Here is an 88,660-nt window from a genome sequence, read left to right as displayed (position 1 = left end):
GTGTCAACGCCGCCGGTGATCTCACGGGTCTGCTGTGCGATGGTGGACATCGCCGTCCTTTCACCTGATCCGACAAGGGCGGCAGCCACCGGCCGGGCAGGCGGACAAGACAGTGATGGGGCCTCTGGCCAGGCTCTTATGAAGTCACGCCAGCCCGCTCGGTGGATGCACACGAGCGTCTCCCGGCCAGGGCCGACAGATCCCGTTGAGGACCCAAGGTCAGTCAGTCGCTGGGTCAGACCCCGCCGGGAGACGCTCACGAACATCATCACTGTCAGTCGCGGATCAGGGAACGCAGGACGTACTGGAGGATGCCGCCGTTGCGGTAGTAGTCCGCCTCGCCCGGGGTGTCGATGCGGACGACCGCGTCGAACTCGACGCCGGTGTCCGTGGTCACCTTGACCGTCTCGGGGACGGCGCCGTCGTTGAGGGCCGTGATGCCGGTGAAGGAGAAGGTCTCCTCACCCGTCAGGCCCAGCGACTGCGCCGAGGCGCCCGCGGGGAACTGGAGCGGCAGCACGCCCATGCCGATGAGGTTCGAGCGGTGGATGCGCTCGTACGACTCGGCGATCACCGCGCGGACGCCGAGCAGCGCGGTGCCCTTGGCCGCCCAGTCGCGCGACGAGCCGGAGCCGTACTCCTTGCCCGCCAGGACGACGAGCGGGGTGCCGGCCGCGGCGTAGTTCTGGGCCGCGTCGTAGATGAAGGAGACCGGTGCGTCCGCACGGGTGAAGTCGCGGGTGTAGCCGCCTTCCGGCAAGGAGGGGCGGTCAGCGCCGGGGGCGATCTGGTTGCGCAGCCGGATGTTGGCGAAGGTGCCGCGGATCATGACCTCGTGGTTGCCGCGGCGCGAGCCGTAGCTGTTGAAGTCGCGGCGGGTCACGCCGTGCTCGGTGAGGTACTGACCGGCCGGGGTGTCGGCCTTGATGGCGCCGGCCGGCGAGATGTGGTCGGTGGTGACCGAGTCGCCGAGCAGGGCCAGCACGCGGGCGCCCGCGATGTCGTCGACCGGGTCCGGGTCCATGCCCATGCCGTCGAAGTACGGGGGCTTGCGCACGTAGGTGGACTCGGCGTCCCAGGCGAAGGTGTCGCCCGTCGGGATCGGCAGCGCCTGCCACTGCGCGTCGCCGGCGAAGACGTCCTGGTACGACTCGGTGAACATCTCCTCGCCGATCGCGGCGGCGACGACCTGCTCGACCTCCTGCTCGCTCGGCCAGATGTCCTTGAGGTAGACCGGCTTGCCCTCCTTGTCCGTGCCCAGCGGCTCGCGGGTGATGTCCGTCTTCATGGAGCCGGCGAGCGCGTACGCGACGACCAGGGGCGGCGACGCGAGGTAGTTCATCTTCACGTCGGGGTTGATCCGGCCCTCGAAGTTGCGGTTGCCGGAGAGCACCGAGGTGACGGCCAGGTCGTGCTCGTTGACGGCCTTGGAGATCTCCTCCGGCAGCGGTCCCGAGTTGCCGATGCAGGTGGTGCAGCCGTAGCCGACGAGGTTGAAGCCGAGCTTGTCGAGGTACGGGGTGAGGCCGGCCCGGTCGTAGTAGTCCATGACGACCTTGGAGCCCGGCGCCAGCGTGGTCTTCACCCACGGCTTGCGCGTCAGGCCCTTCTCCACCGCCTTCTTCGCCAGCAGCGCCGCGCCGACCATGACGGACGGGTTGGAGGTGTTGGTGCAGGAGGTGATGGCGGCGACGGTGACGGCGCCGTGGTCGAGCTCGAACGCCGTGCCGTCGGCGGCGGTCACCGGGGTGATGCGGGTCGGTACGCCGTTGGAGGTCGCGGGCGCGTCGGAGGCCGGGAAGGACTCCTTGCCGGCCTCGTCGGCGTCCTCGACGTAGTTGCGCACGTCGAGACGGAACTGCTCGGCGGCCTTCGACAGCTCGATACGGTCCTGCGGGCGCTTGGGCCCGGCGAGTGACGGCACGACCGTGGAGAGGTCCAGCTCCAGGTACTCGGAGTACTCCGGCTCGTGCGCCGGATCGTGCCACAGCCCCTGGATTTTGGCGTACGCCTCGACCAGCGCGAGCTGCTGCTCGTCGCGGCCGGTGAGCTTCAGGTACGTGAGGGTCTCGGCGTCGACCGGGAAGATCGCGGCGGTGGAGCCGAACTCCGGCGACATGTTGCCGATCGTCGCGCGGTTGGCCAGCGGGATCTGGGCGACGCCCGCGCCGTAGAACTCGACGAACTTGCCGACGACCCCGTGCTTGCGCAGCATCTCGGTGATGGTCAGCACCAGGTCGGTGGCGGTGGTGCCGGTGGGCAGCTCGCCGGTGAGCTTGAAGCCGACGACGCGCGGGATGAGCATCGAGACGGGCTGGCCGAGCATCGCCGCCTCGGCCTCGATGCCGCCGACCCCCCAGCCGAGCACGCCGAGGCCGTTGACCATGGTGGTGTGGCTGTCGGTGCCGACGAGGGTGTCGGGGTACGCCTTGCCGTCGCGGACCATGACGACGCGGGCCAGGTGCTCGATGTTCACCTGGTGCACGATGCCGGTGCCGGGCGGGACGACCTTGAACTCGTCGAACGCGGTCTGGCCCCAGCGCAGGAACTGGTAGCGCTCGCGGTTGCGCCCGTACTCCAGCTCCACGTTGACCTGGAAGGAGTCCGGGGTGCCGAACTTGTCGGCGATCACGGAGTGGTCGATGACCAGCTCGGCGGGGGCCAGCGGGTTGATCCTGGCGGGGTCGCCGCCCAGGTCCTTGACGGCCTCGCGCATGGTGGCGAGGTCGACGACGCAGGGGACGCCGGTGAAGTCCTGCATGATCACACGGGCCGGCGTGAACTGGATCTCCTGGCTCGGCTGCGCCTGGGAGTCCCAGCCGCCCACGGCCCGGATGTGGCCGGCGGTGATGTTCGCGCCGTCCTCGGTGCGGAGCAGGTTCTCCAGCAGCACCTTCAGGCTGTACGGCAGCCGGGCGGCACCGTCCACCTTGTCCAGCCGGAAGATCTCGTACGACTCGCCGCCCACCTGCAGCGTGCTGCGGGCGTCGAAGCTGTTCGCCGACACGACAGTCTCCTTCGTCATTCGCGTTCCACCGCAATCCTGCCGCTACGTCCGGAGAGGGGCGACTTGAGGGTGGCACCTTCGGCAGATATCTCGATGTCGAGATAAACCTTACTCCATGGGCCTGCCTAGGTGCTCACCCGTGTCGCGCGTGGCCGCGGGTCGCCGGCCGCGCCGTACGGGCGTACGGGCGTACGGGCGTACGGGCGTACGGGCGTCAGGCCGGCTTGCGGGCCACGCCGCCGTACATGGCGATGTGCGAGTTCGGCACCGACTCGCCGATGCCGTCCGGGCGCCAGTGGTGGACCAGCGTCACACCCGGGTCGATCAGCTCCAGTCCGGTGAAGAACCGCTCCGCCTCCGCGCGGTCGCGGATCTGCAGCGGGATGCCCCGCTCGTTGTACTCGCGGCCGACGCCCGCGACCCGCTCGGGGTCGGTGTCGCCGGTGAAGACGGTCAGCGCCAGGAAGCTGCCCGGCGGCAGCGCGTCCAGCAGCCGCGCGACGATGCCCTGCGGGTCGTCCTCGTCGAGGATGAAGTGGACGATGGCGATGAGCGACAGCGCGACGGGCTCGCCGAGGTCGAGCACCCTGTGCAGATGGGGGTCGCCGAGGATGGACTCGGGGTCGCGCAGGTCGGCCTGGATGTAGCCGGTCCTGCCCTGCGCGGTGCTCTGCAGCAGGGCGCGGGCGTGGGCGAGGACGATGGGGTCGTTGTCGACGTAGACCACCCGGCACTCCGGGGCGACCTCCTGGGCCACCTCGTGGAGGTTCGGCGGCGTCGGTATGCCGGTGCCGATGTCGAGGAACTGCCGTACGCCGTAGTCGCGGGCGAGCGTCCTGGTCACCCGGTGCATGAAGACGCGGGTCTGCTTCATGGAGGTCGGCAGGCTGGGCCAGGCCCGCACCGAGGCGTCGCCCGCGGCGCGGTCGGGGGCGTAGTTGTCCTTGCCGCCGAGGAGGTAGTCGTAGACCCGTGCGGAGTGCGGGCGGTCGATGTGCAGGTCGATCTCGGGCTCGTCGTCGCCGGCTGATGCGTTCATGCGGTGCGGTCACCTTTCTCGTCGTACGCGTCTGTCGTCGTACGCGGTCGTCAGGCCGGGCACGTGCCGTCCGGGCCCTGGAAGGTCCGGTACAGCCGCGGCCGGTCGGCGCTCTCCGGGCGCGGGTACTCGATGATCGGGACCGGCTTGCACACCGGCCAGTTGTCCTTCTCCACGTCGAAGCCGAACTGCCCGCTGGCGCCGTGCACGCAGTCCTGGCACGGGTCGTCGCCCCCGACCACCTTCATGTTGGTGATGGTGTTGTAGACGTCGAGCTTGGACGGCAGCCGGTTCGACTCCCCGCCCTCTGCCGGCTGGCCGAGGTCGGTCAGCGCGGTCTCGACGGCCTGGGTGAGCACCACGAACGCGTCGTGGTGCATGATTGCGTACCCGTCGTCGAGCGCGGCCCCCGGCAGCCCGCTGACCTTCGCGAACCCGTCGGCGAAGGTGGTGAAGCGCTCGCTGGAGCCGTCGCCGGCCCGCCACGAGGGCGCGTCGGTCGCCGCGGCGCCGACGGTGACGACGCGGGCCTCGGCCATGTCGGCGCGTACCTGCTCGGCCTTCAGCCCCTCGGGCAGGCCGGTCGCCACGCGCAGGATGCGGATCTCGGCGTCGAAGTCGTCACACTCCGGCTCGTCGGACAACTGGGTGATCAGATACGGCAGGTCGGAGTCGCGACCGGCGTAGAAGACTGTATCGGCCTCCAGCCGGCAGATGCCCTGCGCGGCCGGGGAGAAGCGCCGCGGCGCGCCCTTGTAGTCGCCCATGATGCCGACGAAGGAGGAGCTGCGGTTCTCCAGCTGGTACTCCTCGCCGAACTCCAGGCGCATGTTGTCGCGGGTGTTGGCGACGTAATCGTCCTCCTTGCGCGAGTCCCAGACGAGGTAGCCCGAGGGCTTGCCGGGCCGTGTGCCCGGGTGTTCGTCGAGGTAGTCGGCGAGCGCGGCGACGGATTCTATGTTGGACGGCGCCGACTTGAAGAGCGTGTCGCCGCGGATCTCGGGTGAGCTGAGCACGCCGGAGACGGCCGGTATGTCGGCCTCCGACAGCGCCTCGGCGGCGTCCTCGGTGTCCTGCTCGCTGTTGGGCAGGCCGACCACGCCGACGAGCGGGGAGTCCTGGTTGGTCGGCGCCCGGTCGGTGGTGAGCGCGGCGAGCGCGGCGACCGCGGGCCGCCACTGCGACAGGTCCTTGCCGACGTTGGCCAGCAGGAGCTGGTAGTTGACGCCCGGCTCGCGGTTCGCGGTGAGCTGCGCGGTGAGCACGCCGGCGAGGGTGTTCTGCACGACCTCGGGGGTCATCGCGCTGGACTCGGTGGCGTTGAACGGCATCATGAGCCCGACGCGCACGTACGGCTCGCGCTTGGAGCTGTCGTCGTCCTCCCAGCGCGCGCGGACCCGCTCGTTCTCCTCGCCGATCTGCCGGACGAGTTCCTCTATCCGCTCGTCCGGCCCGTCCGCGCCCGGCTCGAAGGCCGGCGACTGGGCGGTGGCGTCGGCGACGCCGACGCACTCCTCACCGTTCGCCGACTCCACGAGCCCGTTGCCGCACGGCTCTTCGCCGCCGAGGGCGAGCACCACCAGCACGGTGGCCGCGGTGATCGCCGCAACGGTCAGTACCCCCAGGATCGCCTTCTCGGCCCGGCCCAGCGGCCGGCTGAGGATTGGCACGGCCCTTCCCCTCCTCCCCGCCCTCGCGGCGTCCCGCCGCCGGCTAAGGAATGGCATGGCCTCTCCCCTCCTCGCCGCCCTCGCGGCGTCCCACGGCCGAGTCCGGCATGCGCAGTTCCTTGAGCGCCGCCGGCCAGTCCTGCGATGCGACGTACAGTGCCCGGCCCCCCGTCGGGTGCTCGAACGACAGGAAGTCCAGCTCCCGCCCGATCCGGCCGCGCAGATGCGCGTCGGGTACGGACAGCGGGTCGGCGGCGTACCACACGCCGTGCAGCAGCCGGTTGACGGACCGCGCGACGGAGTCGGCGCCGGTGAACGTCCCGTCCCGCTCCCCCGCCGCCGTCGCCCGGCACACGTCGGCCCAGGCGGGGTCGGGCGGGTGCGGGGCGGTGGCGATGTGCCACAGGTCGGTGAGCCAGCGGTCCGTGTCCGGCTCCTGAAGGGTCTCGGCGAGCCAGCGGGCGGGCTCCCCGGGGCGGCCCGCGGCCAGCTCGTGGTGCCGGGCGCAGGCGTGCTCGCCGCGCTCCTCGTGGTGCCGGCGCAGCAGCTCGTGCAGCTCCGGCCAGGGCTGCGGCGGGTCCGTCGCGTCGGCCGGGCGGCGGCGCAGCTCGTTGACGAGCACGGCGCGCAGGAAGTCATCGCCCACGAACGACCGGCCGGGCTGCGGCCACCGCTCGTCGCGCAGGTGGCTGCGTGCCTCCTCGACAGCGCCGGTCTGGTGGTCCCGGATCAGGTACGCCCCGGCCAGCGCCCGGGCCGCGGCGGCGTCCTGCGCGACGGACAGCAGCACGAGGTACCCGCTCAGCTCCGCGTCGGGCACGAGCGCCTGCAGCATCAGCTCCGTGACGTGTTCCCCCGCGAGCCGCAGCCGTGCGAGCTCCTGCGTCTCGACGGCCGTCGGCTCCGGCACGGCGTCGAGGGCGTCGTAGAAGATCCGGCAGCCCAGCGGGCTGCCGCCGGTGAACCGGTGCACGGCGCGGGCCACTTCCTGGCGCACCGCCCGCTCCTCGCCGACGTGCATCATCGACAGCAGTTCGTCGGGGTCCAGGGGCGGCAGCGGCAGGGTGACGAGCCCGGCGGCCGGGTTGCCGGGCTCGCCGCGGCGGCGCCACTCGCGCAGCCGGGGGACGTTCGCGGCGGTCCACCGGGCGGCGCCGGCGAACCGGTCGTCGTGCGGCTCGCCGAGGGTGGCGGCGACCACGACGAGCGGGTCGGGCCGCTCGCCGGCGGCGACGCGCCGGGCGAGCAGCAGGTCGAGCAGGTCGGTGCCGGCCTGGGTGTGGACGTTGTCGACCAGGGCCAGCGGGCGGGGCGCGGCGTTGAGGTGCCGCCATCCCGTGTACGCGGCCCGCAGATCCTCCAGCAGCGCCTCGACCAGGTGGCCCTCGATGCGGCGCCGCATGCCCTCGCCGAGGTGGAAGGCGCGGCACAGCGCGATGAGCACGTGGTTGTTGTCCTGCTGCGAGGTGGGCACGCCCTCCAGCCCCTCGTACCACTGGCGCACCGCCCGGTTCTCCCGGAAGCCCAGGTACCGGTCGGTGAAGAGATGGACGCTCGCGGCGGCGACCGGGCCCAGCTCGTCCGCGCCCCATCCGCCGATGCGGTCGACGACGTCGCCGGGCCAGTTGCGGGCCCGCTCCGGGTCCTTCTCCAGGCCGCAGTCGGTGAGCAGCGCCTCGACCCGCTCACGGGCGCACGCCTGCTCCTCCAGCTCTCCCCGGTGCCAGGCGCTGACGGCCACCAGGCCGGTGAGCAGCCGGGGCAGCCGCAGCCGGCCGAAGCCGGGGCAGTGCGCGCTCAGACCGCGGGCCAGGTCGGTCAGCAGTACGGCGACGGGCGAGGTATTGGAGACCGCGGCCTCGTCGTCGCGGAGGCCGGCGCAGTCCACGGAGGCGACGGGTACGCGGTCGGCGTACGCCTCGCGCAGGGCGTCCAGCACGGCGGTGCGGCCACTGCCGTGGGCACCGTGGAGGAGCACGGCGGGCACCTCGCCGCGCGGCTCCTGGCGTATGGTCTTCCGCTTCGTGTGGTGCAGCCCCACCATGCGGGGCACCAGTTCGCGCAGCACGGCATCACGTCCGTACAGGGTCAAGCTCCGCTTCCCTCCCGTTGCGCGGCGGCGTTCCGGCTAACCGAGCAGGCCGCCGAGTTGTCGTGCCGTTTCGAGCAGCTGATGCAGGCCGGCGGTGTCCGGGATCCTGTTCAGTTCGGTGCTGATCCGGTCGTACAGGTCGCGCAGCCGGCCGGGGCGGCCTTCCTCGGCCGCACGACGCAATTCGTCCCCGTGCCCCAGCAGCAGCCGCAGCCGCTCCTCGTCGAGGCCGAGCCCGGGGCCCAGGTCGTCGAGTTGGTCGGCGAGCGTGCCGACGTAGGTGACGGTGCTGTTGCTGATGAAGGTGGCGTCGCCCTCGACCTGGATCCTGTCGATGCGGTACGTGGACTGCCGGTCGCGCTCGCGGCGCAGGAACTCGGCGAGTCCGGTGCCCGAGTGGCCGCAGTCCAGCCCGCGGTCGGTGAGCTTGACCTGCCCGGTGACCACGTCGCCCGAGACCCCGGCGTCGAGGAGGTCGAGCATGCCGGTGTCAGCTAACGAGCGGACCGCGGCGAGGACTTCTCCGGCGCTGAGGTCGTCGCCGTGGAAGAAGACGTGGTCGGACACGAAGAAGTCGCGCAGCAGCACGTCGCCGCCGCGGTGCTCGAACGCCCAGCGCAGCACCGCGTCCTCGGCGTATCGGCGGCGCACCTCGGGGTCGCGGCGCTCGCGGTCCAGGCGCAGCGCGCGCTCGTGGCCCTCCGGAAGCAGGGAGGTGTCGGCGGGGGTGTGCTCGGGCCACTCGTGGATGTGCACCAGGCCGCGGTCGGCCAGGGCGGCGATGACGGCGGAGACACCGAGGGGCGGCTTGTTCTGCTCCACTCCGAAGGGTGCGGTCCGCACGGGCACGTCGGGGCGGTGGCCCGACTCCCGCAGCAGCCACAGCAGCAGGCGCGCCTCGTAGCGGTCTAACTCGGGCCGGCGGTGTGCCATCGGCGCGTGACCTCTGTTCTGTCTGCGGCAGTTGGGGGTGTGCACGAATCTACCTAGGTTGTCCGCCGGTCACCAGTTCGTTGCGGTGTGCAGTCGCCGCACTGCGGCCTTCTCGTAGCAGGACCGCGACCTGCCGCGGGCAACCGCCCGGCCGCCGGCGGCTGCCGGCCGGTTGCCGCCCGACCGGGCTAGGGCAGGAGCGCCGCCGCGCACTCCTCCGCCGTGTCGGCGGCGTGCCCGGGGATGTCGGCGCCGCCCCGCAGGTGCCGCTGGACCAGCGCGTACGGCACGTCCACCAGCGCCACCTGGACGCGCTCGCGGGCCGCGGCGCCGGTGGCGCCCAGCCGCTCGGCCAGCTCGCCGACCGCCGTGAACACCCGCTCGTTGGCCTGGTCCAGCTCGGCCCGGGCCGCGGCGGGCCAGGAGTCCCGGCCGAAGTCGGCCGCGCCGTAGCGCAGCACCCGGGCCTCCGCGGGGTGCGCGCGGCTCCACTCCACCACGTGCCGGGCCGCGGCCCGCGCGGTGCGACGCGGGTCCGCGTCGCCGGTGAGCACGTCGAGGTAGCCGTCATGGAAGCCGCGCAGGGTGCGCAGCCACAGGGCGGCCAGCAGCGCCGTCCGGTCGGGGAACCGGTGGTAGAGGGAGCCGCTGGGGGCGCCGGCCGCCTTGGCCACGGCGGCCATGGTCACCGCGGCGGGGCCGCCGTCGGCGGCGAGCCGGACGGCGGCGTCGAGGAGTTGCGAGGTCTCGTACCTGGTTGGACGCGCCATGTTCTGGAGAGTACTCTCCATTAATATTAGAGAGTGATCTCCAATACGAGGAGGGGTCCGCCATGGCCGTCCTGAACATCCATGAGAGGCGGCTGCCCTGCCCGCCCGGCAAGCTCGCGCCGCTGCTCGACGGACTCGCGGGACCGGACGACGGACTGTGGCCCGCCGAGCGGGGGCAGTGGCCGGCGATGGGGTTCGACCGTCCGCTGGGCGTGGGCGCCGTGGGCGGCCACGGCCCGGTGCGGTACGAGGTCGTCGGCCACGCGCCCGGGCAGTGGGTCCGCTTCCGCTTCTCCGCCCCGCGCGGTTTCGACGGCTTCCACGAGTACGCCGTCCACCCGGACCCGGACGGGGGCGGCGCCGTCCTGCGGCACACTCTGGCCATGCGCGCCCGCGGCCCGGCCCGGCTGAGCTGGCCGCTGGCCTTCCGGTGGTTCCACGACGCCGTGCTCGAAGACAGCCTCGATCGGGCCGAGTTGGCAGTGACCGGGGCCGTCGCCGCGCCGTCCCGGTGGAGCCCGTACGTGCGGCTGCTGCGCCGGCTCACGGGCGGCGACTAGGGCAGCACCGCGATGCCGTCCAGCTCCACCAGCGCCTCGGTGTCCCAGAGCCGGGTGACGCCGATCAGCGCCATCGCCGGGTACGTGTCGCCGGCCAGCCGGCGCCAGATGCGGCCCAGTTCGGCGGCGTGGGCGCGGTAGTCCTCGGGGTCGGTGGCGTAGACGGTGACGCGGGTGAGGCGGGAGGGGTCCCCGGCGCAGGCGCCGAGGGCGGTGAGGAGGTTGCCGAGGGCCTGCTCGAACTGGGCGGGGAGGGTGTCGCCGACGATCCGGCCGGCGCCGTCGAGGGCGGTCTGCCCGGCGAGGAAGACGAGGGTGGCGCCGGTGGCGGTGACGGCGTGGCTGAAGCCGGAGGGCGGGGTGAGGGCGGCGGGGTTGACGCGGTGGACGGACACGGCGGCGGCGGTTCCCTTCGGTGGGCGGCGGTGGGGTGCGGTGGGTGCGGCGTACGGAGCCGGGGCCGGCCCGTACGCCCGCGGGTCAACGGCGGTACAGCTCCTTGGCGATGATGCTCCGCTGCACCTCCGTCGCCCCCTCGTAGATGCGCGGCGCGCGCACCTCGCGGTACAGGTGCTCCAGCAGGTGCCCGGCCTGAAGCGCCCGGGCGCCGTGGATCTGCACCGCGGCGTCGACGGCGGCCTGCGCGGTCTCCGTCGCCAGCAGCTTCGCCATCGCCGACCGCCGGGCGACGTCCGGCGCCCCCGCGTCGTACGCCGAGGCCGCCGCGTACACCAGCAGCCGGGCCGCCTCGACGCGGGTGGCGGTCTCGGCGAGGGTGTGCGCGACGGACTGCAGGTCCTTCAGCGGGCCGCCGAACGCCTCCCGCTGTTCGGCGTGGTCCAGCGCCGCGTCGAGCGCGGCCTGCGCCATGCCGACGGCGAACGCGCCGACGGAAGGGCGGAAGAGGTTGAGGGTCGCCATCGCGATGCGGAAGCCGCCGCCGGCCTCGCCGAGCATGTCGGCGGCGGTGACGGGGACGCCGTCGAAGCGCAGGGTGCCGATGGGGTGCGGGCTGAGCATGGAGAGCGGTTCGCCGGTCAGTCCGGGGCGGCCGGCGGGCACGAGGAAGGCGGTGACGCCGCGGGCGCCGGCATCCGGCGCCGTGCGGGCGAAGACGGTGATGAGGTCGGCCTCAGGGGCGTTGGAGATCCACTTCTTCTCACCGGTGAGCCGCCAGCGCCCGGGCCCGTCCGGCTCGGCCGCCAGCCGCAGCGCCGCCGCGTCGGAGCCGGCCTCCGGCTCGGTCAGCGCGAACGCGGCGACCGCGCGCCCGGCCGTCACCTCCGGCAGCCACCGCTCGCGCTGCGCGGGGGTCCCGGCCTGGACGACGGGGTACGCGCCGAGCCCCTGGAGCGCGAGCGCCGTCTCGGCCTCGGTGCACTCGCGGGCCAGCGACTCGCGCAGCAGGCAGAGCGTGAGCGCGGAGACCGGCCCGGCGGCGGGGAACACCCGGGCCAGCAGGCCGGGTTCGCCGTCGCCGGCGGGGGCGCCGAGGGCGGCGAGGAGCGGGCGGTTGACCCGGCCGGGCCCGCCCGCGGGGGCCAGCGGGCGAAGCCGCCGCGCGGCGAACGCGCGCAGCTCGGCGCACCACGCCTGCAGCCCGGGGTCGAGCGCGAACGCCTGCGCCGGCTGCGCCGGCTGCTCCTGCGCCATGCGGTGCTCCTCTCTCCCGGTGACGTGCCGTCCCGGGCGTCGTCCGCCGGCCGGGCGGCGGGGCCGGTCGCGGGATCCGGCTGCGGGACGGCCCGGCGGGATATCGCGGACTGTTGACTGTCGTCACGTCAACGCTACGCTCCTTGGGGTACTGCAGGGCAGACCTAGGGGGCGTACCGCCATGCAGCTCAAGCCTTCCGCCCACGCCGACACCTTCGCCCGGGACCACCTCCCGCCGCCCGGGCAGTGGCCGGACCTGCTCTTCCCGCTCCCCGGCCTGCGCTACCCCGACCGGCTCAACTGCGGCGCCGAACTGCTCGACGCCACCGTCGAGCGGTTCGGCGCCGGCCGTCCCGCCCTGCACACCCCCGCCGGCGAGACGTGGTCGTACGGCGAACTCCAGCGCCGCACCGACCAGATCGCGCACGTCCTGACCGACGACCTCGGCGTGCTGCCCGGCAACCGGGTGCTGCTGCGCGGGCCCACCACGCCCTGGCTGGTGGCCTGCTGGCTGGCCGTCATGAAGGCGGGCGCGGTCGCCGTCACCGTGCTGGCCGCGCAGCGCGCGCACGAGCTGAGTGCCGTCTGCGGGATCGCGCGAATACGGCACGCGCTGTGCGACGCCCGTTCGCTCGACGACCTGGCCCGCGCGGAGGTCGCGGATCTGACGGTGGTGCCGTACGGCGGCGAGGACCCCAGTGACCTTCTGCGGCTCGCCGACGCCAAACCCGGCGCGTACGCGCCTGTGGAAACCTCCGCCGACGACGTCGCGCTCATCGCCTTCACCTCCGGCACCACCGGACGGCCCAAGGGCTGCGTCCACTTCCACCGCGACGTGCTGGCCATCGCCGACACCTTCTCCGCCCACGTGCTGCGGCCCGTGCCCGACGACGTGTTCGCGGGCAGCCCGCCGCTGGGCTTCACCTTCGGCCTCGGCGGACTCGTCGTCTTCCCGATGCGCGCCGGCGCCTCGGCGCTGCTGCTGGAGCAGGCCGGCCCCGACCGGCTGCTGCCGGCGGTCGCGGAGCACCGGGTGTCGGTGCTGTTCACCGCCCCGACCGCGTACCGGGCGATGCTCGACAAGCTCAGCGAGCACGACGTCGGCTCGCTGCGCCGCTGCGTGTCGGCCGGCGAGAACCTGCCGGCCGCCACCTGGCGGGAGTGGCGAGAGCGGACCGGGCTGCGGATCATCAACGGCATCGGCGCCACCGAGATGCTGCACATCTTCATCTCCGCCGCCGACGACGACGCCCGGCCGGGGATGACGGGGGTGCCGGTGCCGGGGTTCGAGGCGCGGGTGGTCGACGCGGACGGGGCGCCGGTCCCGGACGGGGAGCCGGGGCTGCTGGCGGTACGCGGGCCGACGGGCTGCCGGTATCTGGCGGACGAGCGGCAGCGGGAGTACGTCCGGGGCGGCTGGAACGTCACCGGCGACACGTATGTGCGCGAGCCCGACGGCTACTTCCGGTACGTGGCGCGCGCGGACGACATGATCATCTCGGCCGGGTACAACATCGCGGGACCCGAGGTGGAGGACGCGCTGCTGCGCCACCCCGACGTGCGCGAGGCGGCGGTCGTGGGGCGGCCGGACCCGGACCGGGGCACGGTGGTCGTGGCGTACGCGGTGCTGCGCGAGGGCGTGGTGCGGGGGCCGGAGACGGAGGCGGCGCTGCGGGACTTCACGAAGGGCGAGATCACGCCGTACAAGTGCCCGAAGGAGATCGTGTTCACCGAAGCGCTGCCGCGGACGCCGACGGGGAAGCTGCAGCGCTACCGGCTGCGGGAGGAGCAGGCCGGGCGGGTGGGCGGGAGAGAGCAGCCGGGCGGCAGGCAGTCGTTAGAGTGATCGAGTGGCAGCCGAACGAACCCCGCGGTCTCTGATCGTCACTTTCTACGGCGCGTTCGGCCGCGGCGACGGCTCGGGGCCGGACTCCGGCTCGGGGGCCGGCTCGGGGGCCGGCTCCGGGTCCGCTTCCGGCTCCGGGCCGGTGCCCGTCGCGGCGCTGATCCGGCTGCTGGGCGCGGTCGGGGTGGACGCGCCGGCGGTGCGGTCGGCGGTCTCCCGGCTCAAGCGGCGCGGGCTGCTGGTGCCCGTACGGCACGAGGGCGAGGCCGCGTACGCCCTGTCGCCCTCCGCTCGCACCCTCCTCGACGACGGCGACCGCCGCATCTACCGCCGCCAGGCCCCCGCGGGCCCCGGCGACTGGCTGCTGGCGGTCTTCTCCGTACCGGAGTCGGAACGCCGCAAGCGGCACCTGATGCGCTCCCGGCTCGCCCGCCTCGGCTTCGGCCAGGCGGCACCGGGGGTGTGGATCGCCCCGGCGCACGTCGCGGAGGAGACCCGGCACACCCTGCGCCGCCTCGGACTCGCCCCGTACGTCGACCTCTTCCGCGGCATCCACGAGGGCTTCACGCCGACGCCGGAGGCGGTGGCCCGGTGGTGGGACCTGCCGGCGATAGCGAAGCTGCACGAGGCGTTCCTCGACACGCACGAGCCGGTGCTGCGGAGCTGGTCCGCGCCGGGTTCCGCGCCCGCGGCGCCGGGCGCGGAGGCGGATGCGTACCGCGACTACCTCCTCGCGCTCGACGCCTGGCGCCGCCTCCCGTACGCCGACCCCGGGCTGCCCGCCGCGGTGCTGCCGCCCCACTGGCCCGGCGGCCGGGCGGCGGAGGTCTTCGCGGCCCTGCACGACCGGCTGCGGGGGCCGGCGACAGATTTCGCGAACGCGACTCTTCACACACCGTGACCGACCGACACGATGAGTCGTTGATAAGACCGACCGTGCCCAGCAGCCACAGCTATCCTGACTGTGGCGGACCGGACGACTCAGGAGGAGCAGTGGTGGCCATGACCGCGACCGAGCGCCCCAGCTCGGCGGAGGACCCGACCCTTGCCATCTTCCACGAGCTCGACCTGCCGGAGGGCTGCCGCGCCGAGCTGATCGAGGGTAAGATCGTCGTGTCCCCGCCGCCCGATGGAGACCACGAGGACATCGTGGCTCACCTCAACTGGCAGATCGCCAGGAAGTCCGCCGCCGAAATGTACGTGGCAGGCACAAAGGGTCTGATCATCCCCCAGGGTTACGTCATCCCCGACGCGACCGTCGCCCCCCGCGGTATCTTCCGCGGCATGGAACCGTGGGCAGAGCCTGAAGGCGTCACCATGGTCGTCGAGGTCACCTCTGCACGCCCGCACAACGATCGAGGCCCGAAGCTACGCGGCTACGCGGCGGCCGGCATCCCGCTGTATCTCCTGGTGGACCGCGGCGCGGAGACGGTCACGCTCTACGGCCACCCGGCCAAGGACGAGTACAAGGAGCACCACCGCGTTCCCCTCGGCCAGAAGCTCGACCTCCCCGCCCCCTTTTCCTTCACTCTCGACACGTCCGACCTGGCCTGATCTGAGGGTCCGGCCCCCGGCCCGCAGCGGATACGCCCGTTCGGCGGCATTTCCGGTGCGGGCCGCCGGTGTGTGCGGGTGGCGACGCCTGAGTCTGAATTGCGGGGGTTCGGTGTGGTCGCGAAGATAAAGGCGACCTCCTCCCCGAGTGACGCCGATCCGGCCGCGGCCCCTGCGGCGCGCGTCCCCGCCCCCCACCGGAGCAGCGCGATGAGCGACGCGACCAGTACCGACAACAGCGGAACCCCCGTCGAGAGCGACCAGTACTCGCTCAGCGTCGGCGCGGACGGCCCGATCCTCCTCCAGGACAGCTATCTGATCGAGAAGATGGCCCAGTTCAACCGCGAGCGCGTCCCCGAGCGGGTGGTGCACGCCAAGGGCGCGGGGGCGTACGGCACCTTCCAGGTCACGGGCGACGTCAGCGAGCTGACCAGGGCGGACGTCTTCCAGCCCGGGCGGCGTACGCGGATGCTGGCCCGCTTCTCCACCGTCGCCGGTGAGCAGGGCAGCCCCGACACCTGGCGGGACCCGCGCGGCTTCGCGCTGAAGTTCTACACCCGGGACGGCGTGTACGACATGGTCGGCAACAACACGCCCGTCTTCTTCATGCGCGACCCCAGCAAGTTCCAGGACTTCATCCGCTCGCAGAAGCGCACCACCGACTCGGGCCTGCGCGACAACGACATGCAGTGGGACTACTGGACGCTCTCGCCGGAGTCGGCGCACCAGGTGACGTACCTGATGGGCGACCGCGGCATCCCCAAGACCTACCGGCACATGAACGGCTACAGCTCCCACACCTACCTGTGGACCAACGCCGCCGGGACCCGCACCTGGATCAAGTACCACTTCAAGACGGACCAGGGCGCCGCGTTCCTCACCGACGCCGACGCCGTCGCGCTGGCCGGCGCGGACGCCGACTGCCACCGCCGCGACCTGGCCGAGGCGATCGGCCGCGGCGAGGCGCCGTCGTGGACGCTGTACGTGCAGGCGATCCCGTACGAGGCCGCCCCCGACTACCGCTTCAACATCTTCGACGTGACCAAGGTCGTCCCGCACGGCGACTACCCGCTGATCGAAGTCGGCCGGATGACCCTCGACACCAACCCCGAGGACTACTTCATCCACGTCGAGCAGGCCGCGTTCGAGCCGAACAACCTGGTGCCCGGCATCGGCCCGTCGCCGGACAAGATGCTCCAGGCCCGGCTCTTCTCCTACGCCGACACTCACCGCTACCGCATCGGCACCAACTACGCGCAACTGCCGCCCAACCGCTCGGACACCGAGGTCCGCTCGTACGCCAAGGACGGCGCCATGCGCTACTACCCCGCCGAGGTGGCCCGCCCCTACGCGCCCAACTCCTACGGCGGCCCGGCCGCCGACGAGGCGCGCTCCAACCACCCGGCGCGGTGGACGGTGGAGTCCGCGGAGATGGTCCGCGCCGCGTACACCCTGCACGCGGACGACGACGACTTCACCCAGCCCGGGACGCTGGTGCGCGAGGTCATGGACGACGCCGCGCGCGACCGCCTGGTGGGCAACGTCACCCGGCATCTGCAGAACGGCGTCAGCGACGCCGTCGTGCAGCGCGCGGTCGCCTACTGGCGCAGCATCGACCTGCGCACCGGCGACCGGATCGCCGCCGGCGTGCACCAGGACTGACAGGGCTGACGGGACTGACGGGCCCGGCAGGACCGGCAGGACCGGCAGGACCGGCAGGACCGGCAGGACCGGCAGGACCGGCACCCGCGCCCCGCCCGTGCCGCACTCAGCCGTCGCCCAGCGTCAGCCTCGGCTTCGGCCCGTCGGTGCGCCCCGTCGGCGGCCTGCGGCTGCCCGCGCGGTACGGCGCCGGCCACGGCGCGCCCGGACCGGCGTAGCCCTGTTCCGCGGCGGCGTGCAGGGTCCAGTGGGGGTCGTACAGGTGGGGACGGGCCAGGGCGCAGAGGTCGGCGCGGCCGGCGAGTATCAGGGAGTTCACGTCGTCCCACGAGGAGATCGCCCCGACGGCGATCACCGGGATCCCCGTCTCCGCGCGGATGCGGTCGGCGTACGGCGTCTGGTACGAGCGGCCGAACGCCGGCTGCTCCTCGGCGACGACCTGGCCCGTGGAGACGTCGATCGCCGCCGCGCCGTGCGCGGCGAACGCGCGGGCGACCTCGACCGCGTCCGCCGCCGTCGTGCCGCCCTCCGCCCAGTCGGTGGCGGAGATCCGTACGGTGACGGGGCGGTCCGCCGGCCACGCGGCGCGTACCGCGTCGAAGACCTCCAGCGGGTAGCGCAGCCGGGCGTCGAGGTCGCCGCCGTAGGCGTCGGTGCGGCGGTTGGTCAGCGGGGAGAGGAAGCCGGACAGCAGATAGCCGTGCGCGCAGTGCAGCTCCAGCAGGTCGAACCCGGCGCGGGCGGCGCGCCGGGCGGCGGCGGCGAACTCCTCGCGGATCTCGTCCATGCCGGCGCGGTCCAGCTCGCGCGGGGTCTGGTTCAGCCCCGCGCGGTACGGCAGCGCGGAGGGGGCGACGACGGGCCAGTTGCCGTCGGGCAGCGGCTCGTCGATGCCCTCCCACATCAGCTTCGTGGAGCCCTTGCGGCCGGAGTGGCCGAGCTGGACGCCCAGCGCGGTGCCGGGGGCCTGGGCGCGGACGAAGTCGACGACGCGGCGCCAGCCGGCCTCCTGCTCGTCGCGCCACAGGCCGGTGCAGCCGGGGGTGATACGGCCGCGGGGGCTGACGCAGACCATCTCGGTCATCACCAGTCCTGCGCCGCCGAGGGCGCGGGCGCCGAGGTGGACGAGGTGGAAGTCGCCGGGCAGGCCGTCCTCGGCGGCGTACATGTCCATCGGCGAGCACACGACGCGGTTGCGCAGGGTGAGCCCGCCGAGGGTGTACGGCGTGAACATCGGCGGCGTGCCCTCGGGCACCCCCGCCTCGCGCTCGACGGCGGCGACGAAGCCGGGGTCGCGCAGCCGCAGATTGTCGTGGGTGATGCGGCGGCTGCGGGTCAGCAGGTCGAACGCGAACTGCCGCGGCGGGCGGGTCAGATGGCGGGCCAGGTCCTCGAACCACTCGCGGCTGGCGTGTGCGGCGCGCTGCGTGGAGGCGACGACGGGCTTGCGTTCGGCCTCGTACGCCGCGAGCGCGGCCGGCACGTCGGGCTGCTCTTCGAGGCAGGCGGCGAGCGCGAGGGCGTCCTCGACGGCGAGTTTGGTGCCGGAGCCGACGGAGAAGTGCGCGGTGTGGGCGGCGTCGCCGAGGAGGACGACTGCGCCGCCGCCCGACGGCTCGTGCCACCAGCGGTCGTTGACCACCGTGCGGAACGCCGTCCACTGCGAGCGGTTCCCGGTCAGCGGCCGGCCGCCGAGCGCGTCGGCGAAGTACGCGGCACACCGCTTGGCGGTCTCCTCCTCGCCGCAGGCGTCGAGCCCGGCGCGCCGCCAGACCTCCTCGCGCATCTCGACGATGACGGTGGAGGCCGCCTCCCCCGACGACCCAGCCGGCACCGCGTACGGGTAGCCGTGCAACTGCATGACGCCCGCGTCGGTCTCGATGATCTCGAAGCGGAAGGCGTCGAACGCGAACGGCGCGGACAGCCACACGTACCGGCAGCGGTGCTCGTCGATCCGGGGGCGGAAGACGCCGGCGTGCGCCTCGCGGGTGGCGCTGTTCACGCCGTCGGCGCCGACGACGAGGTCGTGGGTGCGGGCGAGTTCGGCGGCGGGCGGCGCCTCGGTGCGGAACCGCAGCTCGACGCCGAGGTCGCGGCAGCGCTGCTGGAGCACCGCGAGCAGCCGGCGGCGGCCGAGTGCGGCGAAGCCGTGGCCGCCGGAGCGCTGCACGGTGCCGCGGTGGACGATGTCGATGTCGTCCCAGCGCACGAACTCGCGTTGCAGCGCCGCGTAGACGGCCGGGTCGGCGTGCTCGATGCCGCCGAGGGTCTCGTCGGAGAGTACGACGCCGAAGCCGTACGTGCTGTCCGGGGCGTTGCGCTCGTAGACCGTGACCGCGCGGGCGGGGTCGAGCCGCTTGAGGAGCGCCGCGGCGTACAGCCCGCCGGGCCCGCCGCCGATGACCGCGACCCGCACGGCGCTCAGCGCCCCTGCCACGCCGGGGGCCGCCTGGCGGTGAACGCGGCGTGGAACTCGGCGTAGTCGGCGCTGTTCATCAGCAGTGCCTGCGTGGCGGCGTCCATCTCGACGGCGGCGGCCAGCGGCATGTCGAGCTCGGCGGTGAGCAGCGCCTTGGTCTGCGCGTACGCGAGCGTGGGCCCGGCCGCGAGCCGGCGGGCCAGCGCCTGCGCGGCCTCGTCGGCGCGGCCTTCGTCGGCGAGTTCGCTGATGAGGCCGATGCGTTCGGCCTCGGCGGCGCGCACGGCGTCGCCGAGCATCAGCAGCCGGGTGGCGTGGCCGAGGCCGACGACGCGGGGCAGCAGGTACGCGGCGCCCATGTCGCCGCCGGAGAGGCCGACGCGGGTGAAGAGGAAGGCGAAGCGCGCGGAGTGGTCGGCGACGCGGAAGTCGGCGGCGAGCGCGAGGACGGCGCCGGCGCCGGCGGCGACCCCGTGCACGGCGGCGACCACCGGGAACGGGGCTTCGCGCAGGGCCCGTACGACCTGGCCGGTCATCCTGTTGAAGTCCAGCAGCCGGCCGGTGTCCATGGCCAGGGTGGCGCCGATGATCTCGTCCACGTCGCCGCCGGAGCAGAAGCCCCGGCCCGCGCCGGCGAGGACGAGCGCGCGGGTGCCGCCGGTGCGGGCCAGCTCGGCGATCAGGTCGCGGAGGTCGGCGTACGCCTCGAAGGTCAGCGCGTTGAGCTTCTCGGGGCGGTCGAGGGTGACGGTGACGACGCCGTCGTCGGCGGTGACCCGCAGGTGTTCCCACTGCTCGGTGCGGCCGGCGGATCCGGTGAACGGGCTCATCGTGCGCGGCCCCTGTCTGCAGACGGTGGCGGGCGGTGGCGGTAAGCCGAAGTTATCACTCATACGTGACTGTCGTCACGAGTGCGCGATACGAGCGTTGGGGCACGCGGGCCCCCGGGACGCCCCGGGGGGAGCGGGCAGGCGCCAGTACCGGGTGGCAGCCTCGGATAGGCAGTCCCGGGTGGCGGTTCAGCCTCGGGGAGCGGGCGGGCGTCAGCCCAGGGTGGCGACCAGCAGCGCCTTGATGGTGTGCATCCGGTTCTCCGCCTCGTCGAAGACGACGGAGTGCGCCGACTCGAAGACCTCGTCGGTGACCTCCAGCGACGTCAGCCCGTGCCGCTCGTGGATCTCCCGGCCGACGACCGTGCCGAGGTCGTGGAAGGCGGGCAGGCAGTGCAGGAACTTCACGTCCGGGTTGCCGGTGGCGCGCAGCACGTCCGCCGTCACCGCGTACGGGCGCAGCGCCGCGATCCGCTCGTCCCACACCTCCACGGGCTCCCCCATGGAGACCCACACGTCGGTCGCGACGAAGTCGGCGCCGGCCACGCCCTCGGCGATGTCCCCGGTGAGCGTGATCCGCGCGCCGGAGGCGGCGGCGAGCCGGCGGGCCTCGGCGACGACGGCGTCGGCGGGCCGGTACGCCTCGGGCGCGACGATGCGCACGTCCATGCCGAGCAGCGCGGCCGTCACGAGGTAGGAGTTGCCCATGTTGAAGCGGGCGTCGCCGAGGTAGGCGTACGCGATCTCCTCGACGGGCTTCGGGCTGTGCTCGGTCATCGTGAGCACGTCGGCGAGCATCTGGGTGGGGTGCCAGTCGTCGCTCAGGCCGTTGTAGACGGGCACGCCCGCGTACGCGGCCAGCTCCTCTGTGGCCGCCTGGGCGGCGCCGCGGTACTGGATGGCGTCGTACATCCGCCCCAGCACCCGCGCGGTGTCCTTCACCGACTCCTTGTGGCCGAGCTGCGAGCCGGCCGGGTCCAGGTACGTGGTCGAGGCGCCCTGGTCCGCCGCCGCGACCTCGAACGCGGCGCGGGTGCGAGTCGAGGTCTTCTCGAAGACCAGCGCGACGTTCCTCCCGGCCAGCCGGCGCCGCTCGGTGCCCGCCCGCTTCGCCGCCTTCAGCTCGGCGGCCAGCGAGAGGAGGTGGCGCAGCTCCTCGGCGGTGTGGTCCAGCTCCTTGACGAAGTTCCGGCCGGTGAGGTCTGTCGCCATGGTCCCGCGCTCCTGAGTGTCTATGCGTACTAACGCATCACTATACAGGCTGACCTTCCGGGCACTGCCCCGGAGGCCCGGGCTAGACCGGGCCGCGCTCGACGGGGCAGCTCATGCACCGCGGCCCGCCTCGCCCGCGGCCCAGCTCGCTGCCGCGGATCTCGATCACCTCGATGCCCTCCTTGCGCAGGAAGGTGTTCGTCGTCGAGTTCCGCTCGTACGCCACCACCACCCCCGGCTCCACCGCCAGCACGTTGCAGCCGTCGTCCCACTGCTCCCGCTCCGCGGCGTGCACGTCCTGCCGCGCTGTCAGCACCCGGATCCGGTCCAGGCCCAGGGCGGCGGCGATGGCGTTGTGCATGTGCTCCGGCGGATGGTCGGTGACCTTCAGGTCGTCGCTGTCCGAGCCGGGCTCGATCGTGTACGAGCGCAGCATGCCCAGCCCCGCGTACTGCGTGAACGTATCGCCGTCGATCATCGTCATCACCGTGTCGAGGTGCATGAACGCCCGCGCCTTCGGCATGTCCAGCGCGACGATCGTCCGCGCGGAGCCGGCCGCGAACAGCCCGCGCGCCAGCAGCTCCACCGCCTGCGGCGTGGTGCGCTCGCTCATCCCGATGAGCACCGCGCCGTTGCCGATGACCAGCACGTCACCGCCCTCGATGGTCGACGGGTAGTCCTCCTGGCCGCCGGACCAGACGTGGAACGGGCCGGACTGCCCGCCCGCGAACAGCGGATGGTGCTTGTAGATCGCCTCGAAGTGGACCGTCTCACGCTGCCGCGCCGGCCAGCGCATCGCGTTGATCGACACCCCGTCGTAGACCCAGCAGGACGTGTCGCGGGTGAAGAGGTGGTTGGGCAGCGGGCCGAGGAGGAAGTCGTCCGGGTCCATCACGTGGAAGCGCACCGACGCCGGCTCGGTGAACCCCGCCAGGTACTCCCGCTTCGTCATCCCGCCGACCAGCGCCTCCACCAGCGCCGCGGAGTCCATGCCCTCGAACGTGGCGCGGAGCTTCTCGGTGGCCAGCGGCCCGTACTCCTTCTCGTCGAAGACCCGGTCGAGGATGAGCGCCCGCGCCTCGGGGATGTCCAGGCTCTCGGCAAGCAGCTCGCCGAAGTGGTGGACCTGCACGCCGCGGTCGCGCAGCACGTCGGCGAAGCCGTCGTGCTCCTCGCGGGCCCGGCGCACCCACAGCACGTCGTCGAAGAGGAGGGCGTCCTTGTTGCGGGGCGTGAGCCGCTTCAGCTCCATGTCCGGCCGGTGCACTATCACGCGGTGCAGGCGGCCGGCCTCGGAGTCCACGCGGAATGAGGGCGCTGGCATGGGATCAGACTGCCACGCTGGGCCACGCGGGGCAGCGATTCGCCGATCATGCGGCGCCGGCGGGGGGGGGTGTGGCGGGCCCGCGGTGGTGGTGCGCGGGCCCGCCCGTCTCACAGGCGCGGGTCCACCGGCTCCGACTCCAGCGCAAGCACCGCGAACACCGCCTCGTGCACCCGCCACAGCGGCTCGCCCGCCGCGAGCCGGTCCAGCGCCTCCAGACCGAGCGCGTACTCGCGCAGCGCCAGGGAGCGCTTGTGGCCCAGGTAGCGGCTGCGCAGCCGGGTCAGGTTCTCCGGGCGGGTGTACTCCGGGCCGTAGATGATGCGCAGGTACTCCCGGCCGCGGCACTTCACACCCGGCTGCACGAGCCGGCCGTCCCCGCTCCGTACGAGCGCCTGGAGCGGCTTGACGACCATGCCCTCGCCGCCGGCCGCCGTCATCTCCTGCCACCAGCGCACGCCCGCGGCCACCGACTCGTCGTCGCCGGTGTCGACGAACAGCCGCCCGGTGCGGTGCAGCAGGCCACTCGCGTCGCTGTCCACCAGCCGGTCGAGCAGGGCGAGCTGGGTGTCGTGCGGCTCGGTGGCGAGGTTCCTGCCCTCGGCGGCGAGGAGCTGGAACGGGGCCAGCCGCACGCCGTCGAGGCCGTCGACCGGCCAGCAGTAGCGGCGGTACGCGGCCGAGAACGCCTCGGCGTCGGCGGCCCGCTCGTGCTGGCGGGCGAGCAGCGCGCCGAGGGCGGCGGCGGGGTCGGCGTCAGCGTCCGCGGGGGTGGCGTCCGCGGGGGTGGCGTCCGCGGGGGTGGCTGTGCCGGTGGCGGGGGCGGCCGTGGCGGCGGTGGTCGCAGGGTGGGCGCCGGCCAGGCGGGTGCGCGTCGCCTCCAGCGCCGCCAGCGCGCCCGGGAACACCGTCCGCGCCGCCGCGCCCACCGCGGCGTACTGCTGCCGCAGCAGCCCGCCCGCCTTCAGCGACCACGGCAGCAGCTCGGCGTCGAGCAGCAGCCAGTCCGTCCCCAGCTCCTCCCACAGCCCGGCCGACGTCACCGCGTCGCGGACGCGGGCGAGCACCTGCTCGGTGCGCTCGGCGTCGGAGAAGAAGGGGCGGCCCGTGCGCGTGTGCAGCGCGCCCGTGACGCCCGCGTCCGCGGGCAGGCCGAAGCGCTTCTGCGCGACGCCCTCGTCCCGGCACACCAGCGCCACGGCGCGCGAGCCCATGTGCTTCTCCTCGCACACGACCCGTGCCACGCCGTCCGCGCGGTACGCCGCGAACGCCTCCGCCGGGTGCTCCAGGTGCCCCTCCTCGGCCGACGTGGCGGTGGGCGCCATCGTCGGCGGCAGGTAGAGCAGCAGCCGCGGGTCGACCGCGAAGCGGCTCATCACCTCCAGCGCCGCCGCCGCGTTCTCCTCCCGTACGGCTACGCGGCCGTGCTGGCCGGTCTCCACGACGCGGCGGCCGTGCACGTCGGCGAGGTCCAGCGGGCGGTCGGCGGTGCCGCCGGTGCCGGCCGGTGCGGCGCCGGCACCGGCGGCGGGCGCCAGCGGCTTGACGGGCTCGTACCAGACGCGCTCGGCCGGCACGTCGACGAGCTGGCGCTCCGGCCAGCGCAGCGCGGTCAGCTTGCCGCCGAAGACGCAGCCGGTGTCGAGGCAGATGGTGTTGTTCACCCAGGACGCGTCCGGCGTCGGGGTGTGGCCGTAGACGACGGCGGCCCGGCCGCGGTAGTCCTCGGCCCACGGGTAGCGCACCGGCAGGCCGTACTCGTCGGTCTCGCCGGTGGTGTCGCCGTACAGCGCGAAGGAGCGCACCCGGCCTGAGGTGCGGCCGTGGTACTTCTCCGGCAGCCCGGCGTGGCTGACGACGAGCCGGCCGCCGTCGAGGACGTAGTGGCTGACGAGCCCGTCGACGAACGTCCGCACCCGCTCGCGGAACCCGGGCTCCGCCGCCTCCGCGCGCTCCAACTGCTCGACGGTCTCAGCCAGGCCGTGCGTCACCTTGACGTTGCGGCCGTGCAGGAGGCGGCCGAGCTTGTTCTCGTGGTTGCCGGGCACGCACAGCGCACTGCCCGCGGCGACCATGCCCATGACCCGGCGCAGCACGCCGGGGCTGTCGGGGCCGCGGTCGACGAGGTCGCCGACGAAGACCGCGGTACGGCCCTCGGGGTGCACCCCGTCCTCGTACCCGAGGGTGGCGAGCAGGCTCTCCAGCTCGCTCGCGCAGCCGTGGACGTCGCCGATGAGGTCGAACGGGCCTGTGAGGTGGGCCAGATCGTTGTAGCGGCGCTCCAGCACGACCTGGGCGGCGTCGACTTCGTCCGTGCCGCGCAGGTGGTGCACGGTGCGGAAGCCCTCGCGCTGCAGCCCGCGCAGGCCGCGGCGCAGCTCGCGGCGCTGCCGCGGGATGACGTGGGCGCCCATGCCGGCGCGGTCGGGGCGGGCGGCGTTGCGCTCGCGGCAGACGCTCTCGGGGACGTCGAGGACGATGGCGACAGGCAGCACGTCGTGCTCGCGGGCGAGCCGGACGAGCTGGCGGCGGGCCTCCGGCTGGACGCTGGTGGCGTCGACGACGGTGAGGCGGCCGGCGGCGAGGCGCTTGCCGGCGATGTAGTGCAGCACGTCGAAGGCGTCGGCGGAGGCGGACTGGTCGTTCTCGTCGTCGGCGACGAGGCCGCGGCAGAAGTCGGAGGAGAGCACCTCGGTGGGCTTGAAGTGGCGGCGGGCGAAGGTGGACTTGCCGGAGCCGGTGGTGCCGACGAGGACGACGAGGCAGAGGTCGGGGACGCCGAGGCGGCGGGTCTCCCGGGCCGGGGCGGCGTCGGGTGCCGGGGTGGTGGTGTCGCTCATGACGCCTCCTTCGTGGTGCCGGGCTTCGTGGTGTCGGCCTTCGTGGTGTCGGCCTTCGTGATGTCGGCCTTCGTGATGTCGGCCTTCGTGATGTCGGCCTTCGTGATGTCGGCCTTCGTGATGTCGGCCTTCGTGATGTCGGCCTTCGTGGTGTCGGCCTTCGTGGTGTCGGCGTGGCTGCCCGGGTCGGCAGGGGTGTCGGTGGCGGCCCCAGTGCGGACGTCGGTGCGGGTGTCGGTGCGGGTGTCGTTCCTGGTGAAGACCGCGAGCTGGGTCGGCGGGCCGACCTCCGGGTCGTCCGGGCCCACGCCCTCGTACGCCACGGCGTAGCCGAAGCGCGCCGCCACCGGCCCGGCCCAGGCGCGGAACTCCGCCCGGGTCCACTCGAAGCGGTGGTCCGCGTGCCGGACATGGCCGGCGGGCAGGGACTCCCAGCGCACGTTGTACTCGGAGTTGGGCGTCGTCACGACCACCGTCGCGGGCCGCGCGGAGCCGAAGACGGCGTACTCCAGGGCCGGCAGCCGCGGCGGGTCGACGTGCTCGACGACCTCGCTGAGCACGGCGGCGTCGTAGCCCGCGAGCCGGCGGTCGGTGTACGTGAGCGCGCTCTGCAGCAGCGAGACGCGCGCGGCCTGCCGCTCGCCCATGCGCTCCAGCCGCAGCCGGCGGGCGGCGGCGGCGAGGGCGCGTACGGACACGTCGACGCCGGTGATCTCGGTGAACCGCGGGTCGCTCAGCAGCTCCTTGACCAACTGGCCCTGGCCGCAGCCGAGGTCGAGCACCCGGGCCGCACCGGCGGCGCGCAGCGCCCCGGCGATGGCGGCGCGGCGCTGGACCGCGAGCGGCACCGGCTTCTCCTCGGTGTCGGCCGCCTCGTCGACGGCGTTGTCCAGCTCCTCCGGCTCGGCGTCGTCGGACTCGGCGAGGCGGGCCAGCGCCAGCCGCTCCAGCGCCTCGCGGGCCAGCGACCAGCGGCGGGAGAGGTAGCGGCCGGTGATGAGCCGCTGCTCGGGGTGGTCTTCGAGCCAGCCCTCGCCGGCGCGCAGCAGCTTGTCGACCTCGTCGGGGGCGACGCCGTAGTGCTTGGCGTCGTCGAGCACCGGCAGCAGCACGTACAGGTGGCGCAGCGCGTCCGCGAGCCGCACCTCGCCCTCGAGGACGAGCGAGACGTACCGCGAGTCGCCCCACTCGGGGAAGGCGGGGTCCAGCGGCACGGCCTCGGCGGTGACCTGCCAGCCCATGGGCGCGAAGAGGCGGGTGACGAGCTCGGGGCCGCCGCGGGCGGCGACGGCGGGGACCTCGATGCGCAGCGGGAGCCGCTGGGCGGCCCGCTCGGGGTGGGTGCGGCAGGCGCCGGTCATGGCGGTCCGGAAGACGCGGCTGAGCGCGACGGCGAGGAGGGAGGAGGCGGCGTAGGGGCGGTCGTTGACGTACTGCGCGAGCGCGGAGTCGGGGCTCTTGCCCATGCCGCCTCTGCCCTTGCCCTTCGCGGCGCGCACCAGGCCGACGGGGTCCACTTCGAGGAGCAGCGCGGCGGTGCAGCGGGCGGGGGTCGCCTCGGGGTAGAAGACGTGGGCCGTGCCGCGGGAGGTGGCGAACTCCTGTGCTTTATCAGGGTGCTTGTGCAGGAGGAAGCCGAGGTCGGTGGCGGGCGCGGCGTCGGTGCCGGTCGCGGTGAGGGTCAGGAACACGTGAGCGAGTATGTCGTGTGGGGCGGGACGGGAGCCATCGGGTTTCGGGCGGTAGCGGATCAGTGCTCTGGTACGAGAGCGGTGCTCCGAGGCGGGTGCAGTGCTCTGGACGGAGAGCGGTGCTCTCGGGCGGTGCAGTGTTCACGGTCGGGAGCGGTGCTCACCAAGCCGTCGGGTGCTCTCGGCTCGGAGCAGTGCTCTGGTGCGAGAGCAGCGCTCGGGGACGAGAGCAGCGCTCGGGTGCGAGAGCAGCGCTCGGGTACGAGAGCGGTGCTCCTGGGCGAGAGCGGCGCTCACCCGTGCGTGCCCTCCCCGTGCAGCTCCGCCGCCAGGGCGGCGATCGACTCCGGGCCGACGCGGCAGCAGCCGCCCAGCGCGGCTGCGCCCGCCTGGCGCCAACGCACCGCGGCTGCCGAGTCGAACGAGCCCGGGCCGCGCCAGGCGCGGGCCCCGGGGTCCCAGCCCTCCCCGCTGTTCGGGTACGCCAGCACCGGCTTGCCCGTGACGCGCGCCGCCGTCCGCACCGCGTACGCGACATCCTCGGGCGCGCAGCAGTTGACGCCCACCGCCGCCACCCGCTCGTCGTCCGCCGCGAGCGCGAACGCGTCCGCCAGCGGCTCCCCCGCCCGGGTCGCCCCGCCCGCGACCGTGTACGTCAGCCACACCGGCACGCCGAGACCCGCCGCCGCCCGCAGCAGCGCCGTCGCCTCCGTCAGCCCCGGGACCGTCTCCAGCGCCAGCACGTCCGGCTCCGCCGCGGCCAGCACCTCCAGCCGCGGCCGGTGGAAGCGCACCAGCTCCGCGACGCCCACGCCGTCGCCGTACCGGCCGTGGTACTCCGAACCGTCCGCCAGCATCGCCCCGTACGGCCCCGCCGACGCCGCCACCCACACCGGCCGCGGCGCCCCGTCCGCCACCCGCCGGGCCAGCGCCACGCTGCGCGCCAGCAGCCGCGCCGCCTCCTCGCGCCCGACGCCCCGGCGCGCGAAGCCCTCGAACGTCGCCTGGTAGCTCGCCGTCAGCAGCACGTCCGCCCCGGCCCGTACGTACGCGGCGTGCGCGGCCTCGATCTGCGCCGGGTCGTCCGCGAGCACCCGGGCCGACCACAGCGCGTCACGGAGGTCGCAGCCCTGCGCTTCGAGCTGGTTCGACAGCCCGCCGTCGAGTACCAGCGGCGGGCCGCCGCCCGCGGCCCGCGCGATGGCCTCGGCGAACGGCACGCCGGGTCTCAACGCCCCTCCCCCGCCCCGGACCCAGCCTCCGCATCCGCCTCCGCATCCGCCTCCGTCCCGGACCCGTTCCTCCCCTGCGGTGCCGGGAACCGCTCCTCGTTGCGTTCGATCTTCGCCGCCAGCGCCGCCAGCGGGTCCACCCCCACCACGGAGCAGAACTGGAGCAGGTACGCCAGCACGTCCGCGACCTCGTCCGTCACCCGGTGCGCCGCGTCCGGGTCCGCCATGATCCGCGCGGACTCCTCAGGCGTCAGCCACTGGAAGACCTCCACCAGCTCCGCGGCCTCCACGCTCAGCGCGGCGGCCAGGTTCTTGGGGGTGTGGTACTGCTCCCAGTCCCGGGCCGCGGCGAACGCCACCAGCCGCTTCTGCAGAGCCTGCACGTCGTCCGTCATGCGCCCTGTCTACCACCCGGTCGGTGCCCTTCGCCGCCACCCGGGGGGAGCTACAGCGTGAGGCCGCGCTCCAGCACGTCCAGTGCCCGGTCGAACATCTCCAGAAGGTCGTCCTCCTCGCCGTGTTCGCCCCACAGGACCTGATCGAGCGCGCCCGTCATGCTGCCCACCACGACGCGGAGTTCGAGGTCGTCCGCCGGCCGGCCGGTTCGTTCGGCGAGCACGTCGCACGTGGCCTCGACCATGCGGTCCTGCGACTCACGCAGTTGCGCCCGCACCGTGGGCACCGTGCGCACCAGCTCGCGGCGCCATCGGTACTCGGCGTTGTAGTCCTCGTAGAGCGAGCGCGCGAACTCCCTCAGCGTCGCGCGCAGCGCGACCAGCGGCGGCTCGTGCGCCGGGCGGGCCCGCAGCGACTCGACGCCGGAGTGGTGGTCGTAGGTCAGAACGATGTGTTCCTTGCTGCGAAAGTGCCGGAAGATGGTGGCCGGCGCGACCTCGGCCGCCGCCGCGATCTGCTCGATGGTCGTCTGGTCGAAACCCTGCCTGTCGATCAGCCGACGTGCCGCGTCCCGGATCGACTGGCGGGTGCGCTGCTTCTTGCGCTGGCGCAGCCCGAGGCCCGCTCCGGAGGCTGCGGCACCTCCCGCGGGTCCGGCGGCCCCTCCGGTTTCGGCCGCTTCTGCGGCTCCCGCGGGCCCGGGGTACAAGGACACCGTCGGTGCCGGTTCACTGGGCGTGGCTGAGGGTGATGGCATGGGGCTCATTGTCGGGCACGTTCAGCCGAGGCGGGCAGCGACCCGGCCGGAGCCGGATCTTCCGCCTTCTTGCCCCCGCGCCCGTCGCGCAGGACGAAGCCGGCCAGGACGGCCGCCGCGAGTGCCGCGGCGCCGCAGACCAGCAGCACCACCTCCAGGCCGTGGATGAACGCGGACTCGGCAGACTGCGCCAGTTGCGGCAACTGCAGTTCCGCCGCGACACCCTGCGCGGCCACCACGGACTCCTCCGCGGTCCCGGCCGCGTCGGGCGGCAGGCCCCCGGTGTCGAGCCGGTCGGTGAAGACCCCGTTGAGCAGGCTTCCCAGCAGGGCGATGCCGATGGCGCCCCCGACCTGCCTCAGGGTGGTCATCAGCCCGGTGCCCGTGCCCTCCCGGCCTTGTGGGAGCGCGGCGAGGGCGTCGTCCATCGCGGGCATCATGGCGAAGCCCATGCCCAGTCCGGTGAGGGTCATCCACACCGCCGTGAACCCGTACCCGGTGTCGGCGTCCGTGGTGCTGCCGAGCACCATCGCGATGCCGAGGGCGGCCATACCCGCGACCACCACCGGACGGGAGCCGAAGCGGGCCACGAGGGGCGGCACCGCGCGGGCTACGACGAGCAGGCCGGCCATCAGCGGCATCAACCGCAGTCCGGTGCCGAAGGCGTCGTGACCCTGTACGGCCTGGAGGTACTGGGGCAGCACGAACATCAGGCCCATCATCACGAACATGGCCAGGGTGGCGATGACCGTGTTCCACCGGAAGACGGGGTTCCCGAGCAGTTCCAGGTCGAGCATGGGGCGGGCTTCGCGCCGTTCGCGCAGCACGAGCCCGGCGAGCATCAGCGCGCCGGCGGCCATCGAGGCGACGATGACGGGGGCGCCCCACCCTTTCGCCGGTGCCTCGATCACCCCGTAGACCAGCGCGCCCAGGCCGGCTATCCCCAGCGCCGCACTCACCGGGTTGATGGCGGGAGAGGCCGGATCGCGGGTCTCGGGGATCCACAGCACGCAGGCGAGGATGCCGATCGCGACCAGCGGGATGTTGAGGACGAAGACCGAGCCCCACCAGAAGTTGTCCAGCAGCCAGCCGCCGAGCAGCGGGCCGAAAGGCATGCCCGCGGACATCCCCACGGTGACGGCCGCGATCGCCTTGGTCTGCTCGGCGCCCTTGAAGAGCGCCGGGATGACGGACAGCGCGAGCGGCATGATCAGCGCGCCGCCGAACCCCATGATCGTCCGGGCCGCGATGACCGGCCCCGGAGTGGAGACGACCGCCCCGAGTACCGAGCCGGCCAGGAAGATGGCGAGCCCGGTGAGCAGCATCCTGCGCCGCCCGAAGCGGTCGCCGAGCAGTCCGGCGGGAAGCATGGCGGCGGCGAAGACGACGGAGTACGAGTCGACGATCCACTGCAGGTCGCCCGTATCAGCGCCGATGTCGGCCGCCATGGTGGGCAGGGCGACGTTCAGGATCGTCAGGTCGAATCCGAGGACGATCACGCTGATGGTCAGGCCCACCAGCGCTAGCCAACGCCTATCGAGAGTCATGCACACATGTTATGCATTCTCTAATGAGAGTCAATCTCGCAAAATCGGGGAGGGTCACGCGTCAGTGCACCCAGCGCCGGAAGCCCGACTCCGCGTCGACCGTGTTGCCCGTGATCGTCGCCGCGTCGTCGCTCAGGAGCAGCCGCACCACGGCCGCCGCCTCGTCCGGCGTGTTCCACCGCCCGCGCGGCAGCGCCCGCCCCACCTGGGCGGCCAGTTCCGCACCCGCCCAACCCGTGTCCGTGGGTCCGGGGTTGACGCAGTTCACGGTGATGCCGCGGTCGACGAGGCTGTCCGAGAGCGTCAGCGTCAACTGCTGGAGCGCCCCCTTCGTGGCGGCGTACGGGATCTCCTGGCTCATCGGCGCCAGATGCTGGCCGGAGGTGAACAGCACGACCCGGCCGCCGCCCCGCTCCTTCCCCGCCGCCTCGTCGTACTGCGCCGCGTACGCCTGCACCAGCAGCAGCGTGGCCCGGACGTTCACCGCCCAGCACAGGTCGAGTTCGGCGGCGGTCAGCTTCTCCAGGCCGTACGTGGAGCTGCGGGCGTGGTTGACGACCAGCGTGTCCACCATCCCGTACCGCTCCCCCGCGGCGGCCAGCAGCGCGGCGGGGGCGGCCGGTTCCGCGAGGTCGGCGTGCGCGTAGGCGAGCCGGTCGCCCTCGCCGCCGAGGGCGGCGACGACGGCCTCGGTGCCGCCGCGGTCGGCGCCCCAGGGCATCTCGTCGTCGTGCGGCGTCCAGCCGTGCGCGAACACGCGCGCGCCCTCGGCCAGCAGCCCGCGGGCGAGGGCGAACCCGATTCCCTGCGCTCGGCTCACGCCGGTGACCAGTGCGGTCCGGCCGTCGAGGGGCATGTGCACTCCGTTTCGCCGTCGTTCGTACGCCGGCTCACCAGGGCCGGCGGCCCCCTATGATCACGCACACGCCCGCGGGGTCCGCAACGCGATTTCACCCGGCCCGGCGACCGATGACCGACGACCGGCTGCCGACGACCGGCAACTTGCCACCGGCCACCGGCAGCCGCGGAGTTCCGCAAGCGTCATCCCGCCGCCTGCGCCGGTCCCTGCCGCCCCGGCGCGGGCCGTTGCGGCAGCGCCACCACCGTCGCGCCCTCCGACTCCGTCAGAAACGGCTCGCTGACGGAGCCCACCACCCGGATGTGCCCGCGCTGGCCCATCCGCCCGCACAGCGCCACCAGCTCCTTCGCCTGCCGCTCGTCCAGGCACCGGTCGAGCCCGTCCGCGAGCACCGTCAGCGCCTGCCGCGCCGGCAGCACCTCCGAGGCCGGGTCCACCGCCAGCACGCCGGGACCGGTGAGCAGCACCAGCGCCAGCGCGAGGTAGCGCAACTCCCCGTCGCCCAGGGTCTCGACCGGGGTGCTGCGCTGGCCCGGTTCGCGCAGCAGCACGGCCCGTACGAGCCCGTTGCCGTACTCCTCCGTCGTCAGGTCGTGCACCGGGCCCGCGCAGCCGCCCCGCAGGGCGTCCACGAGGGCCGCGTGCCGGGTGCCGCACTCGTCGCGTACGCGGCGCAGCACCGCCGGGAGGTTGCGGCAGTCGGGGGCGAGCTGTTCGCCGCCGGCGGGGACGGCCGTGGCGGCGCGCATCAGGGCGGGGCGCGGGTCGCAGGAGTAGACGGAGCGGAGGGCGAGGACGGCTTGTTCCGCGGCGGCCAGGACGAGCCGTTCGCCTTCCGTACGGCCGCCGACGCGCAGCGGCAGGAGGGCGGTGCCGAGCCGGTCGTCGGGCAGCGGGGCGCGGGTGACGGGGGCGGTTCCTGCGGTGTGCCAGTACGCCTGGACGCGGTCGCGCCGGGGGTCGCGCAGCGCGGTGGCGAGGAGGGTGTGGCCGGCGCCGGTGAGGCGTTCGCCGACGATGCGCAGTTCGGGTTCCGCCTGGACGGCGAGGTCGAGCCGGACGTCGCCGAGGGGGCCGCGGACCGTACAGCCGAGGCGGACGCCGCGGCGGCCCGCGGCATCAGGCTTGGCACGGTGCGGTACGCAGGCCGCGGCGCCTCCGGACACCGCCGCGAACGCTTCTTCCAGGGTGGCCCCGGCACCGAGCCTGGCCAGTACGCCGCACGCCTCCAGCGCCGCGGTCTTGCCGCTGCCGCTGCCGCCGGTGAGCAGGGTGAGAGGGCCGAGGCCGAGCCGGGTGCCGCGGTGCGACTTGTAGGCGGACAGGCGCAGTTCGCCGAGGGCGGCGCGGTCGGTGTGGGGATGGCGCCCGGCGTAGGTCGTGCGCAGAGCGTCGTGCGGGATGTCGCGCTGGGTGCCGCGCGGTGGGTCGCGCAGGAGGTCGCACGAGGATCGGAAAGGGTACCCGGTAGGGGAGGTCATGGGCTGGGACGCTATTGAGCACACCGCAAGCCGAACCGTTCCGGCAATACCGCCTTCCCCCGAACGGGCGAGCCACCGGCGGATCTGCGGAGGCTCACCCCTGGAGCAGGGTAAGGCGGCGTGCCGCCGGTCACCCGCACGGCGCCGTTCCGGAGCGGCGGGGGCGGTGCCCGGGGCGCAGTCCGCAGCGCGCGGAGCCTGGGGTCACGCGCCGTTGAAGTCGTGGCCCTCGGGCGTTGCACAGGATCCTGCGTGCGGCCTGCCCCGTGACGAGGTGAGCCAGCACGCCGCCGAGGACCTCGCACCGACCTGCGGTGTGCGGTCAGCGGCTTGCGAGCGGTTCGACTTCCGTGCCGACGGGGGCGAGCAGGAAGACGTTGCGGTCGACGCGGTGCATGCTGCTCTGGATGCCGAAGGTGACGCCGCTGGCGAAGTCGAGGATCCGCTTGGCCACGTCGATCTCGGCGCCGGTGAGGTCCAGCAGGACGGGGACTTGCGCTATCAGGTACTCGGCCACGCGCCGGGCGTCGGCGAAGACCTGGCAGCGGATGACGACGAACTGCCGCTGGTCGGCGTCGACTTCGGGGTCGTCGAGGGCTTGGTGCCCGGTCCAGGAGGGCCATTCGTTGCCGCGCAGGGGCACGACTTCGGCGAGCCCCTGCCACTGCTCGTCGGTGACGTCATGTCCGGTCAACGTGCCCTCCTCGCAGTTCCGCGTGCTCCCGGTCCGGCCATCGCGCGATTCTATCGATGGGCCGAACAGGTGACCGCGCAGGGACACACGGGAATCCGGGTTTTCACGCCCCGGATCGGCTCAAGTTTCCCTCGGCCCGGGCGTCTTCGCCGGTCAGCCGTCGAGGAGGTGCCGTCCGCGGGCGGTGAGGCGGTGGACGACGTGGGGGCCGGCCCGCTCGCTCTCGGCGAGGCCCGCGCGGCGCAGGACGGTGAGGTGCCCGCTGACGGAGGAGGCGGGCATGGCCAGCCGGGCGGCGATGCCGCCGGTGGTGGCGGGGGTGGCGGCGGGGGCGAGTGCGGCCAGGACGCGGGCGCGGCTGGCGCCGAGGAGCGCGGCGAGTGCGGCGTCGCGGTGGGGGGCGGGGCGGGCGGGGTCGGGCGGGGCGGGGTGGCGGCGTACGGGGTGGACGACGACGGGCGGGAGTCCGGGGTCGGCGATCGCGACGGGGGTGGTGTGGCAGAAGTAGGAGGGGATGAGGCGGACGCCGCGGCCGTGCAGGTGGAGGGTGGAGTCGACCGGGTAGGGGGCGCTGAGCACGGGGTCGGCCCAGGTGAAGGGTTCGAGGGTGGCGAGGACGGCGGGCATGCCGGCTTCGAGCGCTTCGAGCTGGCGGGCGCGGTCGGCGGCGACGGTGGCCTCGATCTCGCTCCAGTCGGGTGCGATGAGGCGGTCGTGGAGGTGGTGCAGGGCGTCGGCGAGGTCGCCGAGCACGGTGCGGTCGCCGGCGGCCAGGCGGGCGGTCCAGGCGGGCAGCGGGCGGTGGCGGGCGGCGAGGCGGATCTCGCGGGCGAGGCGGGTGGCGGGGGTGGCGCGCAGGGTGCGCAGACCGGCGGTGATGCCGTCTTCGGACTCGACGGGGGTGAGGAAGTCGGGGAAGTAGGTGGCGTCGGCGGGTGCGATGCCGTTGACGAGGTGGCAGGTGCGGCGCAGGTCGGGGTGGCGCAGGCGGTGCCGGGCGCGGCGGTGCCAGGGGCGCAGCCGGGCGGGGAGGAGGGGCGCGGGGGTGTACGCGACGTGCAGCCCGAGGATCGCCTCCCAGATCGGGTCGGCGGTGCGGGCGAGCTGGACGTGGCGGAAGTCCCGGTCTTTGAAGTGGACATGAAGCATTCCGGCCATACCCGAGGGTAACCACGCGCGGCCTGCGCTGTCCCGGCCCCGGGCAGCCCTTCGGCGGTCTTTCCGGCGGCCCTTCCGGCGGCACAGGACATCGGGTTTTCGACGGTGACGGAAAACCCGGGCGGCGCGCCGGTGAGGCGGTGCCTACGATGCGTCGCCGCACGACCAGCACCTTCGCGGACCTCACCAGAACACCGGAAGGAGCCAGATGCGGCGCACACCAACAACCAGCCGGTGGCGCAGGGTTGCGCTGACCGGCGCGATCTGCGCGGCTGCCGTCGCACACCCGGCGTATGCCGGGGCAGCGGGCGGCGACGCGGCGGCCGGCGGCCCCGCGCCGCCCGCCACCTGGCGGGCCGACCTCGCGGAGATCGACGCGGACGACGTCAACGTCCGCTCCGTACAAGGCGATCTGCGGCTGCGCTCGCAGAGCGCCGCACCCGCCTCCCTTCAGTCAGCCCCCGGTCAGTCGGTCGCCGGTCAGTCCGTCCCCGGCGAGGGCACCCAGGTCCTCGCCCCCGAACGGCTCGACCGCCCCGTCAACCGGATACGTGCCGACCTCGACGCCCGGATCCCGGCGGGCGCCGAGGTCGTCGTCGACGTCCGCGGCCGGGCGCCGGACGGCGGCTGGACCGAGTGGCTGCCGGCGGGCGGCGGGGCGCAGGACGCGGCCCGGCTGCCGTTCGCGGTCACCGAGGTCCAGGCCCGGCTGACGCTGCGCGCGGGCACCGACTCCGGCACCGGCACCGGCTCCTCGCCGGCCGTCGAGGCGCTGCGGCTACGGGCCGACACCGACCCGGCGCCGGCCCCCCGCGCCGCCGCCGCACCGCTGACGTACCGGCTGTTCGCCACCCGCGAGGGCCTGGTGGGCGGCACGACCGCCAACGGCCACGTCATCGTGCCCAACGACCACTTCGTGGCCCTGCCGTCGCGGCGCGGGCTCTCCCCGAAGGACAGCGCCGAGTACTCGGTGCAGGTCTGCGGCCCGGCGCGCTGCGAGACGGCGCCGGTGTGGGACGTGGGCCCGTGGAACACCAAGGACGACTACTGGAGTCCGCCGTCCGTACGCGAATCCTGGCAGGACCTGCCGCAGGGCATGCCCGAGGCGCAGGCGGCGTACGAGAGCGGGTACAACGGCGGACTCGACGAGTTCGGCCGCCGCGTGGCCAACCCGGCGGGCATCGACCTGGCCGACGGCACGTTCTACAACGTCGGCCTGAACGACAACGGCTGGGTCGACGTGACGTTCCTGTGGACCGGCGACGAGACCGGCACCCGGTTCCCCACCTGGGGCACCGACGTGCGGGCACGCCAGGAGTCGAACACCTCCTCCGCGGTGCTGACCACCCTGCCCGGACCGACGCAGGTGCGGGTGGAGTGCCAGGAGCACGGCGAGCAGATCACGTACGACGGCTACACCAACGACGCCTGGGCCTACCTGCCCGACTACGGCGGCTTCATCTCCCACATCTTCATCGACGTCGACGACGCCTGGCTGCCCGGCGTCCCCGAGTGCTGAACGCGCCACCCCCCACCCCTCCACCCCCACCGAAGGAGGCGCCCCGATGCCTCACAGACCCACCCACGCCCGTTCCGTGCCGCGGGCCGCGGCCGTCCTCGTCGCGGCGCTGCTGACGCTGCTGGGACTGACCGCGGCGGCACCGGCGCAGGCGGACGTACGCCCCGAACTGGCCCCGAACTTCAAGGCGCCGTTCCCCTGCGGCCAGCAGTGGACGTACAGCCACCACAGCGCCGAGGTACGCCGCGCGCTGGACTTCATCCGCTCCGACGGCGGCACCACCGCCGGCACGCCGACGGTGGCGTCCGCGGCCGGCACCGCGACCCGGCACTACGAGGCGGGCGGCGCCGGCAACTACATCGTCATCGACCACGGCGGCGGCTGGAAGACGTACTACTTCCACCTGGCCTCGTTCTCGGTCGGCGACGGCGCCTCGGTCGCCCAGGGCCAGCAGATCGGCATCACGGGCAGCACCGGCAACTCCACCGGCGCGCACATCCACTACGAGCAGCTCTACAACGGCGCCGGCCAGGACATCGTCATCAACGGCTCGCCGATGCCGTATCCCAGCTCGTACGGGCAGTACCACCTGCGCAGCGACAACTGCGGCAACACCAACTTCACCACCTGGGGCTCCGGCGTGCGGGTCCGGTCGGACGCGTACCTCAGCTCCCCCGTGGTGACGACCCTGTCCGGTCCGACGAGCGTGTTCGTCGAGTGCCAGAAGCAGGGTGACGTGGTCAACGCCGAGGGCTACACGAACGACTGGTGGAGCCGCCTGCGCGACCAGCGCGGGTTCGTCTCCAACATCTACATCGACCATCCGGACGCGAAGCTCCCGGGAGTCCCGGTCTGCTGAGCACCTCCGGGTCCCGCAGGGGCCGGTGTCCCGCGCCGGCCCCTGCGGGACCCCTGCGCGGGGTCGCCCGGCGGGTCTCGCGCCGGGTAGTGCGCCGGGGCCGCGGCGCGCCACCAGGGCGGTTCGCCAGGCTCCCGGTCGGCTGCGGCGCCGTCGCCGCGCGTCTGCGGGCAAGCTGTGCGGGCAGCGGGTACGGGTGATCAGCCTGTAGCTGCGCCGGGGAGGGCGAAAGTCGGGTTGCGTGGGCGATTTGTTCGGGTTTGGATTGAGGGTTACCCGGAGTTTGTCCTCGTGGCGCCCGTACGGCCGGGCTACGGCCGTACGAGCGGCTCGGTCACCGCCCAGTGCCGGAAACCTCGACGCCAGACCCGCCCTCCTGGTCAGGGTCCTGCGCGTCTCCTTCAGCAGCCTCGCGGCGAGCGAGCCGAGGACGTCCTCGGCCCGCTGGTCCAGATGCCTCGGCGGGAACCGCACCCCCCGCTCGATCTTGGAGCACCGCGCACCGACCGCCACAACCCCCTCATTCGGGTGATAGCGCATCCGGGAGTTTCAAAGTAGTTTCCAAGTTATGTCAAGCGAAAGCACAGCGGTGAACTTCTCCGAGCTGGTGAACAAGAACAAGCAGACACTCGCCCGGCTCAAGGAATCGCCCCGGCTGCTGCTGCACCGCAGGGACGGGGAGGATCTGGTCCTCACCACCGCGGCACGGGCTGAGCAGGATCAGACGGTCGTGTCGGCTGCCACTCGGATGCTGGCTGCGATGGCACGCCGGGAACCGGGAAGTATGGAACTGCTCCTCGACATACTCCCCGATGCTTTCCCCTGGGTTCGCTTCCTACCCGAGTCCGATCTCCATGCCTTCGCCGTCGAGTTGGTCGACACCATGCGCGCCGCCGATACTCTCGGCAACAGCGCGTCCGTCGCGCAGATGCTCGTCGCCTGGCAGCACACCGCGGAGGTCTACTCCGACCCTGCGCTGCTTGCCGCGCTCACCAGGGACCACAGCGAGGACTACGGCCCGGCGCCCGACCCGCGGGACGTCGCATGACGGCGGGCCGCGGCGACCGCGCCGCGCCTCCTGCGCCGGAGGGCCACTGGGAGGTCCGCTTCGCGAACGCGGCCTCGGCCAAGGGCTGGGAATGCTTAGCCCAACAGGCCCGGGAGAACACCTACCGGGCCTGGAGCACCATGCGCACCACCCCAGGACCGGCCACCGGGACACCCCGGCACCACCGGCTCAAGGGTGGCCTGGCGCATGGCACCCACCGCGGGCAGACCTGCGAGCAGTGGCAGATCGAGGTCACCGGCGGCGGACGCATCTGGTATCTCCTGGACACCGTCCGGGAGACGTGCTGGATCACCTTCGCGGGCACGGGGCATCCGAGAGCCACGGACCGGAGTTGAGCCCGCGTCAAACGTCCGGCAGGGGTCCCCGGCGGCCGGATTCCGGTCGCCGGGGGACCCGTCAGGGCCGGCGGGTCAGCGGACGTTCAGGGCGTCCAGCAGCATCGGCAGTGAGGCGTGCAGCTCCCGTTCCCAGTACGCCCAGCGGTGGGTGCCCGGGCCGTAGAGGTTGGTGATCACCTCTTTTGCGCCGACCCGCTTCAGCTCATCGGCCAGCGCCTGGTTCTGGCGGTTGAAGTCCGCCTCCAGCGCGTCCGTGGCGTCGGGCGGGTCGAGAGGGCCTGCCGTGCCGTCGCCGCAGGAGAGGTAGACCGGCGTCGACTTGAGGTTCTTCGCCAGGTAGTACGGGTCGTGGGCCTCCCAGATGGCGCGCTGGTCGACCGGGTCGCCCCAGACGCGGCGCGGGTCGTCGCCCTGGCCGGCGAAGAAGCCCATGATGCGGTTGACGGACTCGTCGTTGAGCAGCGGGTGCGCGGCGCCCGAGTAGGCGGCGGCGGCCTGGAACATGCCGCGGTGGCGGGCGGCGTACATCAGGGCGCCCTGGCCGCCCATCGACAGGCCGGCGACCACGCGGTCCGGGCTCGCTCCCCAGTCGCTCTCCAGCAGCCGGCGCAGCTCGTCGGTGTGGAAGGTCTCCCACGCCGGGTCGCCGCCCTCGCCGAAGTTCCACCAGTCGCTGTACCAGCCGTTCCAGCCGGCCTCGGGCATGACGACGAGGACGTCGCGCAGGCTGTCGGTCTCCTCGACGTCGGTCATGGAGGTCCAGGAGGTGTAGTCGCCGCAGCAGCCGTGCAGCAGCCACAGGGTGGGCCAGTCCTGCGCGGGGTCGTCCGGGTCCCAGCCGTCGGGGGTCAGCAGGCGTACGGGGACGGTGCGGCCACCGAGGGCCGGGGACCGTACCGACAAGTCGACCAGGCGGTCGCCGACCTGGGTGACGCCGACGACCTCGGCGTCACCCCCCGCAGCGGACTTCGCGGCGGCTTCCGGGGCCGCCGCGGCGAGCGCCGGGGCGGCGGGGACGAGGGTGAGGAGCAGAGCGGTGAGGAGGAGGAGCAAGCGGTTTCTCACGGTCAGAACTGCTGTCATTGCGGCTCCCGTTGGAGGTGGGTCGCTGGACGTGGCTTCCGCAGTGGGGTCTGTCAGTGGCTGCCGGTAGGTTTCTCGCATGAGGCTGGTGGTGCAGGTCAGGTTGCTGCCGACGCCCGAGGAGGCGTCGGCACTGCAGCGGACGCTGTACGCCTGCAATGCCGCGGCGAACCGCGCTTCTGCAGTGGCGTATTCGACGGGCAAGCGGTCGCGTAACGACCTGCAGAAGAAGGTGTACGCCGAGCTGAAGGCAGACTTTGGTCTGTCTGCGCAGGCCGCCGTCAGGTCGGTGAAGAAGACCGTGGATGCTTACACCACTCTCAAGGCCAACGTGCGCGCGGGGCACCTCGGCCCGCAGGGTTCTCAGCGCAGAGTCAGGGCCGAGTCCAAGCCGATCGTGTTTCGCCCGGATGCGGCGCAGCCCTATGACGACCGGATCCTGTCCTGGCAGCACGACGTCGGCACTGTCAGTATCTGGACTGTCGACGGGCGGGTGAAGGGCCTGCGTTACATCGGGCATCCAGAGCAGGTGGCGCTGCTGACGAAATACCGCAAGGGTGAGAGTGATCTCGTGCACCGTGCCGGGAAGTGGCTTCTCGTCGCCACATGTGAGGTGCCCGAGCCTGGGATGTCGGAGCCGAGCGGGTGGATCGGTGTGGACCGCGGCGTTGCGAATCTGGCCACCACCAATGATGGCACCAACTACCAGGGGCGGCGTCTTGGGCGCTACCGGCGCTGGCAGGCCCGTAAGAGGGCGGAGCTGCAGGCCAGGCAGACCCGCAGCGCAACCCGGCGGGCCAAGCGGATGTCCCGCCGTGAGACCAGGCATGCCGCCCATGCAAACCACAAGATCAGCAAGGAGATCGTGGCCGTCGCGCAACGCACCGGACGCGGTATCGCCGTCGAAGACTTCGGCGGGATCCGTGAACGGGTACGGCCTCGCCGCGACCAGCGGGCCGCGCTCTCCTCGTGGCCGTTCCACCAACTCGGCGAGTTCCTGGCATACAAGTGCCGCCGGGCGGGGGTGGCGTTTCTCGAAGTTGACGCCTGCTACACCTCGCAGCGCTGCCCGCGCTGCGGGCATACCGAGCGCGGCAACCGGCCGGCTCGGGATCATTTTCGTTGTCGTCGGTGCGGGCTCGCTGGCCCGGCTGACCACGTCGCCGGGGTCAACGTGCCTGAGCGCGCACGCCTGGCGTGGGGCTTCGTCAACAGTCCCGCACTGCAAGAGACTTAGCACTTCCTCTCTTGTGGTGGATGCGACCCGTAGCCGTCCTGCCGTAGCGGGCAGCCGGGAGCGCAAATCGGCGTGAAGACCGACCGGGCCGCGAGGCCCGGCCTTTCAGGACCGGGAAGTTGACATGGACCTCTCGGAGGAGACGCGCACAGACGTACGAGGCGGCCCCGCCCGCACCCTTCAGGTGCCGGCGGGGCAGGTGGACCAGCCTCAGCAACGGTGATCGCGGACGGGCCCCTCGTCAAGACGTCGGCACCGATCAGCGTGCCGTCACCGACTCCGGTGGGTGCGTACGTAGTCGAAGCGCGCCTCGGCTCCCTCCTTGTTCATCGACACCAGCCCGATCCGCAGCCGTTCGTCCCCGGGCAGCGTCCACACGCCGTTCCACACCCACGTCCGGCCGTCGCGGCTGGTGGCCGCGCGCACCTCGTGCTCGCCGCTCTCGCCGTCGTGGCGGTACGCCAGCCGCAGCCACATGGTGTCCGCGGTGGGGCCGCCGAACATCGGCGCGTTGGCGACGGGCGTCGGCGGCGAGGTGGTGGGGCGCTCGCCTTCCTTCGCGAACTCGCTGACGTCGAGGACCGTGCCGCCGCCGCGGTTCAGCGGCACCACGGAGTGGGTCATTTTGAAGTACTTGTCGTCGTTGGCGTAGAGCAGCAGTCCGGCCTGCTGGTTGGGCTGGGCGGGGTCGAAGCCGAGCTTCGCGGTCACCGTGTAGTCGCCCTCGGGCGCGTCCCGCAGCAGTACGGAGGCGGTGTTGTTGTTCAGGTGCAGCTCGCCGTTCTGCGTGGGCCACACCAGGTCGCCGCCGTCCGTGGTCACGCCGGGCGCGGGGCCGCGCAGCCACTGCCACGGCGAGCCGGGCTCGGTGCCGGGCACGGCGGCCGAGGTGAACTCGTCGCTGTGGCCGGACAGCAGCCGGCCCGTGGCGGGCTCGGGCACGCGCTCGGTGACCGGCTCGTAGAGCCGGGCCGCGCCGACGTTGTCGGCCGACGCGCCGCCGCCGCGGGCCGCGGCGCCCACCGCGCCGGGCCGGGTCGCGTCGTCGGGCAGCGTGCGCTCCTGGGCGGCGACGGCGTCGCGCAGCCGGTCGCCGCTGACCTCCACGGTCATGCGTGCGCCGCGCACCTCGACGGCGACGTTGTGCCAGGAGTCCCAGTCGTACGAGGCGGGCAGCGGCGTCGCGGACTCGCCGAGGCTGCGGCCGTCCACGACGACGTCCGTGACCAGCGCGCCGCGGTCGCGGTCGAGCCAGGCGGTGGTGTGGTTGCGCGGGTCGCGGTAGGCGACGGTCAGGCCCGCCGCGCCGTCCGCGGACGTCACCCTCAGGTCGGCCTCGGCGCGCAGGTCGCGCGGTGCGTCATCGCCGGTGACGAGGAACGCCGGGTCGCCGCCGCCCGTCTCGTGGGTCGCGTACGGGCCGGAGTCGGCGTCGTCCGCGAGCGACCAGCCGCCGGTGCCGGTGCCTTCGGCGCGCCAGCCGTCGAGGGAGCCGCCTGCGAAGGTGCCGCCGGCGTCCCACTCGGTGACGGGGGCGCGCTGCGGCCCTTCGGAGGGCCCGGCGCCGCCGCGGACGACGGGCCAGCCGTCGATCCAGTCGAGCCGGTCGATGAGCATGGGGCGGCGGGTGAGCTGCCGGTCGGGCAGGGACGGGATGCGGTCGAGGTCGGGGTTGTCGGCGGGGATGCCGTGGTAGACGAGCCAGTCCTGCCCGGCGAGGTCGGTGGAAAGACCGTTGTGGCCGGGGCCGATCCAGCGGTTGCCGTTGGCGCCGAGGACGATGGCGCCCTTGCTCGTTGGCGCCGTCAGGTCGACGCCCTCGTCGTCGCGGAAGGGCCCGGTGGGGCTGGTGGAGCGGCCGGCCTTGACCTGGTAGCCGCTGTACGCGCCGTCGCAGCAGCCGGCGTCGGAGTAGAAGAGGTAGTAGTAGCCGTCGCGGCGGACGACGAACGCGCCTTCCATGCGCCGGCCCTGGGCGACCTGCGTCACCTCGCCGGTGATGCGGGTGCGCTCCGCGTTCATCTCCGCGACGCACAGGATGTCGTAGCTGCCCCAGTACAGATACGTCTTGCCGTCGCGGTCGGTGAACTGCGCCTGGTCGATGCCGCCGGTGGGGCAGCCGCTGGGCGTGGGCAGCACGGGACCGGTGTCCGTCCACGGGCCGGTGGGCGTGGGGGCGGTGGCGGCGCCGACGGTGTTACGGCCGGGGACGGAGTAGTAGAGGGTGTAGTGGCCGTCGTTGTAGCGGATGTCGGGGGCCCACAGCCGGGAGCCCTGGTGCCAGTCGGGCTGGGTTTCCGGGGTGAAGACCTCGCCGGCGTACTCCCAGGTCGCCAGGTCCGCGGAGCGCAGGATCGGCAGCATCCGCTCGCTCTGCTCGCCGCCGGACTGGAAGACGGGGTTCATGGTGCCGTAGGCGTACCAGTAGCCGTCCTTGCCGCGGATCGTCACGGGGTCGGGGAAGGTGTCGACGACGCCGTCGGTGACCGGGTTGGCGTACGTCCCGGGGGCGGCCTCCGCCGCCTTCTCCGCCGGCGCCGGGCCCGAGGCCGTCGCCGACGACAGCGGCAGCAGTCCCGCGAGGAGCGCGCACAGCAGCAGCGCGGTCCGTGTCCACGTCCGTCTCATGCGGTGGTTCCTTCCGGTTCGAATGAGCTGAGGGTCGGGTCGTGGTCGAGGGCGCCGACGTCGTACATCGGCGTCATCCAGTGGTAGAAGTTGTCGCCGCGCTCGCGCAGCAGCTCGTACAGCCGGCGCAGCAGCCGGCGGCGTACGGGCAGCAGTTCGGGGTGCCCGTAGCGGTTGGTCAGCTCGTGCGGGTCGGCGGCCAGGTCGTACAGCTCGTTGACCGACTCGGGGTTGACGACGAGCTTGTAGCGCTCGTCGCGGATCATGCGCTGCGGGTACGGGAAGTGGTGGCCGTGGAACTCGGCGAGCAGCTCGGCGGGCCACTCGGGGTGCTCGCCGCGGACCAGCGGCAACAGGCTGCGGCTGTCGACGGCGGGCGCGGTGTCGCAGCCGGCGAGGTCCAGGATGGTGGCGGTGCAGTCGGTCAGCGTCACGAACTCGTCCCTGACCTGCGGTGGGGCGCCGGGGACGCGGACGATGCCGGGGATGCGGTAGATGTCCTCGTACATCGCCGGGCCCTTGTCGTGGAGGCGGTGGGCGCCGGTGAACTCGCCGTGGTCGGCGGTGAAGAACACCGCGGTCTCGTCGGTCAGGCCGAGGTCGTCGAGGCGGTCGAGGATGCGGCCGATCTGGCGGTCGATGAGGGTGACGTAGCCCCAGTAGACGGCGATGAGCTTGCGGGTGACCTCGATGGGGATGGTGTCGAACGTCCAGTGGGCGCTGTAGTTGCGCTGGACGGCCGGCTTGCCCTCGAAGGTCTCGGCGATCGACGGAGGCAGCTCGACGAGGCCGGGGTCGTACCTGTCGTAGTACTCGTCGGGCAGCAGGTAGGGCAGGTGCGGGCCGAAGAAGTGGGCGGCGAGGAAGAAGGGGCGGCCGGTGGCCGCGTAGGTGTCCAACTGCTCGATGGCGCGGGTGGCGAGGTAGTGCTCGAAGGTGGCCTCGGCGGGCTGGTGGAGCCGGGCGGCGAGCAGGTTGCCGGGGTTGCCGTTGGGGGTGGTGCCGCGGACCGCGTCGGAGATCCGGTACGGCGGCAGCCCCCGCTCGTCGAGGTAGGCGAGGTAGTCGGGGTGGTCGACGGGGTTGTGCCAGCCGGGCAGGTCGGGTCCGTCGAAGCCGTAGGAGGCGGCGTTGCGGTGGGTGCCGCCGTGCCACTTGCCGACGAGGCCGAGCTGGTAGTCGCGGGCGGCGAGCGCGCCGGGGAAGGTGAAGGCGTCGCTGCGCAGGTCTTCCAGATAACCGACGTTGCGCTCGTAGTTGGCGAGCAGCCGGTGCCGGAACGGCGCCTGGCCGGTGAGGAGGCTGGCGCGCGCGGGGGTGCAGATGGCGGTGGGGGTGTAGCACCGGTCGAAGCGGGTGCCGGCGGCGGCGAGCCGGTCGAGGTGGGGGGTGGCCACGTGCGGGTTGCCGTAACAGCCCAGGGTGTCGACGCGGTGCTGGTCGGTCATCAGGAAGAGCAGGTTCACTTGGCGCCGGCCTTCGTGTAGAGGTCGCCGCGGTAGTACTCAGCCGGGTCGGGCGCCTCGTCGAGCTGGCCGGTGCCGACGAAGAACTCGGCGAGGTCGCCCAGCCAGCCGGCCACCGTGCCGTCCTCGGTCTTGGCGACGAGGTCCTTGGTGGCCAGCAGTTCCTGGTTGGCGGCGTCGGCCTTGACCTTCTCCTCGTCCAGCTTGAGCATCGCCGCGGTGTCGGCGACGGCCTCCCCGGGGTTCTCGAAGCGCCAGTCGTTGGCCTCCTGGAGGACCCCGATGACCTTGGTGGTCAGCTCGGGGTCGACGCCGGTGCCGGCGACGAAGGCGTTGGGGAAGTAGCTGTCCTCGAAGTCGCGGGTGCTGGCGACCTCTTCGAGGTCGGGGACCTTGGCCTTGATCTCGTCGATCATCGGGTACCACAGGCCGGCACCGTCTATCTGCCCGGAAGAGAACGCGGAGACGATGGTCGCGGGGTCCATCGGCACCTTCTCGACGTCGTCGATGGACATCCCCTCCTCCTGCAGGGCGAGGTTCAGCGCCATGTCCCCGGAGGTGCCCTCGGGGACGCCGACCTTCTTGCCCTTCAGCTCGGCGAGCGAGGTGATGCCGGGCTGGGCGATGACGCGGTCGGCGTAGCCGAGGGTGTTGACGGCGACGACGTCGGCCTTGCCGGAGGCGGGCAGCCACATGGCGCCGGGGCCGATGTAGCCGAAGTCGAGGTCGCCGGCGCCGAGGGCCTGGATCTGGATGGGGCCGTTGTTGAAGACGGAGACCTCGGCGTCGAGGCCGGCCTTCTTCCACAGGCCCTGCTTCTCGGCGATCGCCAGGAGGCTGGCGCCGTTGTAGTCGTTGATGTAGCCGAAGCGGACGGTGGAGCCGTCTGATCCGCCGCCGTTGTCGTCGGAGCATGCGGCGACCGGGAGTGAGATGAGCGCTACGGTGAGTGAGAGGGCGAGGGTACGACGGGTCGCACGCATGGCGGATCGGTCCTTTCGGGTGTGCTGAAGTCTGTGGAGACGTAGAGGTGTTCGGGGGTACGGGGTCAGGCGGCGGCCGGGGCGGGGCCCTGGTGGTAGACGGAGTGCCAGACCTCGTTGCGTATCCGGCCGAACTCGGGCGACAGCCGGATCTCCTCGGTACGGGGATAGGGCAGCGCGACGTCCACGACGCGGTGGATCCGCCCGGGGCGGGCGGCCATCACCACCACCCGGCTGGCCAGGTAGACCGCCTCGTCGACGTCGTGTGTGATGAACATGACGGTGCGCTTGTCCTGGCTCCAGGTGTCCAGGAGCTGGTCCTGCAACTGCACCCGGGTCAGCGCGTCCAGCGCCCCGAACGGCTCGTCCATCAGCAGCACCTGCGGGTTGACCGCGTACGCCCGGGCGATGGCGCAGCGCTGCTTCATGCCGCCGGACAGCGTCTTGGGCAGCGCGTCGGCGAAGTCGGTGAGGCCGACGAGTTCGATGGCGTGGCCGGCCCGCTTCCTGCGCTCGCCGGCCGCCAGACCGGCGAGCCGCAGCCCGAACTCGACGTTCTGGCGCACCGTCAGCCACGGGAAGAGGGCGTACTGCTGGAAGATCACCCCCCGGTCGGGGCCAGGGCCGGTGACGGGCCCGCCGTCGACCAGGACCTCGCCCGAGGTGGGCTCGGCGAGCCCCGCGGCCATGTTGAGCAGGGTGCTCTTGCCGCAGCCCGAGGGGCCGACGACGGTGACGAACTCGCGGTCGGCGATGTCCAGGGACACCCCGTCCAGGGCGGTGAAGCCGGTGCCCTTCATCGGGAAGGTCTTCACGACGTCCCGGAAGGAGATTCTCTCGGTCATCGGCGCTCCTGCCAGCCGGTGAGACGCCGCTCGGCGAGCAGCAGCAGCCGGTCCATGACCAGGCCGAGCACGCCGATGGTGATCAGTCCCACGAAGATGGTGTCGAGGTCGTAGTAGGTCTGGGCGTGCTGCATGCGGAAGCCCAGGCCCTCCTGGGCGGCGATCAGCTCCGCGGCCACCACGGTGGCCCAGGCGGCGCCGAGGCCGATGCGCATGCCGACGAGGATGAACGGGGTCGACGCGGGGATCACGACCTTCAGGAAGATAACGCGGTCGGAGGCGCCGAGGACCCGGGCGGCGTTGATGAGGGTGCGGTCGACGTCGACCACGCCCTGGAAGGCGGCGACGACGCAGCTCAGGAACGCCGCCAGGAAGATGACGAAGACCTTCGGCGTCTCGCCGATGCCCATGAGCACGATCGCCAGCGGGATGAGCGCCAGCGGCGGGATGGTGCGGAAGAACTGCACGTACGGCTCCAGCAGCCCGCGGGCCGTGGGGTACCAGCCCATGAGGAAGCCGACGGGTATCGCCAGCGCGGTGCCGAGCGCGAAACCGGTGAAGACGCGGCGCAGGCTGGCGAGCAGGTCGTCGGCCAGGGTGCCGTCGGCGATCAGGTCACCCGCCTTCCGGGCGACGGCGAGCGGCCCCGGCAGGCTCTCGACGTTGAGGGCGGCCAGCACCGCCCAGACGGCCACGCCCACGGCCAGCGCGATGAGGTTCAGCACGAGGGAGCGGACCCGGCCGCGCCGCTCGGTGCTGCGGCGCGTGCGGGGCTGGGCGGCCCGCTTGCGGGGTGTGGTGATCACGGCCATACGCACCTCATTCGTCTCACGCCTGCCTCTCACGCGTGCGTCTCACGCGTCGTCCTGGGGACCGGCGTCTGCGGGGTAGTGGGAGAGCAGGGGGGATTCGTGGAGCACCAGGGCGATGGCGCCGAGCGCGCCGCCGGTGGCGCCGAGGGTCGCGGGGCGCAGCACCACGCGGTCGCGGGAGGCGGGCATGATGTGCGCGCCGAGGGCCTTCTCCACGGGGCCGGTGAGCGCCTCGCCGGTGCGGGCGAGTTCGCCGCCGATGACGATCACGCCGGGGCCGATCGCGTTGCAGACGGCGGCGAGTACGGTGCCGATGTGGGCGCCGGCGACGGCCAGCACGGCGCGGGCCGCGGGGTCGTCGGCGGACAGCGCGGCGGTGAAGTCGGCGAGGCCCTCGGCCCGGCCGCCGACGGCGCGGTAGGCGTCGAGTACGGCGCCGACGGAGGCCACGGTCTCCAGACAGCCCGCGCCGCCGCACTCGCAGGGGGCGCCGTTCGGCACGGCGGTGACGTGGCCGAGTTCGCCGGAGAGCCCGAAGGCGCCGCGGTGCAGCGAGCCGCCGACGATGAGGCCGCCGCCGACGCCGTGTGAGACGCGCAGGTAGAGGACGTCGGCGTCGTCGGCGGCGGCGCCCCAGGTGGCTTCGGCGAGCGCCGCGAGGCGGGTGTTGTTGTCCAGCAGGACAGGCACGCCGAAGCTCTTGCGCAGCAGATCGGACAGCACGTCCAGGCGCCGGCCGCCGGCGGTGAGGTCGCCGGGGGCGCCGATGGGGCCGACGACGCCGACGCCGACGGCGTCGAGCGCGCCGAGGCGCAGGGCGCCGCCGGTCAGGGTGCCCACGAGGCGTTCGGCGAGCCGTACGCGCTCCTCCCAGGGCAGGTCGGGGGCGTGCTGTTCGCTGGCGGAGCCGACGATCTCGTGGGCGACGTTGACGGCGGCGACGTGGACGGCGCGGCGGGCGAAGTCGATGCCGAGGGCCTGCCCGGCGTCGGGGTTGAGGGACAGCTTCTCCACGGGCCGGCCGCGCCGCCGCTCCTCGGCCAGCGGCGCGGCGGCGACGACGGCGCCGCTGGCGACGAGGTCGCCGACGATGTCGTAGAGCGTGGTGCGGGAGAGCCCGCAGCGGGTCCCGAGTTCGCCGCGGCTGAGGGGGCCGTGCTTGCGCAGCAGGGAGAGCACGAGCTCTTCGTGCTCGCGGCGGAGGCGGGAGAGGGGGCCGGCGGAGGGGTGCATGGCCGACAGCATGGAGACGCCCCGAGTTTTTCGTCAACAGGTCGGAAAAAAGAAACACACGGCCGCAAGACTCCCGTCACAGAACTCCGTCGGAGTTGCCGCCCGATGGTTCTCGCGTGACCTGCGGCGATGACCCGGGGCCCGGTCCCGGGGGTGTGCCCGGTCCGACCGGATTATTTTTCCGACCTGTTGACGAAAATCTTGGGACGTTCGCATCCTGGGCGCGCCACGACGAGAGAGGACGAGTGAAGATGACCCACTCAGCGAGCGGTTCGTCCATCGGCCGGCGGTCCCTGCTGGCCGGCGCCGGCTCCGTGGGAGCGGCGGCGGCGCTGGCGCCCGTACCGGCGTCCGCTGTATCTCCCGCGTCCGCGGCGGATCCCGCGTCCGCGGACGCGCCCGCGGGCGGGACGGGCGCCGCGGGGAACTGGCCCGACCTCGAACCGTACGGGCTCGCCGACACCCGCGCCGACCTGTGGCCGCGCGAGGACAACTCCTTCGTGCTGCCGCTGGAGCTGCGCCCCCGCGACGCGGAGCGCGGCGTGGTGTGGATGCGCGACACGTACGTCAACTGCTTCGAGGTCGACGGCCGTCCGCTGTACGTCGCCACCGGCACCACCCGCGTCCCCGGGCTGGAGACCGCGGGCCCGTACAACGACGGGATCTTCGTGTGGACGGCCCCCGACCTGAACGGGCCGTGGCGGCTGGCCGACACCACCGGCATCCGGCCGGGCGCGGAGAAGGGCAAGGTGTGGTCGCCTGAGTTCACCGGCGAGAACCGGCCGGGGCGTACCGTCGTCGCGCCGTGGCAGGAGTACTGGCACGACGACGAGTTCGGCAAGCGCGCCAACGTCTGGGCGCCGGAGGTGCACTACTTCCGCGGCACCTGGTACATCGTGGCCTGCATGGGCGACCACTCGCGCCTGGTCGGCTCGTTCATGCTGGTGAGCGAGGGCGGGGTGGAGGGTCCGTACCGGGTGATCGAGGGCAATCTCGACAAGCCCTTCGGCGATCCTGTCAGCGGCGGCCCGGCGTTCATCGAGCCCGGCGCGTACCACCACATCGACGGCAGCCTCTACAGCGAGGGCGACGAGGCCTGGCTGGTCCTCCACAACGACCTGTACGCGAAGTTCCGCGACGACATGGAGGACATCGTCCCGGCGACCGCGCTGCCGCGCTTCGAGCAGTCGCGCTACTCCCCCGAGCCGTATCTGGAGGGCGCGTACGTCTTCAAACACGAGGGGAGGTACTTCCTGGTGCACGCCGCGTGGGACCGGGCCTCGCTCGACGCGTACGGCAGCACGCGGCACGCGTACGAGCCGCGCGCCACCGGCCGCGTGCAGTACCAGTACGACGCGGTGGTGGCGGTCGCCGACCGCTTCGAGGGCCCGTACTCCAGACGCTGGACCGCGGGCGTGAGCACCGGGCACAACAACTTCTTCGCCGACGCGGACGGCCGGTTGTGGGCGACGTTCTTCCGCAACCCCAACTTCGGCTACTGGGCCGACCCCGTCCGCCTCGCCGACGCCGCCGTCCCCGGCGTCGTACGCCTGGAGTGGACCGGCGGACCCGACGGGCGCATCTACGTGCAGCGCCGCCGGGGGCGTACGGCCGCGGACTGACCGCGCTCCCCCACTCCCCTGCCGGCCCGCGTTGATCGCCGCGACACCGCCCGGCGCGCGGCGGACCGGTGGCAGACTGGCCACCGGTCCGCCGAAGGAGCCCGCAGTGTCGATGATCAAAAGCCTCCGCCACGTGGTGCGCAGGGCACCCCGGCGCACCGTCGACCTGAGCCACCACGCCCGCTCCCCGCTCGGCAGCGCGGTGGTGAACTGCGTCTCGTATCTGGACGGCGCGCGCCTGCAGCAGGGCAGTTGCCCGGCCGCAGAGGCGCTGCGGCAGGTGCGCAGGCGCGGGGAGGGCTTCGTGTGGATCGGGCTGCACGAGCCGCGGCAGGAGGAGTTCGCCGGCCTCGCCGACCTCTTCGGGCTGCATCCGCTGGCGGTCGAGGACGCGGTGCACGCGCACCAGCGGCCCAAGGTCGAGCAGTACGACGACACGCTCTTCGCCGTCTTCAAGACCGTGCGCTACGTCGAGCACGCGGAGCTGACCGCGACCAGCGAGGTGGTCGACACCGGCGAGCTGATGGTCTTCGCCGGACCCGACTTCGTGATCACCATCCGGCACGGGCCGCACGGCTCGCTGGGTCCGCTGCGCGAGGCGCTGGAGTCGTCGCCCGCGCAGCTCGCCCAGGGCCCGGCGGCCGTGCTGCACGCGATAGCCGACCACGTCGTCGACGACTACCTCGCGGTGACCGACGCGGTGCAGCGCGACATCGACGACGTGGAGTCCGGCGTCTTCAGCGAGCACGCCCGCCGCGGCGACGCCGGCCGGATCTACCAGCTCAAGCGCGAGCTGCTGGAGCTGCGCCGGGCCGTCGCCCCGCTGGACCGGCCGCTGCAGCGCCTCGCCACCAGCCCCATGCCGCACATCGCGCCGGGCATACGGGCGTACTTCCGGGACGTGGCCGACCACCTGCAGCGGATCACCGATCAGATCACGTCGTACGACGCGCTGCTGGACTCCATCCTCCAGGCGCATCTGGCGCAGGTGACCGTGGCGCAGAACGAGGACATGCGGAAGATCACGGCATGGGCGGCGATCATCGCGATCCCGACGATGGTGTGCGGGGTGTACGGGATGAACTTCGCGCACATGCCGGAGCTGGGCTGGACCTACGGGTATCCGGCGACGCTGCTGGTCATCGCGGTGGCGTGCGCCGTGGTGCACCGGGGCTTCCGCCGCAACGGCTGGCTCTGACGCCCGTACGCGCCGCGGGGGACGGCTGTCCGGATCCAGCGGGTGCCCGCCACTCCGATCCGATACGAAGTTGGCGTCCTTCTTGACTTAGAATCTGTCCACCGTAGGATCGGAGACGGCGAGAGCCACAGGAAGCAGGAAGACCTCGTACGGCAGGAGACGAAGACTCCGACATGCCCGTACGCCGCCGCTGCGAACCGCACGACTGCCCGGAGTCCGGTTCGTGGGTCGCGTCCAGGCGCAGACCGGCCACGCCGCCGGGTGCGTCGGCGCCTGCCCCGGCACTTCCGTGCTTCCTCCGCCCCGCGGTAGCCGAGCACCGCACCCTCAACCGCATGGTCCGGAAGGATTTTCATGGCCGACAAGCCTGAAGCACACGTCCACGACACCACCCCGGAGGAGGCGGCAGGCTGCCCCGTCGCGCACGCCCGCGCCCCGCACCCGACCCAGGGCGGCGACAACCGCCAGTGGTGGCCCGAGCGCCTGAACGTGAAGATCCTCGCCAAGCACCACCCCGCCGCCAACCCCCTCGGCGAGGACTTCGACTACGCCGAGGCGTTCCAGAGCCTGGACCTGGCCGCGGTCAAGCGGGACATCGCCGAGGCGCTGACCACCTCGCAGGACTGGTGGCCGGCCGACTTCGGCCACTACGGCCCGCTGATCGTCCGGATGGCGTGGCACAGCGCCGGTACGTACCGCATCCACGACGGCCGCGGCGGCGCTGGCGCCGGCCAGCAGCGCTTCGCGCCGCTGAACAGCTGGCCGGACAACGGCAACCTCGACAAGGCCCGCCGCGTGCTGTGGCCGGTGAAGCAGAAGTACGGCCGGAACCTGTCCTGGGCCGACCTGCTGATCCTCTCCGGCAACGTCGCGCTGGAGTCGATGGGCTTGGAGACCTTCGGCTTCGCCGGCGGTCGCGCGGACGTCTGGGAGGCCGAGGAGGACGTCTACTGGGGCCCCGAGAGCGAGTGGCTCGGGGACAACCGCTACAGCGGCGACCGCGAGCTGGAGAACCCGCTCGGCGCCGTGCAGATGGGCCTCATCTACGTCAACCCCGAGGGCCCCAACGGCAACCCCGACCCGCTCGCCGCGGCCCGCGACATCCGTGAGACCTTCCGCCGGATGGCGATGAACGACGAGGAGACCGTCGCCCTCATCGCCGGCGGCCACACCTTCGGCAAGACCCACGGCAACGGCCCCGCCGAGGCCGTCGGCCCCGCCCCCGAGGGCGCCCCGATGGAGGCCATGGGCCTGGGCTGGGCCAGCAGTCACGGCAGCGGCAAGGCCGGCGACGCGATCACCAGCGGCCTCGAGGTCACCTGGACCGACACCCCCACCGCCTGGGACAACAGCTTCTTCGAGATCCTCTTCGGCTACGAGTGGGAGCTGTTCAAGAGCCCCGCGGGCGCCAACCAGTGGCGGCCGAAGGACGGCGCCGGCGCGGGCACCGTGCCCGACGCCCACGACCCGTCGAAGCGGCACGAGCCGAGGATGCTGACGACGGACCTGTCGCTGCGCTTCGACCCCGCGTACGAGCAGATCTCGCGGCGCTTCAAGGACAACCCCGCGGAGTTCGCGGAGGTCTTCGCCCGCGCCTGGTTCAAGCTGACCCACCGCGACATGGGCCCGAAGGCCCGCTACCTCGGCCCGGAGGTGCCGGCCGAGGACCTCATCTGGCAGGACCCGGTGCCGGAGGTCACGCACGAGCTGGTCGACGCGGCGGACGTCGCGTCGCTGAAGACCCGGGTGCTGGCGTCCGGCCTGTCGGTGTCCGAGCTGGTCTCCACGGCGTGGGCGTCGGCGTCCACGTACCGCGACAGCGACAGGCGCGGCGGCGCCAACGGCGCCCGTATCCGCCTCCAGCCGCAGGTGGGCTGGGACGTCAACGAGCCCGCCCGCCTGGCGCGGGTGCTGCGCACCCTTGAGGGCGTGCAGGAGGAGTTCAACGCGGCGCAGTCCGGCGGCAAGCGGATCTCGCTGGCCGACCTGATCGTCCTCGCCGGCGCCGCGGGCGTCGAGAAGGCGGCCAAGGACGCCGGCGTCGAGGTCCAGGTCCCGTTCACCCCGGGCCGTACGGACGCCACCGAGGAGCAGACCGACGCCGAGTCGTTCGCCGCGCTGGAGCCGACCGCGGACGGCTTCCGCAACTACCTGGCCAAGGACGGCCAGCTCCCCGCCGAGTACCTGCTCCTCGACCGCGCCAACCTCCTCGCCCTGAGCGCCCCGGAGATGACGGTCCTCGTCGGCGGCCTGCGCGTCCTGGGCGCCAACCACCAGCAGTCCGCCCACGGCGCCTTCACCACGGCCCCGGGCACGCTGACGAACGACTTCTTCGTCAACCTGCTCGACATGAGCACCACGTGGAAGTCGGTCGACGGCGAAGGCCAGCTCTTCGAGGGCCGCGACCAGGCCGGCGAGGTCAAGTGGACGGGCACCCGCGCGGACCTGGTCTTCGGCTCGAACTCGGAGCTGCGCGCGGTGGCGGAGGTCTACGGGAGCGACGACGCGAAGGAGAAGTTCGTACACGACTTCGTCGCGGCGTGGGACAAGGTCATGACCCTGGACCGCTTCGACCTCAACTGACCCCGACCTGACCCCGACCGGGCCGGCCCCTTCCCGTGAGGGCCGGCCCGGCGGCTTTGCCGGGCGCCCTGTCCCCTACGATGAGGCTGCTCATCCGCCAACGGCCCGAAGGACCGCGATGGAGCGCTCACCGAGGATCACCCACCTGTCATGGGGCCGGACGGTGGTCGAGAAGACCACCCGGTCCTGTCCGGAGGGGCCCGAGAGGAAGCTGCTCGCGGCGGCGGCCACGGGCGCGGCTGAGGCCGTGCGGCCCCGGACCACAGCGGTGTGCGCACACGGCATCGGCAGCTGGTCCCCGTGGAGTGCACTCGCGGAGTGCTACGCGGCGATCGTCACCGCGGTCCTGGCCAGCCGCGGGGTGCGGCGGACGCGGCGGGAGTCGGCGAAGACCACCGCTTGGAGGACCGCGAAGCGGCCTATGCCCGCCAGGGCCGAGGCGGAGAGGTAGACGGCCTGCTCGGTGACGACCGAGGGGTCCGCCTGCATCGCGTGCAGCACCAGCAGCGCGGCGGTGGTGAAGGCGTAGGAAACGGCCACCGTCAGCGCCGACTGCAGGTGTACGCGCCAGCCGCCGCGCTCGCTGCGGAACGACACCCGGCCGTGCAGCTCGGTGGCCAGCACCGTCGAGACCACGGTGATCAGCGCGTTGGCGACCATCATCGGCATGGTCCCGTCGAGCAGCACGAGCGCACCGCTGGAGGCCAGTCCGACACCGCCACCGCAGACCACGAACCGGGCGAACGCCGCGACGGCCGGGCGGCTGGGGAGCTGAATCACGGGGTCCTCCGAGGTCGGTGTGCACCGCTTCTGCGGTAACACCCACGAAGCTACGGATCATCCGGCCCCGGCACGATCGGGGTTCCCCCCGTCCTTGGTAGGGGTTACCCCCCCTTCACCCCTGAGGGCTGGTGCCACCCCGCAGTACCGGTATCGACACCGTCGACCTTCTCTGCACCAACGGCAGGAGCCAGGAGCGGCAGGTTCTATGGGGCGGACGTGGCCATGGGCCCCTGGACTTCCAGGATGACAGCCGCGCCACCGATGGTCCGGTCTTCGTGCATCGTGATCGTTTGGCCGGGCTGGAGGTGTCGCCACTGCGAGGGATCGAGGGGCTGGTGTTCTGCGGCCGATGTGGAACATCGGAAATCGCACTCCAACTGGTGAGGACCACCTCAGCATTGCACTCCTGTGGGTCGAGTTCACCCCCACCCTGGGGCCCGGCGAGCGTTCCTCGGTGCGACTTGCGCAGGGCCACCTCCCACTCATCGTGGGCGAGGTAGTCCCAGACGTCGTTGATCGTGATGTCGTTCTCGGTGGCGATCCCCGCGGGGACCAGCAGGGAGGCGGCGACCACCCGGCAGGCCCCAGGCGCAACTCCGCAGATCGAGGCCCCGCCGGGGCGCTCGCCCGCGACCGTAGCCGGCACGTCCGCCGTGGGCAGCGACCCCTTTGACGCGCACGGCGCGAACTTGCCGGGCACAGCGCGACGCCGGCGCTCGGACTCGGGACAGCCGCGCTCAGGCGCGCGTCGCCTGCACCACGCCGTGGGGCACGACCTGCGTGCCTGGACACGTCACCTAGTACCACCCGGTCATGGCCGTGATGCTGTCCCGGGTCCAGGCCGTGCTTCCGCTCCGGATGTCCAGGACCAGCTTGGCCGCGGGGCTCGCCGAGTCCGCGGTGACGTGCGCGTTCTTCGCCCCCAGGTGGCCGGTGCGCTGGTTGTTGGAGCACATCGGGAGGGCAACGCCATCGGGACCGGGACCGACTCCTCTGTCTCGCCGCCACCTGCGCTCACGCCGCGCAACAGCCGATCAGCTGCACTGCGATGGACCGGCCCTCACCGAACGCTGCCGAGGTCGCCGAAGACTCGCACGATCCACCGGTCCATCCTGGCTGCGAAGTCCGCTGCTGATTCGATGTCCGAGGCAGGGAGGGAACCGGCGTCGTCCAGGCCGTCGAAAAAGTCCACATCGGCCCAGCCACCACGCAGCAGGACTACCGACAGCTCAGCCCCTGCCAGACTCGAGACAACCAGGCCGAGCGAATCGGGATCATTCACCCGAGCCCTGTCGGTCTCCAACGGCTGGGGCCACTCAGCCTCCCCATCCCTCCAGGTCATCTCTCCAACCGCAAGGCCGGCCGACCTCCAGCACCCGACTCGCTTCGCCAGCGCGGCAGCCGCCTCGTCGAGATCAACGACTCTGTCCATACGGGGGATCATCCCTCATGGACAAACCCCGGCAGCCCCAGAGCGTCCAGCCATAAGCGGCGAACGCGCCCGGCCTTCAGCCGGTGCGGTACGACGCGACCACGCCGCGGGAGAAGGACATGTCATCACCGTGGAGCCGGCCGGTGCCGACGGCGCCGACGGCCCAGACCTCCCGGGTGCCGGGTACGAGCTGAAGGTCGTAGACCTCGAAGTGCTGGGGTTCTTCGGTGCTCTCGCCGGAGCGGCCCGCGACCGGTTCCGGGTCCTTGATCATGTGCAGCCCGCCGTCGGCGGTGCGGTGCTGCTCGCTGCCGAAGGCGCTGCCCAGGACGAACCCGCCCGCGCCGTCCCCGGCCCCCCGCATGGCCGACTGGGGCGGCGTCTTCCTGCCCGAGGTGTCCAGGGCCTTCGGCGCCTTCCGCCAGCGCGAGCCGTCCCAGCGCAGCGCGAACGCCGTGTGGTGGACATCGGGGCCGGACTCGTCGGCGTAGCTGTGCGAGCCGAACGCCCACGCCTGCTTCGGGGAGAGGGCGACGATCTCCATCAGCCGGGCCTCCTCCTGCGGCTTCGGGTCGGCGTGGCGGTACTCGGGGGCGGGCACCGACCGCCACTCGTCGCCGTCGAAGTGCACGAGCCCCGGCTGCGGCACGTCGTCGTCCGACGGGTGACCGAGCCGGCCCGCTGCCCACACATCGTCCGGACCGCTCGCCGACAGCGAGTCGAAGTAGCCCTCGGCGGGCAGCCGATGGCTGCTCCACCGCCGGCCGTCCCAGTGGTGCGCGACGGGTTCGGGCGTCGACGAATCCAGCGCCCACACGTCGTCGGGCGCGAGTACGGCCACATCCCGCACGCTGAAGTCCACCGACGTCCTGTGCCACCGCCTGCCGTCGAAGCGCGCCGCCCCCGGCAGCCCTTGTGCCCCGACGTCCTCGGACCCCAACTCGCCGAACAGCCACACGTCCTCGGGACCGGACGCCTCCAGCACGGCGGCGGCCAGCCCCGCGCCCTTGTCCGGGCGCAGCAGCGCCGGCATCTCGGCGCGCCGCCAGTCGCCGCCGTCGCGGTGCAGCAGGTAGGCGTGGCTGGCGCCGTCGTCGCCCACCTGCGAGGCCACCGCCCAGCCCTCCTCGGGGGACGCGGCGGCAAGGCTGTGCACGCTCGCTTCCCGGGACGTACTGACGTAGTCCAGCCGCCAGCGCCCGGCACCCTCGTCCTCGCCGCCGCTGCCACATCCGCTCGCCAGCAGCACGGCCGCCGTCCCCCACACCACGCCGCGCCGCAACCGGGCCCCCGCGCGAAGCGCGGCACGCCGCGCCTGGCGGGTCTCGCGGGTGAAGCAGCGCCTCACGTGCCATCTCCTTCTTCGGCAGCCGTCCCCAGGTCATCCGGGTAGAGCTCCGGCGTGAACCAGGCACGGGACGACCTGGGCACGGAGAGCAGCAGCACCCCGAGCACCACCCCGAAGAAGAGGATCGCCACCGTCCGGGCCCCGCGATTGCCCTGCCACAGCCCCAGAGCCGCCGCGCCCGGCAGCAGCCCGAGAAGGGCGAACAGCGCGGCGACCGGCTCGCCGGCAGCGACCGCCAGCCCGATCCCGAACCCGACGAACACGACGGCCCAGAGCCCGGCATAGACGATCGCCACGATGACCGGAGCCGGAGGAACGTGCTTCTCTCCGCGCTCTCTGGTCGAGTCTGAGGACGACATGCCGAGTAATGTCGCCGCCGCCCGCGACCCCGTCCAGGACACCCGGATCTTCTTCACCGGACCTGCACAGGGAGTCGGCGGCGGTGAACCCGGGCTCGGCTCACGCCAGGCGGTGTTCCCACCTCAGCGCCGGGTCGTCCCCCATCCTCGGGACAGCCGCGCTCGGGGGGGGCGCGTCGCCTGCACCACGCCGAGGGGCACGAGCGGGCTACGGGGGGTGCGCGCCGCGGGGCGAAAGTCGACCCCCGTGGGCGACTTGCCCGGGTCTGGCGGGTGGGTTGCCGCGAGTTTTGACGCCGCGGGCACCGTCGCCAGCGCCAGGGCGCGTACGGCGTCCGCGGAGATCATCACCGGGCGGCGGCGGACGCGGTCCAGCCAGGCGCCGACCGGCAGGCCGAGCACGACGAACGGCAGGGTGAGGGTGGTCTTGAGCACGGATGTCGCCGCGGCGCCCGCGTGGAGTGTCGTCACCGCCGCCAGCGGGATCACCACCTGCCCGATCTGGGCGCCCCACAGGGCCACTCCCGACGCCGTCAGATACCGCCGCCGGTCCCGTTCGGCGTCGTTCCGTGCCGCTGTCGCCGTGGCTGCGCTCGTCGGGTCCGCGCTCGCCGGGTCCGCGCTCGTCGCGACATCGCTCGTCACGTGTTTGCTCGTCACGGCGGACAGCTTCCGCACCCGTCCCGCCGGGTCACAACTGATTCACGCTAGAGTGAATCGATCATGGCCCGTACGACGATCACCCTCACCCTCGGCGCGGCCGACCTGAGCCTCCTGCGCTGGGCGATCTCCCCCGCCTGGGAGCTGCTGGCGAGCATCCGCGCCCTGCACGCGCCGGCCGCGCGCGCCATCCACATGCCCTGGCTCACCGTCCACCGGGACGACCCCCTGCTGCGCTCCGCGGCGCCGGGGGCGGTGCGCACCCGCGCGCTGACCGCCGGTCCCCGCGACCACCTCCCCGGCTTCCTCGCGCCCACCCCCGCCTCGCCGCTGGCGACCATCGACGACGAGCTGCGGCTGGTGGCGGCCACCCCGGCGGACGTGGTGCGGCGGGATCTCCGCGGGGTGTTCCCGGACGGGGTGCCGCCGGCGCTGGCGCCGATGCTGCGGGCGCCGCGGCGCGAGCTGGCGGCGGCCGTACGGGAGTTGCGGGCCTACTGGCAGCGTGCGCTCGCGCCCGCGTGGCCCCGGGTCCGCGGGCTGCTGGAGTCCGACGTCCACCACCGGGCCCGTACGCTGACGGAGCGCGGGCCCGCCGCGATGTTCCGCGGCATCCACCGCGACCTGACCTGGCACGCGCACGCCGGTTCCGGCACCCTCACCGTCGCGAACCGGGCGGGTGCCTCCGGCCCGCGCCGGCGTGTGCTCGACGGACGGGGGCTCGTCCTCGTACCGTCCGCGTTCGCCTGGCCGCGCGTGTGGCTCAAGACCAGCGAGCCCTGGACGCCCGTCGTCCGCTACCCGGTCCGCGGCATCGGCGCGCTGTGGGAGGCGGAGGCCGACGCCCGTCCCGATCTCGCCGCCGCGCTCGGCGCGACCCGGGCGCGGCTGCTGCTGCTCCTGGAGACCCCTGCCACCACCGACGAGCTGGCCCGGCGCACCGGGCTGGCCGCGGGCGGGGTCTCGGTCCAGCTCCACCGGCTCGCCGCCGCGGGGCTGGTGCGCGGCCACCGCACCGGGCGCAGCGTGCTGTACGCGCGGACGGGGCGGGGCGAAGCGCTGCTGGCCTGACGGGCGGAGGGGCTGCGGGGCGGAGGGGCTGCGGGGCGGAGGGCCGGAGGGCCGAGGGGCGGCCGTGCCGGCCGTGGGGCATCAGCCGGGCGGGTCAGTGGATGACGTCGAAGACGTTCTTCTGGATGCCGTTGGCGTACGCCTCGTACTCGACCAGCTTCAGCTTCTGGGCGTCCTTGGAGGTCTCGCTGTACAGGCGCTTGCCCGCGCCCAGCAGCAGGGGGAAGACCAGCAGGTGGTAGCGGTCGACGAGGCCGGCGTCGGCGAGGCTGTGGTTGAGGGCGATGCTGCCGTGCACGCTGATGGGGCCGCCTTCGGTCTCCTTCAGGGCGGCGACCTCGTCGAGGGAGCGCAGGATCGTGATGTCGCCCCAGTCGGTGACGAGGCCGTCCTCGGCGAGGGTGGTCGAGACGACGTACTTCGGCAGCTCCTTGTACCGGGCGAACTCCTCCATACCCGGCCACACCTGGCTGAACGCCTCGTAGCTGCGCCGGCCCATCATCAGAGCGCCGGCCTCCTCCTGCTCCCGGCCCTTGAGCTCGTACGCCTCGGGGACGAACTCGACCTCCTTGAAGGTCCAGCCGGAGTTGCGGTAGCCGGGCTCGCCGCCGGGCGCCTCCATGACGCCGTCGAGAGAGACGAAAGCGGTGCTGATCAGGGTACGCATGAGCTGATGACTCCCGGTCCTGTGAGGGCTTCGGCGGGGGCGGCCCCCGCGCCGTGTGCGGTCATCCTTTACGACGGCACTGGCAGCCGGAAGTCATCGCCGGCCGCGCGAAAAGATTCGGGAGCCGGTTCAGTAGCGCAGCACCGCCGCGATGCGGCCGTGGTCCGCGAGGGTGTCGCCGGGGACGAACGTGACGTCCGCGCCGGTGTCGAGCGCCTTCTCGACGATCTCGTCCACGATGTCGTGGCGGGCCCGCGGGTCGTCGTCCTCGGCGGGGACCAGGTGGTCGCCGTCGGCCGGGCGGACGGTGATGCGGTAGTCCTCCTCGACGACCAGGCGGTGGACGCGGCCGTCGGAGACCTTCGACCACACCTCGTCGACGCCGCCCGCGAAGGCCCGGCGGCCCTGGGCGTCGACCAGGGCGTCGACGGCCGCGGCGGCGTGCTCGCGCGCCTGGGTCTGCCGGGCCGGGGCCACGGCTCGGGAGACCGCGTCCGGGGGGCCCTGGGCCAGGCCGCCGTGGGGGACGTGGACGGCGGTCGCGGCGGCGGTGCCGGCGTCGGCGAGGAGGGCCAGAGCGGCGTCCTCACCGGTGGCGTAGAGGGGTCGCGGATCCTTCTGCAGTACGGCGTGCAGCGCCGCGTCAGCGTCGCGCAGGAAGGTGCGGACCTCCTCGTCGCGGAACGTGCTGGGCGTGTCCCCGATCCGCTCCTCGCGCTCCGCGTCGGGGTTCTCCAGGCTCCTGGTCATGGGGAAGCCGTTGACGGCGGCCTGGGTGACGCGCTCGCCCGAGCCGCTCCAGAGGGTGACCCGGTCGGCGGCCAGGGAGAGCACCCAGTACGGGCGCTGCGCCGCGTAGGCCGCCACCAGGTTGCGGGTGAGGAACGAGTCGGCCAGCACGACCCGTTCGGGGACGGTGCGCGGGAGGGCGTACACGAGGTGCTCGGCCACCGTGGCGAAGACGACGAGGCCGTCCAGCGCCTGGGAGAGGTCGGTCTCGTCGGCCGCCGCGGCGAGCTGCCTGCGGACCTCCTCGCGGGCCGCGCGGGTCACGCCGGGGTCGCGGTCGAGCTGCCGCTCGGCCTCGGCCAGCACGTTGCGCAGCCGTACGCCGTCCTCGGCGTTGTGGGGGGTGCGCCGGTGCGTGGGCAGCGTGAGCGACACGGCGGGGTACGGGCGGCGCTCGCGCAGTTCCGCGAGCGCCGTGGGGGTGAGCGAGGTTTCCATCGTGCCTCTCCAGGTCCATCGGCCGTTGGTGCGGCGGAGGTCGGGGCGGTCAAGGCCGGGTCAGAGCGGGGTCAGAGCGGGGTCAGGGCCGGGTCAGAGGCGCTCGCCCGTGCCGCGTACGACGGCGACCGGGCAGTGCGCGTGCTGCAGGAGTGCGTGGCTGACCGAGCCGAGGAGCAGCCCGGCGAAGCCGCCGCGACCGCGGGCGCCGGTGACGAGGAGGCCGGCGTCCCTGCTCGCCTCGATGAGCACTTCGCGGGCCGAGCCCTCGACGGCCGTACGCTCGACCCGTACGCCCGGGTGCGCCTTCTCGGCAGCCGCCAGCGCCCCGGCGAGCACCTGCTTGCTCTCCGCGGCCGGGTCGTCCAGCCGCGGGTAGGTCCAGGCGCTCCATACGTGCAGGGCGACGAGGCCGACGTTCCGCCGGTCGGCCTCGTCGAAGGCGAAGCCGACGGCGGCGGCCCCGGCCCGCGAGCCGTCGACGGCCAGCAGCACCGGACCGCGGGCGCCGCGCCCGCCGGGCCGTACGACGAGCACGGGGCAGTGGCCGTACGCGGACAGGTGGATCGCGGTGGAGCCCACGAGCAGCCGGGCGAACGCGCTGAGCCCGCGGCCGGCGACCACCGCCAACTGCGCGCTCTTGGTCTCCTTGACCAGGACCTCCATCACCTCGCCGGTGACGACGTCCCCGCTGGCCTTGACGTCCGGCTCCGTCGCGCGGGCATGTGCCACGGCGTCGGTGACGACCTTCTCGGCCTCCTGGCGCAGCGCGCTGTCACCCGGGAGCATCGCGGCGGCGCCGGGGTAGGCGCCGAAGGCCGGCCAGAGGAACGCGTGCACCACCCGCAGGGCGCACCCGCGCAGCTTCGCCTCGTACGCGGCGACCGCGACCGCGTCAAGGCCCGCCGCGGAACCGTCCACGCCCACGACGACCGGCGCAGTCTCCATCCCAGCCACACTCCGTTCCCGCGCCACACGCGCCCCGCGGGCCGCACGCCCGGGGTCCTTCCCCGAGCCTGTGCCACCCGCGCCGGAGGCACCAGCGCTGCGCCCGCAGTCGGGTGAGCGGGGTACGGAGCCGCCACCCCGGGAAACGGACCGGCGCGCGGCCCGGGGCGTACCCCGGGACGCGCGCCGGCAGGACACGCCATCAGGACACGCTGTCAGGCGATCCGCATGGTGGCCATCATGCCCATCGCCGAGTGGTCGAGCATGTGGCAGTGGTAGACGTACGAGCCCTGGTGGGTGTCGAACGTCGCCTGGACCTTGACCGTCTCGTTCGGGCGCAGGTTGACGGTGTCCTTCAGCCCCGCCTCGCCCGGGCCCGGGGGCTGGCCGCCCCGCTCCAGGACGCGGAACTGCACGAGGTGCATGTGGAAGTTGTGCCACGCGATCTGGTTGAGGTTGGTGACGGTCCAGACCTCGCTGGCGCCGAAGCGGATCTGCTGGTCCACCCGGGCCGGGTCGTACAGCTTCTCGTCTATGTACGCCTGCGGGTCCGGCCGGCCGTCCTCGTCCATCCGCAGGGTGATGGTGCGCTCGGCGGTCGGCTGCGGCAGCGGCGGCAGCTCGCGCAGCACGGAGGGGACGCTGCTGCTGTCCTTCGCCCTGCGGACGATGTCGAAGCGCAGTACCTGGCCGACGAGCTCGGGGTCGCCGAAGCCGCCGGTGTTCTTCAGCACGACGCTGCTGCCGACGGCGTAGCGGGAGAAGTCGATGACGACGTCGGCGCGCTCGGCGGCGGACAGCGGGATGCTGGCGGTGGGGTACGGGCGGGGCAGCAGCCCGCCGTCGGAGCCGATCTGGATCATTTCGCTGCCGTCTTCCAGCCCCAGTTGCATGAAGCGCTGGTTGGAGGCGTTGAGGAAGCGGATGCGGTACTTGCGGGCCGCGACCTCCACGTACGGGTACGCCTTGCCGTTGGCGATCATCGTGGTGCGCAGCCGGTCGCCCATCGTGTAGTGCAGGCCGGTCTCGTCCACGTTGGCGTCGCGGATGGCGATGGGCAGGTCGTACTGCCCGGTGGGCAGCGGCAGGGCCTCCTCCTCCTCGTCGGTGAGGAGGTACTGGCCGGACAGCCCGCGGTAGACGTTCTCGGACTCGATGTGGTGGGCGTGGTCGTGGTACCAGAGCGAGGCGTGCGGCTGGGTGTTGGGGTAGTAGTACGTACGGTCCTCGCCCGGGGCGATGGTCTCCATCGGCTGGCCGTCGTGCTGCGCCTCCACCTCGCCGCCGTGCAGGTGCACCGACGCGGGCACGTCGAGCCGGTTGCGCTGCTCGATGACGACGGGCCGGCCGCGGCGCGCCTTGATCAGCGGGCCGGGGAAGTTCCCGTTGAAGGTGAGCACCTGCGACTGGATGCCGGGGAGTATCTCCGCGGTCGCCGGCTGCATGGTCATCACGTAGGTGTCCACGCCGCCCGTCGACACCGGCGACAGCACCGCGGGCAGTGGCATGGGCTGGGTGAAGGGTGTGGCCGCGGGCGCCGCCGCCCCCGCGCCGGCGGGCTGTGCCCCGGCCGGTGTGGTCGCCAGCGGCACTAACGCAGCCCCGGTCACTCCCGCGCTCGCCGTGACCATGCCCGCTGCGAGCACCCTGCGCCGACTCACCATGACAGTTGCCTCCCTGAGAACTGTGACCTGCGTGCGCCCTGGATTTCCGCCCGCCACAGCGCCGTGACGGGCGGAAATCCAGGGGGGGTGAGGATGAGAACGTGACGTCCAGGCGGTCGCGAGGCCGTGTCGCCCGGGCCGCGGACAGTCTGTGCGCTCACCGGTGCGGGCCGGCGCCGGGAGCCGTTGGCCCCGGCCCGCAACGGGTTCAGCGCGATCCGCAGCAGTGCGGACCGCGCTGGAGGTGTGAGCGACTCGCACCTCGTGTCCGCAGTATGGAACGCCCCACTTGGTGATGACTTGATTTCCTGCACGAGGGATGGCGGCAAAGCCCGAAGCAGACTGATTTATTCTTCAACGATCTGAACGCCGCGCGCAGTTGACCTTGGCGCGACCGGTACCCGGGGCCCGCGCGGGACCCGTCCCGGGGCGGCGGCGGTACGGTGCGGGCAGCACCCCGGGCGTCGGCGGGAGGAGCGGGGATCGTGGGACGTGTACGGCGCGGTACGGCCGGGCTCGTACTGCTCGCGGTCGCCGGGCTGGCCGGGCCCGTCGCCTGCACAGGCGGCGACGGCGGGGACGGCGCGAAGGGCGCGAGCCCGTCGGTGTCCCCCGACCCGCTGCCCCGGACGCCGCCGCCCCCGTCGCAGCAGACCGTGCGCAGCAGCGAGGAAGCCTGCGACTTCACGGGGGCGTTCGAGGCCGGCAAGGTGAAGGCGTACCTTCCCGGCGGTCCCGCCTACGAGGGCCCGGGACCGCACCCCGCCGTGCTGTTCAAGGACGAAGTCCCCGGCGCGGAGAGCGAACCGCCGTATCTGCCCGACGGCTGGGATCCGGCATACGACAACCACGACACCCAGCTGGTGGTCTGCCAGTACGACGACTGGGAGCACCCGAGCCGGACCGTCGGCACCTGCACCTACCTCGGCGGCGCGAACAACACCGGCGACGGCGAGGTCGACGTCCAGAGTGCGCGCTACGTCTACCGGGTCTTCGAGGCCGCCACCGGCGAGCTGGTGACGGAGTTCGCCCTGGACGGCACGACGAGCCCCGAGCAGACGTGCCCGGATTCGACCCTTTACCTCGCCAACGACTTCCAGCTCGTCACCACCGAAGCCCTCGCCGACAAGCTCCGGCCGTTCGTGGCGGGCCGCCGCTGACGCCGCCGGCCGCCGCGCCGCCCCGCGAAAGGGGCGTACGCGACGGCCGGCAGGGCGTTCCGTATCCGGTGTGCCGTACGCGAACGGGCGCGGCGCCGTGCCCGTTCGCGTACGCGATCAGGGGGTCAGGACAGCAACTGCTGCCACGCCGCCGTGTCCAGCTCCCCGCCCGACGGCGCCCGGCGCCCGCGGCCGAGCAGCGCCTCGACGGCCTTCGCGACCTCGCCGTCCGACCCGGCGCGCCCGCGCGGGGTGATCAGCGGCCAGATGTCCGAGCCCAGGTAGCCCGTCTCGTCGGCGCGCTTGTGGTACTCCGCCGAGCAGGAGTGCCGCTCGACGCCGCCGGCCTCGGCGAGCTTGGCCACGGCCCGTTTCGTGGCCGGGCCGAAGAGCCCGTCGGCCGGCAGCCCGCCGAACCCGTGGGCGCGCAGCAGGTGCTGCGCCGCGCGCACCACGGGGCCGCTGTCGCCGGGACGCAGCAGCGGCCAGACGGCGGGCTGGGCCGGCGTGGGTTCGCCGAGCACCCCGGCCACCTCCTCGCGCAGCTCCGGCAGGCGGCCGTAGAGGACTTCGCCGGGGCACTCGGTGGAGTTGAAGTCGCGGTGGCCCATGATGTTCTCGACCGGCCGCCCGTACTGCCCGGCGATCCAGGCGACCATCGCGACGAGCGAGTCCCACAGCGCGGCGGGTACATCGACGTCGGTGTACAGGCCCTCGTTCTCGATGCCGATGACCTCGCTGTTGTGGCCGCCGACGTTGGCGCCCTGCACGTGCTGGGTGCCGCCGCGGACGACGTCCAGGCTCTCGTGCCGGCCTTCCAGGTTGTATCCGCCGCGGCTGATGGTGAACTGCTGGCCGGTGTCGCCCCAGCCCTGTGTGTCCATGTGGAAGTTCTGGATGGACCGGCAGATTTCCATGGCGTGTTCCAGCGAGTAATCCTCGCTGTTGCCGGGTTCCGCGGTGTGGTGGACGACGATGTACGTCGGCACGTGATCGAGGACGACGATGTCGATTTCCGGCGGTCGGGCACCCCATTCCGCGGTGGTGTAGATACGCGGCTCCGGCGCCGCGAGCGCGCGGGCGCCGCGGTGCGGAGCGAGGGCCGCGGCGGGCGCGGACATGGGCGCTGACCTGGGGGCGGCGTGTGCTTGACCCGCCGCGCCGAGCCCGAGTGCGCCGGCCGCGGAGGCGGTCAGTCCGCCGCGCAGCAGGGTGCGGCGGCCGAAACCCGGATGTGCTGCCATCCTGGTCTCCTTCAGGTGGGGGGTGGATGTGGGGGGTTCATAGTGGGCTCCATAACATGCACACGACAACCCCTGAGTAACAACGGCCTCTATTTCACGGCGAATTGAGGTCACCAACTCCCGCGCCAATGGGCCGACCAATGAAAACGACGATACGCGAATAGTGATGACGCCCGGCGCCGCCTCGCCGGGCGCGCGGTAGCCTCTCGCACGACGCGTCGAGGAGGTCCGGTGGTACGGGAACAGGCAGGCCGGGTGCTCGGCACCAACCTGCGGGCGCTGCGGGCGCGGGCGGGGCTCACCCTCTCCGGGCTGGCGCGCGCCTCCGGGATCGCCAAGGGAACGCTGTCGCAACTGGAGTCCGGGGCCGGGAACCCCACCATCGAGACGGTGTTCAGTTTGTCGAACGCCCTGGGGGTCCCGGTGTCGTCGCTGCTCACCGAGCGCGAGGACCCGGACGTGCTGCTCGTCCGCTCGGCGGGGCTCGAAGTGCTCAGCAGCAACGCGGTCGACCTGCGGATGCTGCGCCGCATGGACCTCACCGACACGGTCGTCGAGCTGTACGACCAGCGGGTGCGCCCCGGCGAGGTGCAGCACTCCGCGGGCCACCCAGGGCGCGAGCACGTCGTCGTCACCTCCGGGCGGCTCCGGGTGGGTCCGCCGGAGGCACCGTACGAACTGGGCCCCGGCGACTACGTCTGCTTCCCGGCCGCGGGGCCGCACGTCTACGAGACCGTCGGGGGCCCGGTGCTCTCGGTGCTGATGCTGGAGTACCCGGCCGCCGCGCACCAGGTCCCGCCGGTCGCCTCGTGCGCCGTGCCGGAGCCGCGGCGAAACGCACCACGCGTCCCCGGAACAGGGGCTTGACCGCCGATCGGCGCCGTCCATACGCTCGTTGGCGTTCGTTTTAATGAACGGAGGTGGGCGGCGGGTGGCGGACCGGGTGGCGTACCGGATGGCCCACGACGTAGTGGTCGTGGGCGCCGGTGTGATCGGCGCGGCCTGCGCCGAGGCGCTGACCGCCGCCGGGCTCTCGGTGGCCGTGCTGGACCGCGGCGCCCCCGCGAGCGGCACCACCGCCGCCGGCGAGGGCAACGTCCTGGTCTCCGACAAGGCCCCGGGCCCCGAGCTGGCCCTCGCTCAGTACTCCCGCCGCCGCTGGCCCCACCTGCTCGCCGAACTGCGCGAACTGCTGGGCCCGCGCCGCGCGGAGGCGGAGTGGGAGGCCAAGGGCGGCCTGGTCGTCGCCACCACGCCGGCGGCGGCCGGCGCGCTGACGGACTTCGCCGCCGCCCAGCGCACCGCGGGCGTCCGGGCGGAGCCGGTGAGCCCCGCCGAGGCCGGTGCGCTGGAGCCGCACCTGACCGCGGCCGTGACGGCGGCCGTGCACTACCCGCAGGACGGCCAGTTGCAGCCGGTCCTCGCGACGACCGCACTGCTGGCGGCGGTACGGGCCCGGGGCGGCCGGGTGCGGTCCGGGGTCACCGCGCTGGGGGTCACCACCGGCGCCGCGGGCGCCGTCACCGGCGTACGCACCGACCTGGGCACGCTGCCGTGCCGCGCGGTCGTCAACGCCTGCGGGCCGTGGGCCGGCCGGTTCGCCGCGGCGGCGGGCGCCCCGGTCGCGGTCCTGCCGCGGCGCGGGCTTGTCCTCGTCACCGCCGCGCTGCCCGCGGGCACGGTGCGGCACAAGGTCTACGACGCCGACTACGTCGGCGCGGTCGCCGGCGGCACCGCGGACCTGCAGACGTCGACGGTCGTGGAGGCGACGCCGGCCGGGACGGTGCTCGTCGGCTCCAGCCGGGAGCGGGCCGGCTTCGACGAGACGGTCCGGGTGGCGGTGCTGCGGGAGCTGGCGCGCAAGGCGGCCGGGCTGTTCCCCGTACTCGCCGGCGTGCCGGTGATCCGCGCGTACGGCGGCTTCCGCCCGTACGTGCCGGACCACCTGCCGGTGATCGGCGAGGACCCGCGCCGCCCGGGCCTGTGGCACGCGACGGGGCACGAGGGCGCGGGCATCGGCCTGGCGGCGGGCACGGGGCAGTTGCTGGCGGACCTGCTCACCGGGCGGACGCCGCAGGTGGACGCGGAGCCGTTCCGGGTGGACCGGCCGGAGGTCATGCGAGAGGCGGAGGCGGATGAGGCGGCGTAGCCGGGCACGGGTGCGGGCTCGGGGCGGCGACGGGGCGGCCGGGAGCCGGGCGGGCCTGCGCGCGGGCTCCGGAAGCGCCGGATCCGGTACGGACCGCGCGGCGGATGCCCGTACGGGACGGGCGGCGGGCTCGCCGCCGGGCCGTGCGGACGGTGCCGGTGCGGACGGTGCCGCCGATGCCCGTACGGGGCAGGCCGGGAGCCTGATGACCGTGCGGGTCGACGGGGAGGAGACGGCCGCCGAGCCGGGGCGGACCGTCGCCGGGCTGATGCTGGCGCTCGGCCGGACCTCCTGGCGGACGACCCGCGGCGGCGGCCGGCCGCGCGGGGTCTTCTGCGGCATGGGCGTCTGCCACGACTGCCTCGTGGTGGTCAACGGCGTCCCTGACATCCGCGCCTGCCAGCGGCTCGTCCGCGACGGCGACGACATCCGCACCCAGGACGGCACGGAGCTGCCGGCGTGAGCGGACCTGAGGAGAACGGAACCGGCGCGGAGCCGCACGAGGCGAGCCGCGGCGACGCCGACCGGGGCGACGCCCACCGGCGGGACACGAACCGGTCCGACGTGAACCGACGCGGCACCGACCGACGCGACACGGCCCCGCCCCGCGCGGTCCCCGCTGACGGACGCGGCACCCCCCACCCTGCCCGCGCCCGCCGCGACACCGCCCCCGTCGTCGTCATCGGCGGCGGGCCCGCCGGGATGGCCGCCGCCCGGGCCGCGGCCCGGCTCGGCGTCCCCGTCCTGCTCGTGGACTCCGGCGCCGCGCTCGGCGGGCAGTACCACCGGCAGAACTCCCTTGCCGGCCGCGACCGGTTCGCGCTGCCGCCCGGCGTCGAGCACCTGCCGCACTCCGTCCTCTGGGCGCTGGAGCCCGTGCCCGGCGGCGGGCACCGGGTGCACCTGCGCACCGGCCCCGCCGACGGCCCGGGCCGTACCGGGCGCAGCGTCGAGACCCGCGCGCTGGTGCTGGCCACCGGGGCGTACGACAGGGCGCTGCCGTTCCCCGGCTGGGACCTGCCCGGCGTCTTCACCGCCGGTGCCGCGCAGGCGCTGGCCAAGGGGCAGGGCCTGCGGGTCGGTGAGCGGGTGCTGCTGGCCGGCACCGGGCCGTTCCTGCTGCCGGTCGCCGCGTCGCTGACGGCTGTCGGGGCGCGGGTCGCCGGGGTGCTGGAGGCCGGGGAGCCGGTCACCGCCTGGCTGCGGCGGCCGGCGGACGTCGTCGCCGGGCGCCGCAAGTTCGGCGAACTCGCCGGCTACGCCGCGCTGCTGGCCCGCCACCGCATCCCGTACCGGCGCCGCACCGCCGTCGTCGCCGCACACGGCACGGACCGCGTGACGGCGGTCACCACGGCGCGCCTCGACGCCGGCTGGCGGATCGTGCCGGGCAGCGAGCGCCGCGTGGAAGCCGACGCCGTGTGCGTCGGCTTCGGGTTCGTGCCGCAGGTGGAGACGGCCCTCGCCGCCGGCTGCGCGCTCGACGGCGGGTTCGTCGCGGTCGACGCCGCCCAGGCCACGTCGGTGCCGGGCGTGTTCGCGGCGGGCGAGCTGACGGGCGTCGGCGGCGCGGGCCCGGCCGCCGCCGAGGGCGAGGTCGCGGGCACCGCCGCGGCCCGGCTCCTCGGCGCCCGCCCGGCGCCCCCGGTGGCGGCGCTGCGGCGGGTACGGGCCGGGCGCGGGTTCGCCGCCGCGCTGGCGCGGGCGTATCCGGTGCGGGACGGGTGGCGTACGTGGCTGCGCGAGGACACCCTGGTGTGCCGCTGCGAGGAGGTTCCGTACGGCGAGCTGCGCCGCGCGGTCGAGGAGCGCGAAGCGCTCGGAGTACGTGCCGTGAAGCTGGTCAGCAGGGCGGGGCTCGGCCCGTGCCAGGGCCGCGTGTGCGGCCCCAGCGTCGCCTGCCTGACGGGGGTGCCGGACGCGGCGGCGTTCGCGCGGCGCCCGATCGCGTCGCCGGTCAGGCTGGGCGAGCTGGCGGAGCCGCCGCCCGCCGGCCCGGACCCGGCACCGCCGTGACCGGCCCCGCGCCCAGGCCCCGGCCCCGTACAGCCACATCGCCACATCGCCACACCGCCAAGGAGACCGCTATGCCGCACGACACGTGGGACACACGGGACACCGCAGCTCCGGCCGGCCCGGCGGGGGTGTGACGTGCGCGCCTCCCGCTACTTCACGGCCGTCGACTCCCACACCGAGGGCATGCCCACCCGGGTGATCACAGGCGGCGTCGGGGTGGTGCCGGGCGCCACGATGGCCGAGCGCCGCGCGTACTTCGCCGAACACCTCGACGACATCCGGCAGTTGCTGGTGAACGAGCCGCGCGGGCACGCCGCGATGAGCGGTGCGGTCCTCCAGCCGCCGACCCGCCCGGACGCCGACTACGGCGTGCTCTACATCGAGGTCTCCGGCCTGCTGCCGATGTGCGGGCACGGCACGATCGGCGTGGCCTCGGTGCTGGTGGAGACCGGGATGGTCACGGTCACGGAGCCGGTCACGGAGGTCCGGCTGGACACGCCCGCGGGGCTGGTGACCGCCCGGGTCGCGGTCTCGGGCGGGCGGGCGGAGTCGGTGACGTTCCGCAACGTGCCGGCGTTCGCGCTGGAGCTGGACGCCGCGGTGGAGGTGCCGGGTCTGGGGCGGGTCACGTACGACATGGCGTACGGCGGCAACTTCTACGCGATCCTGCCGATCGAGTCCCTGGGCATCCCGTTCGCGAAGGCGGAGAAGGAGCGGATGCTGAGCGCGGGCCTGGCGATCATGGACGCGGTCAACGAGCAGAACCGCCCGGTGCACCCGGCGGACCCCGGCATCTCGGGCTGCAAGCACGTCCAGTTGACGGCCCCGCCCGCCGGCGGCCCGGCCGGCAGCGCCGACGCGCGCAACGCGATGGTCATCCACCCCGGCTGGTTCGACCGCTCTCCCTGCGGCACGGGCACCTCGGCGCGGATGGCGCAGTTGTACGCGCGCGGGGAGCTGGCGCTGGGCGCGGACTTCGTCAACGAGTCGCTGCTCGGCACCCTGTTCACCGGCCGGCTGGAGTCGGAGACCGAGGTCGGGGACCTGCCGGCGCAGGTGCCGACGGTGACGGGCCGGGCCTGGATCACAGGCATGGGCCAGTACCTCCTCGACCCCGAGGACCCCTTCCCGGCCGGCTTCACGCTCTGACCGGCTCCCCTCCCGCCGCCGCGGGAGGGCTTCCGGACCGTACGAGGCGTTCAGCCCTTGTGGGGGTACGCGACCATCGTGACCGACGCCTCGTCCCAGAACAGGCCGAAGCCGGCGGTGTCGCCGAAGGGGAAGTTGATGTTGACGTCGTCGAACTCTTCGATCTTTCCGGTCCTCATGTCGAGTTGCACGGGCCGCTCCGAGGAGTTGAAGGCCCCCGAGCCGATGGCGTTCCCGTACACCAGGCCCTCGTCGGTGGCGAGCTGGAACTCGACCGCGTTGGTGCTGTCGGTGCGCTCGAAGCAGACGCCCGTGCCCTCCTCCAGATCGAACACGCGGCCCCCGTGGGCGAGGTAGCGGCCGTTGGCCGACAGGTGGAAGTCGCCGGGGGTCGTGTCTCCCTCGCAGCGGACCGTGGCGAGCGTCTTGCCGGAGGAGGTGTCGACGGCGCTCCACAGGACCGCCTCGGAGTTCCGCTCCTGGCCCCAGCCGACGACGGCGAGGTCGTCCGAGATGACCTGGACGCCGGACGACTCTTCCGGGTCGGCTCCCTTCGGCCGGAGGTCTGCGGCGGTCCAGCCGCCGGGTACCCAGAAGCCGTTGTAGTCGCCGCCGGAATTCGCATCGATGCTGGTGCCCATCAGCAGACCGTTGTCCGTGAGCCCCTTGATCTGCCACGCGGTGTCGCATTCGGGGCAGTCAGCGGGCGGCTTCTGGTCGTTGACCCCGTACTCGGTGGTGTCCCCGGTCGCCGGGTCGACGGCCACCACGGTGTCGTCGCCGACCTCCACCAGCAGGCCGGCGCCGCCGTCGCGGACCTTGCCCTCGCCGTCCACCTCGACGTGGACCGGCCGTACGCCGTCACCGGACGAATCGGCCGGGAAGATGTCGAGGGCGACGATCTCCCTGCCGCGGTTGATGGCGTCGGCGTCCGTGGTGCCGGACGACCAGAGGGCCAGATACTCCTTACCGTCCACGATCGCCCTGATGTACGGCAGATTCGTACTCCCCAGCGGGCTGACGGGGATACTGCTCCACCGCTTCTCGCCCGTTGCCGCGTCCAGGACCGTGAAGCCGTACTCGCGGGGTCCCCCCTCGCCCTCCCGCTCCCAGTACACCGCCACCGCGCCGGTCCGCGGGAGCGGCACCTGCGTGCCCTCCTCCGTCGACTCCCAGCCCCGCCCCGTGTCGTACAGCGTCGGTACCGCCAGTTGCGTGCCGGGCGGTGTCGCCTCGGCACTCGGCGTCGAGTCGGCGCTTTCGCCACCCTCCGCCCCCGGGTTCTTCTCATTCCCGCCCGAGTCCGAGCAGGCCGTCAGCAACGCCGCCGTCACCGCCAAGCCGGCGATCCACCTCGTGCCACGCATCAGCGCCCCCCTCACCGTTGGTTGAGCGCACCAGAATGGCAGCGCGTCCAACGCCCCGCAAACCCAGCTCGCTTGTCGCCGACCGCGGCTACGACCACGGCGTCTGCCACCACGGCAGGTCGCTGCCGCAGCGGGCCGCACTCCGCCGCACACCGGAGATCGTTTTCGGGAAAGCCCCCGGCAACGATCACCGCGGGAGGACTCCCGGGCGTCCCGTTCTACGCTGCCGGTCGTGGCGCCCGGACCGCCGGGCGTACCGACGCGGAGGAGCCAGGGATGACACGGCGGTGGAAGCTCGGCGCGGCGGCGACGGCCGCGGGCGCGGCGCTGCTGCTCGCGGGGTGCACCAACCCCCCTGCGGACTACAGCGAGATAGTCACCTTCACCGACGCACACGGCCGGGTATGCACGGGCTCGGTCGTCGTGGACCAGGAGCAGAGCGAGGGCGACGACTACGAGATCACCGGCCTCGACTGCGAGTACCCGCCCGAGGGCCGCAGCCCGGGCCCCGAGTCGTACCGCCCCCTGCCCCCGCGGGAGGACGACTAGTACCGCCCGCCGCCGCGTCCCCCGGATCGCCCGGCGGGATGTCGGTGGCGGGGCATAAACTCGCCGGATGAGTTCCACCGAGGCGCTCCAGGTCCTCAGCAAGGTCTTCGGCTACGAGTCGTTCCGCGAGGGTCAGCAGGAGATCACCGACCATGTCGTGGGCGGCGGCGACGCCCTCGTGCTGATGCCGACCGGCGGCGGCAAGTCGCTGTGCTACCAGATTCCCGCGCTCGTCCGCCCGGGCACCGGTGTGGTGATCTCGCCGCTCATCGCGCTCATGCAGGACCAGGTGGACGCCCTGCGGGCCCTCGGGGTGCGGGCCGGGTTCCTTAACTCCACCCAGGATCCCGACGAGCGGCGGATGGTCGAGGCCGAGTTCATCGCCGGCGAGATCGACCTGCTCTACCTGGCGCCCGAGCGGCTGCGGGTGGAGTCCACGATGCGGCTGCTCGACCGCGGGACGATCGCGCTGTTCGCCATCGACGAGGCGCACTGCGTCTCGCAGTGGGGCCACGACTTCCGGCCCGACTATCTCGCGCTGTCCGCGCTGAGTGAGCGCTGGCCGGACGTGCCGCGTGTCGCGCTGACCGCGACGGCGACCAAGGCCACGCACGCGGAGATCGCGGGCCGGCTGCAACTGGAGCAGGCGCGGCACTTCGTGGCGAGCTTCGACCGGCCCAACATCCAGTACCGCATCGTGCCCAAGCGGGAGCCGAAGAAGCAGCTCCTGGAGCTGCTGCGCACCGAGCACGCGGGCGACGCGGGCATCGTCTACTGCCTGTCGCGCAAGTCCGTGGAGGACACCGCGGAGTTCCTCGTACGGAACGGGATCGACGCCCTGCCGTACCACGCGGGGCTGCCGGCAGCGACCCGCGCCGAGCACCAGTCGCGCTTTCTGCGCGAGGAGGGCATGGCGATCGTCGCCACCATCGCGTTCGGCATGGGCATCGACAAGCCCGACGTGCGCTATGTCGCCCATCTCGACCTGCCCAAGTCCGTCGAGGGCTACTACCAGGAGACCGGCCGCGCCGGGCGCGACGGACTGCCCTCCACCGCGTGGCTGGCGTACGGGCTCCAGGACGTGGTGCAGCAGCGCAAGCTCATCGACGGCTCCGAGGGCGACGACGCGCACCGGCGCCGGGCGAGCGTGCACCTCGACGCGATGCTCGCGCTCTGCGAGAGCGTCGACTGCCGCCGCTCGCAGTTGCTCGCGTACTTCGGCCAGAGCGGATCCCCCTGCGGGAACTGCGACACGTGCCTCACGCCCCCCGAGTCGTGGGACGGCACGGTCGCCGCGCAGAAGCTGCTGTCCACGGTGGTGCGGCTGCGCCGGGAGCGGCGGCAGAAGTTCGGTGCGGGCCAGATCGTCGACATCCTGATGGGCCGCAAGACGGCCAAGGTCATCCAGCACGACCACGACGCGCTGTCCGTCTTCGGCGTCGGCGCCGACCTCGCCGAGCACGAGTGGCGCGGTGTCGTACGGCAGTTGCTCGCCAAGGGGCTGCTGGCCGTCGAGGGCGACTACGGCACGCTCGTGCTCACCGACGAGGCCGACGAGGTGCTGTACCGGGGCCGCAAGGTGCCGCTGCGCACCGAGCCCAAGCGGGCGGCGAAGGCGGCCAAGGCGAAGTCCGGGGGCAAGCGCGCCGAGGCGGTCGACCTGCCGGCGGAGGCGGCGTCGCTGTTCGAGCGGCTGCGCGCGTGGCGGGGCGCGACCGCGAAGGAGCAGGGGGTGCCCGCGTACGTGATCTTCCACGACGCGACGCTGCGGCAGATCGCCACCGAGCGCCCCGGGTCGCTGGCCTCGCTGGGCTCGGTCAGCGGCGTCGGCGAGAACAAGCTCGCGAAGTACGGCGAGGCGATCCTCCAGACCGTCGCGGAGGACGACGCGGGCTGAGGGCACACCGGGGTGTGCGGCGGCCTCAGGGTGTGCCGCTCCAGTCCAGCAGCCGGGCCGGGTTGGTCACCGTGACCGCGTCGGCCAGCGCCTGGCCGCCCTCGGCCGCGACCCGCGGGAGGAAGCGGCGCGGCAGGTAGTCCAGCCCCGGCATGCCGCCGTACGCGCGGTACCGGCCGCGGCGCGCGACGTCCCCGCCGAGGAGCAGCCGGTCGGGGCCGGCGCGCTCGGCGGTGGCGAGCAGGCAGGCCAGCACGGTGGCGTCGGGGTGGCTGCGGTGCCGGGCCACGCCGTCGTAGCCGAGGTACGCGCCGGCCGCGCAGAGCTCCGCGTGCAGCCCGGGGTCGGGGTTGCGGTCGGCGTGCGCCAGGACGACCCGGTGCGCCGGCACCCCGTGCCCGGCCAGCTCCGCCAGCACCTCGAACGCCGCGCTGCCGTACTCCAGATGCACCATCACCGGCGCCCCGGTGGCCAGGTGGGCGGCGCCGGCCGCCGCGAGCACCCGGTGCTCGAACGGGGTCACCGACCAGTACCCGACGCCCGCCTTGACGATCCCCGCGCGGGCGGCGGGCCCGGTCCGTACGGTCAGCTCCGCGTCCGCGTACATGCCCTCCGTCAGCTCGGCGGTGAAGAGCGCGGCCAGCTCGGCTTCCGCCAGCGCGAGCAGCGGGTGTCCTGCCGCGTAGTGCGGCTCGCGGTGGGCGCCGGTCGTGTGCACGACGTGCAGCCCCGTGGCCCGCGCGATGCGGGCGACGCCCGCCGGGTCGCGGCCCAGGCCCACCGGGGTGGCCTCGACCATCGCCGTGAAGCCCGCCGCATGCAGGTACGCCGCCTCCTGCCCGCTGCGCGCCTCGTCGTCCAGCTCGTCGCCGGGCAGCAGCGGCGAGACCTGGAAGAGGTGCTCGTGGTAGTCGGTCCGCCCGAGCCGGCCGGCGGGCAGGTCGCCGAGGACCGTGCGCACGCTCACCGAACGGCCTGGGCGGCGGCGGAGAGCCGGTCGACGGTCGCGGCGTCCAGGGTGAGGCCGAACACCTCCGCTATCACCTGGGACCAGCCGTGGATGAAGTACCGCCAGCCGTCGACGACGTCGAGGCCGCGCCCGGCCGCCTGGGCGCGCGCCGCGTGCAGGAACGGCAGCGCACCGCGGTAGTTCAGCTCCCACACCACGGACCCGCGCGGGAAGCGCGCCGCGGGCGACAGCGGCGACCCGGGCCGGTCCTTGCCCAGGCCCGTGGCGTTGACGACGAGGGTGCCGGGCGGTGCCGCCGCGAGCAGGTCGTCGGCGGGCCCTTCGCTGACGACGGTACGCAGCCGGGCGGGATCCGCGCCGGAGCGCTCCAGCACGTCGGCCACTTCGGCGAGCCGGCCGGCGGAGCGGTCGGTGCAGACGATGCGCGCGGGGGCGTCGGGGCGGCGGGCGAGACAGCAGGCGATCGCGGTGCCGGCCCCGCCGGCGCCCAGGCACAGCAGCTCGCCGCCGGTGGCGGCGAAGTGTCCCGGCGCAAGGAACTCCTCAATGGCCAGGCCCGCGGTCAGCGGGTCCTTGGCGTGGCCGGTGAAGCGGCCGTCCCGCTTGGAGACGGAGGAGACCTCGCCGCACAGCCTGGCGAAGTCGTCCAGCTCGTCGAAGAGGTCGGCGGCGGCCCGGTACACGCCTATCTTGTGCGTGGTGATCAGCGCGCCGAGCAGCAGCGGATCGCGCCGGATCCGCTCGGTCACCGCCCGGTAGCGGGCGGGTTCGGCGTCCGGCGGCAGGTCGAAGCCGACGAGCCGGGCGGTGGGCAGGCCGAGGATGCGGGCCCACTCGGGGAAGATCCGCATGATGGACGACTCGCCGGTGCTGACGCCGACGAAGGCCATGGCCGCGGTGTCCGCGGCGGTGCCGGTTCCGGCCGGCGCGCTCAACGGACCGCCTCCGCGCCCGAGTCGGACGCGCCGGACGCGTCCTTGCGGACCTGCGCCAGCGCCGCGGTGAACTCCCGGGCCCGTACGGTCAGCGCATCCCAGCGCCCCGCGGCGATGTGCGCCGCCGAGGCGAGCTCGCCGCCCGCGCCGACCGCAAGCGCCCCGGCCCCGAACCACTCCCCCAGGTTGCCGGCGGAGACCCCGCCGGTCGGCACCAGCGGCACGTCGGGGAACGGGCCGCGCAGCGCGCGCAGATAGCCGGGGCCGCCGAGGGAGGCGGGAAAGACCTTGACGGCGTGCACGCCGAGTGCGGTGGCGGTCATGACCTCGCTGGGAGTCAGGGCGCCGGAGAGCACGGGCAGGCCCGTGTCCAGCATCGCGGCGGCCAGTTCCGGGGTGGTGCCGGGGCTGACCAGGAACGCGGAGCCGGCCTCGGCCGCGGCGGCGGCCTGCGCGGCGGTCAGTACGGTGCCCGCGCCCACCAGCGCCTCGGGGTGGCGGGCGCGTACCTCGGCGATGACCGCGGGCGCGTCGGGCGTGGAGTACGTGATCTCGATGCCGGTGACACCGCCCTCGACCAGCGCCGCCACCGCGGCCAGCGCGCCGTCCGGGGTCGGGGCGCGCAGGACGGCGACGACGCCGGCGCGGCGCAGGCCGGCGAGGGGGGACGTGGGCGCGACGGGGTCTGCGGGGGGCTGCTGGGTGGTCACGGTGCGCTCTCTTCGGTGGCGGGTACGGGCAGGGGTACGGGGTGCGCGGGCTCGCGGCCCGCGAGCACGTCGAGGACGGCCCGTACGGCACCCGAGCCCATCCGGTCCACCGCCTCGACGGTCTGCGCCCCCAGGTGCGGGGTGAGGACGACCCGGTCGGCGAACTCCGCGGCCAGCAGCGGGCTTTCGGCGGCGGCGCCGCCCTCGCCCGCGAGGGTGTCCGCGGCGTACGCGGCCAGCCTGCCGTCCCGCAGCGCCGCGGCGACGGCGTGCTCGTCGACGAGGTCGGCCCGCGCCGTGTTGACGACGATCAGCCCCGGCCGGGCCCCGGCGAGCCACCGCTCGTCGACCACCCGGGTGCCGCCGGGAGCGTGCAGACTCACCGCGTCGCACCGCCCGGCCAGCTCCGCGAGCGGCGTCCGCCGGACGCCCAGCACCTCGAAGACGACCGGGTCCAGATACGGGTCGTGCCCCAGCACCTCGGTGCCGAACCCGGCGGCGCGCGTGGCCACCCCGCGCCCGACCCGGCCGAGGCCGACGACGCCGAGCGTGAGGGTGCCCAGCTCCCGGCCGCGGCGCGGCTGCCAGGACCCGGCGCGTACCGCCCGGTCGCCGGCGGCGACGCCGCGCAGCGCGGCGAGCAGCAGCGCGATGCCGAGGTCGGCGACGGCGTCGCTGTTCGCGGCGGGGGTGTGGGTGACGGTGACGCCGCGGCGGGCGGCGGCGGCCAGGTCGACGCTGTCGACGCCGACGCCGTAGCGCGCGACGACGCGCAGCCGGGGCGCGGCGGCCAGGTGCTCGTCGGTGACCGGCGCGGTGCCGGCGATCCAGGCGACGGCCCCGGCGAGCAGCGGGGCCAGCTCCGCCGGGTCGTGGACGGTGGAGCCGCGCACCACGCGCAGCCCGGCGGCGGCGAGTCCGGCCTCGACGGGCGCGGCGCCGCTGCCGAAGGACCGCGACGTCACCAGCACCACGGGTGCCGCGCCAGCAGCGCTTTCGGGTGTCCCGCTCATCGCTTCTCCTTCGCGAACCACGGTTCCAGCCGCTCGTACGCCTCCAGGAACAGCGCGTGCCGCCGCCGGTAGTCGGCGTGCCTGCCGGGGTCGGGAGCGAACTCGGCGGTGACCTCGGACAGATCGCGGGCGACGGCGAAGCCGTCGACCAGGCCCGCGCCGACGCCCGCGGTGACGGCGGCGCCCAGGCTGTTGGCCTCCTCGACGATGCTGCGGCGGCGCACGGTGGCGCCCCAGACGTCGGCGAGGATCTGCAGCCACAGGTCGCTGGCCGCGCCGCCGCCGATCGCGTCCACCCGGTCGACCGGGTGCCCGGCCTCGCGGAACGCGCCCACGCAGGTGGCCAGGTTGAACGCCACGCCCTCCAGCACCGCGCGGGTCAGGTGGGCTTCCTGGTGGTGGCGGGTGAGGCCGAGGAACGCGCCGGCCGCGGCGGCGTTCCAGTACGGGGAGCGCTCGCCCAGCAGGTGCGGCAGGAAGTACAGGCCCGCGGTGTCGGCGTCGGCCGCCGCCGCGAGCAGCTCGGGGAAGCGGTCCCCGTCCTGGTCCGGCCGCAGCACCTCCGCCACCCAGTCCAGCGACGCGCCGCCGGCCTGCATGGTCGCGGTCGGCACGTAGCGGCCGGGCACGACGTGGTCGAAGGTCATGGTGCGCATCTGCGGGTCGTGCAGCGGCTGTTCGGCCGAGAGCGAGACCCAGGAGGAGGAGCCGAGGTAGGTGTACGCGCCGTCCGCGGGGTCGATGACGCCGGCGCCCAGCGCGGCCAGCGGGCCGTCGCCGCCGCCGAGGACGACGGGGGTGCCGGCGGCGAGCCCGGTGGCCGCCGCCGCCTCGGGCAGCAGCGGTCCTGCGACGGTGGTCGACGGCACGATCTCGGGGAACAGCGCCGGGTCGATGCCCGCCGCCGCCAGCACCTCGGCGGACCAGGCGCCGGCGGGCTGGTCGTAGGCGTTGGTGCTGGAGGCGTCGGAGCGGTCGGTGGCCAGCACGCCGGTGAGCCGGTGCACGACGTAGTCCTTGGCCAGGCAGACGTGGGCCACCCGGGCGAACGTCTCCGGCTCGTGGTCGCGTACCCACATCACCTTGGTGAGCGAGTAGGTGGGGTGGAGCTGGTGGCCGAGCAGGCGGTACGCCCGCTCGGCACCCAGCGCGGCGACGAGCCGGTCTGCCTGCTCCTGGCTGCGGTGGTCGGCCCAGATCAGCGAGGGGCGCACCGGCCGGTACGCGGAGTCGAGCAGCACCGCGCCCATCATCTGGCCGCTGAACCCGACGGCGCCCACCTCCACGGGGCGTACGCCGGTGTGCTCCAGCAGCCGCCGGGTGGCGGCGCACACGGCCCGCCACCACACCTCGGGGTCCTGCTCGGCGACGCCGCCGGCGCGGAAGTCGGTGCCGTAGTGCTCGGTCAGGGCGGCGACCGGGGTGCCGTCGTCGGCGTGCAGCGACGCCTTGTCGCCGGTCGTGCCGAGGTCGTGGGCGATGATCATGGTGCCGCTCGTTTCGTCGGGGTCGGCTCACCGGCAGTCTCGTCCGCCGCGGCTCCCGGATCCGGTTGTGCCGTTCCGTCGGCCGGTTGTGCCGTTCCGCCGGCCTGTCCCGGCTGCCCGTCGCGCGCCTGCGGCTTGGCCTTGCCGCCGCGGCGCAGGTTGTGGACGTGCTCGGTGGCGACGGCGGCGAGGATCAGCACGCCGATGACGATCTGCAGCCAGAACGGGTCGATGCCCAGCAGCGTGCCGCCGTTGTTGAGCATGCCGACGACCAGCGCGCCGACGAGCGCGCCGAGCGCGCTGCCCTTGGCGCCGAAGAGGCTGGCGCCGCCGATCACGCAGGCGGCGATGGCCTGGAGTTCGTAGCCGTTGCCCGAGGTCGGCACGCCGTTGCCGAGGCGGGAGGCGAGCAGCACGCCGGCCGCGGCGGCGAGGGTGCCGGACAGCACGTACGCGCTGACGAGCACGCGGCGTACGGGCACGCCGGTCAGCCGCGCGGACTCGGCGCTGGAGCCGACGGCGTAGACGTACTCGCCCCAGACCGTGCGCCGCAGCAGCAGCGCGAAGAACACCGTGATGAGCACCATCAGCCAGGTCAGATGGGAGATGCCCAGCACGCTGCCGCCGCCGATGTCGGCGAAGCCGTCCGGCAGCGGCTGCACGGTGCGGCCGTCGCTGAGCAGCAGGGTCGCGCCGCGGGCGGCGCCCATCATGCCGAGCGTCACGATGAACGGCGGCATCTTGAGGAACGCCACCAGCAGGCCGTTGATCAGCCCGGCGGCGGCGCCGACGAGCAGCGCGAGGAGCACGGCGCCCACGATGGGCAGGCCGCCGCCGGTGTCGTAGACCACCTTGGCGGCGACGATCCCGGACAGGCCGACGACCGAGCCGACGGACAGGTCGATGCCCGCGGTGAGGATGACGAGGAGCTGGCCGACGGCGATGATCGCGAAGATGGACACCTGGCGGCCGAGGTTGTCCAGGTTGGTGCCGGTGAGGAACGACTCGGTGGACATGGTCAGCGCGAAGGCCAGCACCAGCAGCACGGGGATGCCGCCTGAGGTACGGCCCAGCACCTGGCCCAGGCGCAGGATCTCCCCGTCGGCGGGCTGCCGGCCGGGGCGCTTGCCGAACTGGACGCCCTTGGCTGTGCCGCCGGCGGCGGGGGCGGTGGCTCTGGCGAGGTCGGTCATCGGTTCTCCTGGAACGGTGCGGAAGGTTCGGCGGAGCCGGGCGGGGCGTCGGCGGGGGCCGCGGCCGGGGCCGCGCCGGCCGCCGGGCCCACGGGACTCGCCAGCCGCAGCACGGCCTCCTCGGTGGCCTCGGCCGCGGGCAGCGAGCCCACCAGCCGGCGCTGGCGCACCACTTCGACGCGGTCGCACAGGCCCAGCAGCTCGGGGAGGTAGGAGGAGACGACCACGATCGCCAGGCCGTCCGCGGCCAGTTCGGCGATCACCTGGTAGATGTCGGCCTTGGAGCCGACGTCGACGCCCTTCGTGGGCTCGTCGAGCAGCAGCACCTTGGCGCCGGTGGCCCGCCAGCGGGCGACCAGGGTCTTCTGCTGGTTGCCGCCGGAGAGCGAGGTGATGGGGTCGACCCAGTCGCCGAGCTTGATGCGCAGCCCCGCGGAGGCGGCGGTGACGTGCTCGCGCATCCGGCGGCGGCGCAGCACCCCGAAGGTGCCGGTCTGCGGCAGGCTGGCGATGGCGACGTTCTTCTCGATGCTCAGCCCCGGCAGCAGCCCGGACTCCTTGCGGTCCTCGGGCAGCAGCCCGAGCCCGGCCCGGGCGGCGGCGCGCGGGGACGTGGCGCTGACGCGCCGGCCGTCAACCAGGATGTCGCCGCCGAGCACCGGGTCGGCGCCGAAGACGGCGCGCAGCAGTTCCGTGCGCCCGGAGCCGAGCAGCCCGGCCAGGCCCACGACTTCGCCGCGGCATACGGTCAGGTCCACCGGCGCGGGGAAGCCGGCGGGCCTGAGGCCCCGCAGTTCCAGGCGTACGCCGCCGGGCTCCGGCCGCTCGCCGGGGTACAGGTTCTCGATCCGGCGGCCGACCATCGCCTGCACGAGGGAGTCCTCGTCGTAGGCGGACATCGGCCGGGTCTCGACCACCCGGCCGTCGCGCATCACGGTCACCCGGTCGCCGACGGCGAACATCTCCTCCAGCCGGTGGGTGACGTACAGGACGGAGACGCCCTCGTCCCGCAGCGTGGCGATGCGGGCGAGCAGGGCGTCCGCCTCCTGCGCGGACAGCGCGGTGGTCGGCTCGTCGAAGATCACCAGGCGCGCGTCGTGGCCGAGCACCCGGGCGATCTCGACCAACTGCCGGGTGGCGGTGGTCAGTTCGGAGACCCGCGTCCGGGGATCAAGGTCAGCCAGGCCGACCCGGGCCAGCATCTCGCGGGCCTGCGCGCGCTGCCGGCGGCGGTCGACCCAGCCGGCCCGGCCGGGCATCCCGAACATGCTCAGGTTGCTCGCCACGGTCAGCTCGGGCATCAGGCTCAGCTCCTGATACACCACGCCGATGCCGGCGGCGCGCGCCTCCGCGGGGGTGACGTGGGTGCGCATCTCGCGGCCGAGCACCCGGTACGCGCCGCCGTCGCGGGCCACCGCGCCGGTCAGCACCTTGATCAGGGTGGACTTCCCGGCGCCGTTCTCGCCGGCGAGGCAGTGCACCTCGCCCGGCGCGATGTCCAGGTCCACCGCGTCCAGCGCCGTGACGGCGCGATAGCTCTTGCCCACGCCCCGCAGGCTGACCAGGGGGCTCGACTCGGGGGTTGCCATGGCCGGCCCTCAGCCCTTGGTCTTGGGCGGGTTGAGCAGTTGCTCGTACTGCGCCTCGTCCACGGTCGACTTGTCGATGACGACGGCGCCCGGGTCGAGCCGCACCGGCGGGGTGCTGTCGCCCGCGGCCATGGCCGCCTCGACGACGCCCTGGTAGCCGAAGAAGAACGGGTTCTGGACGATGATCGCGTCGATGGACCCGTCGCGTACGCCCGCGATCTCGGCGGGGTCGGAGTCGAAGGCGACGACGGCGACGCGGTCGCTCGCCTTGCGCTCGGCGACGGCCTTGGCGGCGCCGGTGCCGGAGGTGTTGTTGTCGGCGAAGACCCCGGCCAGGTCGGGCGTGGCGGTGAGGGCGTCGTTGACCTGGGAGACGGCCTTGTTGAGGTCGTTGTCGTTGACGGACGTCTGGATGATCTCGGCGTCGGGGCACTTGGCGGCCAGGCCGCTCTTGAAGCCGTTGAACCGGTCGACCAGGACCTGCTGCCCGGAGGTCGAGCTCTCGTGGAGGATCTTGCCGTCCTTCTGGCCCTTGTCGGTGAGCAGTTCGCACATGCGCGTGCCCGCCTGCTCGCCCGCCTTGACGTTGTCGGTGCCGATGAACCCCTCGGCCTCGGTGGTGATCGCGTTGTCGACGGTGATCACCTTGATGCCGGCGTCGCGGGCCCGGTCCACCGCGCCGTTGAGCGCCGTGGAGGAGTTCGAGGCCAGCACGATGGCGTCGGCGCCCCGGGAGATGGAGTTCTCCACCAGGCTGACCTGCTCCTCGATGTCGGTCTCCGAGGTCGGGCCGAAGAGCCCGAGGTCGATGCCGAAGTCGTCGCCCGCCTGCCGGGAGCCGGCGAGCATCGACTGCCAGAAGTCGGAGTCGGTGGCCTTGGTGATGACGTCGACCTTGATGCCGCCGACCGCGGCGCCGCCGCCCGACGAGGAGCCGGAGTCGTCGAACGCCGCCTTCCCGGCGGCGACGCCGCCGGCCGCGAAGACGACGGCCAGCGCGGCGGCCACCCCCGAGGAGACGAAACGGATGCGCGCCATGGCTACTCCTGGTTGCTAGGGGACGTGGGGGATGAGAGGGATGAGGGGGACGAGGGGGTGTACGGGGCGAGCAGGGGCGGACCGCCGTCCGGGGCGCGCCGGACGCGGTGGCCCATGCCGTGGGTGAGGACCCAGCCGTAGTCGTGGCCGGCGTTGCCGGGGTAGACGGCCAGGAAGCGGTACGGCTCGTCGCCGGTGTTGACGCTGCGGTGCGCCCAGCCCGGCGGGATGTAGCCGATGGCGCCCGGGTACATGTCGATCCACCGCGGCCGGTCGCCGTCGAAGAGCAGCAGCCCGCCGGTGCCCGCGAGGCCGAGGTAGATCTCGCCCTGCGGGTTGGGGTGCTGGTGGCCCTTGGTCATGTGGAACTCGCCCGCGACCGTGCCCGGCCGGATCGTGGTGATCGACTGGGGCAGTTCGCCCTCGGCCTCCGGTACGGGCGAGGAGGCGACGTCGTACACGACGGGGTCACCGCCGTCCCGTACCGCGGCGCGCCAGGCGTCGCCGTCGGCGAAGAGACCGTCGAGGTCGGACATGCGCCGGGTGAGCACGGGACCCGAGGGGCTCATGCCGCCGGCCTCGGGATCGAAGGTGACGAGCGTCGGCTCGATGGGGGGCGATGCGTATGACGGCACCGTTTCCTCCTGGGGTCGTGCGGGGGTACTGCGGGAGGGGCGTCAGCGTGACGGCGTGGTCATTTGACATCCTGTACGGTCAGGATGTCAAGGGTCCCGGCAGCGGCCGGCCGCACTCCCCGCAGACGCGTCGCGGCCGGTCCGCTCGGGCGAGCGAACCGGCCGCGAGAGTCCGGTCGGGTCCGGGGCGTACAGGCCGGGTACGGCCCCGGGGAGAGTCAGTCGGTGACGATCATCAGCGGGCGGGGCCGGGCGCCCGGCTGCCGGGACAGCTCCACCTCGAAGCGGCTGCGGTCGCCGCGGTGGAAGGCGACGAAGCTCTCCACCGGCCGGCCCTGCTCACCGACGCTGACGCTGCGCAGCACGAGCACCGGGGCGCCCCGGCTGACGCCGAGGCTGCGGGCCAGCTCCGCGGAGGCCACCGCCGCCTCCACCGAGCGGCGGCCCTGCACGAGCCGCACCCCGAACCGGCCCTCCAGCAGCGCGTACAGCGACTCCTGGGTCAGGTCCTCGTCGACCAGCCCGGGGGCCATTTCCTGCGGGACGTGGGTGATCGTGAGCACCCACGGCTCCTCCTCGACGAACCGCAGCCGCTCGATGACGATCACCGGATGCCCGGGCGGCACGTCCAGTTCCCCGGCGACCTGCGCGTCCGCCGGGACCACTTCGAGCCGGCGGACCTGGCTGCGCAGGTGGCCGCCGCGGGCCGCCACGTCCTCGTACAGCCCGGTGAGGGACTGGACCAGGCCCTCGGGGGTCTTGGGGTGGGCGACGAAGGTGCCGCGGCCCTTGATCCGCTCGATGACCCCTTCGGACTCCAGCTCGGCGAGCGCCTGGCGGACGACCGTCCGGGAGACCCCGTAGCGTTCGCACAGCTCGTGATCGCCCGGCAGCCGGTCGCCGGGCCCCAGCTCGCGGCTCTCCATCTCGCCCAGGAGAATCTGCTTGAGCTGGTGGTAGAAGGGGAGCAGCGACGAACGATCGATACTTGACTGCATGTCATGAGAGGATAACAACCCTCCTCGACACGATCGCCCGCCGGGAGCCCGCTCACCAGACGGCCCGGCCCCGGCGGCAGCGCGCAGCCGACCGCCGGGGCCGGGGAGAGGCGCGCGGGACGGGGACCGTGCGTGACGGGACCGCGCACCTGACGGCCGCAGAGCCCTGGCCGGTCAGACGTTCCAGGGCATCTCCAGGCCGAACCTGTAGAGGTATATGCCGAGCAGCACGCCGCAGATCACCAGGCCGAGGGCGGTCAGGATCAGGTTGCGGCGGCGGACCTTCGGGTCGAGCGCGCGCGCCGCGGCCTCGGTGACCTTCCGCTTGGTCCAGCGCAGCACTATCTGCGCCCACACGAACTCCGTCGCCCACACGGCCATGCCCGCGAAGATCACCAGCCAGCCGGGGCCGGGCAGCGGCAGCAGGATGATGCCGCCGATGACGATGGCCAGGCCCACGACGAAGACCCCGACCTGCCAGCTCACGTGCAGCGCGCGCGAGCGCTGGATGAAGTCCGGCGCCCTGGACCCCCACGCCTGGTGCTCCGGGGTGTCCGGCTTCTCGGGCTCGTCCAGCTTCGCCACCGGAGCGTCGGTGCCGGCCTTGTCCATCCTCTTCTCCCCCTGATCGTCACGCTCGACATCCATGGCCATACGTTACGGCGTAAGGGGCCCAGGTCCGTCCGCCATCCGGACCGTCCTCCGGCGCCGGGCTCCTCCCCTGGGCGTAGTTCCAGGCGTACGGCCCCCTGGCCGGGGCGACAGGGCGGGGCGGCGGAATCCCCGGGTCCGCCGGGGTGCCGGCAGCCGGCCGGGGTGCCGAGGCGGCCGGCCGGGGACGCCGTCGCAGGCAGGAGCCGGCGGGCTCGGGTGGGCGACAGGGGCCGGCGGGCTCGCGCCGGGGCTCGGGGTTGGGGGGCGTATGCCCCCCGCCCGCCCCGGGGTGCGGAGCCGGCCCCGGCGGGCGGCGCCCCGCAGGGGATGCGTGTGGGATTTCTTGACGCGATCACGTCGCGCGGATACGGTCCGAGCGGGACATGGAAAGCGCTTACTTACGGTGATCAGTTCTCTTCGGCAGGGGAGATGGACGCAATGCCTCAGCACAGCGGAAGGGTGGCCGCGCGGTTCGTCGCGGCCGTCGCGGCGCTGGCCCTCACCGCCCTCGCGGCTGGGCCGGTGCAGGCGGTGCAGGACGCCGACGACGCGGCAGCGGCGGAGCGGGAAGCGCCCGTCGTGGCGCCCGCGCTGATGCCCGGCCTCGTGGCGCACTACGACTTCGGCCACCCGGTCGCCGGCAGCCCCGCCCTCGAAGACGACCAGGGCCGCTCCGGCACCGACATAGAGCTCGTCAACGGCGGCGAGGCGATGCGCGTGCCCGACCGCGCGTTCCCGGGCGCCGGGCCCGCGCTGCAGACCGCCCAGGTCTCCCCCGGCACCGCCGGGAACGACGACTGGAAGGCCGGCGTCTACGGCTCCGAGGGCGTGCCGAGCCTGCGCGCGTTCAACGGGGCGAGCGCCGCCACCGTCATGGGCTGGTTCAAGGTGACCGGCGAGAACCCGGCCCCCAACCCCCACACCGCAGACCCGGACGACCGCTACAACGCCGTCGGCCTGGCCGGCGTGCTCGCCGGCAACTCCGACGGCCACGGCGTACGGGCCCTGCTGGAGCTGATCGAGGTGAACGGCGAGCTGCGGCTCGTGGCG

The 88,660-nt window shown here is 73.4% G+C and carries 75 protein-coding genes (1 of these 75 running past the window's edge); 23 read left to right on the top strand and 52 right to left on the bottom strand.

Translation table 11 applies throughout. The features are described from left to right. Positions 1 to 274: 274 nt before the first annotated feature. The 6 genes from acnA to B124_RS14830 form a co-directional block, all read right to left on the bottom strand. On the bottom strand, positions 275 to 3,007 hold the full coding sequence (gene acnA, locus B124_RS14855; protein ID WP_496503298.1) for an aconitate hydratase AcnA: 2,733 nt from the start codon (positions 3,005 to 3,007) through the stop codon (positions 275 to 277). 214 nt (positions 3,008 to 3,221) lie between these two features. Continuing rightward, complete coding sequence (locus B124_RS14850) at positions 3,222 to 4,046, bottom strand: SAM-dependent methyltransferase (protein ID WP_496503291.1); 825 nt, start codon at positions 4,044 to 4,046, stop codon at positions 3,222 to 3,224. 50 nt (positions 4,047 to 4,096) lie between these two features. Then, a complete protein-coding gene (locus tag B124_RS14845; RefSeq protein ID WP_496503290.1) occupies positions 4,097 to 5,716 on the bottom strand; it encodes a hypothetical protein in 1,620 nt (539 codons plus the stop codon). A 43-nt stretch (positions 5,717 to 5,759) separates the two neighbouring features. Continuing rightward, a complete protein-coding gene (locus B124_RS14840) occupies positions 5,760 to 7,808 on the bottom strand; it encodes a P-loop NTPase family protein (protein ID WP_496503289.1) in 2,049 nt (682 codons plus the stop codon). Between the two features lie 36 nt (positions 7,809 to 7,844). Next, positions 7,845 to 8,741 carry a hypothetical protein gene (locus B124_RS14835; RefSeq protein WP_496503288.1) on the bottom strand — a complete coding sequence of 299 codons (897 nt, stop codon included), beginning with the start codon at positions 8,739 to 8,741 and terminating at the stop codon, positions 7,845 to 7,847. A gap of 188 nt (positions 8,742 to 8,929) precedes the next feature. After that, on the bottom strand, positions 8,930 to 9,511 hold the full coding sequence (locus B124_RS14830; RefSeq protein ID WP_496503287.1) for a TetR/AcrR family transcriptional regulator: 582 nt from the start codon (positions 9,509 to 9,511) through the stop codon (positions 8,930 to 8,932). Positions 9,512 to 9,573: 62 nt separating this feature from the next. Here B124_RS14830 and B124_RS14825 point away from each other — a divergent pair, with 62 nt between their 5' ends. After that, entirely contained in the window at positions 9,574 to 10,071 is a 498-nt protein-coding gene (locus tag B124_RS14825) for an SRPBCC family protein (protein ID WP_496503286.1), read from the top strand. Here the strand turns inward: B124_RS14825 and B124_RS14820 are convergent. Further along, positions 10,068 to 10,466, bottom strand: a complete 399-nt coding sequence (locus tag B124_RS14820; RefSeq protein ID WP_496503285.1) for a RidA family protein — start codon at positions 10,464 to 10,466, stop codon at positions 10,068 to 10,070. The genes B124_RS14825 and B124_RS14820 overlap by 4 nt on opposite strands. 85 nt (positions 10,467 to 10,551) lie before the next feature. Continuing rightward, positions 10,552 to 11,724 (bottom strand): acyl-CoA dehydrogenase family protein, encoded by a 1,173-nt coding sequence (locus B124_RS14815; protein ID WP_496503284.1) that lies wholly within the window; start codon positions 11,722 to 11,724, stop codon positions 10,552 to 10,554. 181 nt (positions 11,725 to 11,905) lie between these two features. Here B124_RS14815 and B124_RS14810 point away from each other — a divergent pair, with 181 nt between their 5' ends. The 4 genes from B124_RS14810 (at position 11,906) to B124_RS14795 (ending at position 16,786) form a co-directional block, all read left to right on the top strand. Further along, the gene (locus tag B124_RS14810) at positions 11,906 to 13,570 is read left to right on the top strand and encodes an AMP-binding protein (RefSeq protein WP_496503283.1); all 1,665 of its coding nucleotides are present in this window, start codon (positions 11,906 to 11,908) and stop codon (positions 13,568 to 13,570) included. A 4-nt stretch (positions 13,571 to 13,574) separates the two neighbouring features. Then, positions 13,575 to 14,471, top strand: a complete 897-nt coding sequence (locus B124_RS14805) for a PaaX family transcriptional regulator (RefSeq protein ID WP_496503282.1) — start codon at positions 13,575 to 13,577, stop codon at positions 14,469 to 14,471. 101 nt (positions 14,472 to 14,572) lie between these two features. Continuing rightward, a complete protein-coding gene (locus B124_RS14800; protein ID WP_496503281.1) occupies positions 14,573 to 15,124 on the top strand; it encodes a Uma2 family endonuclease in 552 nt (183 codons plus the stop codon). A 210-nt stretch (positions 15,125 to 15,334) separates the two neighbouring features. Beyond that, positions 15,335 to 16,786 (top strand): catalase, encoded by a 1,452-nt coding sequence (locus B124_RS14795; RefSeq protein ID WP_496503280.1) that lies wholly within the window; start codon positions 15,335 to 15,337, stop codon positions 16,784 to 16,786. A 106-nt stretch (positions 16,787 to 16,892) separates the two neighbouring features. Here the strand turns inward: B124_RS14795 and B124_RS14790 are convergent, their stop codons facing one another. The 14 genes from B124_RS14790 to B124_RS14725 form a co-directional block, all read right to left on the bottom strand. Continuing rightward, complete coding sequence (locus B124_RS14790; RefSeq protein ID WP_496503297.1) at positions 16,893 to 19,202, bottom strand: bifunctional salicylyl-CoA 5-hydroxylase/oxidoreductase; 2,310 nt, start codon at positions 19,200 to 19,202, stop codon at positions 16,893 to 16,895. Between the two features lie 5 nt (positions 19,203 to 19,207). After that, positions 19,208 to 20,035, bottom strand: a complete 828-nt coding sequence (locus B124_RS14785) for an enoyl-CoA hydratase family protein (protein ID WP_496503279.1) — start codon at positions 20,033 to 20,035, stop codon at positions 19,208 to 19,210. Positions 20,036 to 20,248: 213 nt separating this feature from the next. Further along, on the bottom strand, positions 20,249 to 21,247 hold the full coding sequence (gene argF, locus B124_RS14780; RefSeq protein ID WP_496503278.1) for an ornithine carbamoyltransferase: 999 nt from the start codon (positions 21,245 to 21,247) through the stop codon (positions 20,249 to 20,251). Positions 21,248 to 21,329: 82 nt separating this feature from the next. Continuing rightward, positions 21,330 to 22,571 carry an arginine deiminase gene (locus tag B124_RS14775; RefSeq protein WP_496503277.1) on the bottom strand — a complete coding sequence of 414 codons (1,242 nt, stop codon included), beginning with the start codon at positions 22,569 to 22,571 and terminating at the stop codon, positions 21,330 to 21,332. A gap of 110 nt (positions 22,572 to 22,681) precedes the next feature. After that, entirely contained in the window at positions 22,682 to 25,411 is a 2,730-nt protein-coding gene (locus B124_RS14770) for a polynucleotide kinase-phosphatase (RefSeq protein WP_496503276.1), read from the bottom strand. Then, a complete protein-coding gene (locus B124_RS14765; RefSeq protein ID WP_496503275.1) occupies positions 25,408 to 27,102 on the bottom strand; it encodes a 3' terminal RNA ribose 2'-O-methyltransferase Hen1 in 1,695 nt (564 codons plus the stop codon). The genes B124_RS14770 and B124_RS14765 overlap by 4 nt, the downstream gene beginning before the upstream one ends. 293 nt (positions 27,103 to 27,395) lie before the next feature. Continuing rightward, entirely contained in the window at positions 27,396 to 28,334 is a 939-nt protein-coding gene (gene mmuM / locus B124_RS14760; RefSeq protein WP_496503274.1) for a homocysteine S-methyltransferase, read from the bottom strand. Next, positions 28,331 to 28,729 (bottom strand): nucleotide pyrophosphohydrolase, encoded by a 399-nt coding sequence (locus B124_RS14755; protein WP_496503273.1) that lies wholly within the window; start codon positions 28,727 to 28,729, stop codon positions 28,331 to 28,333. Before B124_RS14755 ends, mmuM begins: the two co-directional genes overlap by 4 nt. 50 nt (positions 28,730 to 28,779) lie before the next feature. Continuing rightward, entirely contained in the window at positions 28,780 to 29,487 is a 708-nt protein-coding gene (locus B124_RS14750) for a TetR/AcrR family transcriptional regulator (RefSeq protein ID WP_496503272.1), read from the bottom strand. Between the two features lie 5 nt (positions 29,488 to 29,492). Next, positions 29,493 to 31,034 (bottom strand): MFS transporter, encoded by a 1,542-nt coding sequence (locus tag B124_RS14745; RefSeq protein WP_496503271.1) that lies wholly within the window; start codon positions 31,032 to 31,034, stop codon positions 29,493 to 29,495. 61 nt (positions 31,035 to 31,095) lie between these two features. Then, positions 31,096 to 31,890, bottom strand: coding sequence for an SDR family oxidoreductase (locus B124_RS14740; protein WP_496503270.1), 795 nt, complete (start codon positions 31,888 to 31,890; stop codon positions 31,096 to 31,098). A gap of 185 nt (positions 31,891 to 32,075) precedes the next feature. After that, the gene (locus tag B124_RS14735; protein ID WP_496503269.1) at positions 32,076 to 33,374 is read right to left on the bottom strand and encodes an AAA family ATPase; all 1,299 of its coding nucleotides are present in this window, start codon (positions 33,372 to 33,374) and stop codon (positions 32,076 to 32,078) included. A 322-nt stretch (positions 33,375 to 33,696) separates the two neighbouring features. Continuing rightward, positions 33,697 to 34,068 carry a cell division protein SepF gene (locus B124_RS14730; protein WP_496503268.1) on the bottom strand — a complete coding sequence of 124 codons (372 nt, stop codon included), beginning with the start codon at positions 34,066 to 34,068 and terminating at the stop codon, positions 33,697 to 33,699. Between the two features lie 153 nt (positions 34,069 to 34,221). Continuing rightward, positions 34,222 to 35,226 carry an ArsR/SmtB family transcription factor gene (locus tag B124_RS14725; protein WP_496503267.1) on the bottom strand — a complete coding sequence of 335 codons (1,005 nt, stop codon included), beginning with the start codon at positions 35,224 to 35,226 and terminating at the stop codon, positions 34,222 to 34,224. A 208-nt stretch (positions 35,227 to 35,434) separates the two neighbouring features. On the opposite strand from B124_RS14725, the gene B124_RS14720 reads away from it, so the two are divergent. From B124_RS14720 to B124_RS14705, 4 genes are all read left to right on the top strand, one after another. After that, positions 35,435 to 36,745 carry a DUF8814 domain-containing protein gene (locus B124_RS14720; RefSeq protein ID WP_496503266.1) on the top strand — a complete coding sequence of 437 codons (1,311 nt, stop codon included), beginning with the start codon at positions 35,435 to 35,437 and terminating at the stop codon, positions 36,743 to 36,745. A 46-nt stretch (positions 36,746 to 36,791) separates the two neighbouring features. Then, positions 36,792 to 37,604: a peptidoglycan DD-metalloendopeptidase family protein gene (locus B124_RS14715; RefSeq protein WP_496503265.1), complete on the top strand. Its 813-nt coding sequence runs from the start codon at positions 36,792 to 36,794 to the stop codon at positions 37,602 to 37,604. A 568-nt stretch (positions 37,605 to 38,172) separates the two neighbouring features. Beyond that, entirely contained in the window at positions 38,173 to 38,652 is a 480-nt protein-coding gene (locus B124_RS14710) for a hypothetical protein (protein ID WP_496503264.1), read from the top strand. Next, positions 38,649 to 39,008, top strand: a complete 360-nt coding sequence (locus tag B124_RS14705; protein ID WP_496503263.1) for a hypothetical protein — start codon at positions 38,649 to 38,651, stop codon at positions 39,006 to 39,008. The genes B124_RS14710 and B124_RS14705 overlap by 4 nt, the downstream gene beginning before the upstream one ends. 75 nt (positions 39,009 to 39,083) lie before the next feature. On the opposite strand, the gene B124_RS14700 is transcribed toward B124_RS14705, so the two are convergent. Next, positions 39,084 to 40,094 carry an alpha/beta hydrolase gene (locus tag B124_RS14700; RefSeq protein WP_496503262.1) on the bottom strand — a complete coding sequence of 337 codons (1,011 nt, stop codon included), beginning with the start codon at positions 40,092 to 40,094 and terminating at the stop codon, positions 39,084 to 39,086. A 79-nt stretch (positions 40,095 to 40,173) separates the two neighbouring features. On the opposite strand from B124_RS14700, the gene B124_RS14695 reads away from it, so the two are divergent. Further along, entirely contained in the window at positions 40,174 to 41,331 is a 1,158-nt protein-coding gene (locus B124_RS14695; protein ID WP_496503261.1) for an RNA-guided endonuclease InsQ/TnpB family protein, read from the top strand. Between the two features lie 270 nt (positions 41,332 to 41,601). Here B124_RS14695 and B124_RS14690 read toward each other — a convergent pair whose 3' ends face one another. The 6 genes from B124_RS14690 to B124_RS14665 all read right to left on the bottom strand — a co-directional run bounded on the left by B124_RS14690 (position 41,602) and on the right by B124_RS14665 (position 49,310). After that, on the bottom strand, positions 41,602 to 43,959 hold the full coding sequence (locus tag B124_RS14690; RefSeq protein ID WP_496503260.1) for a glycoside hydrolase family 43 protein: 2,358 nt from the start codon (positions 43,957 to 43,959) through the stop codon (positions 41,602 to 41,604). Then, positions 43,956 to 45,425: a sulfatase family protein gene (locus B124_RS14685; RefSeq protein WP_496503259.1), complete on the bottom strand. Its 1,470-nt coding sequence runs from the start codon at positions 45,423 to 45,425 to the stop codon at positions 43,956 to 43,958. Before B124_RS14685 ends, B124_RS14690 begins: the two co-directional genes overlap by 4 nt. Then, positions 45,422 to 46,408: an aliphatic sulfonate ABC transporter substrate-binding protein gene (locus B124_RS14680; protein WP_496503258.1), complete on the bottom strand. Its 987-nt coding sequence runs from the start codon at positions 46,406 to 46,408 to the stop codon at positions 45,422 to 45,424. The genes B124_RS14685 and B124_RS14680 overlap by 4 nt, the downstream gene beginning before the upstream one ends. Before the next feature lie 65 nt (positions 46,409 to 46,473). Beyond that, a complete protein-coding gene (locus B124_RS14675) occupies positions 46,474 to 47,253 on the bottom strand; it encodes an ABC transporter ATP-binding protein (protein WP_496503257.1) in 780 nt (259 codons plus the stop codon). Further along, positions 47,250 to 48,065, bottom strand: coding sequence for an ABC transporter permease (locus tag B124_RS14670; protein WP_496503256.1), 816 nt, complete (start codon positions 48,063 to 48,065; stop codon positions 47,250 to 47,252). The genes B124_RS14675 and B124_RS14670 overlap by 4 nt, the downstream gene beginning before the upstream one ends. Positions 48,066 to 48,107: 42 nt before the next feature. After that, on the bottom strand, positions 48,108 to 49,310 hold the full coding sequence (locus B124_RS14665; protein ID WP_496503255.1) for an ROK family protein: 1,203 nt from the start codon (positions 49,308 to 49,310) through the stop codon (positions 48,108 to 48,110). Positions 49,311 to 49,549: 239 nt separating this feature from the next. Here B124_RS14665 and B124_RS14660 point away from each other — a divergent pair, with 239 nt between their 5' ends. The 3 genes from B124_RS14660 (at position 49,550) to katG (ending at position 54,701) form a co-directional block, all read left to right on the top strand. Next, positions 49,550 to 50,920, top strand: coding sequence for a family 43 glycosylhydrolase (locus B124_RS14660; protein ID WP_496503254.1), 1,371 nt, complete (start codon positions 49,550 to 49,552; stop codon positions 50,918 to 50,920). Between the two features lie 112 nt (positions 50,921 to 51,032). Beyond that, positions 51,033 to 52,118 (top strand): magnesium/cobalt transporter CorA, encoded by a 1,086-nt coding sequence (gene corA, locus B124_RS14655; protein ID WP_496503253.1) that lies wholly within the window; start codon positions 51,033 to 51,035, stop codon positions 52,116 to 52,118. Positions 52,119 to 52,472: 354 nt separating this feature from the next. Next, on the top strand, positions 52,473 to 54,701 hold the full coding sequence (gene katG, locus B124_RS14650) for a catalase/peroxidase HPI (protein ID WP_496503252.1): 2,229 nt from the start codon (positions 52,473 to 52,475) through the stop codon (positions 54,699 to 54,701). 321 nt (positions 54,702 to 55,022) lie between these two features. Here katG and B124_RS14645 read toward each other — a convergent pair whose 3' ends face one another. The 6 genes from B124_RS14645 to B124_RS14620 form a co-directional block, all read right to left on the bottom strand. After that, entirely contained in the window at positions 55,023 to 55,481 is a 459-nt protein-coding gene (locus B124_RS14645) for a GtrA domain-containing protein (protein WP_496503251.1), read from the bottom strand. 800 nt (positions 55,482 to 56,281) lie between these two features. Next, complete coding sequence (locus B124_RS14640) at positions 56,282 to 56,440, bottom strand: hypothetical protein (protein ID WP_496503250.1); 159 nt, start codon at positions 56,438 to 56,440, stop codon at positions 56,282 to 56,284. Positions 56,441 to 56,544: 104 nt separating this feature from the next. After that, entirely contained in the window at positions 56,545 to 56,916 is a 372-nt protein-coding gene (locus B124_RS14635) for a hypothetical protein (protein ID WP_496503249.1), read from the bottom strand. A gap of 76 nt (positions 56,917 to 56,992) precedes the next feature. Beyond that, positions 56,993 to 58,264 (bottom strand): hypothetical protein, encoded by a 1,272-nt coding sequence (locus B124_RS14630; RefSeq protein ID WP_496503248.1) that lies wholly within the window; start codon positions 58,262 to 58,264, stop codon positions 56,993 to 56,995. Then, positions 58,261 to 58,680, bottom strand: coding sequence for a hypothetical protein (locus B124_RS14625; RefSeq protein WP_496503247.1), 420 nt, complete (start codon positions 58,678 to 58,680; stop codon positions 58,261 to 58,263). Before B124_RS14625 ends, B124_RS14630 begins: the two co-directional genes overlap by 4 nt. A 66-nt stretch (positions 58,681 to 58,746) precedes the next feature. Beyond that, a complete protein-coding gene (locus B124_RS14620; protein WP_496503246.1) occupies positions 58,747 to 59,283 on the bottom strand; it encodes a hypothetical protein in 537 nt (178 codons plus the stop codon). A 63-nt stretch (positions 59,284 to 59,346) separates the two neighbouring features. Here B124_RS14620 and B124_RS14615 point away from each other — a divergent pair, with 63 nt between their 5' ends. After that, positions 59,347 to 60,354, top strand: a complete 1,008-nt coding sequence (locus tag B124_RS14615) for a DUF5937 family protein (protein ID WP_496503245.1) — start codon at positions 59,347 to 59,349, stop codon at positions 60,352 to 60,354. A gap of 94 nt (positions 60,355 to 60,448) precedes the next feature. Here B124_RS14615 and B124_RS14610 read toward each other — a convergent pair whose 3' ends face one another. The 4 genes from B124_RS14610 to B124_RS14595 form a co-directional block, all read right to left on the bottom strand. Then, positions 60,449 to 61,021: a dihydrofolate reductase family protein gene (locus B124_RS14610; RefSeq protein WP_496503244.1), complete on the bottom strand. Its 573-nt coding sequence runs from the start codon at positions 61,019 to 61,021 to the stop codon at positions 60,449 to 60,451. A gap of 129 nt (positions 61,022 to 61,150) precedes the next feature. After that, positions 61,151 to 62,248, bottom strand: coding sequence for a baeRF3 domain-containing protein (locus B124_RS14605; RefSeq protein ID WP_496503243.1), 1,098 nt, complete (start codon positions 62,246 to 62,248; stop codon positions 61,151 to 61,153). Positions 62,249 to 62,341: 93 nt separating this feature from the next. Further along, a complete protein-coding gene (locus B124_RS14600; RefSeq protein ID WP_496503242.1) occupies positions 62,342 to 63,196 on the bottom strand; it encodes a universal stress protein in 855 nt (284 codons plus the stop codon). 215 nt (positions 63,197 to 63,411) lie between these two features. Further along, the gene (locus tag B124_RS14595; RefSeq protein WP_496503241.1) at positions 63,412 to 64,860 is read right to left on the bottom strand and encodes a multicopper oxidase family protein; all 1,449 of its coding nucleotides are present in this window, start codon (positions 64,858 to 64,860) and stop codon (positions 63,412 to 63,414) included. Between the two features lie 485 nt (positions 64,861 to 65,345). Between B124_RS14595 and B124_RS14590 the strand changes: the two genes are divergently transcribed. Then, positions 65,346 to 66,020 (top strand): hypothetical protein, encoded by a 675-nt coding sequence (locus B124_RS14590; RefSeq protein ID WP_496503240.1) that lies wholly within the window; start codon positions 65,346 to 65,348, stop codon positions 66,018 to 66,020. A 125-nt stretch (positions 66,021 to 66,145) separates the two neighbouring features. Here B124_RS14590 and B124_RS14585 read toward each other — a convergent pair whose 3' ends face one another. Beyond that, positions 66,146 to 67,264 carry a peptidoglycan recognition protein family protein gene (locus B124_RS14585; RefSeq protein WP_496503239.1) on the bottom strand — a complete coding sequence of 373 codons (1,119 nt, stop codon included), beginning with the start codon at positions 67,262 to 67,264 and terminating at the stop codon, positions 66,146 to 66,148. 231 nt (positions 67,265 to 67,495) lie between these two features. On the opposite strand from B124_RS14585, the gene B124_RS14580 reads away from it, so the two are divergent. The 5 genes from B124_RS14580 (at position 67,496) to B124_RS14560 (ending at position 72,575) form a co-directional block, all read left to right on the top strand. Further along, complete coding sequence (locus tag B124_RS14580) at positions 67,496 to 68,131, top strand: helix-turn-helix domain-containing protein (RefSeq protein WP_496503238.1); 636 nt, start codon at positions 67,496 to 67,498, stop codon at positions 68,129 to 68,131. 88 nt (positions 68,132 to 68,219) lie between these two features. Beyond that, positions 68,220 to 69,413, top strand: a complete 1,194-nt coding sequence (locus tag B124_RS14575) for an NAD(P)/FAD-dependent oxidoreductase (RefSeq protein WP_496503296.1) — start codon at positions 68,220 to 68,222, stop codon at positions 69,411 to 69,413. A 205-nt stretch (positions 69,414 to 69,618) separates the two neighbouring features. Further along, positions 69,619 to 69,876: a (2Fe-2S)-binding protein gene (locus B124_RS14570; protein WP_496503295.1), complete on the top strand. Its 258-nt coding sequence runs from the start codon at positions 69,619 to 69,621 to the stop codon at positions 69,874 to 69,876. Further along, positions 69,873 to 71,426: an FAD/NAD(P)-dependent oxidoreductase gene (locus tag B124_RS14565; RefSeq protein ID WP_496503237.1), complete on the top strand. Its 1,554-nt coding sequence runs from the start codon at positions 69,873 to 69,875 to the stop codon at positions 71,424 to 71,426. The genes B124_RS14570 and B124_RS14565 overlap by 4 nt, the downstream gene beginning before the upstream one ends. Positions 71,427 to 71,561: 135 nt before the next feature. After that, a complete protein-coding gene (locus B124_RS14560) occupies positions 71,562 to 72,575 on the top strand; it encodes a proline racemase family protein (RefSeq protein WP_496503236.1) in 1,014 nt (337 codons plus the stop codon). Between the two features lie 50 nt (positions 72,576 to 72,625). On the opposite strand, the gene B124_RS14555 is transcribed toward B124_RS14560, so the two are convergent. Next, entirely contained in the window at positions 72,626 to 73,942 is a 1,317-nt protein-coding gene (locus B124_RS14555) for a hypothetical protein (RefSeq protein WP_496503235.1), read from the bottom strand. A 276-nt stretch (positions 73,943 to 74,218) separates the two neighbouring features. Here B124_RS14555 and B124_RS14550 point away from each other — a divergent pair, with 276 nt between their 5' ends. Together B124_RS14550 and recQ are read left to right on the top strand one after the other, a co-directional pair. Further along, positions 74,219 to 74,491, top strand: a complete 273-nt coding sequence (locus tag B124_RS14550) for a hypothetical protein (protein ID WP_496503234.1) — start codon at positions 74,219 to 74,221, stop codon at positions 74,489 to 74,491. 67 nt (positions 74,492 to 74,558) lie between these two features. After that, positions 74,559 to 76,388 (top strand): DNA helicase RecQ, encoded by a 1,830-nt coding sequence (gene recQ / locus B124_RS14545; protein ID WP_496503233.1) that lies wholly within the window; start codon positions 74,559 to 74,561, stop codon positions 76,386 to 76,388. 25 nt (positions 76,389 to 76,413) lie between these two features. On the opposite strand, the gene B124_RS14540 is transcribed toward recQ, so the two are convergent. The 11 genes from B124_RS14540 to B124_RS14490 form a co-directional block, all read right to left on the bottom strand. Further along, a complete protein-coding gene (locus tag B124_RS14540; protein WP_496503232.1) occupies positions 76,414 to 77,355 on the bottom strand; it encodes a phosphotriesterase family protein in 942 nt (313 codons plus the stop codon). Then, entirely contained in the window at positions 77,352 to 78,293 is a 942-nt protein-coding gene (locus B124_RS14535) for a shikimate dehydrogenase (protein WP_496503231.1), read from the bottom strand. The genes B124_RS14540 and B124_RS14535 overlap by 4 nt, the downstream gene beginning before the upstream one ends. After that, complete coding sequence (locus B124_RS14530; protein ID WP_496503230.1) at positions 78,290 to 79,003, bottom strand: bifunctional 4-hydroxy-2-oxoglutarate aldolase/2-dehydro-3-deoxy-phosphogluconate aldolase; 714 nt, start codon at positions 79,001 to 79,003, stop codon at positions 78,290 to 78,292. Before B124_RS14530 ends, B124_RS14535 begins: the two co-directional genes overlap by 4 nt. Further along, entirely contained in the window at positions 79,000 to 80,016 is a 1,017-nt protein-coding gene (locus B124_RS14525) for an NAD(P)-dependent oxidoreductase (RefSeq protein WP_496503229.1), read from the bottom strand. The genes B124_RS14530 and B124_RS14525 overlap by 4 nt, the downstream gene beginning before the upstream one ends. Continuing rightward, positions 80,013 to 81,503 (bottom strand): xylulokinase, encoded by a 1,491-nt coding sequence (gene xylB, locus B124_RS14520; RefSeq protein ID WP_496503228.1) that lies wholly within the window; start codon positions 81,501 to 81,503, stop codon positions 80,013 to 80,015. The genes B124_RS14525 and xylB overlap by 4 nt, the downstream gene beginning before the upstream one ends. Continuing rightward, the gene (locus tag B124_RS14515; protein ID WP_496503227.1) at positions 81,500 to 82,696 is read right to left on the bottom strand and encodes an ABC transporter permease; all 1,197 of its coding nucleotides are present in this window, start codon (positions 82,694 to 82,696) and stop codon (positions 81,500 to 81,502) included. The genes xylB and B124_RS14515 overlap by 4 nt, the downstream gene beginning before the upstream one ends. Continuing rightward, entirely contained in the window at positions 82,693 to 84,285 is a 1,593-nt protein-coding gene (locus B124_RS14510) for a sugar ABC transporter ATP-binding protein (RefSeq protein ID WP_496503226.1), read from the bottom strand. Before B124_RS14510 ends, B124_RS14515 begins: the two co-directional genes overlap by 4 nt. Positions 84,286 to 84,294: 9 nt before the next feature. Then, positions 84,295 to 85,323 carry an ABC transporter substrate-binding protein gene (locus B124_RS14505; protein ID WP_496503225.1) on the bottom strand — a complete coding sequence of 343 codons (1,029 nt, stop codon included), beginning with the start codon at positions 85,321 to 85,323 and terminating at the stop codon, positions 84,295 to 84,297. Between the two features lie 2 nt (positions 85,324 to 85,325). Next, positions 85,326 to 85,958, bottom strand: coding sequence for a glucose-6-phosphate isomerase family protein (locus B124_RS14500; RefSeq protein WP_496503224.1), 633 nt, complete (start codon positions 85,956 to 85,958; stop codon positions 85,326 to 85,328). A 218-nt stretch (positions 85,959 to 86,176) separates the two neighbouring features. Then, the gene (locus B124_RS14495) at positions 86,177 to 86,956 is read right to left on the bottom strand and encodes a GntR family transcriptional regulator (protein ID WP_496503223.1); all 780 of its coding nucleotides are present in this window, start codon (positions 86,954 to 86,956) and stop codon (positions 86,177 to 86,179) included. Positions 86,957 to 87,130: 174 nt separating this feature from the next. Further along, the gene (locus tag B124_RS14490; RefSeq protein ID WP_496503294.1) at positions 87,131 to 87,568 is read right to left on the bottom strand and encodes a TIGR02611 family protein; all 438 of its coding nucleotides are present in this window, start codon (positions 87,566 to 87,568) and stop codon (positions 87,131 to 87,133) included. Between the two features lie 480 nt (positions 87,569 to 88,048). On the opposite strand from B124_RS14490, the gene B124_RS14485 reads away from it, so the two are divergent. Next, positions 88,049 to 88,660, top strand: partial view of a LamG-like jellyroll fold domain-containing protein gene (locus B124_RS14485; protein ID WP_496503222.1) — the 5' portion only. The gene runs 384 nt beyond the window's last position; 612 of the gene's 996 nt are visible here — the first part of the coding sequence; it begins with the start codon at positions 88,049 to 88,051; its stop codon lies off the right edge, out of view.

It is taken from the genome of Streptomyces sp. CNP082, from assembly GCF_059570535.1.
This window is presented reverse-complemented; position numbering and strand designations above follow the sequence as displayed.

Bases quoted from the DNA above. Each gene is read 5' to 3' on its own strand.
- B124_RS14740 (WP_496503270.1), bottom strand. From the start codon at position 31,890: ATGCCCCTCGACGGCCGGACCGCACTGGTCACCGGCGTGAGCCGAGCG.
- B124_RS14695 (WP_496503261.1), top strand. From the start codon at position 40,174: ATGAGGCTGGTGGTGCAGGTCAGGTTGCTGCCGACGCCCGAGGAGGCG.
- B124_RS14830 (WP_496503287.1), bottom strand. From the start codon at position 9,511: ATGGCGCGTCCAACCAGGTACGAGACCTCGCAACTCCTCGACGCCGCC.
- B124_RS14825 (WP_496503286.1), top strand. From the start codon at position 9,574: ATGGCCGTCCTGAACATCCATGAGAGGCGGCTGCCCTGCCCGCCCGGC.
- B124_RS14800 (WP_496503281.1), top strand. From the start codon at position 14,573: ATGACCGCGACCGAGCGCCCCAGCTCGGCGGAGGACCCGACCCTTGCC.
- B124_RS14495 (WP_496503223.1), bottom strand. From the start codon at position 86,956: ATGCAGTCAAGTATCGATCGTTCGTCGCTGCTCCCCTTCTACCACCAG.
- B124_RS14615 (WP_496503245.1), top strand. From the start codon at position 59,347: ATGGCCCGTACGACGATCACCCTCACCCTCGGCGCGGCCGACCTGAGC.
- B124_RS14665 (WP_496503255.1), bottom strand. From the start codon at position 49,310: ATGCTGTCGGCCATGCACCCCTCCGCCGGCCCCCTCTCCCGCCTCCGC.
- argF (WP_496503278.1), bottom strand. From the start codon at position 21,247: ATGGCGACAGACCTCACCGGCCGGAACTTCGTCAAGGAGCTGGACCAC.
- B124_RS14680 (WP_496503258.1), bottom strand. From the start codon at position 46,408: ATGCGTGCGACCCGTCGTACCCTCGCCCTCTCACTCACCGTAGCGCTC.
- B124_RS14815 (WP_496503284.1), bottom strand. From the start codon at position 11,724: ATGGCGCAGGAGCAGCCGGCGCAGCCGGCGCAGGCGTTCGCGCTCGAC.
- B124_RS14575 (WP_496503296.1), top strand. From the start codon at position 68,220: ATGGCCCACGACGTAGTGGTCGTGGGCGCCGGTGTGATCGGCGCGGCC.
- B124_RS14570 (WP_496503295.1), top strand. From the start codon at position 69,619: ATGACCGTGCGGGTCGACGGGGAGGAGACGGCCGCCGAGCCGGGGCGG.
- B124_RS14700 (WP_496503262.1), bottom strand. From the start codon at position 40,094: ATGACAGCAGTTCTGACCGTGAGAAACCGCTTGCTCCTCCTCCTCACC.
- B124_RS14750 (WP_496503272.1), bottom strand. From the start codon at position 29,487: ATGCCATCACCCTCAGCCACGCCCAGTGAACCGGCACCGACGGTGTCC.
- B124_RS14670 (WP_496503256.1), bottom strand. From the start codon at position 48,065: ATGGCCGTGATCACCACACCCCGCAAGCGGGCCGCCCAGCCCCGCACG.
- B124_RS14640 (WP_496503250.1), bottom strand. From the start codon at position 56,440: ATGTGCTCCAACAACCAGCGCACCGGCCACCTGGGGGCGAAGAACGCG.
- B124_RS14675 (WP_496503257.1), bottom strand. From the start codon at position 47,253: ATGACCGAGAGAATCTCCTTCCGGGACGTCGTGAAGACCTTCCCGATG.
- B124_RS14600 (WP_496503242.1), bottom strand. From the start codon at position 63,196: ATGGAGACTGCGCCGGTCGTCGTGGGCGTGGACGGTTCCGCGGCGGGC.
- B124_RS14715 (WP_496503265.1), top strand. From the start codon at position 36,792: ATGCCTCACAGACCCACCCACGCCCGTTCCGTGCCGCGGGCCGCGGCC.
- B124_RS14510 (WP_496503226.1), bottom strand. From the start codon at position 84,285: ATGGCAACCCCCGAGTCGAGCCCCCTGGTCAGCCTGCGGGGCGTGGGC.
- B124_RS14725 (WP_496503267.1), bottom strand. From the start codon at position 35,226: ATGGCCGGAATGCTTCATGTCCACTTCAAAGACCGGGACTTCCGCCAC.
- B124_RS14490 (WP_496503294.1), bottom strand. From the start codon at position 87,568: ATGGACAAGGCCGGCACCGACGCTCCGGTGGCGAAGCTGGACGAGCCC.
- B124_RS14550 (WP_496503234.1), top strand. From the start codon at position 74,219: ATGACACGGCGGTGGAAGCTCGGCGCGGCGGCGACGGCCGCGGGCGCG.
- corA (WP_496503253.1), top strand. From the start codon at position 51,033: ATGATCAAAAGCCTCCGCCACGTGGTGCGCAGGGCACCCCGGCGCACC.
- B124_RS14660 (WP_496503254.1), top strand. From the start codon at position 49,550: ATGACCCACTCAGCGAGCGGTTCGTCCATCGGCCGGCGGTCCCTGCTG.
- B124_RS14770 (WP_496503276.1), bottom strand. From the start codon at position 25,411: ATGAGCGACACCACCACCCCGGCACCCGACGCCGCCCCGGCCCGGGAG.
- recQ (WP_496503233.1), top strand. From the start codon at position 74,559: ATGAGTTCCACCGAGGCGCTCCAGGTCCTCAGCAAGGTCTTCGGCTAC.
- B124_RS14585 (WP_496503239.1), bottom strand. From the start codon at position 67,264: ATGGCAGCACATCCGGGTTTCGGCCGCCGCACCCTGCTGCGCGGCGGA.
- katG (WP_496503252.1), top strand. From the start codon at position 52,473: ATGGCCGACAAGCCTGAAGCACACGTCCACGACACCACCCCGGAGGAG.
- B124_RS14835 (WP_496503288.1), bottom strand. From the start codon at position 8,741: ATGGCACACCGCCGGCCCGAGTTAGACCGCTACGAGGCGCGCCTGCTG.
- B124_RS14505 (WP_496503225.1), bottom strand. From the start codon at position 85,323: ATGGCGCGCATCCGTTTCGTCTCCTCGGGGGTGGCCGCCGCGCTGGCC.
- B124_RS14795 (WP_496503280.1), top strand. From the start codon at position 15,335: ATGAGCGACGCGACCAGTACCGACAACAGCGGAACCCCCGTCGAGAGC.
- B124_RS14785 (WP_496503279.1), bottom strand. From the start codon at position 20,035: ATGAGCCCGTTCACCGGATCCGCCGGCCGCACCGAGCAGTGGGAACAC.
- B124_RS14525 (WP_496503229.1), bottom strand. From the start codon at position 80,016: ATGAGCGGGACACCCGAAAGCGCTGCTGGCGCGGCACCCGTGGTGCTG.
- B124_RS14595 (WP_496503241.1), bottom strand. From the start codon at position 64,860: ATGGTGAGTCGGCGCAGGGTGCTCGCAGCGGGCATGGTCACGGCGAGC.
- xylB (WP_496503228.1), bottom strand. From the start codon at position 81,503: ATGATCATCGCCCACGACCTCGGCACGACCGGCGACAAGGCGTCGCTG.
- B124_RS14710 (WP_496503264.1), top strand. From the start codon at position 38,173: ATGTCAAGCGAAAGCACAGCGGTGAACTTCTCCGAGCTGGTGAACAAG.
- B124_RS14745 (WP_496503271.1), bottom strand. From the start codon at position 31,034: ATGACTCTCGATAGGCGTTGGCTAGCGCTGGTGGGCCTGACCATCAGC.
- B124_RS14555 (WP_496503235.1), bottom strand. From the start codon at position 73,942: ATGCGTGGCACGAGGTGGATCGCCGGCTTGGCGGTGACGGCGGCGTTG.
- B124_RS14635 (WP_496503249.1), bottom strand. From the start codon at position 56,916: ATGGACAGAGTCGTTGATCTCGACGAGGCGGCTGCCGCGCTGGCGAAG.
- B124_RS14810 (WP_496503283.1), top strand. From the start codon at position 11,906: ATGCAGCTCAAGCCTTCCGCCCACGCCGACACCTTCGCCCGGGACCAC.
- B124_RS14515 (WP_496503227.1), bottom strand. From the start codon at position 82,696: ATGACCGACCTCGCCAGAGCCACCGCCCCCGCCGCCGGCGGCACAGCC.
- B124_RS14605 (WP_496503243.1), bottom strand. From the start codon at position 62,248: ATGGAAACCTCGCTCACCCCCACGGCGCTCGCGGAACTGCGCGAGCGC.
- B124_RS14690 (WP_496503260.1), bottom strand. From the start codon at position 43,959: ATGAGACGGACGTGGACACGGACCGCGCTGCTGCTGTGCGCGCTCCTC.
- B124_RS14755 (WP_496503273.1), bottom strand. From the start codon at position 28,729: ATGACGGACGACGTGCAGGCTCTGCAGAAGCGGCTGGTGGCGTTCGCC.
- B124_RS14775 (WP_496503277.1), bottom strand. From the start codon at position 22,571: ATGCCAGCGCCCTCATTCCGCGTGGACTCCGAGGCCGGCCGCCTGCAC.
- B124_RS14610 (WP_496503244.1), bottom strand. From the start codon at position 61,021: ATGCGTACCCTGATCAGCACCGCTTTCGTCTCTCTCGACGGCGTCATG.
- B124_RS14705 (WP_496503263.1), top strand. From the start codon at position 38,649: ATGACGGCGGGCCGCGGCGACCGCGCCGCGCCTCCTGCGCCGGAGGGC.
- B124_RS14720 (WP_496503266.1), top strand. From the start codon at position 35,435: ATGCGGCGCACACCAACAACCAGCCGGTGGCGCAGGGTTGCGCTGACC.
- B124_RS14735 (WP_496503269.1), bottom strand. From the start codon at position 33,374: ATGACCTCCCCTACCGGGTACCCTTTCCGATCCTCGTGCGACCTCCTG.
- B124_RS14850 (WP_496503291.1), bottom strand. From the start codon at position 4,046: ATGAACGCATCAGCCGGCGACGACGAGCCCGAGATCGACCTGCACATC.